The 115343-nt window shown below is 35.6% G+C and carries 103 protein-coding genes, 1 riboswitch and 1 other annotated feature (1 of these 105 cut by a window edge); of the genes, 22 read left to right on the forward strand and 81 right to left on the reverse strand.

Going from position 1 to position 115343, the window contains the following annotated elements:
• The 8 genes from MHH98_RS18225 to MHH98_RS18260 all read right to left on the reverse strand — a co-directional run.
• Positions 1 to 396: the beginning of a competence protein CoiA gene (locus MHH98_RS18225; protein WP_340713341.1), read on the reverse strand. 738 nt of this gene lie to the left of the window's left edge; the window shows 396 of its 1134 coding nt (coding positions 1-396); it begins with the start codon at positions 394 to 396; the stop codon falls past the left edge of the window.
• 101 nt (positions 397 to 497) lie between these two features.
• Positions 498 to 1169 (reverse strand): adaptor protein MecA, encoded by a 672-nt coding sequence (mecA, locus tag MHH98_RS18230; RefSeq protein ID WP_038179621.1) that lies wholly within the window; start codon positions 1167 to 1169, stop codon positions 498 to 500.
• Between the two features lie 417 nt (positions 1170 to 1586).
• Positions 1587 to 1982: a transcriptional regulator SpxA gene (gene spxA / locus MHH98_RS18235; RefSeq protein WP_179078282.1), complete on the reverse strand. Its 396-nt coding sequence runs from the start codon at positions 1980 to 1982 to the stop codon at positions 1587 to 1589.
• Positions 1983 to 2431: 449 nt separating this feature from the next.
• Entirely contained in the window at positions 2432 to 3376 is a 945-nt protein-coding gene (locus tag MHH98_RS18240; protein ID WP_218642295.1) for an ABC transporter ATP-binding protein, read from the reverse strand.
• The gene (locus MHH98_RS18245; RefSeq protein WP_076034085.1) at positions 3373 to 4440 is read right to left on the reverse strand and encodes an ABC transporter ATP-binding protein; all 1068 of its coding nucleotides are present in this window, start codon (positions 4438 to 4440) and stop codon (positions 3373 to 3375) included. Before MHH98_RS18245 ends, MHH98_RS18240 begins: the two co-directional genes overlap by 4 nt.
• A 16-nt stretch (positions 4441 to 4456) precedes the next feature.
• Entirely contained in the window at positions 4457 to 5476 is a 1020-nt protein-coding gene (gene opp3C / locus MHH98_RS18250; protein ID WP_038179627.1) for an oligopeptide ABC transporter permease, read from the reverse strand.
• Entirely contained in the window at positions 5476 to 6408 is a 933-nt protein-coding gene (gene opp3b / locus MHH98_RS18255; protein WP_038179629.1) for an oligopeptide ABC transporter permease, read from the reverse strand. The genes opp3C and opp3b overlap by 1 nt, the downstream gene beginning before the upstream one ends.
• 218 nt (positions 6409 to 6626) lie before the next feature.
• A complete protein-coding gene (locus tag MHH98_RS18260; RefSeq protein ID WP_038179631.1) occupies positions 6627 to 8324 on the reverse strand; it encodes a peptide ABC transporter substrate-binding protein in 1698 nt (565 codons plus the stop codon).
• A gap of 247 nt (positions 8325 to 8571) precedes the next feature.
• Between MHH98_RS18260 and MHH98_RS18265 the strand changes: the two genes are divergently transcribed.
• Together MHH98_RS18265 and trpS are read left to right on the forward strand one after the other, a co-directional pair.
• Complete coding sequence (locus MHH98_RS18265) at positions 8572 to 8916, forward strand: DUF3899 domain-containing protein (RefSeq protein WP_038179633.1); 345 nt, start codon at positions 8572 to 8574, stop codon at positions 8914 to 8916.
• Between the two features lie 60 nt (positions 8917 to 8976).
• Positions 8977 to 9194: a binding site (T-box leader), on the forward strand.
• Positions 9195 to 9239: 45 nt separating this feature from the next.
• Positions 9240 to 10229: a tryptophan--tRNA ligase gene (gene trpS / locus MHH98_RS18270; RefSeq protein ID WP_038179635.1), complete on the forward strand. Its 990-nt coding sequence runs from the start codon at positions 9240 to 9242 to the stop codon at positions 10227 to 10229.
• Between the two features lie 390 nt (positions 10230 to 10619).
• Here trpS and fabF read toward each other — a convergent pair whose 3' ends face one another.
• Positions 10620 to 11855 (reverse strand): beta-ketoacyl-ACP synthase II, encoded by a 1236-nt coding sequence (gene fabF, locus MHH98_RS18275; protein ID WP_038179637.1) that lies wholly within the window; start codon positions 11853 to 11855, stop codon positions 10620 to 10622.
• 31 nt (positions 11856 to 11886) lie between these two features.
• Positions 11887 to 12825: a beta-ketoacyl-ACP synthase III gene (locus tag MHH98_RS18280; RefSeq protein ID WP_038179639.1), complete on the reverse strand. Its 939-nt coding sequence runs from the start codon at positions 12823 to 12825 to the stop codon at positions 11887 to 11889.
• A gap of 193 nt (positions 12826 to 13018) precedes the next feature.
• Here MHH98_RS18280 and MHH98_RS18285 point away from each other — a divergent pair, with 193 nt between their 5' ends.
• Positions 13019 to 13213, forward strand: coding sequence for a YjzD family protein (locus MHH98_RS18285; RefSeq protein ID WP_038179641.1), 195 nt, complete (start codon positions 13019 to 13021; stop codon positions 13211 to 13213).
• An 89-nt stretch (positions 13214 to 13302) separates the two neighbouring features.
• Here the strand turns inward: MHH98_RS18285 and MHH98_RS18290 are convergent, their stop codons facing one another.
• Complete coding sequence (locus MHH98_RS18290; RefSeq protein ID WP_340713343.1) at positions 13303 to 15444, reverse strand: ATP-dependent Clp protease ATP-binding subunit; 2142 nt, start codon at positions 15442 to 15444, stop codon at positions 13303 to 13305.
• Positions 15445 to 15678: 234 nt separating this feature from the next.
• On the opposite strand from MHH98_RS18290, the gene MHH98_RS18295 reads away from it, so the two are divergent.
• Positions 15679 to 16383 (forward strand): Crp/Fnr family transcriptional regulator, encoded by a 705-nt coding sequence (locus tag MHH98_RS18295; RefSeq protein ID WP_235175672.1) that lies wholly within the window; start codon positions 15679 to 15681, stop codon positions 16381 to 16383.
• A gap of 77 nt (positions 16384 to 16460) precedes the next feature.
• Here the strand turns inward: MHH98_RS18295 and MHH98_RS18300 are convergent, their stop codons facing one another.
• Positions 16461 to 16769 carry a metal-sulfur cluster assembly factor gene (locus MHH98_RS18300; protein ID WP_038179643.1) on the reverse strand — a complete coding sequence of 103 codons (309 nt, stop codon included), beginning with the start codon at positions 16767 to 16769 and terminating at the stop codon, positions 16461 to 16463.
• A 52-nt stretch (positions 16770 to 16821) separates the two neighbouring features.
• Entirely contained in the window at positions 16822 to 17589 is a 768-nt protein-coding gene (locus MHH98_RS18305) for an alpha/beta fold hydrolase (protein ID WP_076065649.1), read from the reverse strand.
• 122 nt (positions 17590 to 17711) lie between these two features.
• Between MHH98_RS18305 and MHH98_RS18310 the strand changes: the two genes are divergently transcribed.
• Positions 17712 to 18524, forward strand: a complete 813-nt coding sequence (locus MHH98_RS18310) for a Cof-type HAD-IIB family hydrolase (RefSeq protein WP_038179646.1) — start codon at positions 17712 to 17714, stop codon at positions 18522 to 18524.
• Between the two features lie 21 nt (positions 18525 to 18545).
• Positions 18546 to 19403: a DegV family protein gene (locus MHH98_RS18315; RefSeq protein ID WP_340709286.1), complete on the forward strand. Its 858-nt coding sequence runs from the start codon at positions 18546 to 18548 to the stop codon at positions 19401 to 19403.
• A gap of 48 nt (positions 19404 to 19451) precedes the next feature.
• Here MHH98_RS18315 and MHH98_RS18320 read toward each other — a convergent pair whose 3' ends face one another.
• The 8 genes from MHH98_RS18320 to MHH98_RS18355 all read right to left on the reverse strand — a co-directional run bounded on the left by MHH98_RS18320 (position 19452) and on the right by MHH98_RS18355 (position 32586).
• The gene (locus MHH98_RS18320) at positions 19452 to 20930 is read right to left on the reverse strand and encodes an alpha-amylase family glycosyl hydrolase (protein ID WP_038179650.1); all 1479 of its coding nucleotides are present in this window, start codon (positions 20928 to 20930) and stop codon (positions 19452 to 19454) included.
• A 413-nt stretch (positions 20931 to 21343) separates the two neighbouring features.
• On the reverse strand, positions 21344 to 21718 hold the full coding sequence (locus tag MHH98_RS18325) for a YisL family protein (RefSeq protein ID WP_038179651.1): 375 nt from the start codon (positions 21716 to 21718) through the stop codon (positions 21344 to 21346).
• A gap of 131 nt (positions 21719 to 21849) precedes the next feature.
• Positions 21850 to 22752 carry a fumarylacetoacetate hydrolase family protein gene (locus tag MHH98_RS18330; protein ID WP_038179653.1) on the reverse strand — a complete coding sequence of 301 codons (903 nt, stop codon included), beginning with the start codon at positions 22750 to 22752 and terminating at the stop codon, positions 21850 to 21852.
• 40 nt (positions 22753 to 22792) lie between these two features.
• Positions 22793 to 23983 (reverse strand): DUF418 domain-containing protein, encoded by a 1191-nt coding sequence (locus tag MHH98_RS18335; RefSeq protein WP_235175673.1) that lies wholly within the window; start codon positions 23981 to 23983, stop codon positions 22793 to 22795.
• Between the two features lie 12 nt (positions 23984 to 23995).
• Positions 23996 to 27718 (reverse strand): helicase-exonuclease AddAB subunit AddA, encoded by a 3723-nt coding sequence (gene addA / locus MHH98_RS18340; RefSeq protein ID WP_340713345.1) that lies wholly within the window; start codon positions 27716 to 27718, stop codon positions 23996 to 23998.
• Positions 27675 to 31211: a helicase-exonuclease AddAB subunit AddB gene (addB, locus tag MHH98_RS18345; RefSeq protein WP_340713347.1), complete on the reverse strand. Its 3537-nt coding sequence runs from the start codon at positions 31209 to 31211 to the stop codon at positions 27675 to 27677. Before addB ends, addA begins: the two co-directional genes overlap by 44 nt.
• Positions 31212 to 31341: 130 nt before the next feature.
• Positions 31342 to 31962 (reverse strand): TVP38/TMEM64 family protein, encoded by a 621-nt coding sequence (locus MHH98_RS18350; protein WP_038179659.1) that lies wholly within the window; start codon positions 31960 to 31962, stop codon positions 31342 to 31344.
• Between the two features lie 69 nt (positions 31963 to 32031).
• Positions 32032 to 32586 carry a helix-turn-helix domain-containing protein gene (locus MHH98_RS18355; protein WP_038179661.1) on the reverse strand — a complete coding sequence of 185 codons (555 nt, stop codon included), beginning with the start codon at positions 32584 to 32586 and terminating at the stop codon, positions 32032 to 32034.
• A gap of 70 nt (positions 32587 to 32656) precedes the next feature.
• Between MHH98_RS18355 and MHH98_RS18360 the strand changes: the two genes are divergently transcribed.
• Positions 32657 to 33364 (forward strand): AzlC family ABC transporter permease, encoded by a 708-nt coding sequence (locus MHH98_RS18360; protein ID WP_038179662.1) that lies wholly within the window; start codon positions 32657 to 32659, stop codon positions 33362 to 33364.
• Positions 33364 to 33672, forward strand: a complete 309-nt coding sequence (locus MHH98_RS18365) for an AzlD domain-containing protein (protein WP_038179663.1) — start codon at positions 33364 to 33366, stop codon at positions 33670 to 33672. The genes MHH98_RS18360 and MHH98_RS18365 overlap by 1 nt, the downstream gene beginning before the upstream one ends.
• Before the next feature lie 83 nt (positions 33673 to 33755).
• Positions 33756 to 33863, forward strand: a riboswitch (SAM riboswitch).
• A 342-nt stretch (positions 33864 to 34205) separates the two neighbouring features.
• Here the strand turns inward: MHH98_RS18365 and MHH98_RS18370 are convergent.
• From MHH98_RS18370 to MHH98_RS18425, 12 genes are all read right to left on the reverse strand, one after another.
• Positions 34206 to 34436, reverse strand: coding sequence for a CsbA family protein (locus MHH98_RS18370; RefSeq protein ID WP_210402623.1), 231 nt, complete (start codon positions 34434 to 34436; stop codon positions 34206 to 34208).
• Between the two features lie 19 nt (positions 34437 to 34455).
• A complete protein-coding gene (locus MHH98_RS18375; RefSeq protein WP_340713349.1) occupies positions 34456 to 35625 on the reverse strand; it encodes a PDZ domain-containing protein in 1170 nt (389 codons plus the stop codon).
• 223 nt (positions 35626 to 35848) lie between these two features.
• Positions 35849 to 37279 (reverse strand): S41 family peptidase, encoded by a 1431-nt coding sequence (locus tag MHH98_RS18380; RefSeq protein ID WP_038179666.1) that lies wholly within the window; start codon positions 37277 to 37279, stop codon positions 35849 to 35851.
• A gap of 79 nt (positions 37280 to 37358) precedes the next feature.
• Entirely contained in the window at positions 37359 to 37934 is a 576-nt protein-coding gene (locus MHH98_RS18385) for a peroxiredoxin family protein (RefSeq protein WP_038179667.1), read from the reverse strand.
• A complete protein-coding gene (locus MHH98_RS18390) occupies positions 37931 to 38587 on the reverse strand; it encodes a hypothetical protein (protein ID WP_340713352.1) in 657 nt (218 codons plus the stop codon). The genes MHH98_RS18385 and MHH98_RS18390 overlap by 4 nt, the downstream gene beginning before the upstream one ends.
• A gap of 202 nt (positions 38588 to 38789) precedes the next feature.
• Positions 38790 to 40085 (reverse strand): murein hydrolase activator EnvC family protein, encoded by a 1296-nt coding sequence (locus MHH98_RS18395; protein WP_076065639.1) that lies wholly within the window; start codon positions 40083 to 40085, stop codon positions 38790 to 38792.
• A gap of 40 nt (positions 40086 to 40125) precedes the next feature.
• Entirely contained in the window at positions 40126 to 41010 is an 885-nt protein-coding gene (gene ftsX, locus MHH98_RS18400; RefSeq protein ID WP_038179673.1) for a permease-like cell division protein FtsX, read from the reverse strand.
• Positions 41000 to 41686, reverse strand: a complete 687-nt coding sequence (gene ftsE / locus MHH98_RS18405; RefSeq protein WP_038179675.1) for a cell division ATP-binding protein FtsE — start codon at positions 41684 to 41686, stop codon at positions 41000 to 41002. The genes ftsX and ftsE overlap by 11 nt, the downstream gene beginning before the upstream one ends.
• 213 nt (positions 41687 to 41899) lie before the next feature.
• Entirely contained in the window at positions 41900 to 43111 is a 1212-nt protein-coding gene (locus MHH98_RS18410) for a DUF4097 family beta strand repeat-containing protein (protein ID WP_340713354.1), read from the reverse strand.
• A gap of 78 nt (positions 43112 to 43189) precedes the next feature.
• Positions 43190 to 46057, reverse strand: a complete 2868-nt coding sequence (gene uvrA, locus MHH98_RS18415; RefSeq protein ID WP_038179866.1) for an excinuclease ABC subunit UvrA — start codon at positions 46055 to 46057, stop codon at positions 43190 to 43192.
• Between the two features lie 5 nt (positions 46058 to 46062).
• Positions 46063 to 48045, reverse strand: a complete 1983-nt coding sequence (uvrB, locus tag MHH98_RS18420; RefSeq protein ID WP_038179679.1) for an excinuclease ABC subunit UvrB — start codon at positions 48043 to 48045, stop codon at positions 46063 to 46065.
• 355 nt (positions 48046 to 48400) lie between these two features.
• Positions 48401 to 48649 (reverse strand): IDEAL domain-containing protein, encoded by a 249-nt coding sequence (locus MHH98_RS18425; RefSeq protein ID WP_412104673.1) that lies wholly within the window; start codon positions 48647 to 48649, stop codon positions 48401 to 48403.
• 185 nt (positions 48650 to 48834) lie between these two features.
• Here MHH98_RS18425 and MHH98_RS18430 point away from each other — a divergent pair, with 185 nt between their 5' ends.
• Positions 48835 to 49326 (forward strand): competence protein ComK, encoded by a 492-nt coding sequence (locus MHH98_RS18430; protein WP_051448560.1) that lies wholly within the window; start codon positions 48835 to 48837, stop codon positions 49324 to 49326.
• Here the strand turns inward: MHH98_RS18430 and MHH98_RS18435 are convergent.
• The 10 genes from MHH98_RS18435 to MHH98_RS18480 all read right to left on the reverse strand — a co-directional run bounded on the left by MHH98_RS18435 (position 49304) and on the right by MHH98_RS18480 (position 60495).
• Positions 49304 to 49681 carry a hypothetical protein gene (locus MHH98_RS18435; protein WP_038179688.1) on the reverse strand — a complete coding sequence of 126 codons (378 nt, stop codon included), beginning with the start codon at positions 49679 to 49681 and terminating at the stop codon, positions 49304 to 49306. The two genes, MHH98_RS18430 and MHH98_RS18435, sit on opposite strands and share 23 nt — an antisense overlap.
• A gap of 144 nt (positions 49682 to 49825) precedes the next feature.
• Positions 49826 to 50927 (reverse strand): peptide chain release factor 2 gene (gene prfB, locus MHH98_RS18440; RefSeq protein ID WP_143691067.1). Its coding sequence is split into 2 segments (ribosomal slippage): positions 49826 to 50851 and positions 50853 to 50927, totalling 1101 coding nucleotides; the frame shifts between segments, so codons are not numbered across the junction.
• A 151-nt stretch (positions 50928 to 51078) separates the two neighbouring features.
• Entirely contained in the window at positions 51079 to 53589 is a 2511-nt protein-coding gene (secA, locus tag MHH98_RS18445) for a preprotein translocase subunit SecA (protein WP_076034102.1), read from the reverse strand.
• Between the two features lie 78 nt (positions 53590 to 53667).
• Positions 53668 to 56058, reverse strand: coding sequence for a bifunctional diguanylate cyclase/phosphodiesterase (locus MHH98_RS18450; RefSeq protein WP_340711598.1), 2391 nt, complete (start codon positions 56056 to 56058; stop codon positions 53668 to 53670).
• Positions 56059 to 56246: 188 nt separating this feature from the next.
• Positions 56247 to 56807: a ribosome hibernation-promoting factor, HPF/YfiA family gene (hpf, locus tag MHH98_RS18455; RefSeq protein ID WP_038179694.1), complete on the reverse strand. Its 561-nt coding sequence runs from the start codon at positions 56805 to 56807 to the stop codon at positions 56247 to 56249.
• A 127-nt stretch (positions 56808 to 56934) separates the two neighbouring features.
• Positions 56935 to 57327 (reverse strand): PilZ domain-containing protein, encoded by a 393-nt coding sequence (locus MHH98_RS18460; RefSeq protein ID WP_340713357.1) that lies wholly within the window; start codon positions 57325 to 57327, stop codon positions 56935 to 56937.
• A gap of 114 nt (positions 57328 to 57441) precedes the next feature.
• Entirely contained in the window at positions 57442 to 57801 is a 360-nt protein-coding gene (locus MHH98_RS18465; RefSeq protein ID WP_340709294.1) for a flagellar protein FliT, read from the reverse strand.
• Entirely contained in the window at positions 57801 to 58205 is a 405-nt protein-coding gene (gene fliS, locus MHH98_RS18470; protein ID WP_038179700.1) for a flagellar export chaperone FliS, read from the reverse strand. The genes MHH98_RS18465 and fliS overlap by 1 nt, the downstream gene beginning before the upstream one ends.
• A gap of 36 nt (positions 58206 to 58241) precedes the next feature.
• Positions 58242 to 60104, reverse strand: a complete 1863-nt coding sequence (fliD, locus tag MHH98_RS18475) for a flagellar filament capping protein FliD (protein ID WP_340713359.1) — start codon at positions 60102 to 60104, stop codon at positions 58242 to 58244.
• Positions 60105 to 60132: 28 nt separating this feature from the next.
• Positions 60133 to 60495 carry a flagellar protein FlaG gene (locus MHH98_RS18480; RefSeq protein WP_340709297.1) on the reverse strand — a complete coding sequence of 121 codons (363 nt, stop codon included), beginning with the start codon at positions 60493 to 60495 and terminating at the stop codon, positions 60133 to 60135.
• A gap of 133 nt (positions 60496 to 60628) precedes the next feature.
• On the opposite strand from MHH98_RS18480, the gene MHH98_RS18485 reads away from it, so the two are divergent.
• Positions 60629 to 61447 carry a flagellin gene (locus MHH98_RS18485; RefSeq protein ID WP_327192105.1) on the forward strand — a complete coding sequence of 273 codons (819 nt, stop codon included), beginning with the start codon at positions 60629 to 60631 and terminating at the stop codon, positions 61445 to 61447.
• Between the two features lie 262 nt (positions 61448 to 61709).
• Here the strand turns inward: MHH98_RS18485 and MHH98_RS18490 are convergent, their stop codons facing one another.
• The 25 genes from MHH98_RS18490 to MHH98_RS18610 form a co-directional block, all read right to left on the reverse strand.
• Positions 61710 to 62387, reverse strand: a complete 678-nt coding sequence (locus MHH98_RS18490) for an acylneuraminate cytidylyltransferase family protein (protein WP_038179708.1) — start codon at positions 62385 to 62387, stop codon at positions 61710 to 61712.
• A complete protein-coding gene (locus tag MHH98_RS18495) occupies positions 62384 to 63433 on the reverse strand; it encodes a nucleotidyltransferase family protein (RefSeq protein ID WP_038179710.1) in 1050 nt (349 codons plus the stop codon). Before MHH98_RS18495 ends, MHH98_RS18490 begins: the two co-directional genes overlap by 4 nt.
• Positions 63434 to 64060: an acetyltransferase gene (locus tag MHH98_RS18500; RefSeq protein ID WP_340713362.1), complete on the reverse strand. Its 627-nt coding sequence runs from the start codon at positions 64058 to 64060 to the stop codon at positions 63434 to 63436.
• Positions 64053 to 65132, reverse strand: coding sequence for an N-acetylneuraminate synthase (gene neuB, locus MHH98_RS18505; RefSeq protein ID WP_340713363.1), 1080 nt, complete (start codon positions 65130 to 65132; stop codon positions 64053 to 64055). Before neuB ends, MHH98_RS18500 begins: the two co-directional genes overlap by 8 nt.
• The gene (gene neuC / locus MHH98_RS18510) at positions 65129 to 66259 is read right to left on the reverse strand and encodes a UDP-N-acetylglucosamine 2-epimerase (protein ID WP_179078281.1); all 1131 of its coding nucleotides are present in this window, start codon (positions 66257 to 66259) and stop codon (positions 65129 to 65131) included. Before neuC ends, neuB begins: the two co-directional genes overlap by 4 nt.
• A complete protein-coding gene (locus MHH98_RS18515) occupies positions 66260 to 67414 on the reverse strand; it encodes a LegC family aminotransferase (RefSeq protein WP_340713367.1) in 1155 nt (384 codons plus the stop codon).
• On the reverse strand, positions 67411 to 68412 hold the full coding sequence (locus MHH98_RS18520) for an NAD-dependent 4,6-dehydratase LegB (RefSeq protein WP_340709302.1): 1002 nt from the start codon (positions 68410 to 68412) through the stop codon (positions 67411 to 67413). The genes MHH98_RS18515 and MHH98_RS18520 overlap by 4 nt, the downstream gene beginning before the upstream one ends.
• Positions 68413 to 68432: 20 nt before the next feature.
• The gene (locus MHH98_RS18525; protein WP_340713368.1) at positions 68433 to 69695 is read right to left on the reverse strand and encodes a motility associated factor glycosyltransferase family protein; all 1263 of its coding nucleotides are present in this window, start codon (positions 69693 to 69695) and stop codon (positions 68433 to 68435) included.
• A complete protein-coding gene (locus tag MHH98_RS18530; RefSeq protein ID WP_038179720.1) occupies positions 69695 to 70042 on the reverse strand; it encodes a hypothetical protein in 348 nt (115 codons plus the stop codon). The genes MHH98_RS18525 and MHH98_RS18530 overlap by 1 nt, the downstream gene beginning before the upstream one ends.
• Before the next feature lies 1 nt (position 70043).
• Positions 70044 to 71762 carry a motility associated factor glycosyltransferase family protein gene (locus MHH98_RS18535; RefSeq protein WP_340713370.1) on the reverse strand — a complete coding sequence of 573 codons (1719 nt, stop codon included), beginning with the start codon at positions 71760 to 71762 and terminating at the stop codon, positions 70044 to 70046.
• A 97-nt stretch (positions 71763 to 71859) separates the two neighbouring features.
• Positions 71860 to 72678 (reverse strand): flagellin Hag, encoded by an 819-nt coding sequence (gene hag, locus MHH98_RS18540; RefSeq protein ID WP_038179724.1) that lies wholly within the window; start codon positions 72676 to 72678, stop codon positions 71860 to 71862.
• Between the two features lie 141 nt (positions 72679 to 72819).
• Entirely contained in the window at positions 72820 to 73044 is a 225-nt protein-coding gene (gene csrA, locus MHH98_RS18545) for a carbon storage regulator CsrA (protein ID WP_038179726.1), read from the reverse strand.
• Complete coding sequence (fliW, locus tag MHH98_RS18550; protein ID WP_340713371.1) at positions 73044 to 73487, reverse strand: flagellar assembly protein FliW; 444 nt, start codon at positions 73485 to 73487, stop codon at positions 73044 to 73046. The genes csrA and fliW overlap by 1 nt, the downstream gene beginning before the upstream one ends.
• Positions 73488 to 73489: 2 nt before the next feature.
• Positions 73490 to 74053: a DUF6470 family protein gene (locus MHH98_RS18555; RefSeq protein ID WP_038179730.1), complete on the reverse strand. Its 564-nt coding sequence runs from the start codon at positions 74051 to 74053 to the stop codon at positions 73490 to 73492.
• A gap of 65 nt (positions 74054 to 74118) precedes the next feature.
• Positions 74119 to 75033 (reverse strand): flagellar hook-associated protein FlgL, encoded by a 915-nt coding sequence (flgL, locus tag MHH98_RS18560; RefSeq protein WP_038179732.1) that lies wholly within the window; start codon positions 75031 to 75033, stop codon positions 74119 to 74121.
• 12 nt (positions 75034 to 75045) lie between these two features.
• Complete coding sequence (gene flgK / locus MHH98_RS18565; RefSeq protein WP_340713374.1) at positions 75046 to 76695, reverse strand: flagellar hook-associated protein FlgK; 1650 nt, start codon at positions 76693 to 76695, stop codon at positions 75046 to 75048.
• Between the two features lie 22 nt (positions 76696 to 76717).
• Positions 76718 to 77209, reverse strand: coding sequence for a flagellar protein FlgN (locus tag MHH98_RS18570; RefSeq protein ID WP_038179736.1), 492 nt, complete (start codon positions 77207 to 77209; stop codon positions 76718 to 76720).
• Between the two features lie 18 nt (positions 77210 to 77227).
• Positions 77228 to 77491 (reverse strand): flagellar biosynthesis anti-sigma factor FlgM, encoded by a 264-nt coding sequence (flgM, locus tag MHH98_RS18575; RefSeq protein WP_038179738.1) that lies wholly within the window; start codon positions 77489 to 77491, stop codon positions 77228 to 77230.
• A gap of 557 nt (positions 77492 to 78048) precedes the next feature.
• Complete coding sequence (locus MHH98_RS18580) at positions 78049 to 78471, reverse strand: TIGR03826 family flagellar region protein (protein WP_038179743.1); 423 nt, start codon at positions 78469 to 78471, stop codon at positions 78049 to 78051.
• Between the two features lie 127 nt (positions 78472 to 78598).
• The gene (locus MHH98_RS18585) at positions 78599 to 79135 is read right to left on the reverse strand and encodes a ComF family protein (RefSeq protein WP_235175674.1); all 537 of its coding nucleotides are present in this window, start codon (positions 79133 to 79135) and stop codon (positions 78599 to 78601) included.
• Positions 79136 to 79197: 62 nt separating this feature from the next.
• Positions 79198 to 80637, reverse strand: a complete 1440-nt coding sequence (locus MHH98_RS18590) for a DEAD/DEAH box helicase (protein ID WP_081730007.1) — start codon at positions 80635 to 80637, stop codon at positions 79198 to 79200.
• Between the two features lie 134 nt (positions 80638 to 80771).
• Positions 80772 to 81614 (reverse strand): DegV family protein, encoded by an 843-nt coding sequence (locus MHH98_RS18595; RefSeq protein WP_038179746.1) that lies wholly within the window; start codon positions 81612 to 81614, stop codon positions 80772 to 80774.
• A 161-nt stretch (positions 81615 to 81775) separates the two neighbouring features.
• Entirely contained in the window at positions 81776 to 82423 is a 648-nt protein-coding gene (locus tag MHH98_RS18600) for a YybH family protein (RefSeq protein ID WP_051448564.1), read from the reverse strand.
• A 460-nt stretch (positions 82424 to 82883) separates the two neighbouring features.
• Positions 82884 to 83558 carry a response regulator gene (locus MHH98_RS18605; RefSeq protein WP_038179748.1) on the reverse strand — a complete coding sequence of 225 codons (675 nt, stop codon included), beginning with the start codon at positions 83556 to 83558 and terminating at the stop codon, positions 82884 to 82886.
• A gap of 26 nt (positions 83559 to 83584) precedes the next feature.
• Positions 83585 to 84739, reverse strand: a complete 1155-nt coding sequence (locus MHH98_RS18610; RefSeq protein WP_038179749.1) for a sensor histidine kinase — start codon at positions 84737 to 84739, stop codon at positions 83585 to 83587.
• A 181-nt stretch (positions 84740 to 84920) separates the two neighbouring features.
• Between MHH98_RS18610 and MHH98_RS18615 the strand changes: the two genes are divergently transcribed.
• Positions 84921 to 85556 carry a YigZ family protein gene (locus MHH98_RS18615; RefSeq protein WP_038179751.1) on the forward strand — a complete coding sequence of 212 codons (636 nt, stop codon included), beginning with the start codon at positions 84921 to 84923 and terminating at the stop codon, positions 85554 to 85556.
• 137 nt (positions 85557 to 85693) lie between these two features.
• A complete protein-coding gene (locus MHH98_RS18620; RefSeq protein WP_038179753.1) occupies positions 85694 to 86791 on the forward strand; it encodes an LCP family protein in 1098 nt (365 codons plus the stop codon).
• A gap of 272 nt (positions 86792 to 87063) precedes the next feature.
• On the opposite strand, the gene MHH98_RS18625 is transcribed toward MHH98_RS18620, so the two are convergent.
• Positions 87064 to 88104 (reverse strand): glycosyltransferase family 4 protein, encoded by a 1041-nt coding sequence (locus tag MHH98_RS18625; RefSeq protein ID WP_038179754.1) that lies wholly within the window; start codon positions 88102 to 88104, stop codon positions 87064 to 87066.
• Between the two features lie 305 nt (positions 88105 to 88409).
• Complete coding sequence (locus MHH98_RS18630) at positions 88410 to 90104, reverse strand: methyl-accepting chemotaxis protein (protein WP_038179756.1); 1695 nt, start codon at positions 90102 to 90104, stop codon at positions 88410 to 88412.
• 343 nt (positions 90105 to 90447) lie between these two features.
• On the opposite strand from MHH98_RS18630, the gene brnQ reads away from it, so the two are divergent.
• Together brnQ and MHH98_RS18640 are read left to right on the forward strand one after the other, a co-directional pair.
• Positions 90448 to 91767: a branched-chain amino acid transport system II carrier protein gene (brnQ, locus tag MHH98_RS18635; protein WP_038179758.1), complete on the forward strand. Its 1320-nt coding sequence runs from the start codon at positions 90448 to 90450 to the stop codon at positions 91765 to 91767.
• Positions 91768 to 91973: 206 nt separating this feature from the next.
• A complete protein-coding gene (locus MHH98_RS18640) occupies positions 91974 to 93548 on the forward strand; it encodes an FMN-binding glutamate synthase family protein (protein WP_038179760.1) in 1575 nt (524 codons plus the stop codon).
• Positions 93549 to 93632: 84 nt separating this feature from the next.
• On the opposite strand, the gene MHH98_RS18645 is transcribed toward MHH98_RS18640, so the two are convergent.
• Together MHH98_RS18645 and MHH98_RS18650 are read right to left on the reverse strand one after the other, a co-directional pair.
• Positions 93633 to 94961 carry an NAD-dependent malic enzyme gene (locus tag MHH98_RS18645; protein ID WP_038179762.1) on the reverse strand — a complete coding sequence of 443 codons (1329 nt, stop codon included), beginning with the start codon at positions 94959 to 94961 and terminating at the stop codon, positions 93633 to 93635.
• A gap of 502 nt (positions 94962 to 95463) precedes the next feature.
• Positions 95464 to 95964 carry a sigma-70 family RNA polymerase sigma factor gene (locus tag MHH98_RS18650; RefSeq protein WP_038179764.1) on the reverse strand — a complete coding sequence of 167 codons (501 nt, stop codon included), beginning with the start codon at positions 95962 to 95964 and terminating at the stop codon, positions 95464 to 95466.
• Positions 95965 to 96191: 227 nt separating this feature from the next.
• On the opposite strand from MHH98_RS18650, the gene MHH98_RS18655 reads away from it, so the two are divergent.
• The 4 genes from MHH98_RS18655 to MHH98_RS18670 all read left to right on the forward strand — a co-directional run bounded on the left by MHH98_RS18655 (position 96192) and on the right by MHH98_RS18670 (position 100603).
• Positions 96192 to 96668 (forward strand): competence protein ComK, encoded by a 477-nt coding sequence (locus tag MHH98_RS18655; protein ID WP_162148704.1) that lies wholly within the window; start codon positions 96192 to 96194, stop codon positions 96666 to 96668.
• A gap of 350 nt (positions 96669 to 97018) precedes the next feature.
• Entirely contained in the window at positions 97019 to 97945 is a 927-nt protein-coding gene (locus MHH98_RS18660) for an LCP family glycopolymer transferase (RefSeq protein ID WP_038179765.1), read from the forward strand.
• Positions 97946 to 98201: 256 nt separating this feature from the next.
• On the forward strand, positions 98202 to 99317 hold the full coding sequence (locus MHH98_RS18665) for a C40 family peptidase (RefSeq protein WP_038179767.1): 1116 nt from the start codon (positions 98202 to 98204) through the stop codon (positions 99315 to 99317).
• Positions 99318 to 99853: 536 nt separating this feature from the next.
• Positions 99854 to 100603, forward strand: a complete 750-nt coding sequence (locus tag MHH98_RS18670) for a C40 family peptidase (RefSeq protein ID WP_076034132.1) — start codon at positions 99854 to 99856, stop codon at positions 100601 to 100603.
• Between the two features lie 170 nt (positions 100604 to 100773).
• On the opposite strand, the gene MHH98_RS18675 is transcribed toward MHH98_RS18670, so the two are convergent.
• Positions 100774 to 102246 carry a S1C family serine protease gene (locus MHH98_RS18675; RefSeq protein ID WP_038179887.1) on the reverse strand — a complete coding sequence of 491 codons (1473 nt, stop codon included), beginning with the start codon at positions 102244 to 102246 and terminating at the stop codon, positions 100774 to 100776.
• 149 nt (positions 102247 to 102395) lie between these two features.
• Between MHH98_RS18675 and MHH98_RS18680 the strand changes: the two genes are divergently transcribed.
• Complete coding sequence (locus MHH98_RS18680; RefSeq protein ID WP_340713377.1) at positions 102396 to 103487, forward strand: CapA family protein; 1092 nt, start codon at positions 102396 to 102398, stop codon at positions 103485 to 103487.
• 89 nt (positions 103488 to 103576) lie between these two features.
• Entirely contained in the window at positions 103577 to 104299 is a 723-nt protein-coding gene (locus MHH98_RS18685) for a WecB/TagA/CpsF family glycosyltransferase (protein WP_038179772.1), read from the forward strand.
• A 344-nt stretch (positions 104300 to 104643) separates the two neighbouring features.
• Here the strand turns inward: MHH98_RS18685 and MHH98_RS18690 are convergent, their stop codons facing one another.
• A complete protein-coding gene (locus MHH98_RS18690; RefSeq protein WP_340711703.1) occupies positions 104644 to 104964 on the reverse strand; it encodes a DUF5658 family protein in 321 nt (106 codons plus the stop codon).
• A 490-nt stretch (positions 104965 to 105454) separates the two neighbouring features.
• Here MHH98_RS18690 and MHH98_RS18695 point away from each other — a divergent pair, with 490 nt between their 5' ends.
• Positions 105455 to 105883 (forward strand): hypothetical protein, encoded by a 429-nt coding sequence (locus tag MHH98_RS18695; protein ID WP_038179775.1) that lies wholly within the window; start codon positions 105455 to 105457, stop codon positions 105881 to 105883.
• Between the two features lie 363 nt (positions 105884 to 106246).
• Here the strand turns inward: MHH98_RS18695 and MHH98_RS18700 are convergent, their stop codons facing one another.
• The 5 genes from MHH98_RS18700 to MHH98_RS18720 all read right to left on the reverse strand — a co-directional run bounded on the left by MHH98_RS18700 (position 106247) and on the right by MHH98_RS18720 (position 112339).
• Positions 106247 to 106420 carry a hypothetical protein gene (locus MHH98_RS18700; RefSeq protein ID WP_340713379.1) on the reverse strand — a complete coding sequence of 58 codons (174 nt, stop codon included), beginning with the start codon at positions 106418 to 106420 and terminating at the stop codon, positions 106247 to 106249.
• A gap of 196 nt (positions 106421 to 106616) precedes the next feature.
• Positions 106617 to 109550, reverse strand: a complete 2934-nt coding sequence (locus tag MHH98_RS18705) for a hypothetical protein (RefSeq protein WP_340713380.1) — start codon at positions 109548 to 109550, stop codon at positions 106617 to 106619.
• A 635-nt stretch (positions 109551 to 110185) separates the two neighbouring features.
• Complete coding sequence (locus MHH98_RS18710; RefSeq protein WP_038179779.1) at positions 110186 to 111412, reverse strand: hypothetical protein; 1227 nt, start codon at positions 111410 to 111412, stop codon at positions 110186 to 110188.
• Between the two features lie 187 nt (positions 111413 to 111599).
• Positions 111600 to 111890, reverse strand: a complete 291-nt coding sequence (locus MHH98_RS18715; RefSeq protein ID WP_038179781.1) for a DUF2653 family protein — start codon at positions 111888 to 111890, stop codon at positions 111600 to 111602.
• Positions 111878 to 112339 carry a hypothetical protein gene (locus tag MHH98_RS18720; RefSeq protein ID WP_076034137.1) on the reverse strand — a complete coding sequence of 154 codons (462 nt, stop codon included), beginning with the start codon at positions 112337 to 112339 and terminating at the stop codon, positions 111878 to 111880. Before MHH98_RS18720 ends, MHH98_RS18715 begins: the two co-directional genes overlap by 13 nt.
• 349 nt (positions 112340 to 112688) lie before the next feature.
• Here MHH98_RS18720 and MHH98_RS18725 point away from each other — a divergent pair, with 349 nt between their 5' ends.
• Positions 112689 to 113006 carry a general stress protein gene (locus MHH98_RS18725; protein WP_340713382.1) on the forward strand — a complete coding sequence of 106 codons (318 nt, stop codon included), beginning with the start codon at positions 112689 to 112691 and terminating at the stop codon, positions 113004 to 113006.
• A gap of 68 nt (positions 113007 to 113074) precedes the next feature.
• On the opposite strand, the gene MHH98_RS18730 is transcribed toward MHH98_RS18725, so the two are convergent.
• Together MHH98_RS18730 and MHH98_RS18735 are read right to left on the reverse strand one after the other, a co-directional pair.
• A complete protein-coding gene (locus tag MHH98_RS18730) occupies positions 113075 to 114058 on the reverse strand; it encodes a methyl-accepting chemotaxis protein (RefSeq protein WP_038179787.1) in 984 nt (327 codons plus the stop codon).
• A gap of 11 nt (positions 114059 to 114069) precedes the next feature.
• A complete protein-coding gene (locus MHH98_RS18735; RefSeq protein WP_038179789.1) occupies positions 114070 to 115206 on the reverse strand; it encodes an FIST signal transduction protein in 1137 nt (378 codons plus the stop codon).
• Between the last annotated feature and the right edge of the window lie 137 nt (positions 115207 to 115343).

Below are 115343 nucleotides of genomic sequence, written 5' to 3' on the forward strand. Positions count from 1 at the left end.
ATATCCTTTAGTACGTGCTTGTACAACTTCAATAGGTATATTGCTACACTGAAATTCAATCGCATATTGCTCATTTTTAGTTGTTACTAGTAAATCCGGCCGCTGCGACAAGTTCTTTATAAAAGGCTCCAGTTGAACAGTTAATCCTTTGTTTTCAAAAAAACAATAAAGTTGTTGTTTACCTATTAAATGTTCTTTTGACTCACCATCCGAAAATAACTGTGGACAATTTGAATCCTTTTTGTGTGCAAAATGAGGAACAACAATTTCACCTATTCGAAGCTGTAACTCTTCTTTACATTGCGGACAAAAAAACTGATGGGTTCTCCTTAACTGTTTTAGATTTTCTCTAGTATGTGATGCAGACAATATAAATAGTTCATTATTTGCTGTCATTGCAGATAAAATACAAACACCTCCTATTTTTATCCATTCTATTAATATATGGTATAAATTGCAAGAAAAAAAATCCCCCGGGATTCGGAGGATTTTCACTGTCATTTAACAAAATACTTTATAACTGTATCAAAGCAGTCTTTTTCCATTAATGCTTTACCGTATTCTTGAAGAATGTGGATTGTTACCTCAGCGTCCGTGGAAAATTCAGTAATAACACTGAAAATGTCCTCAGCTTCATCATGTAAAACCTCTTCATTAAAACGGATGTGTAAATAGTAGTTACCTTCCCATTGATACAACGCATTATGGAATAGTGACGTCTCTTGTATTTTTTGCGCAAGAGGAATAATATCATCAAATTCCTGTAATTTAAAGATAAAATCGGAGTCCTCATCGATTGTACTGTTTACAAGATCTTCAAAATCGTCAAATTCATGCGCTTTTGGCTCATCGCCACCAAATGCGGATGACATCATTCTTTGTTTATCTTCTATATCGAAGGGCGGTTCGATATGCTGACCGTCCTTATAAATTTTAGCATGTGTGATAGTCAGTTCAAGGCCATTCTCTTGAACTATCACTTGGATCCATAATGGTCCTTCAACTTCAAAATATTCTTCGTCATTTATTTCATCCATCATAGACCAGAAGAGTTCTTCGCTTTTTTCCCGGTTATACCATACTTCATCTTTCGTGAATCCACGTTCTTCAATGTCATGATAAGAAATGAAGAGTTTAAGTGTATTCTCATTTATGCGTTCGATGTCCATATTACACAACTCCCTTCGGTCAATACTAACAGATGCATCGAGTCCACTTATGAACAAGTCTTTAAAATTTCTTGATAATACAGTGTCTAATACTATTGTATGATGAGTTTGTTGAAAATGGAAAGGAAATAACTCGGAAAATTACAACAGTATATGAATTGTAGTAGACAAGGTATAGTAAATCAAGTCATAACGCTTCTATGTATAGATGTACTATCCTCTTTTATATAGTAAATAATGAAAAAAATTTTTATGCATAAAAAAAAGCCAGTTGTGTAACACTTAACAACAACTGGCTCTGAAGACATAATAGATAGATCGTTACGCATGAATCCTAACTAATCAATATACTTATTATACACATGTATACTGCTGACCAATTTGAGCGAGCATGCTACATGAAAATTGCTCTTATTATTAGTTAACCATCTTCTGTGCTTCTTGTAATTGATAAGCACGAACTTTACGAGGTAAGAAACGACGAATTTCATCTTCGTTATACCCAACTTGTAAACGTTTTTCGTCTAAAATAATCGGACGTCGTAAAAGCCCTGGATGTTCTTGGATTAACTCATAAAGACGCTGTAACGGTAAAGTTTCTACATCTACTTTTAATTTTTGGAAAATTTTAGAACGAGTTGAGATGATTTCGTCTGTACCATCCTCAGTCATGCGTAAAATTTCTTTTATTTCACTTATGCTTAAAGGCTCCGCGAAAATATTTCTTTCTGTATATGGAATATCATGTTCTTCTAACCATGCTTTTGCTTTTCTACAAGATGTACAACTGGGTGAAGTAAATAATGTCACCATCATATAAAACACATCCTTTCAAAATGTGTAGCGAATATAATAACATTCCTAAATTAGAATGACTTTAAAAAAAGAACTGTAAGCATATTATACAACATTTTGTCCAATTTGAATATATGCTATTAAGAAAAATTTCCATTGTAAGTTATGACCATTTTTTCTATCAATTCATGTTTTTCCATAAAGGTTAGACCACTTTATTACGCGTATATATGTAGTATCCCCAAAAATGCCGTGCGATAAACTTATTAATTCAAATAAATATTCTCATTTAGAATCTCTATATTGAAAAAATATATATTATATTTATACTAATTATACGTTCAATCTGTAAAAAAAGTTTCAATTTTAGATAAATTTCATTATGTAAATTTGACAAAATACAAAACTGCCCCTTTAATCAACTAATTTCATTGACTAAAGAGGCAGCCTTTAATTAAACATAATGATTAGTTATTTGCATGTTGTGATTGTAATACTTCAAATTCTGCTTTAGAGCAATAGACGAAATGTCCGGGACGTACTTCTCGCATTGTTACATCCTCGCCCTCTTTATAATTATGCGATTTTGGATCGTATGTTATACGCACACGATTACGCTCGTAATCAGGGTCTGGAAGTGGAATAGCTGATAGTAGTGATTGTGTATAGGGATGCATAGGATATTTGTAAAGATCCTCTGCGGGTGCAAGTTCTACTAATTTACCAAAATACATTACACCGATTCGATCAGAAATATATTTAACCATTGATAGATCATGAGCGATAAATAAGTAGGTTAAGCCTTTTTCTTCTTGTAACTCCTTTAATAGGTTAACCACTTGCGCTTGAATTGACACATCTAATGCAGAAATTGGTTCATCTGCAATGATGAATTCTGGTTCTACTGCTAGAGCACGAGCAATTCCTAATCGCTGACGTTGACCACCCGAGAATTCATGTGGATAGCGGTTAGCATGTTCTTTGTTTAAGCCTACTGTTTCTAACAATTGATAAACTCGTTCTTGACGTTCTTTTGCGTTTTTTACAAGACCGTGAATATCTAAACCTTCTGCGATGATGTCCATTACTTTCATACGTGGATTTAATGATGCATACGGATCTTGGAAAATCATTTGCATTTTGCGGTTAAATGACTTTAGTTCCGTTTTAGATTTACGACCATGGACATTTACACCATCATAAAGAACTTCTCCGTCAGTGGCATCATATAGGCGGATAATCGTACGACCTGTCGTAGATTTCCCACAACCTGACTCCCCTACTAATCCTAAAGTTTCTCCTTTATAAATATCAAATGTAATATCATCGATGGCTTTAACTTCATTTGATTTTCCAGGATTGAAGTATTGTTTTAAATTTTTGATTTCTAAAAGTTTCTTTTGTATTTTCATTTTAAAATACCTCCATTAGCACTTTCGTAATAGCGGCTATTAGGGAATCGTTTCATTCTTTCAATAATTGTAGCAGGTGGTGTCACTTCTGGAGCATCTGGGTGTAATAACCAAGTAGCCGCATAATGAGTATCACTTACTTTAAAGAATGGTGGCGTTTCTTCCAAATCGATTTGCATAGCATATTCACTACGAAGCGCAAAGGCATCCCCTTTTGGTGGATTCAATAAATCTGGTGGCGTGCCTGGAATTGCATACAGTTTCTCTTCCTGCACATCTAATGAAGGCATAGAACTTAGAAGACCCCAAGTATATGGATGCTGTGGATTGTAGAATATTTCATCTACTGTACCAATTTCAACAATTTTACCACTGTACATAACAGCTACACGATCAGCCACATTTGCTACAACACCAAGGTCATGCGTGATGAAAATAATAGATGTATCGATTTTCTTTTGTAGATCTTTCATCAGTTCAAGAATTTGAGCTTGAATTGTAACGTCTAGTGCAGTTGTCGGTTCATCAGCAATTAAAACTTTTGGGTTACATGCTAATGCAATTGCAATTACGATTCGTTGACGTTGACCACCTGAAAATTGATGTGGATATTGTTTCATACGTTGCTCTGGTTGCGGCATACCTACTAGTTTTAATAGATCAATGGCAATTTTTCGAGCTTCTGATTTTGCTACATTTTGATGTTTTAAAATCGGCTCCATTATTTGTTTACCAATTGTCATCGTTGGATTCAAAGATGTCATCGGATCTTGGAAAATCATCGAGATATCTTTCCCGCGAATTTTCTGCATTTCTTTATCAGTTAACTTCGTTAAATCTTTTCCATTAAATAAAATCTGACCATTTTTGAATTCCGAACTAGATTCAGGGAGTAGACGCATAATAGCTTTAGTCGTAACCGATTTACCTGAACCTGATTCCCCAACGATTGCTAGTGTTTCTCCTTTTTTCAAATCGAAGTTCACACCACGAATCGCTTTCACTTCACCAGCAAATGTGTGGAAAGAAAGCTCAAGATTTTTTACTTCAAGTATTTTCTCCATAACTGCTTTCCCCCTATTAATCTTTCATTTTTGGATCAAGTGCATCACGTAGACCATCACCAATTAAGTTAAAAGCAATCATTAATAGACTTATAATTGCTGCTGGAATAGCTAAAATATGAGGTTGGAACTGTATTAGCTTGTAACCATCATTAATTAAAGTACCCAAAGATGCGTCTGGTGATTGTAACCCTAATCCGATAAAACTTAAAAATGCTTCAAAGAATATCGCACTAGGAATTGTAAACATTGTGTTAATAATGATAACCGCCATAACATTTGGCAATAAATGTTTTTTAATTATACGCCCATTACTTGCTCCTAAAGTTCTAGCCGCAAGTACGAACTCTTGGTTTTTAAATTTCAATACTTGTCCTCGAACAATACGAGACATACCAATCCATCCAGTAATTGAAATGGCAATAATAATGGCCACAATACCCGGATCCATTACAAGAATCATTAAAATAACAACAATCAGTGTCGGTATTCCATATAAAATTTCAACAATACGTTGCATCGCATCGTCAACACGACCACCATAAAATGCCGAAATACCACCGTAAGCTACACCAATAACCATATCAATTACAGCTGCAACAAGTGCAATTAGTAATGAAATTTGAGTACCTTTCCAGACACGTGAGAACATATCACGCCCAAGTCCGTCTGTACCAAACCAATAGTAAGTATCAACGTTTTTCATTTCATACAAATTGACTTCTTGACCACCCATATTACCCGTACCATCAAAGATTCCCAACTTTTCTAAACCAGGTACTTTTGGAGGTAAATTTGCATGAGTTATTTCTTGCGTTTCAAAGTCATGCGGGCTAATCATCGGTCCGATAAATGACATCAGAATGATGAATAATAGTACAAATATACTCACTACAGCTGCTTTATTTTTTCGTATACGTAACCAAGCATCCTGCCAGAAACTTAAAGATGGTTTAGAAATTTTCTCAGAGTGACTGCCATCCATGTGCACGTGTTTAAAAGCTTCAGGTGGTAATTTACGATATTCATTTGTCATTATTTATTACCTCCTGTTAAACGGATACGTGGATCTACAATGCCATATAAAATATCAACAATGAAAATAACTAAAATCAATAGTACAGAAAAGAACATTGTTGTTCCCATTATTAAGGAATAATCACTAGAATTAATCGCTTTAACGAATTGTTCACCAATACCAGGAATAGCAAAGATTTGTTCAACTACAAGAGAACCTGTTACTAAACCTGCTGCTAAAGGACCCATTACTGTTATTAATGGAATTAATGCATTACGAAATGCATGCTTAAATGCAATTTCAAGGCCGCTAGCACCTTTAGCTTTTGCTAGAGTAATATAGTCAGTTCCCAATACTTCTATCATTTCTGTTCGAATGAAACGAGCTGATGTCGCTAGAGGACCCATGGCTAATGCAATTGTCGGCAAAATACTAGATTGCCAGCCATTCTCCCATAATCCAACGGGAAGGAATCCTCCCTTAACACCAATCCAATATTGTAGTAATGAAGCAAATACGAATGAAGGGATGGAGATACCAAATATCGCGATTAACGTACTGCCGTAATCCCATACAGTATTTTGCCTTAAAGCTGCAATCATCCCTAAAATAATACCGCCTATAGTACCGAGTATAAGCGCTTGAATACCTAAAAGGAATGAAGGACCAGCACGGTTAATAATTAATTCTGTAACGTTTGCACCTTTAAATTGATAAGAAACGCCAAAATCAAGTTGTACCATCTTTTTCATATATATTCCATACTGAACTGGAAGCGGTTTATCTAATCCATATTTTGCTTCCACCGCAGCTAACTGTTCGTGGGTTAGTTTAGGTGAGCTAGCTATAGGGGAACCCGGCAACATCTTCATCAAGAAGAACGTAAATGTTGCAATCAGGAATAATGTTAGTATCATATACAATACTCGTTTTAAAATGTACTTTGCCATTCTTGCACCTCCTAAAATAGTGGTCGTAACTATGGAACTCATAGAAATATCTCAATTAGAAAATTCTTTCCTTTGTAAATGTTGTTATTAACAAAACCCTTAGTAGCATGATTTTCCAATTAGTTAATATCTGATTAAAAAGAGAGTATATGGCTTAAAATCAACCACATACTCTCCCTATTCAGGGTTTTAGCATAATCTCATAAAATTGAATACTATTATTTACCTGAGATATATGTCCATTTATAACTATATTGAGCACCAAAGTTATGTTTCACTAAACCTTTAACATAAGGTTTTTGAAGTGCCATAGTACCACGTTGATAAATAGGTGCAAGCGCTGCATCTTCTTCAATCAATGTTTTTTCTGCATCTGCCATTGCTTTCCAACGTTTTGCTGGCTCAGTTGCATAAATTGTTTGAGCATCTGTTACTAATTTATCGTACTTTTCAGATGCATAGCTCATATTGTTTTGTTGACTATCTGATAACCATAAATTTAAGAATGTGTATGGATCTTGGAAGTCTGGAGCCCAACCTGCAACTTGGATATCGTAATCTTGTTTAGAATTCAAATCAACACGTACTAAGAAAGGAACTTCTTTTAGTTTAATACTTAAACCAGGTAGATTTTTTTCTAATTGGTTTTTCAAGTACTCGTCCATTTTTTTAGCTAAGTCACTATCATCGCCTAAGAAGTCTAATTCAAGTTTGTCGGTTCCAAGTTCTTTAAGACCTTTTTCCCAATATGATTTAGCTTCTTCAAGGTTGTATTTGTTCATATCTCCGTTTACTTCACGGAAGTCTTTACCCTCTTCATCAAATGTGAATTCAGCTGGAATTAGGTAGTTAGCTTCGAATGAACCATTAGCTAATACTGCTTTAGTTAAATCTTCTTTGTTGAAAGCCATAGAAATTGCTTTACGAATGTTTACATTTGCAAGAGCTGTATCTGTTTTACCATCACGTTTTTGGTTTAATTTCAAGTAGAAAGGTGAAGATTCAACGTCTTTCACTACATCTGGATTGTCAGCATATTGCATTGCAAATTCACCTGATAGTCCTGCACGGTCTTTTTTACCAGAAGTGTAAAGATTTAATTGAGTCTGAACTTCCTTCACTACGTCAACATTGATTGTGTCTAGTTTTACATTATCTTTGTCCCAGTAGTTATCATTTTTAGTATATTTCCAAGTTAATCCTGTTCCATCCCAGCCTTCAAGAACGAATGGACCATTGTATAAAGTTGTATCTGAGTTTGAAGCGTATTTTTTACCTTGCGCTACTACGAATTCTTCTTTTTGTGGTAAGAATGTACTTAGTGAAATTAAAGACAAGAAATAAGGAACTGGTTTTTCAAGTGTAACTTCTAGTGTTTTTTCATCTAGAGCTTTTACACCAAGGTCAGCAGCTTTTGCTTTACCTTTACCAATTGCATTTGCGTTTTTAACTACTCCATCCATCATATATGGACCATACTCAGATCCAGTTTTAGGATCAATTGCACGTTTCCATGCATATTCGAAGTCATTAGCAGTTACTGCAGAGCCATCTGACCATTTAGCATCACGAATCTTAAATGTGTAAACTGTACCTTCTTTGTTTACTTTTGGTTCTTCAGCAGCCATCGCTGGAATTGGTAAGTTTTCTTGATTTAAACGATATAATCCTTCATTAACGTTGTTTAAAACGTTAGATCCTACTACATCTGTTACTAATACTGAGTCCATTGTTGGAATTTCAGCAGTTTCCATAACATTTAGTTCTTGAGTTGCATCAACACTACCTGAATTTTCTTTGCTACCACTACCAGATTCTTTGCTTGTATCTTTGTCATTTCCTGTGCCACAAGCAGCTAAGAAAACACTAAGAACAAGGATAAGACTTGATAGCCATACTAGTTTACTTTTCTTCATGTATAACTAATCCCCCTTGAATTTTCTGAAAAATCATTACATTGCTAATTATACATATTCAAAAAAAGTTGTACAGTAACCTTTTGATAAAAATGTCTTTTTTTGACGTATACTTGATATTCAAATGTGATAACATCAGTATTTATCAGCACAAAGTTCTAATATTCTGAATATATAATGATGTGAAATTTCTTTGATTTTTCAACTTATTTCAACTAAAATGAATACAGAATTGGAGGTTATTAGCTTGAAAAAGAAAGGTATTCTCTTCTTAGCACTGCAATTTTTAATCGTGATCATCATGTTCTTCCAATATAAAATGCTAAGATTAATCGATTACATTAATATTTCATTTATCATAGGAGCTATTGTACTTTTTGTAGGACTCACCTCATATATTCTATCATCTGGATTTTTTGACATTTTCACGGTTAGTATGCGTAAGGTTTTTGTGAAGTCATCTAGATTAGAGGATGTTAAAAGTATGAGAGCCCCATCTGAAATTGTTTCAATGCCCTATTTGGGTATTTTACAAATCGGTGGAGCTACCATTATGATGATGTTCATTGCCCTTATTTTTTATTATTTGTAATCTGTAAACGATTGCTTGATTTTTGGCTTGGTACTATATTATAATCACACAAAGTAATATAGAAAAACGAAGACGAAGAGTAGTACATTTATGTCGTATGTAAAGAGAGTCTGTGGTTGGTGCAAACAGATGATACGCTAAGTGGAATGGACTTCCGAGTTAACTTTGCGAACCTTTATGTAGTAGCTCTGTTCGTTTACCTCACGTTACGAGGATGAGTGGTCGATTTATCGACAAGCTTGGGTGGTACCGCGGATTCAACATCATTCGTCCCTATTTAGGAGACGCATGATGTTTTTTTATATCCAAGGAGGAATTTAATTATGAAACGTATTTTTTCAGGTGTACAACCAACAGGTGTCATTACATTAGGTAACTACATTGGTGCATTCAGACAGTTTACAACTATGCAAGACGAGTACGATTGTATTTTTTGTATTGTTGATCAACACGCAATTACAATGCCACAAGACAGTAAAGAACTTCGTAACAGCATCCGCACGCTTGCTGCAACATATCTAGCAACAGGTATTGATCCAGAAAAATCAACACTATTTATTCAATCAGAAGTACCTGCACATGCACAAGCTGGATGGATGTTACAATGTATTTCTTACATCGGTGAACTTGAGCGTATGACACAATTCAAAGATAAATCTACTGGTAAAGAGGCGGTTTCTGCAGGCTTACTTACTTACCCACCACTTATGGCTGGAGATATTCTTCTATATAACACAGATATCGTGCCAGTTGGTGACGACCAAAAACAACATTTAGAACTTACACGTGACTTAGCTGAACGTTTCAATAAACGGTACGGTAAAGTATTCACGATTCCTACTATTCAATTACCAAAAAGCGGAGCTCGCATTAAATCACTTCAAGAACCAACGAAGAAAATGAGTAAGTCCGATGAAAACAAAAAAGCAACAATCCGCCTTCTAGATACTCCAAAAGAGATCGAGAAGAAAATCAAATCTGCCGTGACAGATTCTGAAGGCGTTGTTACTTTCAATACTGAATCTAAACCTGGTGTCTCTAATTTACTAACAATTGAAGCATCTTTAACAAATGAATCAATTGATAATCTTGTAGCAAAATACGCTGGGCTGGGTTATGGTGCTTTCAAAGCAGGAGTTGCTGAAAGTGTTATTAATCATCTAGCACCTATCCAGGAACGTTTTAACGAGTTAATCGATTCACCAAAATTAGATGATATTTTAGATACCGGTGCTGAAAAAGCGAACGCTATTGCAAGCGCAACAATCAAGAAAATGGAAGACGCGATGGGCCTTGGGAGAAATAGACGATAACTAGTCCAATACTTGAGCCGATGAAAATTTTGAAATCGACTGTATGCAAAATGAACATAAAAACGGCTGTCCAAGTATATCCTAGTGCTCGGTAGTTCAAATACAGAATCATGTGTGTTGAACTTATTACAATCAGACCGTAAAAAGTTAAGAAAAATAGTAAGCGCATTTGCATATTTCCTTTTCTAGTTTTTATTACTATATGAAAAAATGACTTCGTTATAACTAACGAGGTCATTTTTATATAAAAATATGATGTTCTTACTAATTAATAATCTTTCACTTACTATAATGAAATACATCACTATTCCAGTAATCATTTAATTTAAACAACAAAATTGTATAGATAAAAAACCACAGGGTATTCACCCTGTGGTCATTTATAACTTATTAAAACTTTTTAAATAGTAGTGAGGCATTATGACCACCAAAACCTAGTGAATTACTTAAAGCATAAGTAATTTCTTTTTCTCTAGCACCGTTAGCAACATAGTCTAAGTCACATTCAGGATCTGCTGTTTCCAGATTCATCGTTGGAGGGAGAATACCTTCTTTTAATGCAAGTACTGAAAAAATTGCTTCAATCCCACCTGCTGCTCCAAGTAGATGACCTGTCATCGATTTCGTTGAACTCATCGCTAATTTATACGCATGCTCACCGAATACAGTTTTCACAGCTTTTGTTTCAAATAAATCATTATACGGTGTACTTGTACCATGAGCATTAATATAACCAATTTCTGTTGCATCAATTCCAGCATCATCAATCGCTTGCTTCATTGCACGTGCTGCACCTTCACCCTCTGGAGCAGGAGCTGTAATATGGTGCGCATCTCCAGTTGAACCGTACCCTACAACTTCACCATAGATTTTTGCGCCACGTTTTACTGCATGTTCGTATTCTTCTAAAATAACAATACCCGATCCTTCGCCGATAACAAAACCATCGCGATTAGCATCGAATGGACGAGATGCAGTTTGCGGATCTTGGTTTAATGTAAGTGCTGTATTTGAGCAAAATCCTGCAACCGCCATATTCGTAATTGGTGCTTCTGCTCCTCCAGTAATCATAACATCAGCATCGCCACGTTCAATAACTTTGAACGCATCACCAATTGAGTTTGTACCAGATGCACAAGCTGTTACTGAACATGAGTTAATAGCTTTTGCACCAAAGTGGATAGATACTTGCCCTGCAGCCATATCTGGAATCATCATTGGTACGAAAAATGGACTAACACGTCGTTGTCCCTTTTCAAGGAAATTGCGGAATTGTTGCTCATACGTCTCCATTCCACCAATACCAGAACCGATCCAAACACCTGTACGAAGACCAACTTCAGGAGTTATTTCTAACCCTGCATCTTTTACAGCCATAATAGACGCCGCTAATGCGTAATGTGTAAAACGATCCATCTTACGTGCTTCTTTACGAGGAATGTATGCTTCAATATCAAAATCCTTTACTTCTGCAGCAACTTTTGCAGGAAATTGCTCAGCATCTATACGTGTTAATGGACCGACACCACTTTTTCCTTCTTTAACCGCTTTCCATGTTGTTTCTACATCATTTCCTAAAGGTGTTACAGCACCCATTCCTGTAACAACTACTCGACGTTTTGTCATGTTATTTTAACTCCCTCTTTTCTTTGTATTGTTATTTTCCCCAGCGCATTGCAACGGCGCCCCATGTAAGGCCGCCACCAAATCCAACGAGTACGAGTAAATCGCCATCATGAATTTTGCCGGCTTCTAGTTCTTCTATTAATGCATTGCCAATTGAAGCAGACGATGTATTGCCATATTTTTTAATAGCAGTAGACATCTTCTCCTCTGGCAAATCTAGTCTTTGTCTTGCAGATTCCATAATTCGAATATTCGCTTGATGCGGAATAAGGAAATCAACGTCTTCCTTAGTGTATCCAGCTTTCTCTATGACATTTAATGCTGATTCACCCATTTGACGTACTGCAAATTTGAAAACTTCACGGCCATTCATCTCAATATGGCCTGCGTCATTTTGGAACAAATGCTTTCCGCCTGAGCCGTCTGAACCTAGCTCAAATGATAAAATTCCTCGATTTTCAGATACTTTACCCATCACAGCTGCACATGCACCATCGCCGAATAGGACAGCAGTATTTCGATCTTCCCAGTTTGTAATTTTCGAGAGTTTTTCAACACCAACTATTAATACATAATCATACGTATTAGATTCAATGAATTGCTTAGCCGTTACCAATCCATACATAAATCCTGCACATGCAGCGGACAAGTCCATTGCAGCTGCTTTGTGTGCACCGAGTTGGTCTTGTATCATACACGCTACACTCGGAAATGGTCGGTCAGGTGTTACGGTTGCAACTAAAATAAGTCCGATTTGATCAGCCGAAATTCCAGCATTAGCTATTGCATTTTTTGCAGCTTCAAAAGCTAAATGAGAAGAGTTATGTTCATCTGATGCGATTCTTCGTTCTTCAATTCCTGTTCTAGTGCGAATCCATTCATCTGATGTATCCATTATTTTTTCTAAGTCAGCATTTGTGACTACGCGATTAGGGATACATCTTCCTAAGCCTATTATTCCAGCGTTCATGAAGTAGCGCCTCTTTTCTTTTGTTATCAATTATTAGTACCTGGTAATAATTATAACGAAAGATTTATATTTTTTCAACACTTCGTCAATTTTTGTCCAAATAACGGGGCATAATAATGAAAAGATTCTTTTATTTAAATGTGGCTATATGATATGATAGAACAGGTAAAAAAGTTAGTTAGAGGTGAAATTAATGAGATATATTATGCTATTTTTCTGGTCAGCATTATTAGTTTCTGTACTGAACTACGTAGTAAGTTCAATTCAGAATGTTGGATTTAACTTAAATCTTGGATTAGGGCTTTCAGTAGTTTTCTCTGTATTCTTAATTATTATTAGCAATGTTATTCCAAACGAATCACCTAAACAAGTAGGTCACCAACAATAATGAAAATCCTGTCCAAAGATTGGGCGGGGTTTTTTTCTTTTAAAAAAGTCTGAGCAACCTTTTTTCATGGTTGCTCAGACTTTTTATCTTTACGCTGGTTCTTTTTGAATTGTTACTTTACCATCTTCCATTGAAATATCTAGTCTATCCCCTGGTACTGTCTCCCCTTTTAATAATTCTTTTGCAACGAGCGTTTCAATGTGTCGCTGTACAAATCTTCTTAAAGGTCTTGCACCAAAAGTTGGATCTATTCCTTCTGCTACTACCCACTGGATGACATCTTCATTTACTTCTAGTTCAATTTCTTGTTCAGCCACTCGTTTTTGTAATAACTGAATATACTTCCAAGTAATTTGATAAAAATGTTCGTTTGTTAATGAATGGAACATTATGATATCATCGAGTCTATTTAATAACTCTGGTTTGAAATGCTCTCTTAAAGACGCCATTACTAAATCCTCAACAGCATGTTCACTATTTTCAGGCATATTGAGTAAATAACTTGAACCAATATTAGATGTCAATATGATCACTGTGTTTGTGAAATTAACCATACGCCCTTGGCTATCGGTAATACGACCATCTTCTAGAATTTGTAGCAAAATATTCGCCACATCGGGATGTGCCTTTTCAATTTCATCTAATAATACTACTGCATATGGGTTTCTTCGGACAGCTTCTGTTAATTGACCGCCTTCTTCATAACCTACATAGCCTGGAGGTGCCCCTACTAAGCGAGATACACTATGTTTTTCCATATATTCAGACATATCAATTCTAATGAAATGATCCTCAGAGTCGAATAATTGAGCAGCTAATGCTTTTGCTAATTCTGTTTTCCCGACACCAGTTGGACCTAAGAATAAGAAAGACCCAATTGGTTTTTGTGGATCTTGAATTCCTGCACGCGCTCTCCAAACCGCTTCTGTCACTAACTGAACAGCTTCGTCTTGACCGACAACTCGCTCTTGTAATGTAGCTTTTAAGTTGAGTAATTTCTCTCGTTCGCCTTCAACTAATTTTGTTACAGGAATACCTGTCCATCTTGAAACGATTGAAGCTATTTCTTCAGCTGTCACATCTTCTCGTAGTAGACGATCATTGCCTTGTTGCAAAGTCTGCTCTAGTTCTACTAATTCTTTTTCTAATTCAGGAATTTTACCGTGACGTAGCACCGCTGCTTTATTTAGATCATAATTATTTTCAGCTTCTTCTAAATCCCTACGATAACGATCAAGTGTTTCACGTTTTTCTTGGATAACATGAAGAGAAGATTTTTCTGCTTCCCATTGCTCACGCATATTAGAAGTAGAATCTTTTAGCTCCGATAATTCCTCACGAAGTGCTACAAGTCGTTTCTTACTTGCGTCATCTTTTTCTTTCATCAAAGCTTGCTCTTCGATTTCAAGTTGCATTGTACGACGTGTTACTTCATCTAATTCTTGTGGCATCGAATCTATTTCTGTACGAATCATCGCACAAGCTTCATCGATTAAATCAATCGCTTTATCTGGCATAAAACGCTCAGTTAAATAACGATTTGATAATTCTGCAGCAGCGACAATTGCTCGGTCATGAATTTTGACAGCATGATGTAGTTCGAAACGTTCTTTTAAACCGCGTAAAATAGAAATCGTATCCTCTACAGATGGTTCACGAACTAAAACTTGTTGGAAACGACGTTCAAGTGCTGGGTCCTTTTCGATATACATACGGTACTCATCTAATGTAGTTGCACCGATACAATGTAGCTCACCTCTAGCTAACATTGGTTTGAGCATATTCCCTGCATCCATCGCACCATCCGTTTTACCTGCACCAACAATTGTATGAATCTCATCAATAAATAGGATGATTTGCCCTTCACTTTCTTTGACTTCTTTCAAGACACCTTTTAAACGCTCTTCAAATTCCCCACGATATTTGGCACCAGCGATTAATGCACTCATATCCAACTCATAAATTTTACGGTCTTTTAATCCTTCTGGTACATCTTTTTTGACGATACGTTGCGCTAATCCTTCAACAATCGCAGTTTTACCAACACCGGGTTCACCGATTAATACAGGATTGTTTTTTGTTTTACGTGATAATATTCGAATGACATTACGGATTTCTTGGTCTCGACCAATAACAGGGTCCATTTTGCCATTTTTCACTTCTTCTACTAAATTACGTCCAAATTGTTCAAGTGGACTTTTTTGCTCTTCATTATTCATATTCATTTGCATTATAGTTCACTCCTTATTTGACCTTTTTTGACCTTTTGATTAACTACATTATATTATCGTCTTCCCATGAAAGTAAAGTGATTTGTTTGACCTTTTTTGACTAAAATAATTTCCCATTTCTAATATGTTTTTAATCAAACATCCATGTCATCAAATAGGTGAAAAAAGAGAATTTCAAATATTGCCCAATTGCAAGAAAACAGTATGTTATAATTGTGAAAAACAGCAGAGGTTGTGAAAATTTTGGAGGAAATTGAAACTATCCCACCTAAGATCCATTCACTTTTCAAAGAGCATGGTACAGTTGTCAAATTCGCCAAAGACACCCCTATATTCTTAGAAGGTGACCGTACCCAAGATGTTTTTTTTGTTGTATCTGGACAAGTGAGAATTTCAAAAGAAACTGCAAGTGGGAAGGAATTAACGATTCGTATCTGTGGTAGTAATAATTTAATTGGTGAAAGTACTATTTTTAGTTCTCTAGATTATAATTCAACAACAGCTACAGCTATGGAAACGACTACTATTTTAACTATCGATAACAACATGCTTGAACTCTATCTAAGTCAAGAACCGTCATTGATGATTGCATGTTTGCGTTGGATACAGTTGCAAAATATGAAAAGTCAATCTAGACTCCGTGATTTATTACTACATGGAAAAAAGGGTGCACTCTTTTCTACTCTAATACGATTAGCAAACACTTATGGTGAAAATTTAGATGATGGCTCAATCCATATTAACTATAAATTAACCAATAATGAGCTGGCTAATCTTTGTGCCACTAGCCGAGAAGTCATTAACCGTATGTTAAATGACCTGAAAAAGAATAATATTATTACATTTGACAAGAGTACAATCACAGTACTTAATTTACAATTTCTAAAAGATGAATGTGAATGCGAAAACTGCCCTCTTACTATTTGTAGAATTGACTAACCTCAGATATTATACCCATTTACAAATTTAAAAAACCCGCTCGACTTTTCAAGTCAGAACGGGTTTTCTTTACAATATTAGCGAATACCTAAAGCTATTTTCGCATAACGTGACATATTGTCTTTATTCCATGGTGGATTCCATACAATATCAACAGTTACCTCGCTAATTTCTGGTAATTCAAATAGTGCTGTACGGATTTGGTCAACAATAACTGGACCAAGCGGGCAACCCATTGATGTTAATGTCATTGTTACTACACATAATCCTTCTTCAGATAAATCCACTTCATATACTAAACCTAAGTTGACAATATCAATACCTAACTCAGGATCAATTACGTTTTCTAAAGCGCCGTAAATACTTTCTTTCATATCTGCATCCATAGTGTTTCCCCTTTCTGCATAGTGTTTATCCCATCATAACAAATGAAATGACTTATGCCAAATGGTCTGCAAGCCATTTTGTTGCCGCAATCATTCCTGGACGAGATACTTTATGCCCTGCTTGTTTATCGACGATAAAGACAAGATCTTCAGGATGTTCTGCATAATCTGCTTGTATACTCTCATAAAATTGATATGTAGGCGCAAATGGAACCATATGGTCTTTCTTACCGTGCCAGAATAACACTGGACGGTTAGCCATTAATTCAGGTTGTTTTGACATATCAAAGTAACTAAGTGTTTGTTCCATTTTCTGAAGCTCTTCATCAGATATTGGAATTTTAAAACCTCTTTCTTCAAACTGGGCCATCTGTGCTTTTGATAGCTCCACATAACAAGGTGAACCCATCATAACTGATGCCGTTTGAATCCAAGGGTATACACGTAAGCAACCTAATGTAACAATTCCACCCATAGAAGTTCCTGCCAAACCTATTTTACCTTCTGGCAGCAAACCTTTTTCTATTAACTGCTTATGTAAAAAGTCGACTTCTTCAATTGAAGTTAAGATTACTTCCCAAAAACGCAAACTAAGTTGCACTTCATCTAGCCCTTCATCACGTTCACCATGAAGGTAAGCATCTGGTAAAAGTACTCGAACGCCTCTTTCAACTAGTTTATATGCATAGTGCAAATTATGTTCACTCGCACTCATAAAGCCATGGAGAAAAATGACAACTGGTGATGCTGATGTTACTGTCTCTTCATCATAAATGTGAAGTAACGGAATTTTACCCCACTGTTCTTGTTGAACCTTCACTGCATTCACTCCTTGATAGTTTATTCTAATATCGTAACAAAAATATTTGACGGTGACAAAGTTTTGACGAACAAGTAAGATTAACGATACACTCTATTATAGTAGGAAAGGAGTTTTTTCATATGGTACAACCACATTTGATTGTTTTAGATTTAGACGGTACACTTTTAACCGACGAGAAAGTTATTTCTGAAAAAACAAAACGCACTTTACTACAGGCGAAAGAAGCAGGTCATCAAGTTATGATTGCTACGGGTAGACCGTATCGTGCGAGCAAAATATACTATCAAGAACTAGGTTTACATACACCAATCGTCAACTTTAATGGAGCCTTCGTACATCATCCAACTAACACTTCATGGCAAACACTTCATAGCCCAATAGAGTTATCTGTAGTAAAAGATGTTGTCGAATCAATTCACCATTATGAAATTGAAAATTTAATAGCTGAGGTTATGGATGATGTGTACGTTCAATACCATGACCAAAAAATCTTAGATATTTTAACAATGGGCGAACCAAAAGTAACTACTGGTATATTACGTGATTATTTAAAAGATAATCCTACAAGCCTTTTAATTCAAGCTAGCTCTTCGAATGTACCCTTAATTCGTCAACATTTAGCAGACACAAAAGCAGAGCTTATCGATCATCGCCGTTGGGGCGACCCTTGGGAAGTAATTGAAATCGTTCGTCGTGGCATGCATAAAGCAGTCGGGTTATCGCATGTTGCAAAGGATTTACAAATCCCTCGCGAACGTATTATTGCATTTGGCGATGAAGATAATGACTTAGAAATGATAGAATACGCAGGTCTTGGAGTTGCTATGGGTAACGGTATTGGACAGCTCAAAAACATTGCAGATGAAATAACACAAACTAACAATGAGGATGGTATAGCTAACCTCCTAATTGATCGACTAAACCTAAAATAAATTACACTAGGAGGTAAATAAATGAGAATCTATGCAGATAGCGCTTCTGATTTACCTAAATCTTTTTATGAAGAAAATAATGTAACACTAATCCCTTTACGAGTTCATATGAACAACGAAGAATATGCAGATGTCGTTGGTGTCGATGTCTTGAAAGTATACGAATTTATCCGTCAAGGCGGACAGCCAAAAACTTCTCAAGCATCGCCTGAATTGTTTTTAGAACTTTTCGAAGAGCTAGCAAAATCAGGTGAGGAGGGTCTTTATATAGCCTTTTCATCTGAATTATCTGGTACATACAGCACTGCTGTAATGATCTACAAACAAGTAAAAGAACAATACCCTGATTTAAAATTAACAATCGTAGATTCTAAATGTGCTTCACTTGGCTATGGTCTAGTTGTTAAGGAAGCTGTTCGCCTCCGTGAAGCAGGTTTAAGCCTAGACGAAATCTCAGAAAAAGTTCGTTTAAATGCGCAACATATGGAACATTTCTTTACAGTAGAAGATTTAGATTATTTAGCACGCGGTGGACGCGTTTCAAAAGCAAGCGCATTTATCGGTGGCTTACTTAGTATTAAACCGTTACTTCATGTGGAGGATGGTAAACTCATACCTATAGAAAAACATCGCGGACGTAAGAAAGTGATGAAACGTATCTTAGACAAGATGGAGGAAACAGGTGATGGTTTAAGTGATCAAGTTATTGCCATTAGTCACGGAGATGATTTAGCCGCTGCTGAAGAGATGAAAGCTATGATTATGGACAAATTCCAGCCTAAAGCTGTCGAAATCCATTTGATTGGTTCTGCAGTTGCATCACATGCGGGCCCTGGTACTTTAGCTATTTTCTTCTTAAATCAGTACCCTTCCGCTTAAAATACAAAATCCCTTAGAGATAACTTACATTCTCTAAGGGATTTTAATTTAGTTATTTTTTGCTTTTCGATTTTTTTTACTTCTACGTAACACTAATACGATAAATGTTATGAAAAGTACATAGACAAAACCTAATGAAATCATATATGAAATATTCAAGCCAGTATGTTCTTTTACTTGATATAGTTCGACGATTTCTCGATCAACCACTAGTCGGTATATGCCCTTATCTTTCGGACGCACGATATCACTTTCTAATAAGCCATGTAGCTCTTTGTTTTCTCCAATAATATCTTTACCTAAATCAATATGCTGTGTATTTTTTGTGTTGTTCACAACGACAATCCACTGTTCGTCATTAGAAGAGCGTTCAAATACAATGAAACCATCTTTATTCTTTAATAGTTTAAAGTCCCCAGTACGAAGCGTCTCTGATTTATTACGAACAGATTGCACGTCGCCTATGTATGAAACGATGTCATCCTTCGTTTTGAAATCAAATACTGCATGTGATTCAGGGGCTTGTTCACCATTTTGTGCAATTTCAGTACCATATGTCATTACCGGTACACCAGGTAACGTAAACATTGCAGCCATCGCAACTTTAATACGTGTCGGTGGATACATATTTTCATTTGCAGAAGCAAATGTAAAACGAGAGCTATTTAAACTATCTAACATATTAGCTGAAGGTTTTTCTGCATCGTCTTTTTTAATTGTGCCAAGTGGTTGTTCCACTTTTGACGAATCCATATCGACATTTTTGAAAATCGATTGATAAATATCGATTGTCTCTTTATTAACAGACATATCAAAATTTGCATCGCTGTCTTCGGAAGATATAACATAGATATTTTTATTTGTATTTTTTAATGACTCAATCATCTCATTTAAAAATGCTGTATCACTATTACCTAAATTAGTTAAGCGAATACCATCAATATCGTATTTCTGAGCAAAATCAGTTGCTGCATTAATTAATGCCTCTTGTACTTCAGGATTCTCTGTATTCCAATTAATACGACCGTTATCAGCGGTTTCGTACCATTCTGAATTAGCTTTATCTTTAGCCCAGACGTGATTTTTGCTAACATTATTTAGCGGAAAATCAATCATTAGCTTCATTTTGCCTTTATGAACATCAGCAAGCAAAGATTTAAATTCTTTTGCTGTACCAAAATGACGCTCAATATTTTCGTAATCCACTACCGCACTTCCATCATATGATTCAGTTGAAAAAATCGACCCAATCGATAGAACGGTGAAACCCATATCTTGAATATGTGTTAACTTAGTAGCAATCCCTGTAAGGTCACCACCAGCAAAAGCATTTTGATCTCGAGCATCTACATTATAGTCATTTTCGACCGATGAATTAAAATAACGATCCACTAAGAGATCATAGATACTTTCATCTTTAATATTATGCGTCACTTCAGTCTCGGCCTTCGCAATAGGTGCAAACCCCATTGTCGTAGCCAAAAGCGCTGACGCAACTACCGTACTAATCCACTTTGCAACGTTCACTTATAGTCCTCCTCTGCAGAACTGTCCAACGTAATTTTACCAAACCCCCACCATCCCCGCTACGCTTTAACACCAAAAACAACCGAAACAAAAACAAATTCGACAAAAATGTGAATTTACTTAAATGCTGAAAGCGCTCGTTTAGCTACTAAACCTATCAAATGGAAACTCCCTATAAACTTGTTTGTTGCGCTAACTGCATTGTTTGTTGCGCTAAGTGGCTCCTTTGTTGCACTAACTTCATCATTTGTTGCGCTAAAGCCAATGTTTGTTGCGCTAACTGCACCCTTTGTTATTTAGCAGAATATTCACGTCCTAAAAATGCGTATATTACTGTATAAAAATCATCTTTTCCAATAAAAAAAACAACCACACAACGAGATTCGTCATGTGGCTGTTTATCATGCCAGTTATTAAGCTAAGAAGTGCTCACCCATTGGTAATTTAAATCCTAGGAACATAGTGATTAATAAGAATACTGCAAATAGGATCCAGAACATAGTTGTTGGTTTGCCTTTTGCTTTTCTTACTAATACCATTTCCATCATACCGATAACTAAAATACCACCAATGAATTTGAAACCATAAAGCATACCCATATTAAAATCCATACCTTTAGCAAATAATGCGCCACCAGTAATGATGATTAGAATATAGAATACACGTAAAATCATATGCGTTACTTTTTGTCCTTTTGTACCACTTTGCATAGCAGCAGAAACTAGGAACAAGATAATTGCGATTACCCAAGTTGTAATGTGTAAATGGGTGCTAGCTAAAAAATCCATTAATTACCCCACCTTAAATAGTTTTAATAATCATTAATATCCTATCACGAGGTGAAAAACTATACAAATATAACAGACCGATGGAAATTCATCCACCGGTCTATAGTAATATCTATAATATGCTAAAAAGCTTATTTAAAACGGTTTACTAGAGTTCCAATACCCTCGATTGATACTTTTACTACATCACCAGATGATAAGTATGTTGGTGGGTTCATACCTTTACCAACGCCAGCTGGAGTACCTGTTAAAATTACGTCACCCGGCTCTAAAGTTACTAATCTAGAAATCTCAGAAATGATTTCTTCGATTGTGAAGATCATGTCTTTTGTTGAACCATTTTGGCGAATTTCATCATTCACCTTTGTAACGATTGATAAAGAATGCGGATTAGGAATTTCATCTTTTGTTACTAAATAAGGACCCATTGGACAAGCGCCATCTAGGCTTTTCCCTAAGAAGAATTGCTTGTGCTTTGCTTGTAAATCACGTGCAGTGATGTCATTTGCAATTGTATAACCAAATATATAATCATATGCTAGTTTAGTAGGGATGTTTTTACCCTTTTTACCAATAACAACTGCTAATTCACCTTCATAGTCAAGTGCTGAAGTGACGTCTGCATGTGCAGAGATTGTTTGCTCATCTGCAGCAATTGAAGTTGGTGCTTTTGTGAAGATCATTAAATTTTCTGGAGCAGATTCAGCGCCCATTTCTTTGGCGTGATCTTGATAGTTTTTACCAACACAAATAATATTTTTCGTTGTACGTGGAATTGGTGCTAACCACTCAATTTCCGTAAATGCATATTTAAATTGCTCTGGGTTCTCTGAATTCTGTGCAGCTTCTACAAGTTTACGAGATTGTTCTACAAACTCGAAACCAGCTGTCATCCCCTCTACAATTGTTGTAGCGAAAGAAGGTAGTACTTGAAGAGCTTCTTGGATTGCTAAAACGTCCCATACAGCTTCTTCTTTTTTTACTTTCGGACCAAAACTTACTACATCGTTATAACGAAATGATAAAATTTTCATGAATATTGGCACTCCTTCTTTTTTTTCAATGATACATTAATTATCGACTAATTTCCTCTTTTTTCTGTAACATTTTTCCGTAAGTTAATCTTTTCCACACTGCTTCAACCGGTCCTTGTTTAAATTTCAGGAACCAAAGCTCCGCAAATACTATCTGCAGAACAAAAATCCCAACAGCTAACCACGTAACGGTATCGACACCGATTTTACCATATAATCCTAATCCATAGTGATAGAAAATGAATGTTCCAATAATAGACTGCATTAAATATATTGTCATTGACATGCGTCCTGCCTTTGCAACAGGCGACAATATTTTTGTGAATTTAGGAATTTGGCATAATAGGACGATTAGCCCCGCATACCCTATCGCAAGAATTGGACCACCGAAAGAAACTTGCACATAATCAAGGAAAAGATTGCGCTCTAAATTATATGGCAACATTTTAAGTGCCACTCCAACCGGTAGAGTAATAACAGTTAAAGCAATCCAAAACACTCGTTTTTCCTTTGCACGTTCAACTAGTTTCCATTTGGATGCAGCAGCCCCTAATAACATATAAGGTAAAATTGTAAACAACGCCACAATCCACATACTTGGGGATGCCTGTACTTGTAAATCTGCTAGGCGTTGCATGAAAGCCTCTGTCCAAGAACCGGAGCCGTAAGCCGCTATTGCACTTTCGATAGCTGTTATGTCAACAAAATCTGAAAAATCAGTAGACTCTTCCACCAATGATGCTAATCCCATTAATACCACTAAAAAGCCATGTACAATTCCATATAATACGCCACCAATTGTTAATAACCAAACTGGTTTCAGACGTAACAGGATTAATAAAAAGAAACCACAAAATGCATACGTCATTAGAATGTCTCCCCACCAAATAAGGAAGGCATGTAACACACCAATGCCAAATAACACACCTAAACGTTTCGATCCAATCTTATAGAAGTTGTCACCTAACTGTGTTGCTTTCGTAAATTGCATTGCTAAACCATATCCAAATAACATTGAAAATAGTGGATAAAAGCTTCCTTGCACAAAAATATCTAGCCACTGATGATATTGTTTATCTATTGGCGATTCGAACCAAGTTTTTAAATCAATATGTGGCGAAGGTGTACTAAACGCAAACATATTTACTAAAAAAATACCTAGCAAACTAAAACCTCGTATTATATCGAGCGTATCAATCCTTTTTTGCATAGGTGTTGGTGTTAAATTCAAATGCTTTTCCTCCTATAATTCAATTGAGCGCTGTGCGTCAAATGCATATATTAATTTTTCTGCAACTTTGATTTTCAATGTCTCTTCTAACGCCTTTTTATAAAGTGTCAACTGTACGTCGTATCGTTCTTTCATTTCCTTTTGTAAGCCTTCAGTTGTTTTCATCGTTTCTTTAATTCGGTCTGTTTTATAGTCAAGTAGAATCCAGTCGCCATCTAATTCTTTAAATAGGCAATCGACAATCCCTTGTACGATTTGTGAATCTCCGTCCTCATCAGTAATACTAAAGGTAAATGGCGTTTCTCGATAAAGTTCCACTGCATTCATAAAGCGCTGACCCGCAGGTGTTGCAAAGAAACCTACAATTTCAGGTGCATGTACAGCTGCCCCCTCTTCCTTCGTCAAAAGTTGACGGTCAACAAGCCTTTGCACAAAAACCTCAACCTCTTCAATTGAATGCAAGCCTTGCTGCGGTATATGTTGCATTACCGTATGCATAGCTGTTCCAATTTCTGCTGCTGTTAACGAACGTTGTTGTAAAAAGCTAGGTCTTTTTGCCACTTGCTGTTGTTTTTTAGGTGCATTCCAAAAAAGTTCAGGTTGCTCGGATTGTTCTAAATTTTGCAGACGTTTTAGTTCACTAACAGATGTTTTAGATCGTTTTGCTATCGCTCTATCGTACGCATATGCTGTATCAAAACGCTTTTTGATAGTCGTTAATAACCCCTCATCAACAATAGTAGTTTTTTGGGTATCCTCGACAACCTCTTCTTTTATTTCCGTCACTTCTAAAGGTGCTTTAAAATGCTCCGCTCCTATTACTTGAACTTTCCATCTTGATAACTCATTAGTGACTAACTGAGTTTCATCATTTAGACATCGGTCATAGTCTGGGTGTCTAGCTAAAGCTGGACCAATCCAATCTAAATAACTTTTTGCTAAAGCACGAATATGATCAGGTAGCATTTCACCTACAGGTAATAGTTTAGCATCTTCCCAAACAGCCTTTGTCTTATCCCAGTTTTTCACAGTACCTACTAGATAAAGGTGCTCTTTTGCACGTGTCATCGCAACATAAAGAACGCGCATCTCTTCTGCCTTCAACTCAAGTTTCTTTTTCTCCTGCATCGCAAGGAATGGTAGAGAGGTATATTGAATACGTTTCTCAGGATCAATCATTTTCACCGCCAAACCAAATTGTTGGTCAAATAAATACGGTAAATTGAAATCCATTTTATTGAACTCTCGACCTAATCCTGCTACAAAAACATAAGGGAACTCTAAGCCTTTAGATGAGTGTATTGTCATTAAACGTACAACATTTTCCGTTTCACTAATAGCGCGTGCAGTTCCTAAATCATCTCCACGTAATCGCATACGATCTACGAATCTCAAAAATCGGAAAAGCCCTCGGAACGACGTTTTTTCATACGATAACGCACGATCATGAAGTGCACGTAAATTCGCTTGGCGCTGTTTGCCGTTAGGCATTGCACCAACCATTTCATAATAATTTGTATCAATATATACTCTCCAAATTAAGTCTGCTAGCGAACCCCTACGAGCTAAATCACGCCAATCTTCATAATGCAGTAAGAAACGTTGTAGCTTTTCAGCAGTACTCGATTTTAGACCAGTACCTTCGATGCGTACAAATTGTTTCAACGCATCATAAAAAGGTGCTTTCGGGTCAGCTAAACGGATTTTGGCTAGCTCATTTTCCGTTAATCCAACAAATGGCGCTCTTAGGACAGATGCTAAAGGAATATCTTGATACGGGTTATCAATAATTCTCAATGTATTTATCATTATCATTACTTCAAGAGCTTCAAAATATCCTTTAGACAACTCTGCATATAACGGAATACCTGCTAGCTTAAACTCTTCTGCTAAATCACCTGACCAAGTCATCGAGCGCATTAATATAACAATATCACGATATTCCAAAGGTCGTTCAGTGCCTTTTTTTGTATCATAAACCATTTGTCCAGAATCCATTAATTGCTTTATTTTCTCAATTATATAGCGTGCCTCTTGCTGAGATTTTTTTAATTCCTCCTCAGCTTGTAGCTCAGAGCTAACACCCGCTTCACCATCATCAGATTCCTTAGACTCTTCCTCTTCAGTTTGATCTGTATATAAAACTGTCAATTCAATAGGGGCATCTTTTTCATTATAAGGAGCTTGTGGCTTTAATTCTGCAGCTTCGTCGTAATTGATTTCACCGACTTCTTCGCCCATGATCTGTGAGAAAATATAGTTAGTACCGTGTAATACTTCCTGACGACTTCTGAAGTTTGCATTTAAGTCAATTTTCATACCTGTATTTGTTGGTTCTTCCTCAAACGCCAAATATTTGTTTAAAAAAAGTGTCGGCTCTGCCAATCTGAAACGGTAAATAGATTGTTTCACATCACCAACCATAAACATATTGCCATTCGCTTCCCCACCATTTTTCACTAGCTGCAAAATGGTTTCTTGAAGCCTATTAGTATCTTGATATTCATCAACAAGTACTTCATTGAACTTTTCTCGATAGCTAAGTGCTACAGCTGATGGAACAAGCTCACCGTCTATTTCATCCGTTAGAATTTGCAAAGCAAAGTGTTCTAAGTCGGAGAAATCTACAAGACCTTTTTCATTTTTTGCAGCGGCATATTTTTCACTGAAACTTGCAGCAATTTTCACTAGTGTTAAGAGTATTGGTTTCATTAAACGAATCTCTTCTAGCAATCGTTCTGGTCTTCTTGTGAAATATTGTTTTTTAGCGGCATCAAATAGTTCCTTTGCTTGCTTACGTTTGTTTTGAGCTAAAGCTTTTAATTCTAAATCACAATCCATCTTCTTCGTAGAAATTCTCGCCCAGCTAACAGTATGAAAATATTCATATGCCTCTTCCCAAGAACGTTCATGTAAAAATGCACGAGCTTCAGTTAATAAAATAAAATCCTTCTCAGCTGTTTCACCATAAGCTGATGGTCCGTTTGGTTCTAGGCTTAGCTCTCGCATATCTTTAATAAGCGCATAGGCAGCTTCAATAGCATGACTAACCGAACGCTTAATTATTTTACTAATTGGCAACTCATCAATTGATGTGATAGCTTCAAGGTCATATTGATCCGGTAGTGATTCTAGCCATTTCATCGGCTCTGGATTAACACGTGACATATCGTATAATTTTTCAATTAATGTCTCAATTGCTTGGTCATCACGGTCAGATGTAAAACTGTCAACTAATCGATAAACATCATCAACTTGATCGCTGTTATAAGCCTCTTCTAGCACTTCAGCTAACGTATCATCTTTTAAAAGTGCAGCTTCTGTATCGTTTGCAATTCGGAAGCCTGGATCAATGTCTAATAGATACGCATATTGTCGAACAATATTTAAACAAAATGAATGTAATGTAGAAATTTGTGCTTTATTTAACAAACTTAATTGTCTTCTGAGGTGCTTTGATTCTGGCTGATTGGTAATAGCTTTTTCTAGCGCTTCTGCCATACGATGACGCATTTCAGCTGCAGATGCATTCGTAAACGTTACGACTAACAGCTCATCAACATCGATTGGATTATCCGATGAGATAACCTTTTCAATCATACGATTGATCAATACGGCCGTTTTCCCTGAGCCCGCTGCTGCTGAAACTAAAGTATCTTGTCCAGTAGTCCAAATTGCTTTCCACTGCTCATCAGTCCAAGTCGCTGTCGCCGGCTTCACAGGAATTTCCTTCATCTGCTTTAGTCTCCTTTCGAATTTGCTCAATAACATCTTCTTTCTTACCGATTGGTTGTAAATATCGATAATGTTGATTTGCATCTGTTGTATCAAACTGACATACGCTTTTAAATGAGCAATACTCGCAAGCTGTACGTGTTTTCATACGGTATGGACTTATATCAGTATGACCTGCTAAAATGCCCTCACCAGCCTGTTGATGCTTGTGACGCACAAAATTCCGCAGATGCCCCATATCTTGAGTCGAGATAACAGAAGACATTTTCGGAGAAACAGTACCATCCTTCTTACCCACATAAACTGGTACTATTTGTGAATGGCCGCCTTCTTCTAGCGCCTCATCCATATCAATCAAAGTCTCTCGATCATCTAATAAAAGGCCCTTCATCTTGAATTCTTTTAATCGTTCCAGCTCCGCCTGTTGGCCATCCAAATTATCATGTGGCTTTAACATCGGATTGTGGACATGTATATATAACACACCACCAGCTTCTGAATGTAACGGCAACCATGCCTCTGAATTCTCAACAGCCACATCTAAATAGGTTAACATTTGTAAAGATAGACCATAATACACATCATTTAAATCTAGTTTTTTCGAAGAAGATTTATAATCTACAACGCGAATATACGGCTTATCATTGATTGTAGTTGCATCTACTCGGTCAATTCGACCACGCATTTGCATTTTCTTACCGCCATCTAATTTGATCATTAATGGTGGTAAGGGTTCCCCCGGTCCAAATGCAGCTTCTAGAGCAATCGGTTTGAAATTTGATACACGTGCATGTTGACTTAAAGAAAGCATCGTTCTTTGTACGATCAATGTCAGTTTTCGTTGAATATAACGATAACGGGATGTACTCATTAAAATTTGGTGATACAACAGTGGAGAAATCTTATCCACTGCTCGTTTTGCTAAATCAGCACATTGCTCTGGCGTCAACTGACCCCATTTAATATTCTTCTCATGTGTTTCCTCAGAAATCCATTTTAACGCTGCATGGAATAAGTCTCCGATCGTCGGTGTTTCAAGTCGATATTCAGCACGCTCCTCAAGACGTAAACCATAAGTAGAAAAATGGGAAAACGGACAACCATAAAACTTCTCAATACGTGAAACACTTGAGGTAAGAGTTGAGCCATACAAGGCATCGGTGATATCAGGTGTAAGTTGCTCTGCTTTATTCAGCACTGTTAATGGACGCATTAAACGCTCTAGAATATCCGACCAATAAGGATCCTCTTCATAATACGCCTGTAACGCACGCCATTCAGGTGTTAGCCCCTTTCCATGCTCAGCTTGTCTCAGTTGCATCATTAAATAGGCTAAAGATGTATTAGGGTGATTAATATAAGGGAGATCCGAGAGCTCTGATAAAGCTTCAGTTGGATCTATTAACGCTTTTGTAAATGGTGCATTAGGAATAAGTTGCTGTAACTTCTTCACATATAGGGATGGTAATAATGCTTTACTTTCTTCATCTGCAATGGCATAACTAACAACGAGTTTTTCAGAAGCCATGGTTAAGGCACGATAGGTGATGAATGATTCTTCTAACAATCGCGTTTTAGATGTTGGTGCCAGTTCCATTCCAAGTTGCATAAACCATTCACGTTCTGCATCAGAAAGTAATCCTTCATGGTCCATCCTTTGTGGATATACCCCTTCATTCATACCGATTACAAAAACAGCTTTCATATTCGTTAAACGAGACAAATCTGCTGTTGCAATGGTTACTTGGTCTAATGACGGTGGGATACGTGAAAATTCTAATGTATCAAACCCTTCCTCTAAAGTGTGAAGTGCTTCTTCTAGTGTCATTTCTTGTTCTCCAAACATCATAACGAACTGATCAAGTACATCTACCCATTGATTCCAAGCTTGTTCATGTTCACTTGCGGCTAACAGTTGGCCTTTGTCTATTTCTTTATCTTTTAAATCTTGTAGTTTTTCATAAACTTCGAGATTTTCAATAAAATTAAACAGAGCTGTTGCGAAATCACGTCCCGTTTTACAGCTAGTTAATTGATTTTCTAATTCTTTTAAAGGTTCTCTTACTTTACTACGCGCTGCTTCAATTTCTTGTTGGAAGGCGCGCTCTTCATCTGTTTGATTTTTTGTTAAAAATTCCAGTCCACGATATTTTTTATATAGCCAACGATTCTCATCAAACCAGCGTTCACTATAGATTCCTTGCGCGATAACAAAGTTTTCCAAACGGTCTGCGCGCTCCCGCCAAACTTGTAAATCCGCATCTACTGGGAAAAACAAATCCGTTTTTACTGCACGGAAAATAGGCTCGTACTTCCAATCAGATTGAATAACCTCCAGAGCCGAACGACTTAGTTCAATTAATGGATGGTGAAGCATGGGCTTTTTCTGACTCACGAAAACAGGAATATCGTATTGAGGGAAAATTGTCGCAAACAGTGGATCATATACATCAGCCTGACGATATAAAATAGCAATCTCACGATAACGAATTGCGTCATTTTGCATAAATTCTCTAATTTTTCTCGCAATAGCATGTACTTCTGCACGGCGATTAACTGCTTCAATAATCTCAAAATCCTCGGAAGAGTTACACATTGCTTCATCTTGTAAATGAAATTTTTCTTCGATACATTTCAAATCATTGTTTTGAAAACGAAATGTTGTTTGACAATGTACAGTTGGTTCTACTTCAATACCTTCTTCAAATGCTAATTCTTTTAAGCGTACACTTGTACGAGCAGATTGATAAAATAGTGCTTGTTCATCGTCTGCATCAGCATCTGACTCCATAGGTAAAACAACCGTTACTCGACGTGCTACTTTTAATAATTCTTGCACTAGTTCAAATTCTCGTGTTGTGAACGCTGTAAATCCATCAATATAAATATCTGCAGATTGAATAATTTCCGAATCCTTTAGCTGTGCTGTTAGCAAGGGGAAATAACCTTCACTATCAATATATGTAGTACCTAATCGCTCTTCTAAAGCTGACAATAATAACTGAAGATCATGTGCCTTATCGCGCAATGTTTGTGGTGCATTCATACCTTCAAAATCTGATAGAAGCAGTTCTAATGTTTTGCTATCTAAACTATAGCGATTAAATTCCTTTAATAAAGTTTCCATCTCATCCGTAAAACCACGTTTTCCAGCAGCTTGACGGAACAATGAAAACTGTTCTTTATTATCCTCTAATAAACGTTTGATAAGCATTCGATAGCCGAAACCGTTAATCTCTTGTCGGCTAATACCACCAGTTTCTTGCAGGACGCGCCACGCTAAACGCTTAAATGTTGTAACTTGCGCTCGAATAAGTCCTGATACACCGTATCGATGTGTTAAATCATATTCAGAAGAAAATGACATTTGGTCAGGGACAAGTAAGAAAATTGGTGCCCCTATCGACTGTTCCTTTACAATATCAACTATTTCATGATGAATAAGCGTCGATTTTCCAGAGCCTGACCTTCCGGAAACGATACGCAGTGACATTCTAACTCCCCCTCTTTTAATCAAGATAAAATTCCAATCGCTTTACTATTTATGCTCAAAAATATGTAGACCTGAACAAAAGAACGTTTGTTCCTATTTTATATTATAAATAGAACAGTGGCAAATTACTTCACTTTTTATTCGTTCGGGAAGCTCTTCTCATATCTTCTTCTACTTTTGCATTTAAATGTCCTTCAGCCATTTTTCCACCCCACCACATAACCCCTATCAATATAACGATTATACCAGTACGGATAGGATCTGTTATTAGCGCTTTTAAATCTGAGCCAATCCAGCTAATAACGAAAATCATAACAAGTTTTGAAGCCATTATTGTAAATAAATAATGATGGCGCTTTAAATTGGATAAGCCCGCGACAATATTAACGAGCGCTGAAGGTGTAAAAGGAAAACATAGCAAAATAAATAACGGAGTAAACCCTTTCAGTTCAACCCAATGAATTAATTTTTTCACCGTAGCACGATTTGTTACGTAGTTCAATAATCGACTTTGCCCATATTTTCTTACGATCAAAAATACACAATATGATCCTAACACCGCTCCGCTCCAAGAAAGTAGAAAACCAATCCATAACCCATATGCACTGGCATTTGCAACGACAAATGCTGCTAGTGGAAGGAATGGTAAGAAAGATTCAATAAGTGGCAGTAATATACCTAGAAGTGTGCCAAATAATCTATATTCTTTTGCTAATTCATGAAAATTTTCTAACGTTAACCAGTCAGGCATATGTTTCTCCCTCTCTAACAAATAGCGTCTTGTAGGTATCCCAATTGAGGGATGAGCACTACTTAAAAGTTACTGTTTATATTGTAATATAAAGTGCAGGACAGTCATTTCATCTGCTGTATTCGTATATTGATGGATTTGATGTCCTTTAAATACGAGCGTATCACCGACATTTAAGGTTTCACTCATATCACCAGCTTCGACAACTACTTGTCCTTTTATAGCCGTTATGGTTTCTTCTACCCCATCAGTATGTGCATCACTCTTATGACTACATCCCGGATCCATTTCTACTTTAAAGAGTTCCCATCCCCGTTCAGGGTCATAAGGAATAATAGAATACACGCGATATTTTCCTTCGTTCTCCGTGACAAATGGCATTTCTGCACTATTTATTTTTAAAAATTGCTCCTTCGGCTGTTGTAATAATGTTGAAAATGAAATGCGTAAACCGGCGGCAATTTTCCAAATCGTCGACACAGTAGGATTGGATTCTCCTTTTTCCATTTGTGCTAACTGACCTTTACTTACATCAGTTAATTTAGCCATATCATCTAAGCTCAGCAAACGTTGATGACGGATTTTCTTCAATTGTTTTCCTAAATTACGGCTTATTTCTTCCATAAATTTCACCTCTTGTATATTTTATCATACAGTTGTATACTTTATTAAACATTTCAATGGAGGACCAAACATGAAAAAACTTAGCTTCTCAGCTGGTATGAAGGCAGGTTCTAGTATTGCGATCGGCTACTTCCCAATTGCACTGACATTTGGTTTGCTCGCAAAAACAACTGGTCTGTCAATGATTGAAGCAACGGCTATGAGTATACTCGTTTACGCTGGGGCTTCACAGTATATAGCATTAAATTTATTGACAACAGGGACAGATCCTTTACTGATTGTTCTTAATACTTTTGTCGTAAATATCCGTCACTTTTTAATGACGGCATCACTAAATGAAAAGATGCAATCCGAAACAAAATGGAAAAAATCCATCTATGCTTTTTGGGTAACTGATGAATCATTTTCTGTACTTGCAACACGAAAAGAAGAAAAGCTACCTACTTCATTTGGTGTCGGTGTAATGCTCGTTGCATATGGGAGCTGGGTTGTTTTCACAGCAGTTGGTCACTTAATAGGTGCAAATTTACCAGCCTTTTTGCAAGTCGCCATGGGGATTGCTCTATATGCTATGTTTGTCGGCCTTTTAGTTCCTTCTATGAAGGGTAATCGTAAAGTAGTTATGCTCGCTTTACTAGCTGCAGTTATTAACTGCTTTTTCTACTGGACACAAATTTTATCAACTGGCTGGGCATTATTAGTTGCTGCTCTTGTTTCTTCAATAACAGTTGAAATCGTTTATGCAAATCGTGCAAAACGTAAAGGAGGTTTTGTGTAATGGGTTCTTGGTACTGGTGGATGCTTATTGGTATGGCACTTGTGACGTATATTCCACGCGCAATTCCGTTAACATTTTTAGAGGGAAAAGAATTACCCCCTATTATTTCAGGTGTTTTACAAAATATCCCTTATGCAATTTTAGGTGCAATGATTTTCCCAGCAATACTACTGATTAAAGAGGGCGATATTTTATTCGGCTTAGTTGGAACTGTAACTGCTTTTGTCATCGCATTTGCAGGTGCTAATGTGATCATCGTTGTAATTGGTGCTATTGCCATTTTATCAATTTACAGTTTTTTCTTTTAGTTTTTTCTAAATTATTTGACTTTTCGTTCAATGCAGTATATAGTAATATATAATTCTTACAACAATTACATAGTAATATCACTTTCTTATCCAGAGAGACTGAGGGACAGGCCCTATGAAGTCTCGGCAACAGATTCGCGTATGAACACTGTGCCAATTCCTACAAGCATCATTTGCTTGAAAGATGAGAACGAGATGGTTCGTATATATTTGAGAGCCTATTGTTTTCTTTCTGGTAAAGGAGCAATAGGCTCTTTTCGTTCAATAAAGAAGGTTGATGATCTCAATTGTTTGCTAAGAAACTCTCATTTGAGTATCGCCCATTTGCGAGAAAATCTATTCATTCACTCCCATTCGAGTATAGTCATTTAATTTAGTTGTTACCCATTTGTATTAACTATTCTTTCCGCTCTCATTCGAGCAATATATTTATTAATACTACTCATTCGTAGCTCACATTCCATTCAGGTCATTTCCTGGCAAAGCAAAAGCCCGATTGTCTCATTCGACAAATCGGGCTTTCTTTTTTATTCTTATTGTTCTTTTTTGCGATTCATCATGCGCGTGGCATACCAAAAGCCAACTGTCAATGAAAATGCATCAATGACATATAAAAAAGTTGTATGTGTAAAACCAGCATAAACTGAAGCTGCAATAAGCGCTACAGATAACGCTAAAGCTACATAATGACTGAATGTGATACGTGTAAATAATACGACGAGTAATCCTGGAATGAACAGCGCTAAAATTACTTTAGTAACCATAGAATCTATTTTTTCTCCTTTATCTTACGACGAGTAGACCGATTTTGTAATGATCATGTCGATGAATAACATGTTGTCGCAAGCGAACTTCGCCTTCATGATTTAATACTTCAATACGACAGTGCGCAGCATTTATTTGCAACGCTTCGTATAACTCTTCTTCTTTCTGCACTTCAAGACCATTCACCTTACGTATACATTCGCCCACCTGTAATCCCATCGCTTGTGCAGGAGATCCTGGTAAGACAGCGGCAATAACTACACCAGAATCTCGCGGAGTTACCGCATAGCCTGCATTTCGCTCGGTCCAAGCATATATAACCGAAATTAATACACGCCCACCTACAGCGATACAAACAGCGATAAAGCCAAGAACAGTTACCTTGTATGCAATGCCTGCTCCTATTAGCACAATTATAGCTAATGAGATAATAGTTCTCCCCATTCGAGGATAAAAGTGAACGGGCAATGTTTTACGTGTGCGCTGCTGAAATCCAATTACAACTGGTACTAATATAATTGAAAACGTAGAATCGAACATCGTAAATTGTGGCCAATATGGTATATATTCTTGTATTAAACCACCAGGAATAACGAAGAAGATTGGTAACAACCATAACCTTTTCACTAAATATGTAGTGGCTGGCATTCCACGCTCAGACTTTTCTAATCTTGGTGAAGCAAAATTCTTTGCGTGCTTGTAGATGAGTATACCTTCAGCTAATAAGAGTAAACCGATAAACGCTGGTATAACTACATATAAACCTAAGTCCATCGATTCTCCAGAAAACGTCCATCCTAAAAAATCAAAAGACTTGTCATTCGCAGATAAATACCAAATAACACCGAAAGCTATAGCGAAGGGATAAACCGCTGAAGCTGTATAATAATAAAAAGTTAAAATACAAATGATACTAGCGCAACTGAATAACACTAAATATTCAAATGGTACAACTAATCCAATTGCAATGCTTACTATCGATATGCCAAGTGCTAATAGCCATCCATCTTTTAACAAGAAAAGCGTTTCTGTCCAGCCCCAGCGTATCCTTGTGTTAAATGATTTACGCTCTGTAATTACTCGTCGATAGCCTAGTAATATGGCAAAAATAATGGCAATGTATAGAATTGGATTTAAAAAGAAACGGCCAATGCCTTTTACAAGCTCTACTATTATATCTAAGTACATTTTCCGTATCACCTTCCGTAGTGTATCTAGTAGTTTGTCTATTTTTTAATTGTATCAAACGAATGTTTGAAAACGTAGTGGTATTTGGATTATATTTCATAATTAGAGCCTATTCTGGGTGAAATATAAGAAAAAAGCTTGTAAAGGTGGGCCATTTCTAAAAATTATAAGGCTCAAGCTTTTTTATTAACTTCTTTTTACAAATAAATTGCTTTTAAATTCATCATTTTAAATTTTTCAGCATATACCCGATAGCCATTTGTAATTGATGGTCATTTTCATTGCTACCTTTATATTCTACCATTTCTTTATGTAATGCTGAAAAGAATGATTCATTAATAATAGGTTCTTGTGCTAATTTCTTTGTCTTTCTATATAACAGAACTGCTTCGGCTGTTTGGCGATCAAAATAACCATCTGTTCGTTCTAATTTATAGTCCATTTTCGATAATACTTCTTGTACATATCTTACTTGCTCATTAAAATCTCCTTCTTGGAAGCTACCTGTTAGTGGTGGCAATTCCATATGATATAAATCATCTTGCTCTACATGCAATGTTGCTTCTATTCCTTTACCATGAATCCATTCTTTATCTGGTGTTAGCCATTTATGCGTTGATAACTTTAATTCACCACCATTTAATAATGGCCACGTTTCTTGTACTGTACCTTTTCCAAAACTCTTTACACCTGCGATAGTAGCTCGCTCTAATTCTTTTAATGCCCCACTTAAAACTTCACTTGCAGAAGCACTTCCTTCATCTTGAAGTAATACAATCGGCACCTTTTTTAATTGTGCATCAAAATTTAATTTCGCTCTCTTTTCATCAGTTAAAAGCGGTTCAAGCTCACCCTTTGCATTTTGCATAAAAGCATATGTAGAGCTTGGTTTTACAACACTTGCTATCACTTGCTCAACGCTGCGTAAATAACCACCTGGATTACTACGCACATCAATAATAAGACCTGAGATTTTTTGTTTCATTAAAGAAGACGTATGCTTTTGCCATTCTTCTGCAGTTTTTTCACCAAATAATGAAATGGACACATATCCGATTAGATTATCATCGGCTTGTAAAATTTCACTATGCACCGTTTCCATGGAAATAGCTGCTCTTTTCATTGAAACTTCAATGTGTCTGTCTTCTGAAGGTCTGAAAATAGTCATTTTTACTGTTGTGCCCTCTTCTCCTTGAATAAGAGCCAAGAGCTGAGCCATAGATTTACCTTCTAGTCGTTCTTTATTTACTTGTACAATTTCATCATAAGGTTTCAGCCCTGCTTTTTCAGCTGGAGATGCCTTAACAGGTGAAACAATAATAAACCGGCCATCACTTGCTGTTATTTCTGCCCCGATACCAACACGAGAATCAGATAACGACTCTTTATGCATTCTAGCTTCTTCCTTTGTGTAATAAGTGCTATATGGGTCTCCCAGTGAACTCGCCATTCCTTTAATTGCCCCTTCAACTAGCTGTTCCTCTGAAGTCTCATGCACTGACTCTTTTCTAATTAAATTAAAAGCCTCATCAATTTTTTCTAACTTACTCACTTTTGCACTTGAAGGTTCGGCCCCCTGCATTTTTGATACTGCATACATTCCTGTAGCACCTAGCAATACTATAAAAAAAAGAAAAATCCAACTCTTCCGCATCATGTCTACCCCTTTCTATCCATTCAGTTTATGAATGATTTCATAGGATTAACACTATCAAAAAGTGGATTTTTCTTTATTAATTTAACGCTTTAACACTTTCCCGCATACTATCCTGATCGACAGGGCCAATTACCTTCTTCTGGATAATTCCTTTCGTATCAAGGAAATAAGTCGTTGGAATCGTGTAAATTTCATATGCTCTCATTTGTTCGCCTTCAGTATCTAATAATACTGGGAAAGTCATTTCATATGTTTTAACAAATTTTTCCACATACTTAATTGTTTCTTTTTGACTTGTTAAGTTGACTGCCACGATTTCAAAATTATCTTCTTTTGCAAATTTCTCGTAATACTTTTGCATATGAGGAATTTCTGCCTTACAAGGTGGACACCAAGATGCCCAGAAATTTAATATAACCTTTTTCCCTTGAAAATCCGATAGCTTTACTTTTTTTCCTTCCAATGTTTCTAATTCAAAATCTGGTGCCAACTCACCAATTGCTAAGCCACTTTTAACACCTAATTTGTCCTCTACAATGGTTGCTCTCGTATCTACTTTTTGCTCTTCAGCAACTTTCGTTTTCACAAAATTAGTGACCGCAATTCCAATCATCGCTGCAATTATTAGCAACGCAAATATTTTTTTCTTCATGAGGAAGCCTCCATCTGTTTACGACTTTTATCTTTTAAGAAATGGACAAGTAACACAAACAAACTAAATATGAAAGTTGCCATTAATGTTTTTTGCCAAAAACCATCTGGCTGTAATAATGCGATCATTATATGTGATAAGCTAAATAAAATGATGAGTTGCTTACGCCAAATATCCTGATTGAGACCATTTTTTATCGCTATGAGTAACCAAATGATAAAGGCTACAACCGTCAGCCACCTTTGCCATGCGAGACCATCATTTTGCATGGCCATTGCAATTTGATACACGCTTTGCGTTAAAATAAATGCCATTGTTAATGTACGTAATTGAGAAGCTGCAAATACATTCTTTTTCAATTGACGGAATATAGAAATACAAGTTGCAACTATCGCTATGTAAAAGCCCATCGTGCCACCGTTAAAGAATAGTATAATTAAAGGCTGTTTTATCACCAACGACAAATCTGTGAAAATGACACTAAATTTCCAAATTAAAATAAAAAATATAGCATGATCCGCATATACACTTGCTTCTTTTTTGCCATAACGCCACCATAGAATAATTCCTACCAAAGTAAACGCGATAAGAACTGAAACCCACGATGTCGGTAATGTCACTCCGCGTATAGTATACCATTCTGTTACTGACAAAGTTCACACCTACTCCCATTATATACCCTACACCGTATGTTAATGGCTGTCATACTAGAATACAAGATTTTTGTTTTGCTAATTGATGACTGGACTGGTTTTTACAGTATTAAGCTCTATTTAAAATCGTTTTATCCCTAAAAGAAAAGTCGCCTGTAGTCGGTGAATTTACCGATTTCCAGACGACTTTTATTTAACCTGATTAGAATGAAATATAACGACGTGGGTCAACTGCCCCTACTTTTTGTCCTTGCCAAGCTGTTGTATGAAGTTCGAAGTGTAAGTGACTTCCGAATGCACGACCCGTTTGTCCCATATAACCGATTACTTCACCTTTAGAAACAGATTGTCCAGCTTTTGCTTTATAACCACTTAAGTGAGCATACACAGTTGTAAAAGTTTTCCCCTCAATCGAGTGAGTGATCATGATTACATTACCGTATGTAGATAAAGGACTTGCGCGGAAGACTACTCCATCAGCTGCTGCTACGATTGGCGTACCCACACTATTTGCAATATCGATACCATAATCAATTTCTGGACCTGAACCTATATCACGCCAGCCGAAATTAGATGTAACTGTACCAGTTGTCGGTCTTGTCCATGTACCACTTGAAACTGTTGGAATATTATCTGATTCGCCAACATTGCCAACATTTGATACATGTGCTGATTTAGCACTCGCTTTCGCCGCAGCTTCTTTACGTGCTCGTTCAGCTAGACGCGCTTGCTCATTTTGAATTTCTTTCTGAACTTTTTTACTTACTTTAATCGCTTCAGAATACTCTTTCTGAAGTGATTTCTTTTGAGATTTCAGTTTTGATTGCTCACGCTCTAAAGCATCTATTAACTTATTTTTACTTGATTTTTGTGAATCCAAAGATTTCTTAAGGTCTTCTAATCGATCACGATTGTCAATTTGTTTTTGACGTTTTTCTTCAAGTTTCTTCTGTTGCTCTTCTAAGCTTTTTTTATCATCTGCTTGTTCTTGCAAAATTTTACGATCTGCATCTAATAAAGTGTTAACTGCAGAAAAACGGTCAATTAAATCTACAAAACTACTAGCACCAAATAGAACGTCAACATAATTAATTGAACCGCCACCTTCTTGAATGGCACGCGCGCGTTCTTGCAATAATGCATCACGTTCAGCAATTTTCGTTTCTAATTCTTTGATAGAAGTTTGTAAATCTTCAATTTCACTAGTTGTTTGAGCAATTGTTGATTTTACAATACTAATCTTCTCATCCGTTTTGATAATCTTGTTATCAAGCTTTTGGATTTGTTTATTGATTTTCTCTTGCTTTGATTTGTTGTACTTAATCTTACTTGATTTTTCATTTATGTTGGAATTAAGTTTCGATTTCTTTTGATCTAATTCTTGCTGTTTAGACTTTAAATCATTTAGTGATTCAGCATTCGCTATTGGTTGAACAACCAATGATAAAGATACTGTTGCTGTAACGACATATAAAATATTTTTAAACTGCTTTTTCAACTAATAACCCCCTCTGTTTCTATTAATATATCTGGATGACTTATACTTTTAAGAATTTACGTACGGACATGAAACTTCCCCAAACACCGATAAATACACCCATTATCAAAATTAATAAATCTACTTGGATAATAAATGGCGTTACATCTAATAGCTGGAACATTTCACCTTGTAATTTTGGTTGCAATACACTATGTAATTTCACATATGAAATTGTTACAACCGTCATTGGAATGATAGAACCTAGTAGGCCTAACCACATACCTTCAAGAATAAACGGAATACGTACGAACCAGTTTGTTGCCCCTACTAATTTCATAATCTCTATTTCTTTTCTTCTTGCTACAATTGTAATTTTAATTGTATTTGAGATTAGGAACATTGCTGTAAATAGCAACGCTACGATTAAACCAATACCTACGTTTCGACTAATATTTAAAAAGTTAAATAACTTTTCAATCTTACCTTTACCGTATAATACCTCATATGTATTATCGAGCTTGTCTATCTCATTGGCTACTGTAGCCGTTTTCTGCGGGTCACTAGCCTTTACATAGATGACGTTGCGTAACGGATTACTTTGTTTAAATAAGCTTAAATCTTCTCCAAAGTCTTTCACAAGATGATTAAGTTCTTCTTCTTTTGTTGAATACTTAAGAGAATCTACACCTGAAAACTCTTTAATTTGTTTCTGTAAAGCATCCTCAGCTTTTTGATCCGCTTCTAAATCAATAAGTACTTTAATTTCGACATCATTTTCTAGATCTGTAGCAATTTTATTCAAGTTCATCATTATCATGATAAATACGCCAACTATTAATAGTGTGACCGTTACTGCTGAGACAGAAGCTACTGTCATCCAGCTATTACGACCTATCGATTTTATACTTTCACGGAAATGGCGACTTATAGTTCTAGATTTCATAGCCGTAACTACCTCCATTTTCATCACGAACAATCAATCCGCCCTCAATAGCGATAACACGACGTCTTATTGTATTAACAATTTCTTTGTTATGTGTTGCCATAATAATTGTTGTTCCACGTGCATTTATTTCCTCAAAAAGATTCATAATATCCCAAGATGTCTCAGGATCCAAGTTTCCAGTAGGCTCATCAGCAATGACAACTTTCGGCACGTTCACAATCGATCGCGCAATTGACACACGTTGTTGCTCTCCACCAGATAATTCATTCGGAAACATTCGAGCTTTATGTTTTAATCCAACTAAATCTAAAACTTCCATGACACGTTTACGTATCGTAGCCGGTTGTTCTTCAATTACTTCCAAAGCAAATGCAACATTTTCATAGACATTTAGCATCGGTAACAATTTAAAATCTTGGAACACCACGCCAATTTGTCGACGGAGATAAGGTATTTCTTTGTTTTTTAATGTCGTCAAATTCATACCGTTTACGATAACATCCCCAGATGTAGCTCGTTCTTCTCGATACATCATTTTGATAAATGTCGACTTTCCAGCACCACTAGGTCCTACAATATAAGCAAATTCGCCTTGATTAAACTTAATACTTAATCCATTCGCTGCTACTATTCCATTCGGATATTTCTTGTAAACATTCTTCATTTCGATCATTTTTTTACCACCTATTTTCTATAAACCCTACTCTATTATAATAGCTATTATATCATTGAATAGCCTGTCTACTATTACAATTTCATTTCATTTAAATTGAATTTCCAATTCTAGCTTGTTACAAAAAAAATTTGCTGTAATAGCGAATTAATCATAAATATGTATTAAAAAAGCGAAGGAGATAAAATCTCCTTCGCTAAAAATTATTTTATATTACAGATTATATCGAACAACGACAGATCCTGTTTTAGTTTCACCATCAATCGTTAATGTTGAAACATCCGGTAACTTTTTAGAGAAGCGCACCGATTTTTGTAAAAATTGCTCATGCTCATTGCGATATTGAACATCTGACAATTGAACATCCATTTTACCTAGATTAGAAGAAACTTCTCCCTCTAGTGACAATGTACTTGGAATATAAAGTTCCACAGCACCTGCAACGGTTTGTGCTTTCATTCTTGTCGCATCAATTGCACGAGTAGTCACAACAACATGGCCACTGATAGATTTCGCTTCAATATCTCGAATTGCACCGTCAATATACACTTGGCCATTTAACGTCTCGGCTTCAAGGTCTTCTCCTGCAACACCCTTCACTTTAATAGCACCGTTAGCAGTTTCTAGCTCTGCACTCTTAAATGCGAATCTTTCACAATCGATCAGACCATTTTTTGTTTTAACCTTCAGTTTACTGACATCCAAATCAGTTAATACAAAACTACCATTAAATAAGTTCGCTGAAATTGCTTCGTATTGTCTAATCGGTACATATAGGACGATATCAACACGCATCGATTTCAAATCACTAATAATGCGTAGTTTCCCTTGATCGTTCGTGAAGATAAATTTATTGAGAAATTCCTTCTGTATATCTTCACCCGACCGAACAATTGAAGGACGCACTCGACATTCTGCATATACAGTTGCATCAACAGAAGGTTTAATTTGCAATTGACCATTCGGAATATCTACACTAATATGTGAAAAGTCCGCATTATCTAGATCAAAACGCTGTTCGAATGCGTTTTTTTCACCAAATGAAAAGTCAAAATCAATGTCTTTGACTTTTGAGACAGCCGTATTCATGAAGTCCATAAACTTTGCACTAAATTGCGAGAAATCTTGTTTAATTTCTTCAAAGAATTCTTGCTCTGAAGTAGATTTTTGTTTAGATGACTGTTGTTTTGGTTCTTCTTTTTTCTCAAAGAAGTCATCATAATTTGTTTGTTTCTGTTCTCTTTCAGGTTGTGATTGCTCTACTTGTTGATTCATTTCAGTTTGGCTGGAATTTGTAAAATTCGCTCCAGTTGATGTATTAGTAGCTGTTTTATTTTCCAATGCTTCTAGTAGTAATATTGCCTCTTGTGCTGTAATGGTGCCATTTTCAAGCAATGTTAAAATGCGTTTACGCTCACTTTGCATTTTTCGGCCTCCTTCTACTTATTACTATTATTTACGAAATTTCATGGAAAAAGTTTCATATACCTAGAATATTTGTCTCTACTTATTTGTAGCTGTTGTCAATACTTTATCCATACGTGCTCGATCGCGTTCTATAATTGGCTTCAAATAATGTCCTGTGTAAGATTCTTTCACTTTAATTACCTCTTCAGGTGTTCCAGTTGCAATAATCATACCGCCTTTATCGCCACCTTCTGGACCTAAATCAATTATATGATCAGCTGTTTTAATAACATCCAGATTATGTTCAATTACCAACACAGTATCACCACTTTCAACTAGACGTTGTAATACTATCAATAATCGTGCAATATCTTCTGCATGCAAACCTGTAGTCGGTTCGTCTAATATATAAATGGACTTACCATTTGAGCGTTTATGCAACTCAGACGCTAATTTTACACGCTGTGCTTCCCCACCTGATAATGTTGTAGCAGGCTGGCCAAGTTCCATATAGCCTAAACCGACATCTACAATTGTTTGTAACTTACGTGAAATTTTAGGTATGTTTGTGAAAAATGCCACTGCGTCTTCAACGGTCATTTTCAAAACATCGGCGATACTCTTGTCTTTATATTTTACTTCTAATGTTTCACGATTATAACGCTTACCATGGCATACTTCGCACGGTACATAAACATCAGGTAAGAAATGCATTTCAATTTTAATAATTCCGTCACCACGACAAGCTTCACAGCGTCCGCCTTTGACATTAAAGCTAAAGCGACCCTTTTTATAGCCACGCACTTTCGCCTCATTCGTTGTTGCAAATACATCACGAATGTCATCAAAGACACCTGTATATGTCGCAGGATTTGAACGCGGTGTACGACCTATTGGTGATTGGTCGATATCAATTACCTTCTCAAGCTGTTCGATACCTGTAATTTCTTTCACTTCACCTGGCTTCACCTTAGAGCGGTTCAGTTTTTGTGCTAGCGATTTATAGAGAATTTCATTAATTAGCGTACTTTTCCCTGATCCTGAAACTCCAGTTACAGCAATAAATAAACCAAGTGGAATATCCGCCTTAACATTTTTTAAATTATTTTCTTTAGCGCCTTTTATCGTAATGAAACGTCCGTCTGGCTTACGACGTTCAATTGGAAGTGGAATGAACTTTTTGCCACTTAAATATTGCCCAGTTAATGAATGTTTATCTTTCATAACTTGAGCAGGTGTTCCAGCAGCTACGATTTCTCCACCATGTACACCAGCTCCTGGACCAACATCAATTAAATAATCAGCCGCAAGCATCGTGTCTTCATCATGCTCTACGACAATCAATGTGTTACCAATATCACGCATGTTTTTTAGTGTATCAATCAAACGGTCATTGTCTCTTTGATGCAATCCAATAGATGGCTCATCAAGAATATACAAAACACCTGTTAAGCGCGATCCAATTTGAGTTGCTAAGCGAATACGCTGCGCTTCCCCACCAGATAATGTTCCTGCAGCTCGGCTTAATGTTAAATAATCGAGCCCAACGTTAACGAGGAAACCTAAACGTTCTAGTATTTCACGTAAAATCAGGCGGGCAATTTGCATATCCTTCTCAGAAAGTGAAAGTGTCGAGAAGAAAACGTATGCATCCTTAATAGAATACTCCGTCACTTCTCCAATATGTTTGCTATCAACTTTAACCGCCAATGTCTCAGGTTTTAAGCGGTATCCTTTACATGATGGGCAATGTTGCTGTGCCATGTACTTTTCCATTTGCTCACGGATATAATCAGAAGTTGTTTCACGAAAGCGTCTTTCAATATTACGTAGGACACCTTCAAAAATAATATCTTGATCCCGAACATTACCAAAGTCATTCTCATAATGGAAGTGGATTTTTTCCGTGCCAGAACCGTTTAAAATTTTATCCATCTTATCTTTCGGTATTTCTTCAACTGGTATATCCATATCGATGTCAAAATGGTCACAAACTGCTTTTAACAGTTGAGGATAATATTGTGAACTTGTTGGTTCCCAAGGTGCTAGCGCATTATCATTTAATGAACGACTCCAATCAGGTATTACAAGCGTAGGATCTACTTCTAATTTTGTTCCTAACCCATCACATTTTGTACATGCACCAAAAGGACTGTTGAACGAGAACATTCTTGGTTCCAATTCGCCAATTGAAAAGCCACAGATTGGACAAGCGTGATGCTCACTGAATAGAAGCTCCTCATGCTCCATAACATCAACCATTACACGACCTTCTGCCAATCTAAGTGCTGTTTCAAGAGAATCACTTAAACGAGCTTCCACGCCTTCTTTTAAAACAACACGGTCAATGACTACTTCAATACTATGCTTTTTATTTTTGTCTAATTCAATATTATCATCTAAATCACGTAATTCTCCGTCGACACGAACTCGAACATACCCTTGTTTTTTCAAGTCTTCAAGAAGTTTCACATGTGTCCCTTTACGCCCTGAAACCATTGGAGCCAACAATTGCATTTTCGTACGTTCAGGAAATTGCACAAGACGATCCACCATTTGCTCTACAGTTTGTGACGTAATTTCTATGCCATGATTTGGGCAAATCGGTTTGCCGACACGTGCATACAATAAGCGCAAATAGTCATATATTTCTGTGACTGTTCCAACCGTTGAACGTGGATTGCGACTTGTTGTTTTTTGGTCAATAGAAATAGCTGGTGAGAGACCTTCGATTGCATCAACATCTGGTTTGTCCATTTGCCCTAGAAATTGGCGAGCATATGCAGATAAGGACTCCACATAACGTCTTTGACCTTCTGCATAGATTGTATCGAATGCGAGAGAGGATTTTCCAGAACCCGATAAGCCAGTTATAACAACGAGCTTATCTCGCGGGATTTTAACATCTACGTTTTTCAAATTATTTGCACGTGCACCTTGAACGATAATTTCTTGATTTTTCAATTTTTTCATCCTTCCGCTTTCAGTTCCAGGATTGTATCACGAAGCTCTGCAGCACGTTCGAAGTCGAGCGCTTTTGCGGCATCCTTCATTTCTTTTTCTAATGAAAGTAAAAGTGTTTCTCTTTCTTGCTTTGTTAGCTTTTTACCCTTCATTACTTTTGTTACGTATGTTTCTTGTTCTTCGGCTGCCTGTGTTGCCCGAATTACATCGCGAATTTCTTTCTGAATGGTTCTTGGCGTAATGCCATGCTCCTCATTGTAGTCAGCTTGAATTGTACGACGGCGATTTGTTTCGTCGATTGCTTTTGTCATCGAATCCGTCATACGATCGGCATACATAATAACGTGACCGTTCGAATTACGTGCTGCACGTCCAATTGTTTGGATGAGCGAACGCTCTGAACGTAGGAAGCCTTCCTTATCTGCATCCAGTATGGCAACTAAAGATACTTCTGGGATATCAATACCTTCACGAAGTAAGTTAATTCCGATTAATACGTCGTATATTCCCATACGCAATTCACGAATGATTTCAATTCGCTCTAACGTTTTAACTTCTGAGTGTAAGTACTGTACTTTAATCCCTATTTCTTTTAAATAATCCGTTAAATCTTCTGACATTTTTTTCGTTAATGTTGTAATTAATACACGCTCATTTTTTTCAGTCCGTAAATTAATTTCATGGATTAAATCATCGATCTGACCTTCAATTGGTCGTACTTCGATCTCAGGATCAAGAAGACCAGTTGGACGAATAATTTGCTCTACCATATCAGGTGTATGTTCCAATTCATAAGGTCCTGGTGTAGCAGAAACAAAAATTGCGTTATGAACATGTTTCTCAAATTCTTCAAATTTTAACGGTCTATTATCAAGTGCTGATGGTAAGCGGAATCCATGATCAACTAAAACACCTTTGCGCGCTTGGTCACCGTTATACATTCCTCGGATTTGTGGTAATGTAACATGACTTTCATCCACTACTAGCAAAAAATCCTCTGGGAAGTAATCTAATAATGTGTATGGTGTTGCACCTGCTGGTCTTAGTGTTAAATGGCGAGAATAGTTTTCTACTCCTGAACAGAAGCCCATTTCGCTCATCATTTCTAAATCATAATTTGTTCTTTGTTCTAAGCGTTGAGCTTCGAGTAACTTATCTTCCTCTCGAAGTTTCTCAAGTTGTTCCTTCAATTCATCTTTAATATTCTCAATGGCTTTGACCATTTTTTCTTCTCGCGTAACAAAGTGGGATGCAGGGAAGATAGCGACATGCTCTCGTTCGCCAAGAATTTCTCCTGTTAACGCATCAACTTCACGAATACGCTCTACTTCATCACCGAAAAATTCTACACGCAAGCATCTCTCGTCCCTAGATATTGGAAAAATTTCAACAACATCACCGCGTACTCGAAATGTTCCGCGTGTGAAATTAATATCATTACGTTCATACTGAATATCTACAAGTTTACGTAACAATTGATTCCTTTCGATTTCCATCCCTGTTCGGATAGACAACACCATTTCTCGGTATTCTTCTGGTGAACCGAGACCGTAAATACAAGAAACAGATGCGATGACGATAACATCTTCTCTTTCAAATAATGAAGATGTTGCTGAATGTCGCAACTTATCAATTTCATCATTAATACTAGAGTCCTTCTCGATATATGTATCGGTTTGTGGTACATAAGCTTCTGGCTGATAGTAGTCATAATAGCTGACGAAATATTCTACTGCATTATTTGGAAAAAATTCTTTGAATTCACTATATAATTGACCCGCGAGTGTCTTATTATGAGCAATCACAAGGGTCGGCTTTTTGACTTCCTTTATAACATTGGAAATTGTAAATGTTTTACCTGTACCCGTTGCTCCTAGTAAGGTTTGGTGTTGTTTACCTTGACGGATACCTTCTACAAGCTCTGCTATTGCTGCTGGCTGATCGCCATTTGGCTTGTATGGTGAATGTAAATCAAATGCCTGAACCATAGCCACGTCCTCCTTGTTACTAATTACATATATTTTACCATAGCAAATTGGAAATATCGAGCAATAAGCGAACATATGTTTTTCGAAACTAGTTTCATTGTTTTGCCAATTATTGTACTACCGAGGCATTTATCATTATAGATTTACTCATTTCTTTTACTATCGATAATTCAATTTAAAAACAAGTTTATATGTGTCCACTCAATGCTGTTTACACTTACTTATTTCCAATGATATTAAATCAACAAAAAAATCGTTCCAATATAGGAACGATCTTCTTCTATGTTGAAATTCTCTATGTATAAGCTCGAAACTTATACTAGTATTTCTATTATCATTAATTATCTAACAATGCTTATCCGGCGCTTGTCTGCAATTTCTCTAATTCTTTTGCGTATTGATAAAAGGCGACTTCATTTCTTTCATCTAGGGCTGAGTCAATGCAAGCTAATAGATACTCTTCCGTTTGTGCACGATGTACATGGTTTAAAAACAAATCTAAATAGATCGTATCTAACAATTTTTCAGCATTATTCGTGTTGTCAGTTCGTCCAAGAGCTTTTAGAAAATCGGTATAGGAATAATATTTATCCAACGATCTCACCTCGAATGCCTTTTTTCTATTATAAGAAATTTCAGATAAATAAGCAATCTTAATTTATATTAAAGGTAATATATAGGATATTATAATTATATATTCCATTTTACCGTTGCACTTTATACCAATTATAGTTAAAATGATAGTGAAATTATACTAATTTCACTATCATTCGGAGGGAGGAACAAATATTGGATGAAAAACTGACGAAATTATCGAATTTCACATTGTCTTTTAGTACATTTGCCCTTATGCCAGTTTTCGAGGGTAATCACATTTACACAAGAGTAGTTGAAAAGGAGAGGGAATTTCTTGTAGATGCAAGGCCATCTAGAGTAATACATAAATCTTGCTCTGACTATGGTACTTCTTTTAAGCTTGCTACGAACAAGTCAAAAGAATATCTTGGCGCACGCCATAAACTCCCTATTGTCGTTGCTTATGATTATGGTACACCTTGTATTTTCATGCCAACTTTATCGCCTAATTCGCATTATAATGTTTGGTTTGCTATGCATGCAATTGAGTTTTTTGAAGATGCTGGTCCATCAAAAAGTCTTGTGTCTTTTAAAAACGGACAAGATGTTGAAGTAGACGTATCAGTCATCACAATGAGAACTCAACTAGCAATGGCATACTTTTTACAACAACGTTTCGAGATTAAACGTCCTTCTCTTTTTTAAATTGGACTTGTGTTAAATAAAATGTTAACAGTTCTTCTACTCGGTTACGTAATCGAATATTAGAATACCGACGATATTCTTCAGTATTATTGTATATAAAGATGTATTCAGAAAATAACTCATCACGATTTCCTCGCATAATTTTAAGCCGGTTTTTTTGCAAATATTGATGAGCTGCATGTAATTCACTTTGCACCTGTTTCATCGCTTCATGCACTAAATCGATATATGGCCGCTTCAATTTGAATGTTCCTTGTTCAAATGCTTTACAGTCTCTTTCGAAAATGGATAGTACCATTGGTAAGTAAATAACTGTTTCAAGCACCGCAAGAGCTTCATTTGGGATACGCGACATGCTTCCACCTCCAAAATAGGAACATTTGTTCTTACTTTGTATTTTACTACGTTTATAAGAAATTGCAAGTAGGAAACATACCCTTTTTACATGCAAAAAAGCCATTCAACGAATTACTCCGTCGAATGGCTTTTCATAGTTAAATTAAAGTTTAGATCGTAAGTAAGCATTGATAAATTGATCAATGTCACCATCCATAACATTTTGCACGTTTCCTGTTTCAGCACTTGTACGGTGGTCTTTTACCATTGAATATGGGTGGAATACGTATGAACGAATTTGACTACCCCAGCCAATTTCTTTTTGCTCTCCACGAATTTCATCTAATTCCGCTTGTTGTTCCTCAATTTTCAATTGATACAACTTCGCTTTTAACATACCCATTGCTTTTTCACGGTTTTTAATTTGCGAACGTTCAGCCTGACATTGAACAACTGTACCTGTTGGTGTGTGGGTAATACGAACAGCGGAGTCAGTTGTATTAATATGCTGACCACCTGCACCAGTCGCACGGTACGTATCAATTTTCAAATCTTCTGTACGGATATCAATTTCAATTTCATCGTTAAATTCTGGCATCACGTCACATGATACGAATGAAGTATGACGGCGACCTGATGAATCGAAAGGTGAAATACGTACAAGACGGTGAACACCTTTTTCAGCTTTTAAATAGCCATATGCATTATGTCCTTTAATAGCTAATGTAACTGACTTAATGCCGGCCTCATCGCCAGGTAAATAATCCATTGTTTCTACTTTAAAGCCACGTTTTTCAGCCCAGCGCGTATACATACGCAATAACATTGAACCCCAATCTTGCGACTCGGTACCACCAGCGCCCGGGTGAAGTTCCAAGATTGCGTTGTTTTTATCATAAGGTTCACTTAACAATAACTGTAGTTCGAATTCTTTTAAACGTGCTACGAATTCTTTTAACTCAACCGTTAAATCATCTTGTAATTCTTCATCAGGTTCTTCACGTAATAATTCTAGTGTCATTTCTAAGTTTTCTTGTGTATCTTCTAATTCTTTATATTCATTCACAACTTCTTTTAAGCCTTTTGACTCATTAATAATATTTTGTGCTTGTTGTTGATTGTTCCAGAATTCTGGTTCAAGCATTAATTCGTCAAATTCTTGTATTCGTGCCTCTTTGTTTTCTAAGTCAAAGAGACCCCCTGAAGTCCGCTAATTTCTTAGCTGAATTGTCTAACTCGTTACGCACGTCTGCTAATTCAAACATTTTTTGTATTCCTCCAAATTTGGTTTGATTATTTCACAATAATCTTTGCCTAAATGATTACCCCTTAGGACGGCATAAAACATGAGAGGATAAAATCCCCCCATGTTTTGTTAGTTGCCACCTATTCATTTAATCATATAATAAGGCTTTATTATACTGCACCGTGGCAGTTTTTATATTTTTTACCGCTTCCACATGGACATAAATCATTACGACCAATGTTGGCATCTTTGCTGCGGACTGGTTTTTTCTTCACTTTTTCGCCGTCTTCTTTTGGGTTAACAGCTTGGCCCTTCGCCACTTCTTCACGTTCTAAATTGCTGCGAATTTCAGCTTTCATCGCATATTTTGCAACATCTACGCGGATTGCTTCAACCATAGCATCGAACATTTCGAAACCTTCTTGTTGGTATTCGCGAAGTGGATCAGTTTGACCGTATGCACGTAAGTGGATACCTTGTCGTAATTGATCCATAGCATCGATGTGATCGATCCATTTAGAGTCAATTGCTCGAAGTAAAATTACTTTCTCAAACTCACGCATACGCTCTGGTGAAAGCTCTGCCTCTTTTTCATCATAGTGTGCTTTAATTTCTTTACGAATTTCATCTAGGATATCATCAACTGATTTACCATGTAAATCTTCAACAGTAATAACCCCTTCAGGTAATAAATTCGCAGAAATGAAGTCTTCGATTGCTTTTAAGTTCCAATCAGATTCCGAGTCTGAAGAAGTATATGCATTTACTGTGTTCACTAACACTTCATCAATCATCGTTTCAACTAAATCACGCATATTGTCCGTTTCAAGTACTTCGTAACGTTCTTTGTAGATAATTTCACGTTGTTGACGCATAACATCATCATATTGTAATAGACGCTTACGAGAGTCGAAGTTGTTACCTTCAACACGTTTTTGCGCTGATTCTACTGCACGAGATACCATACTAGATTGAATTGGTTGAGAATCATCCATGCCTAGTTTAGTCATCATATTCTTCATATTTTCAGAACCGAAACGACGCATTAATTCATCTTCAAGAGAAAGATAGAACTGAGTCACACCAGGGTCACCTTGACGACCAGCACGACCACGTAACTGATTATCGATACGACGAGATTCATGACGTTCAGTACCAATTACAGCTAAACCACCAATATCTAATACGCCATCAGCTAATTTAATATCTGTACCACGACCAGCCATGTTTGTTGCAATTGTAACTGAACCTTTTGAACCTGCTTCTGCAATAATTTCAGCTTCACGTTCATGGTTTTTCGCATTTAATACTTCATGTGGAATGCCACGTTTTGTTAACAAGTTCGATATCAATTCAGATGTTTCAATAGCAACAGTACCTACTAGAACTGGTTGCTGATTTTTATGGCGTTCAGCAATATCATCTGCAACAGCTTCAAACTTGCCTTTCATAGAAGCGTATATTAAATCAGGACGGTCATCACGAGCAATCGGTTTATTTGTTGGAATTGTCACAACTTGCATATTGTAAATGTTGCGGAATTCCTCTTCCTCTGTTTTCGCTGTACCTGTCATACCAGATAATTTTTCATACATACGGAAGTAGTTTTGGAACGTAATCGTTGCCATTGTCATGGATTCATTTTGAATCTCAAGACCTTCCTTCGCCTCGATCGCTTGGTGAAGACCATCGCTATAACGACGACCATCCATTAAACGACCAGTGAAAGAGTCAACGATAACAATTTCCCCATCTTGAACGACATAGTCAACATCAAGATGCATTGAAGCATGTGCTTTTAGCGATTGGTTAATAGCATGGTTTAAACCGACATGTGTTAAATCAAAAAGGTTGTCGATATTGAATGCACTTTCAGCTTTTTCAATACCTTTCTCGGTTAATGTAACACCTTTTGTTTGTTCTTCATACGTATAATCTTCTTCTATTTTTAAAGTACGTACAAATGCATTTGATTGTTTATACAGTTGAGCTGATTTTCCAGCTTGTCCAGAAATGATCAAAGGCGTACGCGCTTCATCAATTAAGATAGAGTCAATTTCATCAATTACAGCATAGTAAAGTGGACGTTGCACTCGCTCTTCTTTATAAAGAACCATGTTGTCACGTAAGTAATCGAATCCTAACTCATTGTTTGTACTGTAAGTAATATCACAATTATATGCTTCGCGCTTTTCATCTTTAGATAAACTATTTAAGTTCAGACCTACAGTTAAGCCAAGGAATTCATATAGTCTACCCATTTCAGCAGCATCACGACTTGCAAGGTATTCGTTGACCGTAATTACATGAACACCTTTACCAGTGATCGCATTTAAATACACAGGTAAAGTAGAAGTTAACGTTTTACCTTCACCCGTTTTCATCTCGGCGATATTACCTTCATGAAGGGTTGCGCCCCCCATAAGCTGTACGCGGAATGGGAACATACCTAAAACACGGCGAGCTCCTTCACGAACAACGGCAAATGCCTCAGGACGAAGCGAATCTAAATCTTCACCATTTGCATAGCGTTCTTTAAATTCTTCTGTTTTCGCCTTCAATTCTTCATCAGATAATTTCTCTATTTGTCCAGCAAACGCTTCAACAGCATCTGCAACTTTTGATAAGTGTTTAATTTCACGTTTATTAAAATCGAAAACTTTATTTAATATGCCAAGCATTTATCTTCACATCCCATATAGTCTCAAAGCTCATTTTAACACTGATTTGATACTTAGTGCAAATGAACCCTAGTTATTTTACAATTGAATTTCTCCATATTTTTCATCTACAAATGTGAAAAGTCCTTCTTGCGTTATAGGTCTACTATAAAAATACCCTTGTACCTTGTCTACTTGCAGCATATTTAACATCTGCATTTGCTTCTCTGTTTCGACACCTTCCGCAACAACTTTCAGTCCTAAACTATGTGCCATTTCAATAATATAATGCACCATTGTTGCCTTTTTAGGATCCTCATCCATTTCTTGAATAAACGATCGATCTAGCTTTACTCGATCAATTGGCAAACGACGCAAATAATTTAGTGAAGAGTAGCCTGTCCCAAAATCATCTAAAGCAAGAGCAATTCCTAATTTTTTTAACGCTGAAAGTTTTTCAATTGTTTCCTCTAAACGATCGATGACAACAGATTCTGTAATTTCTAGTTCAATTAAAGAAGGATCAATATTGTATTTTTCAATCGCCATTTTTACTTGCTCTACAAAATTCCGTTCCCTTAGTTGTACCGAACTAACATTTAAACCGATTCGATGTAATCTAGGATAATGTTGTTTTAACGTTTTTGCCATCTTAATACCTTCATCAATGACCCAAGCACCAATCGAACGTATATGGCCAGAACTCTCTGCTAAAGGGATAAATTCATCAGGTGACACCATTCCCCATTCTGGATGATTCCAGCGAATTAAGGCCTCTGCACTCGCCATATACCCTAAGGAAACATTTAATTGCGGTTGATAAAATAACTCAAATTCATTATTTTCAAGCGCTGTCCGTAATCCAGCCTCTAGACGCATTTTCTTTTCAAAACTTTCTTGCATCTCACCTTTGAAAAATTCAACCTGGTTCCGCCCTTGTTTCTTCGCTTCATAAAGAGCAGTATCAGCCTTCACTAATAATCCTGCCCTTGTTATACTATCTGTCGGATATATTGCAACTCCTATAGAAGCAGTTGCATATACATCATGACCGTTCAAATTGAATGGTTCATTGAATAGCAATAGTATTTCGTTTAGATTTTGTCGACTAACTTCGCAATTCGCTTTAAGTAATAAAATAAATTCATCTCCACCAAAGCGACCTAGATAACTACTGTTACTTAGCCTCGTTTGCACTCGTTGCCCAACTTGAATTAATAACTCATCACCATAAGCATGGCCATGTGTATCATTTACATCTTTGAAATTATCAACATCTATAAAAGCGACAGTCATTTCTTCATTTTGCAAGCGACAATGACGAATTCCGACATCTATTCGACGCTCGATGGAAGAGCGATTTGGTAGTTTAGTTAGCATATCAAAGCTTGCTTGAAAATTCAAAATTTCCATCTGCTTATGTATTTGTTTCCCCATATGTTCAGCTGCATCTGCTATTCTTCCTACTTCATCACGACGTTGAATTTTGAGTTTTTTTGTATAATCTCCCTTTTCAATTTGCTTTAATTGGTCAACTACGGAATTAAAATCTTTCATTGAATAAGTCATCACGGCCTTAATGACAAAAAGTAAAATAAGAATAGCGACCAACCAAAAAAAAATAATTCTCTTTTGGAAATCTTTTAAAGGTGCTAAAACTTTCTCTTCGGGAACATAAACCCCCATCTTCCAATCACTATTACTCACTTTACGTAATTCGACATAATAATCACCTTTATCAATAGAAACTGGTGAGCTTATGTTCAATGGAATATGCTCTTTTTTAAATAATGGCCACATTTGATTTTCATCGAATAATACATGTCCATCTGAAGAGAAGAGAACAATATTTTGACCCGTAATCCCACCTGATTTAGCGGTAGGTAAAAGATTATTTAAAGCCATATCAATGCCTATATAGCCTAACCTCTTATCATTTGTGGAAAATGGATAAATGACGCTGATTGTACTCGTTTTCGTATGTTCATCTTGATAGGGTTTTGTATAAAAAACTCCTTCTTTTTTTGTATCTAGTGTAAACCAAGGACGTTTTTTTATACCAATCATATCCTCTGCCAACAATCCTGAATTCCCTATCATAAATTCTCCATAAGCATCAGTAATCCATATATGATCAATATAACTACTCTTACTTTTAGCATCATCTAATAATTTCTGTACAGAATTATTTAAGTTATGAAATTGCACATTGTCATGTGTATGTGCTTTTTGTATGTACGTTTCTACTTCTTTTTTTTCACCAATACGCTCGGCAATCAATCTTTTCTGAAATAACTCATTTGAAAATTGCTTCTCGATACTTTGAATTTCAAGTGAAAGTTCTTTTTCCAATTGTTGTAATTGTATTTTCTTTGTATTCGAATATGTGTAAGTTGCAGTAAGTATAAAAAAAGAAAGTACGACGATTAACATAGGAACCAAAACTTTCCAAGTAAAACTTATTTCATTTAACCAAAACTTTTTAACCACTAACACACCTCACCTAATAATACATTAGAACTAATCTATACCTATTTTATTACATGGAAAAAATATTGCAATACAAATATTAAATTGGAATATTAAGTAATTTTTAATGAATACAGTTTTACGAAATTCGCTTTTTTTGCATAAAAAAACACCCCTCATTTAAAATGAGGGATGTAAATATTTACTGGTTAGTTAGTTTCAATTAAGCCGTATTTGCCATCGCTACGTTTATAGACTATGTTCGTACCATCTGTTTCTGCATCTGTAAAGATGAAGAAATCATGACCAAGTAGGTTCATTTGAAGAACAGCTTCCTCATGATCCATTGGTTTTAATGAGAATTGTTTAGTACGTACAATTGTTAATTCGTCCTCTTCTTCAGCTACAGCCGCTGCAGTCGGTGATTGTTGAACAGTAGCAAAGTAATAGCCTACACCTTCACGCTCACGGAATTTTCGGTTCACTTTTGTTTTGTGCTTACGAATTTGTCGCTCAAGTTTGTTTATAATTAAATCAATCCCTGCATACAAATCTGCATTGCGCTCTTCAGCACGTAATGTTAGGTTTTTCATAGGAATAGTTACTTCAACTTTAGTTTGCTTATCATTGTAAAGCTTCAAGTTAACGTTAGCTGTTGCTTCGAAATCTTCGTTGAAATAACGCTCCATTTTCTGAATCTTGTTTTCAACGTATTCTCGAATTGCTGGAGTCACCTCAATGTTTTCACCACGAATGTTAAATGTTAGCATGTAAACTCCTCCTTTATTTCAACCATGTCTTACTAATTCTACATTTCCCTAAAAACTCCTTCTTAAACCGTAAAAAAATTTTAAAAAATTTAGGAATTCTGAAGAATTTTGTCGAAATATTGAACACTCAATTATCAGAAGACGTTTTATTATTAATTACTTCAGTGCGTCGTCTCGCTTTGAGTTCTGAAATAATCATCTCTTCAACCGCTTCATCTTCTTCTAAATCAATGCCATATACATACGAGCCATTACCTGATTTTTTCCATTTCACTTCACCTATTGTACGTATAGGCTTCGAAAAAAGAACAAACATTAACTCCATTCGAATTAAATAATTCTCCGCAGGCAAATTTAAAGGTGTCGACAACCTCAAGCCACTCGGGCTAATATCTAAAATCAAACAGTCAACTTTACTCGATAATTTACCCTGTTCTTTGCCATCCATACACAAACGAAATTCCGCTTTCACAGGTTCTTGAAGAATATGGCGAAACGACTCCAAGCGATTATATTTCATCAGAACTCACCTTCTCTTTTTATGTAATTTCATTATAATCAAACTGTTTATATTGGTAAATTGATAGGTATAAGTGATTAGAAAACCCTCCTCAATGGGTGAGGAGGGTTGAAGTTAATTTTTCCGGTCATAATACATGCCATCCATCGTACGGACAGATGCATATGGATTTGTGTACTTTTGCTCCGATGCTTTAGTTGTTTGGAGTTGTTGCATATCAGCTTTAATTAAATTTTTCACTTTTAATAGACCTTCTTTAATACCTTTATCTAATTCAATAAGGTTCTTTAATAGAGGATGATTATTTAATGCATTAGGATCATTTGCCTGTATATCATCAATGATGGCTCCACGAGCATCCAATAGGGTATCTATCTTCTCGATAAAAGCATCACGGTCTTTATCAGCTGGAAAATTAGTTAAGTGTGAATAAAGCTGTTCGGAGGCAATTAGCAATTGTTGGACTTTCCCCATCAAATCTGATTCCCTGTAAATTGTTGTTGACGATTTAAGCGTATAACTTCTTTCCATGTATCACGGAATTCTACAACATAGCCCTCAACTTCATCAATGATTGCTACATCATTTTGAATATTCGCCTCAACTAAACGACGATTCATATATTCATATAAATTTAGCATTTGTTTAGAAATTTCAATATCCATGTTCAACGTTGACATTAATTCAGAGATAATTGCTTGCGCTTTTAATAGATTCGTATTCTTCGCTTCTACATCTTTCGACCCAATAGCAAGTTTACCTTTATGTAAAAACTTAATACATCCATTATAAAGCATTAACGTAAGCTCACCAGGGGATGCCGTCGTCACACTATTTTGTTTATAGGCTTGATGCGCTGATTGTGCTGCCAAAATCATACAACTCCTTCAAAATGTTTACTACTATTATACCAGTTATTGTCCGCCAAATTGCGCGAAAATTGACGATTGTGAGTTGGCTTTGTTAATTGCTGTCTCCATTGCAGTGAATTGCTTCCAATATCTTGCTTCAACGTCCTTTAAACGATCTGTTAAAGTAGTGATTCGCTTATTCGTATCGATTAAATTTTTACCGATAGCAAATTGGTTATCAGTCATTGTTGCACGGCCAGCTTTTTTCTCGATATTTTTTGTGAAGTCAGACATTGAGTCACGTAATCGTTGTACAATACCACGCGTGTCGCCTTCAGAATCTGTTTTACTACCATTTTGAGTTAACGTTTTAACTACACGATCTGGATCTTCTTCTAGAGCTTTACGTAACTTAGTTTCATCAATAACAAGTTTACCACCATCATTAAAATTACTTGATGTCGTAATCCCCATTTTAAACATAGTATCGATGACGTTATTTCCTAGTCCTAGACCTTTCACTTGGCTATACAGTGCATTACGCATATCACCTAAACCATTACGTAAAATTGAATCACCACGTAAAAGTCCGCTCATTGCTTTTTCATCCCAAAGCTTTTGCTCGCTTTCAGTCATATCTTTACGTTGTTCAGCAGTTAACGGGGTGTAGTCACGGTATTTTGTTTCTTTTAGATGATCATTTAAATCGGTGATTAATTCGTTATATTTAGTGACGAATTCTTTTACTTTGTCTACCATAGAATCTAAGTCTTTATCAGCTGATATGGAAACTGTTGAACCAGAAAAATTTTGGTTCAATGTAACTGTATATCCAGATTGTGTAAATGTATTTGAAGTACTTTCCATTTCCATTCCATTTACTGTATAAAATGCGTTAACGACAGGTTTATCGCTATTAATATTTCCTGTATTACCACTTAAAAAACCTAATTTATTAAAGACACCGGAATTATCTTCATCAACTCTGATAGACACACCCGCTTTATGACCTGTCGAATTTGCTGTTATCGACATTTTCCCATCATTAGATACTATAGCCGTTAATCCTGCTCCATTGAGACGTTTCATAAAAGATTCCAAAGTGTCTGTTTCTTTATAATTTATAGTAGCTGGGGCAAGTTCACCTGTTGAATTAATAACTGATAATTTTATAGTTCCGTCTGTTAGCCCCAATTCACCAAGAGTGGTTTTATTAGTAGTAGTATTATTATTATTTACACTAGAATAAAGCGTTTTAGATGTACCTAACTTTGATCCGGCTGATGTATCATCAAAGCCTAATTTACCTAGTTCTACTGAATTATCAGGATTACCTTGTACTTCAATAGATTCACCTGATTCTTTAGCAGTTATAGATAATTTACCGTTTGTTATAGATGCATTAAAACCTTTAGAATTTAAGTCATCTATAAAACTCTTTAGTGTAGTATTTTTATCAAAACTGATGGATTGAATATTATCTGCTTCCCCATCTTTTTTGATAGCTAAATTTAAAGTAGAATTTGAATTGATTCCTAATTCTCCAAAAGTTGTTTCATTTGTTGCTATACTTTTTTCTGTTGGAGGAGCAGTAATGACAACTTTGTTCGCTGCTGTTGCTAATGTAGCCTTATCAATATTTAATGTACCACTAGCACCAGAACCTGCTGTTACAGATACTGCTGTACTATTCGACACATTCACTTTATTTTTCACAAAATTACTAGATAACGAGAAATTATCAAATAAATAATCACTAAATGTTTTTAGTTTTGTATTTACTGAACGATATGCGTCACGTTGCCATTCATATGTTGTTTTCTTTTGATTTAATTTATTTAGGGGCATACGTTCTGCCGTCATTAACTTTTCTACTAATGCATCGATGTCCATTCCTGAAGCTAATCCACCTACACGGTTTACCATTTATATTACCTCCCAGTAATCTTGCTTTTTAGATTGTTTCATCTACTACCATGCCTAAATACTTTTGCATTGTGTAATAAGCATCTAACAGCTTTTTTGGTGGAATTTCACGTACCACTTCATCTGTTTCGGTGTCTACTACTTGCACAAAATAACGATTTAGTCCATCATGCAGGACAAACTTGGAGTTTTTGCTATGAAACTCCATAAATTCATTTAGAGCATTTACCGCTCTTTCTAACGTTTCTTTAGCTGGTTGTTCTTCATGTTGTGAATTTTGCTGTACTTTAATCATTTTATCCATGTCATTTACTTCAACAATGGATGACTTGACTTGTGTTCCAGCAGTAGTTGTAACACTCTCAATAGGTGCTTGTGACGATATTCGCATTTAACTCAATCCTCCTACGTTCACAATATTTATTACTGTTATTATCGGAGTCAACTAAGAATCTTTCAGCAAATCTAAAAAATTCGTAAGATTTTGCCGATATTACATTTGGTAACAAATATTTCACATGGAGGTGAATAGATTGAGAATACAAAATAAGGCATGGACGACCTTTGCAAATAACCGTGTTCAAAAGAATCAATCTGCAATCACGAAAACACTTGAGAAGTTATCAGGTGGAGATAAAATTGTTCGAGCCTCATTAAATGCTTCTGGTCTCAGTATCTCAGAAACGATGCGCTCACAGATTAAGGGCCTTTCACGAGCTCAACAAAATATGCAAGATGGACTATCTGTTTTAGAAGTTACAGATTCTGGATTACAGAGTGTAAATGTGGCATTGCATCGTGGACGGGAGTTAGCAGTACAAGCTGCAAATGACACCCTAACAGATGATGATCGTAATGCGGCTCAAAAAGAATTAGACCAATTAATGGAATCTATCAATGATACAGCAGATAATTTAGAATTCAACACAAAACGAATTCTAGGTGAAATCCGTCCATTATTTATCCAAGTCGGTTCAAATGCTGACCAAAAGTTGGCTATTGATACTGTTGATGTAAGTACTAAAGCGTTAGGTCTCGAAAATGCTAACTTACAGACTCGAGAAAATGCAGATGATTTAATTAGTAAAATCGATAAAGCCATTGAACATATTTCAAAAGACTTGGCTAATGTAGGTTCTGATTATAATGCATTGACATCCCATCATGAAAATATAGGGCGTGCTGAAGAAAGTTTACAAAAATCCGAATCATTAATCCGGGATCCAGATATGGCTCTTGAAATGATGGATTTAGTTAAACAAAACATCGTTCAAAAAGGCGATGAATTACTTATTCAAAATACAAATCGTAATGTACAATCAATCCTCGGGCTATTTAAATAAATGGTGAAAAAAAGAGCTACCAAAAAAGTCGTTTCCATCGACTTTTTAAGTAGCTCTTTTCAATGAAGTTGAAGTCACAAGTAGTGTGATTTGATAATTATCAACTAAAAAACAAGTGGCTGACACAACATATTGCTTGAAAATACAATTACAGAAATAAACAGGAAAAATCCATTTAAAACAATCACTTAGCTATTTACTCTTAACCAATTATGTATATCAATAAATTCCCCTATTATTTAATATTATCCATAAAGAAATTCTACATTTTTTTTAGATTTTCACAAATTATAAAGTCCATCATATTATCAATATCATATGAATGTTCCTTACTCATCAAATAGCCTACTGTATCATCAGCTAAAAAAGATTTTGACTCTTGAATTACTTTTGTTTTACCTATATAAATAGCACCATTTAATGAGTATGTTAAAGGTAAATCTTGACGCCTTACAGCGATTGGTTCATCCGCAAATAAAGGTTGTAAAACTTTTTCTTCGCTCATTTTATACATCCAATAAGGAGATTCAGATGTTTCTACTACACTAACACAATAGTTACTATCGTTTTTAAGCAATTTTTCAATGGCATTATCAATATCTTCTACAGTTCTCATCGGAGAAGTTGGTTGTAGCAAGATAATATAATCATAGCCTGGGCATTGAGCAATGGCATGTAATACAGGCTCCATACCCGATGTCGTATCATTTGCTAATTCAGATGGCCTTACAAAGGGAACTTCACAGCCATATTCTTCTGCTACTTGAATAATCTCTTGATCTTCTGAAGACAAAATGAGTCTCGTTATATACTTCGATTTTTTTGCTTCTTCAATTGTCCATGCAATGAGTGGTTTCCCTGCTAATTCTTTGATATTTTTACGAGGGATACCTTTAGATCCCCCTCTCGCAGGAATCACCGCTAAAAAGGTTGGCTTCATTTTACTTCCTCCTTATAATCAGAGTTAGCTTGCTCAAAATCTGCCATTCGTCCAATATCTAACCAATATTCTCTCACAGGAAATGCTGATACATTATTTTGTTCATCCATTAATTTTTTAAACAAATCTGGCATATCATAAAATTCATCTTGTGGAATATAATCAAACACTTCTGGACTTAATACATAAATTCCTGCATTCACAAAGCTTCTATGCATTGGCTTCTCTTTAATTGAAACTAACTGCTGCCCTTCCGTTTCAATAACACCATAAGGTATTTGATATTCATATTCACGTACGCACATCGTCGCAGCCGCTTCTGTTTCTTCGTGGAATTGCAAAAGCTGTTCAAAATTTACTTGAGTTAACAAATCACCATTCATAACAAAAATAGGGCTTGAAGGTTTTTCCTTCAATAAAGATAAAGCCCCTGCCGTTCCCATTCTTTTATCTTCTTCTATGTAAGAAATGGACACCCCAAAAGCTGAACCATCCTGAAAATAATCTTGAATGACTTCTTTTTTATAATTTACAGATAGTATAAAATTAGTGAAGCCATATTGCTTAAAACCTTCTATAATCGTTTCTAAAATTGGCTTATTTCCTACATTTAGCATTGGCTTCGGAATATTCTCTGTTAATGGACGTAAACGTGTACCAAGGCCACCTGCCATTAAAATAACCGTATTTCCATTATCTTTGGTAGCTGGGTCCTCATCGGCAAAAATGATATCAATAATTCTATTATCCATATCTATAATTGGTAACTGCTTTAATTTATGTTTTTTTAGTAGGTTTAAACAATCACTATATGTATTATTAATGCATGCACTTACAGGAGAAGAATTCATTACCTGTTTAATTGGAACATCTAATCCTTCTCCTCTTAAAATCCCCCTACGAATGTCTCCATCAGTTACAGTACCTAGTAAATTCAATGTTTCATCTACCACTGCTGCAAATTGCATAGAAGAGTCATCGATGATTTTCATTGTTTCTAAAAGTGTTGTATTTTCATTAACTAAGATACTTCGCCAATTTTTCAACTATTCCACTTCCTTTGCAGGTACCCCAAAAGCTTTTTTGTTTGTACCTATATTTGAAATAACTACAGCACCTGCACCAATAAGAGTATTCTTACCAATTTCAACAGCTTGAATAATAGAACTACCTGTACCAATATGAGACCCATCACCTATAATGACATTGCCTGATAGAGTCGTACCTGGTGCGATATGAACATGGGATCCTACTACACAATCATGTTCAATAATTGCTCCAGTATTAATAATCGTATTCTTACCAATTTGAGCATGTGGCTGTATAATCGCTCCAGCCATCAATTGTGTGCCCTCAGCTAATATAGCTGTTTTTGAAATAATAGCCTTATCGTGGATGCATGTTGCAAATGTATATCCTATTTTATTCATTTTTTCAAAAAGAACTTCACGGAAATTTGAAATACGCACAGTTCCTATTCCTAAGACAAGTTCTACTTCCTCGGGATTATAGTTTGTAATTACTACATCATTCCCAAGATACTTTAAGCCATAACTATTTACTTCTTCTTTCGGTGCAGTAAAACCGAGTATATTTCTTTGCTGTAATAATAAGATTTCTGTTAAAACAGAAGCATGTCCACCATTTCCTATTATTATTATCGACTTATTCATCGATTTGTTCATCCTCTTTATAAAATTTAGTAGACTTTTTCCCTAAAATAGACCAATACTTTGATGGAGATATGCCATTTCCAGGTCTTTTAACAGCGATATTAGATATTTTTAATATTTCTCCTTGTCTGATATCAGTACTTGCCACAAGACTTTTTCTAGCAGCTACTCTGTTTTTCATCTCCATTGCTGTTGGTTCTTTTAAGCCTGTTCCTAAAGCACTCTCAATCTGACGGATACCTTCAATCATAGCGCTTAATTCCAATGGCTCTAATGAAGCTACATGATCTGGTCCTGGTAAATTTCGGTCCATTGTAAAGTGCTTCTCTATGATAGTTGCCCCCATGCTAGTTGCAGCAATTGGAACTAAGACCCCTTGAGAGTGATCGGAAAATCCAATTGGCAAATTTAGCTCTACTGCTAACTGATTCATAGCTTTTAGATTGATTGTTTCAAATGGTGCTGGATATTCTGTTGTACAATGTAGAACTGTTACAAATTTTTGTAAAATCTCTTTAGCCTCATTTGTTTTATAATAAGAATGAACGTTCTCAATAGAAACTTCCTCATATGGCTTTGCTAAGCCATATGCGACAAAGGATAAGGCTTCATGTATTTCTGCAATTGTAGCCATACCCGTTGAAATAATCATTTTCTTTTTCTTTGTTGCAATATAATGAATAAAAGGTGAATTAGTCAGCTCACCAGATGGTATTTTAATAGTCTGCATTTGTAAATCGTCAACTAAAAAATCCACGCTATCATGGTCAAATGGCGTAGATAAAAATTCGATTTCTATTTCATCACAATAGTTTTTCAGCGCTGTGAATTCTTCATATGATAATTCCAGTGATTTTAACATTTCATATTGAGACGTAGCCTCACCAAGATTTTCAACTTGATAATCTGCTTGCATAGCCTCTTTTGTCACTAAGTTCTCTGCATGAAATGTTTGAAACTTTACTGCATCAGCTCCGGCTTTCTTCGCCGTATAGACTAGCTTTTTTGCCAGGGAAAAGGAGCCATTATGATTAACTCCTGCTTCGGCAATGATATACGTTGATTGGCTCATAAATCATAAAACTCCTTTTGTATAGCAAATGTTGCAATTTGCTTTAATTTACTCATAATCTTTTCTACAACATGTCCATCACCAAAAATTTGATCATAAGGACCATCATAATCTAAAGCATTCTCTATAGTTTTTTTAATTGAGAGTATTTCTAACCTACAATCAAAAACTGAACTCGGCTTTTCACGTCCTGCTTGTCGTTCCCCGCAATTAACAGTTGGTGTTCTTAAATAAGGTACCTCAATTAATCCACTTGAAGAATTGCCTATAACTACAGCTGCATGCTTCACTGCGCTTAAATATCTCAATTGCCCTAAAGAATTAAATAAATAGGCATTGTTATGTTTTGATGTATAATCTTCAAGCACTTCGTTAATTTGTCTTCCACCATTATCCGCATTTGCCTTCGTAAATAACAAATTCATATGTGGATAATTCTCTAAAGCTTCTAATAAAGCATGAACACCATCTGTTTGAAGATTTGTCTCAGGATGATAGGTGACTAAGAATATTGGCTTATCAATGTCTAGATTTAGATTTCTGTATAACTCTTCCTTCGACATTAAAGACATAGTTAAAATATTTTGAATACCAATAGCACCAACATTCCAAACACGTTCAGGATTTTCTCCTAATTGAATGACCCTTTTACGATGTGATTCCGTACTAGTAAAATGCCATGTTGCCATTTTCGTTATAGCATGACGAATTGCATCATCATATGCACCAAAAGTACATTCTCCACCATGAATATGCCCAATTGGTATTTGCATAACAAGTGCAGACTGTGCTGCCGCTAACATTTCAAAGCGGTCCCCTAAAATCAAAAGTAAATCTGGCTTTAATCTCTCGAATGCATCAGAAAAGCTAATTGTTGCTAATCCCATTGATTTTGCAACTCCTGTTGCTGTATCAGATGACAACAACATCTCTACCTTTTCATTTATAACAAAGCCATCAGATTCAATTTGCTTGTATGTTAAACCGAATTCGGAGGATAAGTGCATACCAGTCACTACAAGCTGTAGCTCGAACTCAGTAGATTGTTGTATAGAGTGCATTAAATTAGAGAGCAATCCATATTCAGCACGCGTCCCCGTAATAACACATATTTTTCGTTTCAACATTTATCCCTCTTTTATCGGTGTGCTTGGAATATTTATAATTTTCTTATTCAATCGTTCAACTGTTGATAAATCAGCTCTAGGACATTCTATAAATGGTTTTAAATAGTGCATTGGTGTCCAAATAGGTCTGCTCATTACACCATTATCATTTAAGAAAGCTAACACTTCATCTCGCTCTAAAGTATCATCTAAAATCAATGTTTGAAGCCAATAGTTACTTGATGTATTTTCTCTCTCTTTGAAGAGTTTTACACCCTCTAACGGATCAACTAGTTTTTCATAAAAAGCTGTTAATTCACGTTTTTGTTCGATAAAATGTGACACCTGTTCTAGTTGTGCACATCCTAACGCAGCATTAATATTTGGCAAGCGATAATTATAGCCAATTTCATCATGATCATATTCCCAGATATGCGAAACTTTTGCAGTTGTCGTAATATGTTTTGCATAGTTTGCAAGGTCTTCATCATCGGTCAAAATGGCACCACCACCGCCTGTTGTGATGATTTTATTACCATTAAAGCTAATCGCACTTACTTTGCCAAAGCCACCTGTATGTTTACCTTTATAGTAAGATCCTAATGATTCTGCTGCATCTTCTACTAATACTAAATGATACTTTTCGCAAACCAATTGTAACTTTTCTAAATCAACAGGATGTCCAAATGTGTGCATCGGTACGACTGCACGAATAATTCGACCTGTTTCTTTATTGATTAATTGATTATTTTTTAATTCACCAATATCTAAGATATGTGCTTCTAACTTTTGAGGATCAAGACCAAGTGTATTTTCTGACACATCTACAAAATGCGGTACAGCTCCAAGATACGAAATAGCGTTAGCTGTAGCAACAAATGTTAAAGCTGGCATAAATACTTCTTCATTTGGATGAACACCCGCAACCTTTAGCGCAATATGTAATGCAGCTGTACCATTCATGACGGCAACTGCACGTCCTACACCTGTAAAGCGTGCTAATTCCTCTTCAAATCGAGTCACATATGAACCAACGGACGATACCCAACCAGTTTGAACACAGTCTGTAACATACTCTAACTCTTTGCCATTGAATGTGGGTTCATGCAGTGGCACAAAATCCTTCTTATAATGCTCTTTAATCTGTTTTGTGAACTCTAACCATAGAGTGTTCATATATTATATACATCTGCCTTATATTGAGATAAATTCTTCGGATTTGTGAACCATTCAATTGTTTCTTCTAAACCACGTCGGAAACCATCTTTACCACCATATTGAGGTTGCCATCCGATTAGTTCTTTAGCCTTTTTATTTTCAGCCCATAAACGATTGACTTCACTTTTCTCTGGTCTTAAGCGTTGTTCATCTGTTTCGATAGTTAAATTCACACCCATAATATCTGCAATCATTTCAGCTGTTTCACCTATAGAAACTTCATAATTAGATCCAACATTGATGACTTCGCCTAATGATTTTTCAGAATTCATAACTGAAATAAACCCACTAACAGTATCCTGCACATAATTGAAATCACGTGTTGGACTAATCGCACCTAACTTAATTGTTGTTTGTCCATTTGCTAGTTGGCTAATGATTGTCGGTATTACTGCACGTGCTGATTGACGAGGACCATATGTATTAAACGGACGGATCACTGAAACTGGTGTATCAAATGAACGATAGAATGATAACGCCATTTGGTCTGCACCAATTTTAGAAGCAGAGTATGGAGACTGACCTTGTAATGGGTGGTTCTCGTCTATTGGTACATATTGAGCTGTGCCGTACACTTCACTTGTAGAAGTATGTACAACCTTATCCACACCTAGCTCACGAGCAGCTTGTACAATATTAAGCGTCCCATTTACATTTGTATCAATATATGTAGCTGGTGAATGGTAAGAGTAAGGAATGGCAATAAGTGAGGCTAAATGTAGTACATGCGTACAACCCTTCATCGCTTCTTTTACTCCAAATGGATCTCTAATATCTCCAGAGAAAATATCCAATGATTCTTTTATTTTCTTAGTAGATTGATCCAACCATCCCCATGAATTAAATGAATTATAATAAACAAATGCTCTTACATCGTGTCCTTGTCTTACAAGTTCTTCTGTTAAGTGGGAGCCGATGAAACCATCTGCGCCGGTTACTAGGATTTTTTTAGTCATCTCAATTACACCTTTTCAAATTATTTACTTAATACTTTATCATCTAAAATCTTTTTATAATCAACAATTGGAGTAGCTTCCAATTGTTTTTCCATTTCATCAGCACTTATATAAGGAATACCTTCTATTTTTGCGCCATCCCATGCCGTATTGAATATCCGAATAGATTTGTTTGTCGCCTTTTGTTCGAACCAACGGCGGAAAATGTTAAAATTACTGTATGTATTAATATATTTCCCGCTATTTGAAAGAACTTTTTGAAATTTCATACTTGTTTCAAATGTATTAGAAGATGTAGATAGATTCGCATGAGTCTTATTATTCTTAAAACCTAAATCTTGACCGAATAAATATACTTTTTTAAAACCCATGAATTCTAATAATGATAATCCTGTAGTTGCAACTGACCCACCTGTTTCTATTAAAGGAATGGAATTGGATTTTGCAAACTCCTCTGACAAAGGGTACCCACCTTGGAATAATATAGTTTTTGTTCCTCTATGGATTGTTGTCATTCCATGATTTGCCGTAGCCATATAAAACAATAAACCATTATACTCAACATGCTTAATTTGCTCTTGTACTAAGTCTGTTGGGTCTGTAATGATGACTGCATCTGGAACAATATCTTCTTCCAGTAGTGTCTTAAGCGCCGATCCAACAGCTAAAACATAGCACAATCTCCTAATTTTCTTCAATGACTTAATAGTTTGATTAAGAGATGGCCCTGCTGATACTAATACAGCTTCTTCACTTTGAGCAAAACCTTCAAATTCTGACAATGAAAGATGTGAGTTTGTTAGATTAGCTAAGAAATTTTCATGCATAATGGCACTAACATTTTGATAAGACATTTGTCTTACCTTAATATCCTCTAAAGATGCAAACAAGGGGTGATCTGAGCCTATTGCCTTTAACCATTGTAATGGAATAACTAGTTGCGTTTCTTCCAACCTAATATTTGTTAAATGAACTTTATCACTAATAATATGAATACGTTTATCATTTAATATATGAGTGGCACCATGCTCTTTACATAACTCAATTTCGTTCTTATCTGCAATAAGTATGTAAATAGTAGATGTTGGACTATACTTTATAAGAGCTTCTGCATGATAGCCCAGACCTAGCCCGAATAAAACATATTGCTTTGACTGTGCTGTAGTTTCCTTCACAATGAATTTCTCTACGTCTTTTCTAGGACAATATTTACTATAGAGATAAATACCATTCAATTTAAGAGTATACGAGCCATCCCTTGCCTGTTCTACATGCCATTTCATTAATTTTGTTGTCCCTCTATCAGTACTAATTCTTCAAAAAAAGGCGCGATTTCATATTCAAACATATCTGCTACTAATATATAATCTTGTATTTCTAATCCATGATTAACCTCTTTTAAGAAACCATGGATTTTTTCTGTTTTTAAATTCACTGAAATGTCATTATTTTTTAATGATTCACTAATTTCAGCTAACCAATTTGCCCCTTCTGTAAAATAAATGATTAGTTCAAGTGCTTTACTTATCTTATTTTCCCGGAAATTGTCAGCTATCGTTTGACATCCAGTCGGTAAGTTTTTTAAATATTCATAGTATGATTCAACAGCTTCTTGTACTATTTCTGTCAATTTATACTCCTCCTAGTTTTTCCTTTTTTACTTTCTCTAGTAAATCTTTTGTATAGATTTTAGAAAGTTTTATTGCATTTAGTAATCCTTTATATAAACTACTATTTTGATTGTATACTCGCATATAATTTTCTTGTTCAGTTTCGCCTTTTATGGATGGATAATTATTAATTATATCAATAATAATCGGGTCTAAGATACTATTCATAGAAACTGTTTTAAATAATTTTTTTATTTTTTTATCAACCTGTTCTAATCCTTTAAGAACATTACTTGTGAATTTTTCTTTCACTAGACTTCCTTCCAAATATACTAATCCCTTATTTAAAAGTTTTTCAATTTCATTATATATTTGAATCTCTGATTGTATTCTGAAGCACAAATTTTCCCAATCATTTATTGTTTTAGTATTTGCTTTTTGAACTAGATTAAGATTCTTTTCTTCAGATAAATCTATGAATTCGCCAAAATCGCTAAAAGAGATTTGAGTAAATCCTTTAATCTTTACTCCCCCTTCAGTACAGTTAAAGAATCTTCCTTTTTTATTAATCGATTCAACGATATTTTCGAAATCTTTTTTCATAGAGGTAAAAGGTAAATCCGTCAATACTTTATCACCATTATAGCCCTCTGTATAAAATGTACCTCTAATTTTTTTATCATCATCGTCTATATTTGCAAAATACTTGTTATATTTTGCATGAGTCTGATTATTTGTATAAGCCAAATCTTGTCCAATTAATGCAATAGGACCACTAGAAATATACTGAGCTATTACAAATGCATAATTCGCTACTGATGCCCCACCAAGTAATGTAGGTAGTTGTTTTTGAGTCATTTGCTCTATATGCTCGTAAACACCCGGTTCAAATACTGGGATGAAGCTAAAAGATGATTTTTTAAATTGGTTTCTAATATCATAATGATTTTTCACACTATATATTAAATGAGAGTTCTCAAAGATATTATTTTCAAAGTGTTTAAAATTAGCTAACGATCCATCAACTGAAACAATGAAATCAGCTTCAATATTATAATGAAGTAATGTGTTTACAGTTGATCCAGCAGCAATTATAATAACATGATTTTGCATTTTTTTAAGTAACGGAATTTGTTTAATAAGAGAGGGGCCACCAGATGCTATTACCACTGGCATATTATAATAATTCTCTAAAACAGAAAGACTTTCGTCCTCAAAAATATGATATATGTTTCGAATATAATTCTCCTGCCACATTTCAGCAAAATAGTTAATCGTATTTAAATAAATTTTCTTTACACTTAGTATTTCTTTTACTATTTTTAAGACCATTTTATATTCTTTTGATAAGAATTTATCATAATTTGGAGAACAAATTACTTTCACTTTAAGATTTAAATCTTTCAATAAATTGCCTAATGCCATTTCAATATTTTTTTCATTGACATCGCTAATAATTTCAAAATCTTCTTGCGTTATTACACTCTCTATTTCTTTATAAATCGGATCTATAATAAGCAAATGCTCGTTTTCTTTACATTTATCTTTAAAAGCTTTTGCAAAATAACCATAACCATACCCAAATAATATGTGTACTTTATTTTCAGCAAAATGATTATTAACAAATTGTTCTGCTTCTTTTTTAGGATCATACTTACTATGTAAATAATAGTCATTTACTTTTAATGTCGGTAACGATGATTTTGAAGTAACTACTTCTATGTTGAAATCTTGACTCATATTTTTTTCACCTCTAATTTTTATATCGGCTTATTATTAAAATTATAAAGAAAATCCCACTCTATAAATAGAGTGGGATTATTAAACACTATAAAGATTATTGTAAAAGTTGTAATACGCCTTGAGGCTGTTGGTTAGCTTGAGCTAGCATAGATTGTGCAGCTTGAGTTAAGATGTTGTTCTTAGTGAAAGCCATCATTTCTTTCGCCATATCTGTGTCACGGATACGAGACTCAGCAGCTGATAAATTTTCTGATGAAGCACCTAAGTTGTTAATAGTATGCTCTAAACGGTTTTGAACAGCACCTAATTTAGAACGTTGAGTCGAAACTGTTTCGATTGCTTTGTTAATAGCAGTAATTGAAGCACTTGCTGCAGAAGTACTTGATACTTTTACAGCGCCAGCAGTAACTTTTAATGCTGATGCGCCCATTGTAGCGATAGACAATTTAATAGATTGTCCTGAATTCGCACCGATGTGGAAAGTTTTACCACTGAATTTACCATTAAGTAGATTTTGAGTATTGAACTCAGTATTATTAGCAATACGATCGATTTCTGAAGTTAAAGCTGTTAATTCATCTTGGATTGATTTACGGTCAGCAGTAACGTTTGTATCGTTAGCAGCTTGAACAGATAATTCACGCATACGTTGTAAAATAGAGTGTGTTTCGTTAAGTGCACCCTCTGCAGTTTGAATTAAAGAGATAGAATCTTGAGCGTTTTTAGATGCCATATCTAAACCGCGGATTTGTCCACGCATTTTTTCAGAGATAGCAAGACCAGCTGCGTCATCTCCAGCACGGTTAATTTGGTAACCTGAAGATAATTTTTCTAAGTTCTTAGAAGACTGCGTGTTGTTAAATGATAAATTACGGTGTGTATTTAATGCTGCGATGTTGTGTTGAATTCTCATTGTGAGATTCCTCCTTGAAATTGTTTTTAGTTCCACTTCCATGTGGACTGTGTTAGACAGTTAGTTTGTTTACACTTACCCTCTGCCTTACAATAGTTATATCGTACGCCAATGTAAATGTTTAATAGTTTTTTAGAGTTTTTAAAAAGTTTTTTTTGAAAGTTGTTCTAATAGTGATTGAGATACATTCAACGCCTCTTTATTTTGTTGTTGAATAGATTGATAAACTTCCGATCGGTGTACTTTTACGGATTTTGGTGCCACAATGCCCAACTTGACTTGATCACCATCTACTGATAGCACTTTCAGTTCAATTTGATCTCCAACCATAATCGATTCCCCTGTTTTACGTGTGAGGACTAGCATTATTTTGCACTTCCTTCCAATGTACCTATTGGATGGCGCAGCGCATATTCCCCATTTTCTTGAAGGACGATTTGCTTACCAATTTTTTCTTTGATGTTAATAAGGACTGGTGCTAATAGATTTAAAGTTGATGAATCGAATGGGTCCTTTAATGTAACGATAGAATATGTAACAATATCAGATTCCACTTCTGCTTTTAATGAGACCTTATCAGATTTGGGTAAATCAAATGCATAATTTTTTTTAAACAAGAAAGGAAATGCGACAACGAATCCGACTTCAACTTGTTCAATCGATTGTAATATTGCAAATGGCGATTCCTTTTTTAAAGGGAGAATAATGAATTTTTTCGCACCTTCAAAACCAGGAATTCCTTCTTCAAATTTAATTATGTCTTCTTCTTTAATTTCTACAGAACCTAAGAATTTAGTTTTAATATTCATATTTACTCCCCTTTAACAACTGTTGTTTCTATTGATGGGTATTGTAGCATTGTTCCCGTTACATCACCAGGTGTATAGTCATGTACTACTTTTCCAATTTGAACATCAATCTTTGGATTTTGAAGTGTGGTATTAATGTTTAATTGATCAGGTACGTATCGTATTTTAACCGCGCCTACTGATGGCTTCCACGTAATACCTAAATTTTTAGGGGACGGATTTGCATTACTTTGGGCAATTAAAGGTACAACACTTGCTTTTCCTTTACCTATATTCATCATTTGACGACCTTCGCTTGCTCGTCTTCCTACCCCTTCTGAAACTTTTTGCATGCCATCACTTGCAAATTTCTGAATAGATTCACGGTTTGTATATAACCCTAAATCTCGATTAGCCTGTGAAGAATCAATTAGTAATTTAGCTGGGTCAGAATTAATTTGTACCGTAGCCGCAGGTTGTTCAATATGCTGTTGAGCCCTTGGCTGTTTGATTTTTTGTATCGGCTCAGTAATATTAATGCCTATCTTTGCATCTGTGGTACGAATTTGGATATGATCAAGTTTCAAGAACCTTCACTCCTTTAAAAAAGACTCCCGCTCTAGACAGCGAGAGCCTTTTGGCTAAGTATTGATTATAAAAAATCTACTAATGTAGGTTGGATGATTCGTCCACCTACGGATAATGATGCACGGTGGATTGATTCTTCCGTGATAAGTTGTGTTATAACTTTTTCATAGTCTACATCTTCATTGTTAGACAGTTGTTTTGTGACATTTACTTCTTGTGCCGAAAGACGATTTGTCATCATTTCTACACGATTTTGCTTAGCCCCAACCTGAGCAAGTGATTCTAATACCGAGTTCTGTTGAGTTGTAATATCGCCTAATAAGTTACCAATTTCAGTACCTGATGTAGTTCCTGCATTTAATGCATCTGGATCATTTAATTTCGATTGAACATCGCTCATTAATTTATCAATATTTGCAAAAAGGTCTTTGCCGTTTGTATTAACACCTAATGTCACGCCATTGTATACTTCCACTTCAACTTGTTGCGTATTGCCTTGAAGTGTTGTTAGTTGGCCAGCACCTGCATTTGCTGTTGTATCTGCAAATAAAGGTTCTAATGTTTTTGTACCGCTAAAAATGTATTTCTCACCGCTTTGCGTGTTTGCCACATCGCGAATTTGCTGACGAATTTGGTCAATTTCAGTTTTTATTTTTTGACGATCCTCATCTGTATTTGTATCCGTTGCTGCTTGTGTAACAAGCTCTTGTACACGTTTTAAAGCATCCCCAACTTGACCTAGAGCCTCATCGGTTGTATCCAACCAATTATTTACTTCATCCATGTTACGTGTAAATTGGGAATTTTTTGTTAAGTCTGTACGATATCCCATACCTTTAATAGCGGCAACTGGATCATCTGATGGGCGAGTAAGCTTGGAACCCGATGAAATTTGTTGTTGTAGCTTTCCCATTTTGTTATAGCTATTACTTAAGTTACGTAGCATATTACTTGATAACATTGATTGTGTTATACGCATTTAACTAACCTCCTATATACCCACACGGCCCATACCGTTAATAATTTTATCTAAAGTTTCGTCCACTACCGTTACCATTCTTGCTGAAGCATTGTAAGCTTGCTGGAACATGATCATATTCGTCATTTCTTCGTCTAATGATACTGAGCTTACTGAAGCACGATTATTACTAACTGTTAATTGGATAGTAGTTGCATTATATGTCATCTTCTCTGCCTCAGAGCCATTTACTGCTATTTTACCTACAAGCCCTTGGTAGAATGATTGTGTTGTAGCACCTTCTAAATCATCTTCTCCTGCTGTGAATGCTAATGTAATTGAATTACCATTCCCTAAATCAATTACCTTACCATTTGATAAGGAGGTTGTTTTTAAATTGGATAATAAAATCGCTAATTTACCATTACCTTCTTCATTTGGCTCTGTAGATGCCGCAATTTGAGACGGGTCTGTAATCTCTACCGTTACTTTACCATCAGCATCGATTTTAAAGAAATCCGTACCTTTTGTATTGCTGTTCAATTGGTATCCTGCATTGTGGATTTGATTAAATGCACTAACAAATGCTTTTGCTAGTTTGCTGAGTTCTTGCATAGAATTTGGGTAGTCACCTTGTGGCAAAGCTACTCCGGTTTTTTCATATCCATATGAGTGAGCTAGTGAGATCATTTTACCACCACCAATTTGCATATCTTCTACCTTAATAGAAGAGGCACCAAATTGATTTGGTTGTAAGTTCTTCGCATCCTCTACACTCACTAAATTCGAAACACCAAAACCCGTAAATGCTTGAAATTCTGTTAAATCATCAGTTAATGCACCAGCAGCTCCAGTTATATTACCATCTTTATCTATACTTTTACCTTGAGCTTGTAATTGTGCTACTTTATTTCCTTCAACTAGTGTCGTACCAGAACCTTTTAATTTAATTACTACTGAACCTTCAGCAATTCCTAAAGCGTTTCCACCTGATTTTGTATAGCTAGTTTCGATTGGTACATATTCCGACAATTGATCGATTAAATTATCTCGAGCATCATATAAATCATTTGGTAAGTAACCATTTGGTTCAACTTTTTGAATTTGATCATTAATATTAGCAATCTGACGTAAGATTGAATTAATTGCATCTGTTTCTACACGGAGTTCGTTTTTTAAGTTTCCTTGAACTTCTTTAAGCTGAGAATTTATGTAATTGAATGAATCTGCTAAATGAGCAGCACGCTCAAGCGCTACTTTACGAGCAGAAGCATTTTGTGAGTTGGTACTAATATCCTGCAATGATTGATAAAAATCATTAAATGCCTGGTTTAAACCATATTCAGATGGCTCAGCCATAATGTCTTCCATCTGACTAATAGCATCCGTTTTAGCCCCCCAATATCCAAGCTTTGTCGTTTCTTGTCTAAACTGTCTATCTAAAAACTGGTCGCGAATACGTTGTACTGAACCTGCTTCCACCCCTGTTCCGATATGCCCAGCAGTCATCGGTGCATTCAGGCCAGCACCAGGATAACCAAGTGTTGCTTGCATATTAACTCGTTGGCGTGAGTAGCCAATTGTATTAGCGTTCGAGATATTGTGGCCGGTTGTGTATAGAGCACTTTGTTGCGTATATAGGCCTCGTTTACTTGTTTCTAATCCCATAAATGTGGAGCGCATTTATATTTCCTCCTTTATATCATTATGCTTGTGAGTCAAAACTTGTTTTTAAGCTGCTGCCACGAACTTCGGTTTGTGAGTAGTTGATTTGGTCTGGTTGCGGGCGCAACATATCGAGTGTCATATTGACGAATTGCAGTGATTGGAAAATCATTTTTTGATTTAAGTCGTTTTGATACTTGAGAGTTTCAATGACGAGTAGCAGTTTTTTGCGGGCTTCGTCTAATTTGAGTTGTTCAATTGGCGTATCAGCTACTTCCATTACTTGAGCGACAGTTGCATGTTCAGCAGAGGCAATTCCTTTTGCCTTAAGGTAATCCGTTACCGCTTGCTGACGCTGTTGCTCGAGCTGTGTGATGGCAGCTACATGCGATTGCTCGTCCTTGAGCAATTGATCGAGTCTGTCCATGTCTCCTGTTTTGATGAACTCCGTTTTGTGATATGCAAGTTCTAACAGGCTTTTATGCATTTTTTCTAATTTATCCATAACGGATAAAATCATTTCAATGGACATATCTCATACTCCTTTTGTTTATGGGCGATAGTATTTCAATAAATCTGAAGCGACTTGTTTTGCGTCTACTTTATAATTGCCCTCTTGAATTTGCGCTTTTAATGCTTGTACGCGCTCAGCTCTTTCATCTGCATAACTGACAATTCCTTGAAGATCTTTTGCAGCTGATGAAATCTCTAGCTGATCTGCCTTATTCGCTACCGATTTATTAGCAAAGTCAGATTTTACAGGCTGGTTTTTATATGGGTTTACAGCGTTCACGCCATAGTTGGTAATTTTCATATAGAATGGCCTCCTCTCAATCGTTCCTTTTATATATTCATTATTTCGGTTGGTTTATATCGATGTTAAGTATTTTGTAATAAAAGCGAAAGACATCCTAATCTGTTTTTTAATTGCTAGTGCTATATGCCTTATTTGTGGGAGGGTAGTTGACGGGAGCTTTCGGTGGTGTTTGTTTGGAGTTTGGGGTTGGTCGCTCTGGATTTGGCGCTACTCGCTTCTGCTTTGGCGCTTCTCACTCTCCCTTTGGCGCTACTCGCTCGTGCTTTGGCGCTTCTCACCCCTGCTTTGGCGCTTCTCACTCGCTTTGGCGCTACTCACTCTCGCTTTGGCGCTACTCGCTCTCACTTTGGCGCTACTCACTCTCACTTTAGCGCTTCTCGCTCTCACTTTAGCGCTACTCACTCTCACTTTGGCGCTTCTCACCCCCGCTTTAACGCTACTCGCTCCTGGTTTGGCGCTTCTCGCTCGGATTTTAGCACTTTTCCCACTACTCATAAGCTCCTTAACTCAAAAACAAAAAATCCCCACATACTAAGTATGCGAAGATTTATATTTTATTGCTTTTTCTTATTCACGTCGGCATAGTATGTTGCTCGGTCTGAGTCTTCTACGCTTGTTCTAAATTCGCGTGCTGCTTCGAATTTATTGAGTTCGGATTTTAGTTCGGTTTGGCATTTAATGCAGAGCTTGCCTTTCGTCGTTAGAGCTCCGCAGCTGTCACAAGGATAACCTAGGTTTGGGAACATAGCTGGTTGCAAGCGACCTTTCCTTACCCATTTATGTAGTAATTCCTCTTCTACACCTGTAGCTTCGACAATTTGCTCGATTGTCGCTGATCGATTATCGCGTTTGCGTAAGAAACGGTATACAGCCTCGTATATTTTCTCTTCATCTTGCGCACATTTTCCGCAAACTTCTCTAATGCCAGTATAGTTATAAAAGTCCCCACATTTTGGACAACTTCGCAATTCACCCATGTTCTTACCCCCTGGAATTTAAATTCTTCTACTTAATATACTAGTTATATTGTCGGTAAAATCAACCTAAAATTTATAAAACACAGGGAGATTGTACAGAATCGTACGATTTTTTGTATCTTTTTAACTAACCCTGAATTAGGGTGAACGCTTTTACGGAAGATGCTCCAGCCTCAGTGAGTATAGCTTTGGCATGTTTTAAAGTGGTTCCAGTTGTTACTATATCATCTATTAAAATATGTGATCGTTTTTCAATTATAATATTCGGCTTTAATTGAAATAGCTGAGCGCTTTGTTCACGTTCCACTTTTGATTTAGATGATTGGGATTCAATTGAAATTTTCTCGAGTAAATGTGTATAGGGTATGCCTGCCGCTTTCAGCAATTCATCAATATGGGCAAATGTGCGTAATATTATTTTTTCTGGATGCATCGGAATTGGCACAATAACAGCGTCAGTGTTTTTTAGTGCTTTGGTAATTTCAGATCTAAATACATCTTTTAACACAATATCTTTTAAAAATTTGTATTGATGTAGGAAGTCTTTCATTGCTTCATTATAATGAAATAATGCTTGGATATCTGGAGACTTTTGTTCCCCTGGCTTAACAAACTCAAATTTGCTATGGCAAGTAGGACAAATGACTGCTTGCTGTTCATACATAATCAGTTGCTTCCAAGTTAATTGTCTTTTTAAAGGCCTTGAACATAGATAACAATTCATATTCATATTGTTGTTAGCTCCGTTTTATTGAGACGTTTTATTTCTTTTGTTGCTCGGTCCATTTCAACAGAGATACCGTGGTGAAAGAAGACAAGGTCGCCTGTAGGACAGTCGTAAGAGCGTCCAACTCTTCCTCCTATTTGAATGAGTGCACTTGAAGTGAAGATACCACTTTCTGCTCCTACTACCGCCACTTGTACGTTAGGTATTGTGATACCTCGCTCTAAAATGGTTGTTGTTAATAGTCCCCTCACTTTTTTTGCACGGAGTTCTAACACTTTTTCTTTTCGATTTGGATCTTCTGCATGAACAGCTTGAATGCTTGGTTCCAATTGCTGAAATAACGGGATTGCCTTTTCCATTAGAGCGATAGTTGGAAAGAAAATGAGAAAAGGTTTATTCTCTTGGAGCTGTTTCTTTGTCCATTGAGTAAGTTTTTTTGGTAACCTAGTTGATTCAATCTGTTTTGTGTATCGCCACAATGATTCATAACGTGGTACTGGAAGTGGATGCCCGTGATATCTTCGAGGAATAAATGAATAGCCGCCTTGCAGTTTTTGTATTTGATTGATTAGTTTTTCAGATGGCGTTGCTGTAACGTACAAAATGGGTGCGTCACTTTTTTTAGCTTTAATAACCGCATGTTGTAAAGTTTCATCATGCGTGTATGGGAATGCATCGGCTTCATCGACAAAGATCGTATCAAAAGCATCCTCAAAACGGTAAAGCTGGTGTGTCGTCGCAATAATAATCGGGGCGTAATTCTTGTCGACATCTGCGCCACCGTAGAGTGCTTGTGTTTTTGTCTTTGGAAAAACATGTTGAATACGAGGTGCGAGCTCTAATACGACATCCGTTCGAGGAGTTGCGACTGCAATTCGTTTTCCATTCTTTAAGCATTCGTAAATAGCCGGGAATAAAATCTCAGTCTTTCCAGCACCACAAACTGCATGGATTAGATGAACTCGGTTTGCATTTATACTTTCAATAAGTTCTTTCGAAGCCTTTTGCTGATAGGGAGTGAAGGTGCCTGTCCATGAGAATAAGTGATTAGGTGATTTTCTAGTTGTTGGTCCAATCCATTTTATGAGATCCGAGCAACTACTGACACGCCCCATGCTGATGCAATGTCTACAATAGATACAAGTTTGCTCACAAGCCGCACAATAATAGGTTACAAATAGATTTGGATTATTGTTAGCACATCGATTACATGTATAGTTCATACGCTTAAATCGAGAATTCATTTTGGAGTTTTTCTGCACACCAGGGAGAGTGGCGATGTAGCCAAATTGGATGTGTTGGGTGATTAGTTCATCTGAGAAGGGAGAATGTTCACGTAGCCAAATGCGTCCTGTTAGGAAATCACGCAGTGACGGGTTTTCTAAGGTGCCTATATAGCGGTTAGTTTTGCTTGGTTGCTTGTATAGTCGTTTACGCAAATATTGCCTCCTTACTAGGGGTTAGAGTTGGATTTATTTTACAATCTTTTATATGTGTTTGCAAATAACAATTTTAGAGTTCCAAATCCACAAAAAAACCACCCTACATTTTGTAAGGAGGTTCGTCGTTTACTTTATTTTTTTACCCAACCTAGCCCCATTGAGCCTTCACCAAGGTGAGTTCCAATAACGGGTCCAAAATAGCTTAGTTTGACGTTAACATTTGGGAATCTATCTTGCAAAGTTGCCATCCATTCTTTCGCTTCATCTTCACAGTTGCCGTGTATTACTACTGCATCAAGTTGATCGTATTTCGCTGCGTCTTCACCGAGCATGTCCTCTACTCGTTTAAGGGCACGCTTACGTGTACGAATTTTTTCGAAAGGTACGATGACTTTGTTTTCAAAATGTAGTATTGGCTTAACTTGTAAAAGTCCACCGATTAAAGCTTGTGCTGCTGATAATCGACCGCCTCTTTGTAAATGCGCGAGATCGTCTACCATGAAATAAGCGCGCATTGTTTTACGCATTTCTTCAAGAGCTTCTAAAATTTCTTTTGCAGATGCGCCGTCTTTGGCCATTTCGCCTGCTTTCAATACATAGAAGCCTTGGACAGCACAAGAGATTTCACTGTCGAATCCATAGACATCAATGCCTTGGACCATTTCTCCGGCTTGTAAAGCGCCTAGATATGTACCGCTAATACCACTTGATAAGTGTATAGCCACAATTTCATCATATTCTTTTGAAAGCTCGTCAAATAATGTCACAAAAGTACCAATTGGTGGTTGTGACGTTTTTGGAAGTTCGTTATCATTTCGTACTTTATCATAAAAATTAGAAGTTGTTATGTTTACTTCTTCTTCAAATGTTTCATGTTTGATTACAACACTTAATGGAACCATGCGAATATTATATTGTTCACGCTCGGCTTGCGTTAAGTAAGCTGTACTGTCTGTTACGATGGCAGTTGTCATTAATCGTTCACACTCCTACATCAATAGTATATTAATATCGTAAGAATGTGAAATAATAAATAATGCATTTACAAAAAATGTTACTCTTCGCTATATTTCGTTTTTATTTACGAAAAAAATAGTAAAGCAGCTACCTGTCTATTAAGTAGCTGCTCCTTTTCTTATTCCATTTTTTCACCAATAGCAGCTACGCGTGTTACTAGCCATTTGCCATCTTCTTTAACAAAGACAGTGTTTGTTCTAGCTGCCTGTTTAAACGGTTCGCCATTATCTAATTCTACTTCAACAGTAATTTGAGCTAAAAGTTGCGCTTCTTTTTCATTATATTGAACTACATTTACGTCTTTTGCAGTATGTTTTATATCGAAATTTTCGAAGTTTAGTTTTTGATATTCCACATCTTCTTCCATATCGAAGCCTGTAGGATTTTTAGAAAGCGTTTTGCTATAGCGCTCTATGTCTTCTGCATTTAAAGCAGCAATGTATTCATCAAATGCTTGACGGAGTGCTTTTTCCTCTTCAGCAGGAACATTTGTCGCTGCTTTTGTTTTGCCATCTACCATTTCAAATCCTATTGCTTGATCGTCTTCGCTTGTTTCTTCTGATACTGCAGATTTTTCTGATTTAGTTACGTCATTTTTTTCATCTTCAGTTTTATCTTTAATACTATGGTCAACCGCATTAGATGTTGTTGCGTTCTCACCATCATTGACTGAACCAGTATTCTCTTTTGTTGTGCTGTCATCATTGCCACATGCCACTAACAATAAGGCACATACTGGGACAAGCAACCATTTTTTTATATTCAATTCCAAAACCTCCCGCGGATATTGTAGCATATTTGTAGATTACCTAAAAATTAATAGCTTTATGCAAAGTTCCAACTTATAGCTTAATCTTTTTTATCGATTAATACACCATTTCTTTTTATTAATTATTTACAAATAGATGACGTTTGTAGCACGTTGAAAGTTGCAGAAAAACACACAACCCCGCTTCTCGACAAAGAGAAGCAGGGTTGTGCTTGGTACCATCAAATACAAAATGATAGAATGCGTGCAAATAAATTTGCAGTGCTAATCGCAGACTATAAGAATGCAGAAAGTGACCAATACTATTCAAGTTTTAAATGCAGGCTCTGACATTGTGCCATGTTCAAAGTTGAACTGCACTTTTAATAATAGGCTAATTCATAATTGAGCACAAGTAATGCGGCGGAATCTTTACTTACGTCAATTAGCTTGTCATTATCTTGATTTTGTTAAACAATTAGCGTACTTCAACCCAGCCGTTTTTAATTGCTGTAACTACAGCTTGTGTACGGTCATTTACGTTCATTTTTTGTAAAATACTTGATACGTGGTTTTTAACTGTTTTTTCTGAGATGTATAAAGTTTCACCAATTGCACGGTTACTTTGACCATCAGTTAACAATTGTAATACTTCACATTCACGTTTAGTTAGTAAATGGAATGGACGACGAATTTCAGTTTGATGGAATGAACCTTTGTTTTCGCGTTCGCTTAAGCGACGGTACTCAGCTACTAGGTTTTTAGTTACTTTCGGATGTAAGTAAGAACCACCAGAAGCTACGATCTTGATAGCTTCAACAATTTCGTCAGCATCCATTTCTTTTAACATATAACCAAGAGCGCCTGATTTTAATGCATGTGATACATAAGATTCATCATCATGGATAGAAAGCATGATAACTTTTGCATCTGCGTATTTCTCTAAAAGTTCAGCTGTTGCTTCAACACCATTTTTTTGAGGCATATTAATATCCATTAATACAACATCTGGATTATACTCTTCATAAAGTTGGATAACATCTTTACCGTCATCGCCTTCTGCTACTACGTCGAATGTATCTTCAAAATCTAAAATGCGTTTTACACCTTCACGGAATAATTGGTGATCATCTACTATTATTATTTTTGTCATATAAAATCCTCCTATTTAATACTACTTTAATTCTTTTGTTCATGATTTAGTGGAATTTTGAATATTATTCGAGTTCCATTATTAATTTCAGAAATCATTTCCATTTCTCCACTAAGTAATTCTACGCGCTCGCGCATACCAATTAAACCGAATGAATTCTTTTTCACAATATTAGTATCGAATCCTACACCATTATCCTTTATAGTTACATTGGCATATTCTTCCAACCATTCGAATTTAACCCATACTTCAAGTGCTTTGCCATGTTTTATAGCGTTATTTACGCATTCTTGTACAAGTCTAAAAATGGCTACCTCATAATTTGTACCCATTCTTCTTTGCTCACCCATTGACTGAAAATGGATTGCAGTACCTTTATTATACTCTTCAACTGAAGAAAGATATTTCTTTAGTGTTGGAATTATACCTAGATCATCTAAAGCCATTGGACGTAAATCGTAAATAATGCGTCTTACTTCATGTAATGCATCGCGCACCATATCTTTTAATTGTAGTATTTCTTGTAATGCTTTTTCTACCCCTCGTTCTTGGTATGTGCGATTGATTAAATCTGTGCGAAGTAATACATTGGCTAACATCTGTGCAGGTCCATCGTGAATCTCTCGAGAAATACGTTTTCGTTCATCTTCTGTTGCTTCGATGATCTTAATCGTAAAGTCTTCTTTCATCTTTGCATTTTCGAGTGCTGGACCGACATGCTTCAAATCAAAGGTCAAATAATTCAATACGACATTTACTTGGTTTACGAGGTGATTTGCTTTTTCAATCGTATCAAGTAAATTGCGCATCCTTCTTTCAAGGTCATCTCTTTTCTCACGTAGCTGTTTTTCTTCAGCTTGGACAACAGAATGACGTATTTGAAGTTGATTTGCTTGATTGTATGCTTTGTGGATTTCTGCTTCAGAATAAGTTTGGAAATTTTTTGATACTTCCGCTAATCTTCCTCTAGCAAATTTCGTTTTGGTCTCTAAAATGTCATTTTCAGTAATTACATCGGCGATTTTTTCACGAACTTCTTCCAGTTCGATTTTCATTTCTTCAAATGTCCGTCTACTCTGTTCACTGATCGTAAAAATATCACTTTTAGATTCGTCTATTGTTTTTACCATTCGATTAAAAATTAAATCTAATGATTTTATATCAATTTTATCTCCCAACATACCAAACCCCTTACAATTTGTGCTACATTTAGAAGAAATAATGAGCATATATTATAATTCTATATATACACCTATTTTCCTGTATCACAAAGTTAATTATAGCATTTTTATGATTTTTTTTTATTAAAATTTCGTGTCAACTAGATGTCAAAAATAAATTGATTTATTTAAGGAGTTTACCATGAGAGATAACTATTATACACTAAAAAGCTTTGGAACAGATGAAATAATCATCTCAAAATCGAGATTTATAGCGCATTGCGGGAGAGCAGAGACTGAAGAAGAGGCCATTACTTTTATAAATAAGATAAAAAAAGAGCATCATTCCGCAACACATAATTGTTCGGCTTATCTAATTGGCGAACATGATCAAATTCAAAAAGCAAATGATGATGGTGAACCTAGTGGTACGGCCGGAGTACCTATGCTTGAAGTTTTGAAAAAACAACAGTTGAAAGATACTGTCGTTGTAGTAACTCGTTACTTTGGAGGCATTAAATTGGGAGCTGGTGGTTTGGTCCGTGCTTACGGTAAATCTACTACCGTTGGAATTGAAGCTGCAACTGTGGTTGAACGTCGCCTTCATAGTTTGATGAAAGTTTCCGTTAGCTATACATGGTTAGGAAAAGTAGAAAATGCTATTCGCAATTCTTCTTATATATTAGATAATATTGAGTATACTGATGATGTGGATTTTTATACCTTTGTACCAAAGGAAGAAGTAGATGACTTTACGAATTGGATGATTGAAATGACTAATGGACAATGTAAAACAAATTGCGAAAAGCAAGAATTTTTAGAATTCGACATGCGGTAATATAAATTTAATTTTACTGTTACAAATCTGCATAGTATAATATAATTCGCTATACATTTACATTTGAAACTTTTTGGATAAGCCATACGTCCAATATTTATATATAGCATTTATTCCTAATTTAGAGGAGATCATGTATGACTAATTTAAGAATGGGCCAAAGAAAAAAGAAGCCCTCAAAGAAAAAACTGATATTACGCACTTCTTTAATTCTGATTGCCCTTATGGTTGTCTCAACTGGCACCTACGCATATTGGTTAACCAAAAAAGCAGAAGAAGCGGCAAATAATGCATATGACAAAGACAATACACGTGTAAAGTCGGATTTACGTGAATCGGCCGTAAAGCCAATGACAGATAATGTCTCTATTCTATTTGTTGGCATCGACGATAGTGAAAAACGCGGTCAAGGTTCAGAACATTCCCGTTCCGATGCATTACTACTAGCAACGTTAAATAATAAATCGAAATCGGTAAAGTTATTAAGCATTCCTCGTGACTCATATGTTTATATTCCTAATGTAGACAAGAAAGATAAAATTACGCACGCACATCTTGGAGGCACAAACGCAACAATTGACACTGTAGAGAATTTATTAAACGTACCGGTTGACTATTATTACCGCTTAAATTTCGATGCATTTATCGAAATCGTTGATGCTCTTGGTGGTGTTGAAGTAGATGTTCCATATGAACTTCATGAACTTGATGAAAATGATAAGCGTACAGTAAACCTAAAACCTGGTTTACAAACGGTAAATGGTCGTGAAGCCTTAGCGCTTGCAAGAACACGTAAACAAGATAGCGATATTCAACGTGGTGAACGCCAACAAATGATTTTAGCTGCCATACTGAAAAAAGCATCTTCCGTTACATCATTTACTAAATACGATAACATTCTTGAAGCTGTTGGTAACAACATGAAAACAAATATGACTTTTAATGAAATGAAATCATTCTTTGAATACATTAAAGGTGGTATGCCAAACGTAGAATCATTGTCCCTTAAAGGTAGTGATGATACTTCTACTGGTATTTACTACTACCAATTAGACGAGCCTGCATTAGTAGAAACGCAAAATATCTTACGTGCTCAACTTGGGCTAATAGATAACAACCTAGCTGATAATTCAGGTGAAGCAGATAATGCAGCAGACACAAATAATACTGAAGGCTCTGGATATAATTCAGATTACAAATCGAACTACCAATCAGACAACAACAATAATCAATAATCACAAAAATCCCTTAGTCGTCTTCGGCTAAGGGATTTTATTATGTTCATCAAGGAGTTTAGAATATAGTTTATTAAGTCAATAATTTAGTGTTACCTCCCCCTAACATCTCTGACCTATATGTACTTTAATGTGAGCATTAATACAGTTGATAACAATGACATTAAAGCTACTAGCTCCCGTTCATATCTTTAATTACTCTAGAAGAATTTATCTCTTTTCAAATAAAAAGACGATATCGCAGTCGTTTCTGCAATATCGTCTTTTACTATTTATTTTTTACTACGTACTAAGTTTAATAGCGGTCTATAATTCGATCCTGCTAGTCCGATTATTTCTACAATTAACTCAATCGCAACAAGCAATACCGTAATGAGTAGTATAGCTCCCCATAGCTTAGCCATAGAGAAAACAATCGCTGCTAGGCCGAACATCGCAGCCATCCCGTAAATGATTAATACAGTTTGACGATGTGTGAAACCAATATTTAATAAGCAGTGATGTAAATGTGACTTATCTGGTGAAAATGGTGGTTGTTTATTTAACAAGCGGCGAACAATTGCAAAGAATGTATCTGAGATTGGTACGCCAAGCATGATAATCGGAATAACTAGTGAAACAAATGTAACGTTTTTGAATCCCATTAAAGCTAATACTGAAATCATGAAGCCGAGGAATAACGAACCTGTATCACCCATGAATATTTTAGCAGGATGGAAATTGTAAAATAAAAAACCAATAGAACTTACAGCTAGCATCGTAGCCATGATGATAACAAATGTATTTCCCATTATAAAAGCCATTCCAGCAAGTGTAATCAACGCAATGGTTGAAACACCAGCAGCAAGGCCATCTAGTCCATCAATTAGATTAATCGCATTCGTAATACCTACAATCCAAATGATTGTTAACGGAATACTTAGGAAACCGAAATCAAGTTCTCCACCGAATGGTAGGTTTATTTGTTCAATTTGAATTCCGCCAAAAAATATTACGATTACTGCAGCAATTAACTGACCAAGCAGTTTAGCCTTCGCTGAAATCTCAAACATATCATCAAGGGCGCCTGTCACAATAATGACAAAGCTCCCAATTAATAGAGGAAGCATTGCTTCATGCATAGGTCGTAAAATCAAAATCCCTATGAGGAATGCAAGATAGATGGCTAAGCCACCAAGTCTTGGCATAATTTTAGCATGCACTTTTCGATAATTTGGACGATCGACCGCACCGACACGAAATGCGAGTCGTTTCACAAGCGGAGTCAGTAAAATTGAAGCTATAAATGCTACAATCCATGCAAGGTATGTCATACCCTTCCTCCTTAATAACTCTTTTCATTTATATTTTATAGACGCCAACAATATGCATCCAATATATTTACAATTTATTTACAATGTATTATAGCATGAATTACTAGAAAACACACTTCGTTTAACCGAAATTATTACTTTCTTACACTCTAGTCAATTCGTTTATAGGACGACGTTTCCCTTTAAATAGTTCCCACTTCTACAGAAAAAATCTCCCAACAATGCAGTTAGGAGAAGCATTACGGCATTTTCTTATTATTGTACCCCCCTCCTAGGAAGGCTAAACATTTTTCCATAAATTACACTTAACTAGACATCTCAAACTTCGTTGTTGATTGACGCATTGTCATCACTTGATCAGAAACATCATGAATACGTGCCGACAATAGTTCTATAGTTGATAGATTATCGCTTAAAAACAATGTCGTCTCTTCAATATGCTCAGTATTTTGAAAAATAGCGTCATTTAACTGGTGAATCAAGGTTTTCGTACTTTCCTTTTCTTTTTCTACAGTTTGTATTTGTCTGGATATCGCTTTAAATTGTTCACGTGTATCGCCTATATATTGTATGATAATCGTCATTTGCTGTGCTGCCTTTTGAATTGCTGTTGCACTTTCTTCTGATGTTATGAGTCCCGCGTTAAAAGTATTCGCCATTGTTGTACCTTGTACAGTTATATCATCGGACAAATTATGAATATTGTGAGCAGCATTCGAAACTTCTTCCGCTAACTTACGGACCTCCTCTGCAACAACTGCGAACCCCTTCCCTGCTTCACCAGAGCGTGCCGCTTCAATTTCCGCATTCAGTGCTAACAAATGCGTTTGTTTCGCAATTTGTTTTACCGATAGAGAGACACGGACAATTTCATCAGTACGCTTTTGCAAAAGTATTCTTTCTTGTTCTGCTTCTATTAAAAGTTGCTGTAACCCCATCATTTTGCTGACAGCTTCAGTCATCGAAACACTACTATCTTCTACATATTGTTCAGCTTGAAGCCCCTGTGTTGACAGTTGCTCTACTTGCCCAACCATTTGCTGCAAATTATTTGAAAAGCGTTCCATAAAAGCGACAATACCATCTGATGAATATTGCTGTGCTTTTGCATTTTGCAAAGACTCCTTAAGTGAGACTGATACTATTTTTGATCCTTCTAAAGATTGTACTGAATAATTTTGTAGTACATGACTGTCATTCGATATTTCATGTGCTGACGATTTAATTATTTGCAACATTTCTACAAGTTGATGCTTCATATGATTCATCGCTGTCGATACTTGTCCTATCTCGTCATTCGTATGAATAGGTAATTCTGCAACGTTCAAATTACCTTTAGAAATACTATCCGCTGTTTGTGCAACTAATTCAAGTTGTTGGCGAATTTGGCGATTTGTGATCATCATTAATACGGTCGAAATGGCTACCGCCAGTAGGAATGACACACATAATACGATTAAAGTTCTTCGTTGACTTTCATTCATATTTTGTAGTATTTGCTCCCGTTCAGTTGATGCTCCAGCACGGATTGTGTCTAAATTTTTCTCTATATTGTCATACGATTGATAAACTGAATTTAGTTGACGTCTTTTTGCAATATTGTCTTTTTTCTCAACTGATACTTTCAAACGCTTTATGTATAATTCATTAATCCTTTTTAGTTCCACTCCGATTGCTTCCAAGTTTCCAGGTTGCACAACATCTCCTGATTTTTTTAGTAAACTTTCAAGAGTAGACATCGATGTGCCATACGAGGCATCATGCTTAGCTATCGGATCTCCTGCATAATGGATGATTGCAATATATAATGTACTAAATTCCTTTGATAACATATCTATGTCATTGATGCTCTTTGATAAACTATCTAATTCTTGAGACCATTTTCTATTCTCATTTACTTGAAAAGTGAGTGTGACTGTCATAATGGCAAACAATAGTAAAGTAATACTAAGTGAAAGAAAATACTTCCTTCTCAAGTCCATTTTATTCCATTTAAACATATATATACCCCTCCTTAATGACAATCTAGCACAAAAAATAGACTAAAAGTTTCATTTTACAAATAATTAACAGTCCCTTTACACTATATTCATAAATATTTTCCGTGAAATGAAAGCGCTTTAATACTATAAAGCGCTGGATTAAGAAAAATCCTACTAGCTTGTCTTTTTTTAAGGTTCCATTCTTAACTTATTCATGTTAAAGTTGTTTAGGAACTTTTATAACATTTGTAATTAGAATTTTCAGATTACAAAGAATATTTATTTACCTAAAGAAAAAATTAGTGTTTTGCTTTCATAGATGAAACCATTACGCAAGTAAATTTTTAAAGGAGTCTTTTTTATGAAGAACAAATCTTTATCTCTCGGGGAACAAGTTGCAGTAGGGTTAATGCTTTTCGCATTATTCTTAGGTGCAGGTAATATTATCTTCCCTCCACAATTAGGTCAACAAGCCGGTGAATCATTCAACCTAGCAATGTTTGGTTTTTTAATAACTGGAGTTGGTTTACCGTTAATCGGGGTCATCACTGTTGCTAAAGCTGGTGGTCAATTACAAGATATGGCCGGTAAAGTTCACCCAATATTTGGGGTCGTTTTTACTTCCATCGTCTACTTGGCAATTGGACCATTCTTCGCAATACCACGTACTGGTACAGTATCTTATGAAATTGGTGTCTTACCATTTTTATCAGACGCGATGCGTGAATCTTCTATTCCGTTATTGATTTCTACAATCGTTTTCTTCGGAATAACAACATTCTTTGCACTGAACCCAACGAAATTAGTTGACCGTGTTGGTAAAATCCTTACACCAATTCTTCTATTAGTAATTGCTCTTTTAGCAGCAAAAAGTATTATTACACCAATGGACGGTCCTGGTGAAGCAGTTGGTAAATATACTACGCAGCCATTTACTGAAGGTTTCCTACAAGGATACTTAACTATGGACTTCTTAGCTGCTTTAATATTCGGAATTGTCATTATTCAAGCATTACATGCTAAAGGTGTAACAGATAATAAAAAGATTGTTAAAACAACTATTTTCGCTGCATTTATTGCCGCAGCTGGTTTAGCTTTAGTTTATATTTCTTTAGGTTATATTGGAGCATCAAGCTTCCAAACAATTGGTGCACAAGGTAGTGGTGCTGAAATTATTGCAAAATCTGCAAACATTCTTTACGGTGATTTTGGTAATATTCTATTGTCAGCAGTTATCCTACTTGCTTGTTTAACTACTTCAATCGGTTTATTAACAGCATCATCTCAATTCTTTACAAAACTTTTCCCTAAAGTTCCGTATCCAGCTTTTGTTTTTATTTTCGCGGTTTTCAGTACTGCTATTTCGAACTTTGGTTTAGAGCAACTAATTTCGATCTCTTTACCAGTACTTTTAGCTATCTATCCAATTGCCATCGTGTTAATGAGCTTAGCTTTAATCGATAAATTCTTTAACGGTGCACCAGTTGTTTACACTGTTGCATTAATCGCTACTGCACTAGTTAGTGTATATGACGGTTTACATGCAGCAAAAATGGATATCCCAGCTTACGCAGATCTATTAAGCCACTTACCTCTTTACGCAGAAGGTATTGGTTGGTTAGTACCTGCAATAGTTGGCACAATCATTGGTTGGATTATTTCATTATTTACAAGAAAATAAGATACTTTTCACAAAAATACCCAGAGCACAAAGCTCTGGGTATTTTCGTGTTAATAAAACTTAAATTAATTAATTATTTTGATTAATCATTATTTTCTGCATTATTTATCTATTTTCCACCCCTTGAATCTATCTCAAATTGTGATATGTTATATAAGTTATTGATATAGATTAAGATTTTTTTATAAAAAAGGGGTGTGACGCATATGGGGTGGTTTGAAGGTATTTCTTCTATATTACTCATATTGCTAGTCGTTTTAGTTGTTATTCCATTAATTTCAGTAGTCTTTTTATATTTCCTTGACCGTCATCAAAAGCAACATGCTATTCTAAGAAACTTTCCTATTCTAGGAAGAATGAGATATATTCTTGAAAAGGTAGGACCTGAATTCCGTCAATACTTATTTGACGATGATCATGCAGCGAAACCGTTTAATCGTGAAGATTTTTTACATATTGTATTACCTGGGAAATACTTAGGAAACGTTATTGGCTTCGGCTCAAAACGTGATTTTAATGAGGCAGGATTTTATATTCGTAATGCAATGTTTACGAAACAAGTGGATGAATTACATGTAGATGCAGAAGAACGTATTCCTACAAAAAAATATGTAATGGATGCTGATAATCTATTTTCACGTAAAGAGCACACTGAAGAAGTTGATATCAATCCATGGTTATTGTCAGAAGATGATGCTGTTGTAATCGGCGCTAATTGCCGTGAGCCTTTCCACGTTCGCAGCTTAGTTGGTCAATCTGCTATGAGTTACGGTGCACTTGGTAAAAATGCTATCACTGCGTTATCAAAAGGAATTGGTATGGCCAAAGGTTCTTGGATGAACACCGGTGAAGGTGGTATTTCAGAGCACCATTTAGCAGGTAAAACGGATTTAATTGCTCAAATTGGCTCAGGTCTCTTTGGTTATCGTACAAAAGATGGTGAATTCAGTTGGGATAAGCTCGCTGAAAAAGCAGCCATGCCTCATGTAAAAGCATTTGAACTGAAATTGGCTCAAGGTGCTAAAACACGTGGTGGTCACGTTGAGGCGGAAAAAGTAACAGAAGAGATTGCTAGTATCCGTAATATTGAACCATTTGTCACGATTAATAGCCCAAACCGCTTCCGTCAATTTGATGACTTCCCTACTCTATTTGACTTCATTGAAAAGATTAGAGAGCACGGTGGTCTGCCAGTTGGTATTAAAATTGTTGTAGGTAGCCCGCAAGATGCGGATGAATTAGCTGCTTATATGAAGGAATCTAGTAAAGGTCCGGATTTCATTTCAATTGATGGTGCTGAAGGTGGTACTGGTGCTACATTCCAAGATTTAGCTGATGGTGTTGGCCTACCTATCCACTCTGGCCTAGTGTTATTACAAGATGCATTGGTTCGTCATGGTGTACGTGATCGTGTGAAGATTATCGCATCAGGAAAAATCATAACACCTGACCGTGCAGCTGTTATGCTAGCTTTAGGTGCAGATTTAATCAATATCGCGCGAGGCTTTATGATATCAGTTGGCTGTATTATGGCACAACGCTGTCATTCAAATGATTGTCCAGCAGGTGTAGCAACAACGAATCCAAAGTTGCAAAATGGTCTGATTGTCGATGAAAAAAAATACCGTGTGACGAACTATATTGTTTCAATGCGTGAAGGACTTTTCCGTGTAGCAGCTGCCGCAGGACTTGATTCCCCTACAAAATTAAGTAGTGAACATATTGTTTATAAAGATGCATATGGCCGTGTATTCTCTGTTGAGGATTTAGAGAAAAAATAAAATTCCCTTAAAAGAAGCATTTCGCAGTTGCGAAATGCTTTTTTTTTTATACAAAAAAACCGCTTTATAAGCGGTCTATTGTTATTAATCTATATGTGCCATCTCTATTAAAGCTACTCTTTCAACAGCTTCTGCCACCGATTTATGGACGTTTGGATCTAGTGGGTGTGGTACAAGGTCACCGTTTCGCGTTGCATCTACAATGGCATTAGCGGCAGCTAATAACATTGAGTACGTAATACTTTTAACATTGGCATTTAATGCCCCTCTGAAAATCCCCGGGAAACCTAGAACATTATTTACAAGGCGACCATCTGCAGCATATGAAGCTCCAGCAGCAATTGCATCTTCAGGAGTAATTTCTGGGTATGGATTTGAAAGAGCCAAAATGATTTGTCCTTCACGCACCATTGATGGTTGAATCAGACCTGATACTCCTGTCGTTGCAATGACAATATCACATTTTGCCATCGTTTCTTCAACTGACCCTACTACCGTTCCACCAAAACTACGCAAACGGACTAAGGCACTTTCTTGCGGATCTGTGCCACATACTTCTTTAACGCCATAAGCCATTAGCATACGACAAATTGCCAGTCCTGCTGCTCCGAGACCAATTTGACCAACAACAGCATCTTTCAATTCAACTCCTGCATAACGACAAGCTGATATTACTGCAGCTAAAGTAACAACAGCTGTTCCATGCTGATCATCATGCATAACAGGGATTGGTAGCTCAGCTTTTAGACGTTCCTCAATTTCGAAGCAATGCGGAGAACCAATATCCTCCAACAAAATACCACCAAAGCCTTTTGCTATATGTTTTACGGTTTCAACTACTTCATCAGGATTGCTTGTATCGAGTAAGATTGGAATACCACTAATACCAGCAAATTGATCAAACAATACAGCTTTCCCTTCCATCACTGGCATACCTGCAACTGGTCCTATATTCCCCAAACCTAAAATGGCTGTACCATCTGTAATGATGGCAACAGTATTACCAATACTTGTGTAATAATGTGCTTTTTCAGGTGCTCGTTGAATTTCTTGGCAAACATTCGCCACACCTGGTGTATAAATACGACGTAAATCACTTAATGAGCGCACGTCAATACGACTCGTCATATGTATTTTTCCGCCCTCGTGAGCTTTCATGACGTCATCCGATACTGAACGAACGTGAATATTGTCATCAATATTATTAATCGCATCGACAATCTGATTGAGCTGAGCTATATCTGCACAAGTACATGAAATATCACGAACTGTAGATAATGTACCGATTTTCATTGTTTTAATATCACCAATATCTCCGCCAATTGTGCCAATTGCTGTAGCAACCTTTGCCAAATTACCAGGTATAGATGGTGTTTCTACTATTAGATTACGAATAATGCTTTGAACGTTCAATTTCTTTCCTCCCAATTATGAAAACGCTTTATGTCTATGGAGTTTATAATACTACTCTATATGCTTCACGTAAATACGTTTACCTATAAAAAAACATAAAAAAACTAACTTATTCGCAAATTGAGGTTATTTTTACTACTTTTTACTACTTTCAATTCTTTTACAAATGTATTACATCATTAAATTACATTACAGTTACTTTCTTTTTTTTCCTTCTCAATACTGAAAACGCATGAATTCAAATTCATGCGTTTTCGTGAAGAAACAAATATCCTTAAAAAAATTTGTATGCTTTTCTTAACAAATCAATGCATATCACTAAAATCTATTCAGTTCGACACCAGACTCCCACTTCAAATTAAGATTTCTTCTACAACTGTACTCTTGAGTTCAATTATCCATGACATTTTCTGCAGAGTCTCTTTAAATTCCGCCAAGAAATTTGCTAATTTCGACATTTACCACGGTAAACTGATAGACTTCTATAAAATTTCGCTTCCCCTTACTTAACTTTTTTACGACTTTTCATTTTTTCTTCTCGTATCTGCTTCATAATACGATCTCTCCTTTTTTTAATACCGCCTATTGTAAGTCCTTCCATAACAGCTAATTCGCCATAACTATATCCTTTTATATACAACAGGATGAGTAACTGTAAATCCTTCGTCGGTAACGATTCTAATATAGTATCAAGTATATGGATATCTGAGTCTTCTACACGGTAGTTTTTTATTAGCACTTCTAACGTCTCTGATTCGGCAGGTATATTACGCTCTTCATTGCGCGATTCTTTCTTCAATTCATCTAAAACAGCACCTTGAATACATCGGTAGGCATATGGAGCAAAATCACCGCGACTGTCTTCATATTTTGTCCACGCCTTCCAAAGTCCGATACGTGCTGCTTGTCTATATAGCTCTTGATCTCGATAAATACGACAGCGGTTCATAACACTTGTAATCATTGGTTCAAATTGTGCTAAAACAATTTCAAATTGGTCCATTAGATGGCCTTTCTAGTTGTGCACAACACTTTGTTTTCCCGGGTATTGCTTATCGTATATTGAATTATCGTTCAGGACGAATGTCTAAAGTTAACGTTTGATACAACAAACTTAATGTTTACCCTATCTTAAATCCATTAATAATTTATAATATTTGGAAATTATACAATATTATGTTGATTTACATTGGTTATTTTCGTATGATGGATGAAAATGCGAGGTGTTTGATGATGTTTGATAAGGATTTAGATTTAATCACTACCAATTCATTCGTTTTATCCCCCTTATTTGAAGGAGAAGTGAAGTCGAAGGTAATGACTAGAGATGGATATTTACACTCGACTTTAACGCCTATTCAGCTACTCGAAAAAATTTGTATTCGCTATGGTTCCACTTTTCAAGGTCGGATAGATGCAGTGAAGGAACTTCTCGGCTATTCAAAAAAACTACCACTTTATATCGGCGAAGGTATTTACGCGTACCCGACACGATCACCTTATCACCCTGAGTGTGTATGGGTGTTTTATCATAATTATCGTTATGAGGAATATGGTAAAGGACAGACAATTCTTTATTTCGATCACGGCGAAATAGTCATACTGGATGTTTCCCTACATACAGTTAAAGAGCAACAGCAACGATTAGCCTCGATTATTTTATCTTTACGTTTTAATAAACAGCAAACACTAATTCGTCGAAAGTGATATCAAAAAAAGCTCCTTTTCATAAGAAATGCGAGCTTTTTATTATTTAGATATATTGTTAAAAGCTCTTTCCATGTTGTTTTGAAACTAATCTAATGACGGCATTTAACAAATAAAAATTGAAAACTTAATTGATATTTCTTATAGTCGCCATGTAACCACACTACTATTTACGACATAATCTTCGGCAAGTCGATAATTAAAATTGCTTTTGTCGATAACTTTTATGTTTTGTGATATTTTGTATAATTTCATCGTTTCAAGTAAGTTTGATAATCGACGGAATTGTCGAAATAACTCGCGAGTATACATAGAATAATCGAATCCCACTTTTTGGAGGTGATATACCAATGGATGTACCGGTAGGAAAGAAGAAGAAAAAAAGAAAATGGCCGTGGATTATTGGCCTAATTATTTTAGGAATTGGGCTGTATGGATGGAACGTATATGCTAATTTGTCTTCGAATTTAAAGAGTGTGCACGTAGAAATTAATCGAGATAAATCCGATTTGAGGGTGGAAAAAGTCAATTTAGAGAAAAAAGAGCCGTTTTCCATTTTACTATTAGGAGTAGATCAACGAGAAAATGATAAAGGACGATCTGATACCATTATTGTACTAACGATTAATGCTAATGAAGGAAGTACGAAAATGCTAAGTATTCCGCGAGATACTTATACTAAAATTATTGGGTACGGGACGAGCGATAAGTTGAATCATGCATATGCTTTTGGAGGTACCAAAATGGCAATGGCCTCAGTTGAAAATTTACTTGATATTCCAATTGATTATGTAACGGAAGTGAACATGGAAGGCTTCCAAGATATTGTAGATGCTGTTGGAGGTATTACGGTGCATAATATGCTCGCATTCAAGGAAGAAAGTTATAGTTTTCCAAAAGGGGAAATAAAATTAGACGGTGAACATGCACTCGCATATGTACGTATGAGGAAGGAAGATCCTGATGGGGACTTTGGTCGCCAAGAACGACAAAAACAACTCATACAAGGAATTTTAAAAGAAGGAGCTTCTGTTAGTAGTCTATGGAAGTATAAAGATATTTTTAATGCACTTGGTGACAATATTTCAACTAATTTAACATTTGGACAAATGATGGAGCTACAAAAAAATCATAAAGAAGCGATTAATTCGATTGAACAACTCTATTTTAATAAGGGGCAAGGTCAGACGATGCATGGTATTTGGTATTATATGATGAATAAGAAGGAACTTAAGGATGTATCAGCAGAATTAAAAACTCATTTAGGCTTGAAATAGTTAAATAGTTTATTTTTATTACTATTGATATAATTTTATTATTTTTAATTAGTCATAAAAACCCTTGTTATTTTAACAACAATGGTTTTTATAGTTTTAAATGACCATTACTTTAGAATCTTGCGCATTTTAATAAATTAATCACTATCTTATTACCCCTTTTTACTAATTTCATTGTTTTCTCTGTTTTTTTTCAATAGAATGAGGGTACAAAGAACAGGGATGACAATTTGAAATATAAAGAGGAGTGATTTTTGTGAAAAAAGCTACCTATTCCATTTTGGCTACAGGTGCACTCGCACTTTGTATAAATAGTCAATCGACAGAAGCAAGCTCAAACACTTATACGGTGAAGAGTGGTGATTCTTTATACACAATCGCACTTAAACATGGCACAACAGTCACTAAATTAAAAAAGTCGAATAATTTGAAATCAGATATAATTTATCCAAAACAAAAACTGCTACTTTCCGGCAAAGTATCTACCCAAACATCTAAAGCACCATCTAATACAGCGAATACAAATGCAGTTTCTCCATCTAGTAATACAGCTACTTATAAAGTGAAACAAGGCGACACACTTTCAAAGATTTCAACAAAATATAAAGTCTCTGTCAGTGCCCTTCAAAAAACAAATAATATAAAGGATCATCTTATATTTGTAGGACAAAAGATTAAAATCCCTACTACAACGACAAACGCAGGTAAACCAACTGGTAATACTACAAAACCCAAGCCGGATACAACAACTAAACCATCAAATCCAACAAATGTTAATGCTACTTCCTATAAAGTTGCAGCTGGTGATACGTTATCTGGCATTGCTTATAAATTCGGAATAACGATAACACAATTGAAATCTTGGAACGGTTTAACTTCTGATCTAATTCGTGTTGGACAAACATTAAAAGTCAAAAACAGCTCGAACTCTACTATCCAACAAGATAAGGAAAATACAACAAATGTTTCTAAACCAACAGCACCAACAGTTTCAACAAATGAAATTAAACAAAAAGCTGTTAGCTTAGGTCTATCTTTACAAAATACACCTTATGTTTGGGGTGGACAAACACCAGCAGGTTTTGATTGTAGCGGTTTCATTCACTATGTATTTAATAATGCTGGCCTTTCCATGACTCGTACAAACGCTGCCGGTTATGAAGCTAGATCTTACTATATCAATACTCCTCAAGTAGGTGACCTAGTATTTTTCCGTGATACATATCAAACTGGTATTTCGCATTTAGGCATTTATATTGGTAATGGTCAATTCGTACATGCTGGAGGTACACATGTTCAAGTCTCTTCAGTAAACGAACCTTATTGGGCCAAGCACTTTGATAGTTATAAACGTTTCTATTCACTTGATTGATACTTATACGCAAAAAAATGTATTCTACACTGTTGTTATAAACCAACAGTCAAAAAAAGCATTGCCATGGCAATCCAAATTGCCTTGGGAATGCTTTTTTGTATAGTTAAGTAAGCCAGGAAAAGTATAGAACATAATACTGAAATATTCTTCTTGAACAACTTCAAAGCTATTTACACTGAAATATTTCAATAACAACTAGATTTTGTAACATTATGTTACAAAACACTTCGCTAAAAACTTAAATTATCCAACATATTCCACCAATTTAACCTTTACATAATTTGTTTAACTTTTAAGTAAAAGAAATTAGTGATTTCCCACTAATATTCAAACAACAAAGACTTAAATACCATTCATCATTAGAACTTTATCCTCATTTTTGTTACACAACTGTAATATAACTGTAAACGAAATAGCATTGTGTTTCTTTTCTGAATTCTTTAAAGTATTACTTAGTCAAACAAACTAAAATTCAAAATAATCGTTGAACATTATATACAAAAAAATTGTTGAAAAAGTTGGAGGACGAATTGATGAATATGAAAGCATTATTAACAGCAATCGCATCAAGCACACTTGCTTTAACATTTGCCTTTGGAAGTGCTAAAGCTGCTGAAAACGACAACAACACTAAAGAAAATACAAAAGTTGAAACAGTTGAAGTAACTCAAGTTTCAAACCCGACTGCTACTAAAGTTAATAGTCGTTTTAAAACAACTGCAAGCTTGAACCTACGTTCTAATGCTTCAACTAGCTCAACAGTAAAAACAACTGTTGCTTCAGGCACTGTTGTAAAGGCATCTGCTAAAAAAACAATTGATAACAAAACATGGTATAAAGTTACAGCAAACGGCAAGGTAGGCTGGATGTCTGGTGCTTACCTATCAAAAACATCAAAGAGCGTAACAAAAGCATCTGCAAGTAATGATTCTGGTAGCGACATCGTCGATCAAGCCCTTAAATATATTGGTATTCCATACCGTTATGGTGGTACGACTACTTCTGGATTCGATTGCAGCGGCTTTACACAATATGTTTTCAAACAACAAGGTAAATCTATTACACGTACAAGTCGTTCACAACGTAGTGAAACTAGATATACAAGCAACCCACAAGCAGGTGATTTAGTATTCTTCACACAAGGCGGAGGCTCAATCGATCACGTAGCGATTTATATGGGTGATGGTAAAATCGTACATGCTGCTGGAAGCCAAGTTCAAGTACAATCTATCAATAATGGATACTGGAATCGCTATTTACACAGCTATGGTACTTTTAACTAATTTAAAATAATCAATCATTTTAGAACCTCTAAGTATTGGTCTTTTAGAAAAAAAGCCCTTTACTTAGAGGTTTTTATGTTTGAAATTAGTAATCCTTACTTCTCTTTTAAAACTTAAAGCTTATGTCACATAAAAAAACCTCGAGCTTTGCCGGCTCGAGGTTTAGGTACTTATTCTTCTGATTTTTCATCCGCAGGTTTTTCAGTTGGAGTTTCTGTACCTTGTGTTTCTACAGATTCTTTTTCCTCTTCATCTGATTTTCCATTGTCATCAACTGGTGGCGTAGTTACATTTTCTTTATCTTCTTCTTTTTTGTCACCAGAACCTGATGTCGGCAGATCTGTATTTGTCGATAAGATATTAATTTTTGTAAACTGATAGTCTCCATATTCATCAATAATTATTGTGTACTCAATGGATTGTTTTATCGTTCCTTTTGTACCTGTTTTAACGTCTTTGTAAGTGTATGTCGAGTTAATAATTGCTGTCGCGTAGTGATCAGAGATGTTCGGAGAATCATCATAAATATGCACTGCGCCAAAAGTAAATTTCAAATCTTGATACTCTTTATCTTTTGATGAATAGTTTGCAATCATCTCTTTAGCTGTTGTTGCTGCACTACTGTTTGGTAACAAATAAGTTTCGTAGTAGTTTTTATTTTTATCTTTGATAGCGTATGGGAATAATTCATAGTAGCCATCAATATAGTCTTTAATTAATTTTTTGTCTAAATAAGCATCCTGCTTATGATCGTAATCTTCTTCGTCATCTAGTTTAATGTCGACGTCTTGGTCTGCCCATTTGGTGATAAGTGACATTATTGAATAGATCGGGATTGCGTAACCAATTTCAGGTTTATCCGTTAAAATGATGGAGTTAATACCGATAACATTACCAGTTGTCGCATTAACTAAAGGTCCACCACTAGAACCTGGCTCTAATCTTGCTGTGATTTCATATAGATTTGAATAATTATATTCATCTGTAAAATTGGCGTCTAAACTTTTAATATCGCCTTCTGTTGAAGTACCACCCTTGTTATTAGGACTTCCAACGGCAATGACTGGCGTATTTATTTTTGCTTTTGTAGTATCCAGTACAAGTGGGTCTTTACCTTCTAAACTAGGAACACGAATTAGTGCAATATCTGTTTTTTTGGAAATACCTATTACTTGTCCTTGAAATTCTTGACCATGCTCATTTGTCACAAATACATAAGATGCATCTTTTACAACATGTGCATTTGTAATAATGTCCCCTTTTTTATTGAAAAGAAAGCCCGATCCTTGTTGTAAATCTGTGTAGACAGTGTACACTTGCGTTTTTGCATTCGCAATAATAGCAGATGTATCATTTTTAGGCATTATCACATCTGTGACATCTTCATTCGTGATACCAGCTTTTACATCCGTCGTGACAGATCCTTCTTGTTTCTCAGGAGTGTCCTCATCTAAATCTTCTTTTGGTTCTTCCTGAGTTGGTTTTTGGACATCAGCCACTTTAACATTTGGTTCAGTTGTCGCTTCATCATTTTTTGTAAGGAGTGTGTATAATCCAGCAATAACTGCTATGATTAAAATAATGGAAGCCGCTACACGTTTGAAGGATGTTTTTTGGGGTCGATATCTTCTATTATTATTCACTTTTACATCCACTTCCTGTCTGCATAAAATTCATTACTATAATAGACGGATGAACTACATCTAAAGTTTCAAAAAATGTAGTAATCATTTTTCACAAAGTTTATCATAGCACAATCTATAGAAAATGGACTTAGAAAGGATGATTTTCTTTGAAAAAAATTCTATTAATATGTTGTACCCTTTTTTTACTTAGCGCATGCACCATTTCTGAAAAATACCAAAAAATAGTATCCAATGAAACTATTACTGATAAACAACCAGAAAAAGTTGAGCAAGAAGCGCCCGTTATAAAGGATAAGAAAATTTCCATCGCTATGATTGGCGATATCCTATTGCATGAACAATTATTATATTACCAAGATTACTCCCCTTCTTTTGCTGCGGTAGAAGATACCTTAAAGAGCTACGACTTTCTGCTAGCGAATCAGGAATCCTTACCCGTAGGTAAAGAATTTGGCTTATCTGGCTACCCTAAATTTGCGAGCCCCGATTATATTGTTCGTGATTTAAAAGAAACTGGTGTTGATCTCTTATCAGTAGCCAATAATCACACATTAGACCGTGGTGAAGAAGGCGTACTAGCTGCTCTTAAAAATATCAAATCTTATGGCCTTCCTTATGTTGGTGCTTATAAATCGGCTAAAGACCGCGACAAGATGCGTATTATCGATGTCAAAGGCATCAAAGTTGGAACATTATCTTACACCTATGGTACAAATGATAATGAAACACCTGCCGGCAAAGAATATCTAGTCAATCGCATCGATCTTGACACTATTCAAAAGGATATCAAAAAAATGCGGCCTAATAGTGACGTCATCATCGTTAATATGCACTGGGGTGTTGAATACCAATCTACACCAAATAAGAAGCAAAAACAAATGGCAAAAGTCATTTCTGAAGCTGGTGCAGATATAATTTTTGGTCATCATCCACATGTCTTACAGCCCTATGAGAAATTAACTGCAAAAGATGGACATGAGACCCATGTATTTTACTCTTTAGGTAACTTTTTCGCTTCAATGCAAGATCCATCTACTTATGTGGGTGGCATCGCTTCGTTAAATGTTGTCAAAAATGCCGAAGGAGATATTCGAATTATTTCACCCGGCTTCACCCCAACTGCTATTATGAATAAAGACGGTTTCTATTCAGTAGAGTTTTTGAAGGATGTCGAAAAACAGGCTGTAAGATCCGTTGATTGGGTAAAAGAGACTGTAGGCGTTGATAGTAAGAAGTAAACATATTGGACGTTTACACCCTAACCACGCCCCTTTCAGATGCTTTACTATATAATAGAAAGAAATGCTTTTATAAAGAAGGTTTTTAAATGAAGAAAATAGATATTTTATCGATTCCGATTACGGATACAACAAAAAAAGAATTTGTAAATACAGTTACAAAACAAGCAGAACAAGTTTGGATCGTTACCGCGAATCCTGAAATCATTATGCTTGCCAAAGAGCTACCCAGTTATGAGAAGCTATTACACGCCGCTGATTATGTAGTGGCAGATGGTATAGGTGTTGTCATTGGCTCTAAAATGCTAGGACAACCATTAAAAGAACGCATTCCGGGATTTGAATTAGTACATGAGTTTATGGCATCTGCGAATGCTACGGATAAGCGCAATAAGATTTTCATGTATGGCGGTAAGCCTGGTATCGCAGCTAAGGCTGCTGAGATGGCAAAAGCCCAGTACCCTACTATTGAAATTGTTGGCGTCGCTGATGGCTATGGCGGAGACGGTACTGGTGATGAAGTTGCATCAAAAGCGGCTTCTCTATCACCTGACTATGTATTCGTAGCCTTAGGCGCTCCAAAGCAAGAGGAATGGATTGCTGCTCATCTCGAAAAGTTTCCTAACGCCATTTTAATGGGTGTTGGCGGGAGCTTGGATATACTATCTGGGAACATTGATCGCGCACCAGATATCTTCCTTAAGTTGAATTTAGAATGGTTCCACCGCTTGATAACTCAACCTACTCGTTGGAAGAGAATGCTGAAGATTCCGCAGTTTTTGCTTGCTGTGAAGAGAGATGGACGGAAATGATTGTTTGTTGAGTAGTGGGACAAAATTGGAAAGCCGCCTGGATAGGCGGCTTTTTTGTGTGGTTTTGGGTGTGGTTTTGGGATTGTTGTGGTAACTGGGTTGTTTGTTGTGTTAACTCCGATGTTTGTTGCGCTAACTCGTCTGTTTGTTGCGCTATCTCCGGTGTTTGTTATTTAGCAGAATATTCATGTCCTTAAAATCTAGATTTTTGTTTGAATAAAGGGTAGTTTTCTAATTTTATTGAAATATCGTTATTCCCCTTTTAAGCAAAAGAAAGCCCCTAACCTCCAAAGAGTTGAAGGACTAATTGTAGTAAAATACTCTAAGAATCTGGAACCCACTGATTAGATGACTAATGAAATCCACCAAATATGCTGAATGAACACAACGCTGTAAAGAAGAATAGCCGCTCCCATTAAGAGTAGTAATGATCTTTTAATCTGAACCTTACTGAGTATATACAATAACAATAATGGAAACATAATTTTCAACGAATAAAACCCAAAAACACTACTTTCATATACTAGTCGCATGAGTGGGTTTGCTTCAGTAATGTGGTTATGTCTAATGCCAAAATCGGTGAAAATGGAATCTAAAACGGATAAGAATAATAGAAATAACCCCGCAAAAAATAGTTTGCTACGAGGAAAAAATGCAAGTTTCATTTTCAAACAATGTAACCCCTTTTTTATTCAATAGTATGCTTGTACTATTCTGGGATAACTGATGGTGAAATATACTTTTGAGTTGGTGAAATTTCCAAGAAGGGATTTTGAGAAAAAAATAATTTCGATGACTGATACTGTATTCATATATATGCTTAAAAACCAATAACATTCAGACGAAAATCACTTGTTCTGAAATTAAGAGCAATAATGTATCTATCCACGATTATTCAGTTAAATGATCGATTTAGATTATTGCTCATGCTTTTATTTTTAACGTTTTTAACTATAGAATTAACTTACATAACAAATTCTTCATCGAGGTTGTTTAATAGTTATTAATCAAGGTAGTTCTCCTAAAAGAGTCGAATGCGTTCATTAAATAGAAGATTTTATTTCCAATAAACATTTTCTAATTATTAACTTATAGTTATAATTTCATCCTTTTTTGGAAAGCATGTATTTATCACTGAAAGAAGGATGATAAATTATGATTAAGAAGTTTTTCGCCATTTTAATAATATGTTCAATTTCTTTTTTCGCAGGGTCGTATTATACAATGAACAATTCACCCTCTAAGTTCCTTGATTGGAATAAGGAATCGATTTTCCAAGATGGCGTTGAATTAATTTCAATTCTGCCTCAAAACCTAGAGGTCGTATTTGATGATATAAAAATCTTCATATCCGATTCAATCGACTTCGTTGATGAAAAGATCGGAAACTTACTGAATAAAGAAAAAGATGATATAAAAAGTGATATAGTAGAAAATCAAAATGACTATAAAAATCCTTTATTTGAACCAACTGAAGATTTACAACAAGCAAATCTTGATTATGATTTTAATGAAAATACAATCATAAATACGATAGCAGAGAATTACTTAAGTAAATCTCAAGAAATTTTAAGTGAAGACTAATAATTAGGTTAAGAGAACGTACCGATTGATTAAATGATTTTTTTAGGGTTTGTTTCTCAAAGCGCTTTGTTTGTTGACGAAACAACATTCTTCATAATCTTATTAATAAATCGATCAAAAGCCCCTAATCTCTTAAGAAAGTAGGGGCTACATTGTTCCAATTATTAAATTGACTCGTTAATTTAGTTAACAAGCCGATTCGTCTATACCCCATTCTGACGCATCGACTTCTCCTGATGGGTGTTTATAACATACCAAACGGACGCCCCATTTAATAATATGACTGATTTATTACTTCTACTATAATCGCATATAGGTTACCTATATGATAGAAATTTAAATGAGTTAGCTCATTTTTTGTATTCAGAACTTAACTAGAAAATGTTCTCTACCTTCTTCTCCCAGAAACTCTCTAAATAACTTTGACCCATCTTGGAGCGATTTTACTTTGAAGTTACTATACAACAATAATTCTCCCTTTATTAACTGCATCGATACAATATCTACTTGTCTTGCTTTTACTACTCTTTCTTCCATAATGTATTTCTTCTAAATGTAAATAACCCTAATTCCAAATGGCATAAAGGCTGTTAATACTAACTTAATCATATTATATATTTGAAATGACATTCATTTCACTAGGCAACAAAAAAACTCCTACCTTCCGAAGAAGATAGGAGTCTTTGAATCCGTTCGCCCAATAAGGTAAGGGGTGGATTATCAAGAGTTACAATTAGCGAGTAGTTGTAATTTTGATTTCTTTAGCTTGAGTATTTAAAGCTGTATCTTTAACTAATGCTGCAAGAGTTTCAACTGTTACAGCTTTAGTAGTATCAAAGACTACAGTTGAAGTTGCAGGTTTAGCTGGTACGATTTCAGCATCTTTAGCATAGTACTTATAAGTAGTTGAACCACTTGTAATTGTATCTGTATTTTGTAGAGTATAAGCTTTAGCAGTTGCATCGTAGAATCCATCTGCTGGTGCTTTTACTTCAGGTGTTACTCCAGCATCTGGACTTGGAATGATTACTTCATCTTTAGCATAGTAAGTGTTAGCTCCAACTTTATCGCCAGCTTTTGCAGTGTAAGCTTTAGCAGTTGCATCGTAGAATCCATCTGCTGGTGCTTTTACTGCTGGAGTTGTAGTAGCTACAGATTTATCTGCTGTGATTAAAACTGTTTTACCAGTTACACTAACAACAGTAGCTGAGTTAAGTGTTACATCTTTACCATCTTCAGTAAATTTAAATGCTGTTTTAACATCATCAGTTGAAACGATACCAGCAACATTTTCATTGTAAGTTAATACAAATGTTTTACCATCTGCTAATAGTTGAGCAGTCTGTAATTTAGGAGCAATGTTATCATTAACAGCTACTGTACTTGTATGAGATTTAACTGTTTTTGTACCCGCAATATTTTTAATGTTAGCTGCTGTGAATACAGCTGCTTTATCGTCTTTTGCAATTGATTCTGCTGGTAATGTAATTGTTGCCACTTTTTGGTCTTTATCAAGAGTAATAGTAGTACCAGTTTGAAGTGGTTTACCACCTAAAGTATAGTTTGCAAGGTCAGTTGCTGAACCAGCTACTGCTCCGCCTTTAACTGCTTCTGGGAATGTTACAGTAATAACATTAGAAGTTGCTTCAGCTTTTGTAACTATAAATTCAGTAGCTTGTTGACCTTGGCCAAAATCGATTGTGTAGTTGAATGCTGCTGATTTGTTACTAGCTTCAGCTAAGTCAGTTACTAATTCATTGTTGAATGAGATTGCATATTGACCTGAAATAGATTCAGCAGTTGTTGCTTTGAATACTACTTTTTTATCTCCAGCTTTTACTTCTAGAGCTTTGTAGTTAGCAAATGTAGTAGTATCAAGAACGCCATTTGCGTTAACGATTGAAGTTGCTACAGCATGTAATGTTGTACCAGCTGCTACTGATGCTGCTTTTAAACCTTCGCTAAAGTTAATTTCGATTGATTCAACTTTACCATCTTTATCTTTAACTACGTTGTAGCCAGTTGCTACTGGTTTAACAGCGTCTTTTGTTAAAGTTACTTTTAGTACTGAATCAGTTGTTTTATTGCCTAATTTATCTTCCATATCTTTAGGTAAAACTACACTGAATGTACGGCTATCTTTATTTTTGAAAATATCTTCTGTAACAGCAATTTTGAATTGTGTATCCTTTGAACCTTCTACTACTGCTACAGCGCTAACTGCAACATTTGCTAGAGCTTCATCTTTAACTGTGATACCAGCTACTTTAGCTACATTCATTGCTTTACTGAATGTTACTAAGATTTCTTTATCGTTTGCACCAGCTGACACTGTTGCAGATGGAATTGCTGCATCTACTGATACTGTGAAGTTAGCTGAAATTGATACTACTTTGTTACCAGCTGTATCTTCTGCATTGATTACTTCTAAAGTATGTGCTTTACCTGCTTCAAGGTTTAAGCCTGTTAATTCTAATTTATCAGAAGTACCTGTGAATGAAGTTACTGCAACATAATCACCATCAACTTTAACTAGTACGCCAGCTTTTACTGGTTCTGATAATTGGATAGTTGCAGTTTTTGCTACTGTACCGTTTGTTTGAGCTTCAACGCTTAAAATTGAAGGAGCTACTTTATCTTCAAAAGTAATTTTGCTTACGAATTTTTCAGTAGATACTTTAGCATCTGCTTTTGTTTGGATTGCGTTGACTACTACAGTAGCATCTGTAACTTTAATTGCAGTAGTTGAAGTTAATGTTAATGTTTTACCATCTTCTGATAATTTACCAGTAGAAAGTGGAGCACCCTCAATTGTTACTACGTTTAATTTTTCAGCATCTGTTTTATCTACTGCTTTGTTAAATGTAACTTTAACAGTTGTACCGTTAATCGCTTCTACAGCTTTAACTTTAGCTCCAACTTCAATACCTTTTTCGAATGCGCGTTCTACGCCTTCTACTGTGTAAGTGTCGTTAGCAAGTGCTGCATCGAAGTAGAATTTGCCTTCAAATTCAATTAAACCTTTGTTAAGTGCTGCATCTTTATAAAGTTGATCTTTGAACACTACTAAACCTTTGTTTAATACTGCATCTTTGTAAAGTTGATCTTTGTAAACTGTCAAACCTTTGTTTAGGTTACCAGATACATAAAGTTGATCTTTGTAGATTCCTGTTGCTGCTTTACCAGTTTTGTAGTAAACGCCTTTGTAAAGACCTGTCGCTTTTTTACCAGCTTTGTAGTAAGTTTTGTTAACTACGCCAGTGTAAGCTTTACCTGATTTGTAGTATACGTTTTTGTAAGTACCTGTCGCTTTTTTACCAGCTTTGTAATAAGTTTTGTTAGTTACGCCAGTGAATGCTTTACCTGCTTTGTAGTATACAGATTTGTAAGTACCTGTCGCTTTTTTACCAGCTTTGTAATAAGTTTTTTTGTAAAGACCAGTTAATTTTTTACCGTCTTTATATAGAGCTTTGTTGTAAGTCTTGTAACCTTTTACAACTTTACCAGTGCTCTTATAAACAAGTTTACCATTGCTCACCTTTACTGAAGTTGAACTTTTTGCGAATGCTGTATCTGATCCAGCAGCTGCGAATGATCCTGTTAATACTGCAGCACCAATGACAAAGGCAGTAGCCGATTTTACTAGTTTAAGTTTGTTGTTTACCATTTTATTCATTCTCCTTTACTTGCGGACTATCTAAAAGTTTTAAAGTCGTGTAGTTAATACCGTTAAATATCCTTTAAATTTACTTTACGTAATCCTTATTGACTATATTAACACACAACGAAAGGTATACTTAATATTTTTTTGGGTTTTTTACCATTTTGTTCGTTTTTGATAGTATATTCCTATTAAATTTATATAAATTTCCACTTAATAATATAATAGATTTATGTTATTTCAAGATAATTACTTATTAAAATTTTATTAAAACATACTAATTTTCATAAAATGTTATTCAAAAATTACTATAAGTGGATTTTTTATAATAAAATATCACTATAAATTAATTTTATTGGAATGTTTAAATAATTTGAATATTCAGTTTTATTAGACTTTAATTATTACCTTTATTTGTATTTTTAGGTTATTTTTTATAACATTTTTGCGTATTATGTTAATAAAAAGGATTAGATATAAATATTTCCTTACGTTTATTTTTATCATAATTATTCCAAATAAAACTTTAATTGGTTTTTTTAGCATACTAACATATAGATTGATATTATATTATTTCAATATATTTACCCATAAAAAAGTAAAAACGCAGCCAGCAGTTTACTGACTACGTTTCATATACTTTAATCTTCTACCATTTCATAACCATAATTGGCATCTGCAATATGGAGAGCTGATTCACCCTCTACTCCAATTGAACCGAACAGTTTAATATTATCAATGCCTAAAATAGTAATGTTATATTTTCCTGCAGTGATGGGTCCTGAGAGATCAAAGGTTGATACCGTTTTGGCTTTGTTCCATTTAAATGCAGAGATAGTATATAGAACACCATTTTTTTCTACGTTAATTAAAGGCTTCTTATTATTAACTGCTTGGCTATATGTTACTTCTAGCGTTTTAGTATCAACAATACGAATAGATTTAATAGTTGTCGCGTTTCTAACTAATTCTCCATCTTCGTATAGATTTCCACCATATTTGCCATTTGCGATATCTGTATGATAATAATATTGACCATCAAATTTTGCAATTCCATAGTTTTCTTCTTTTCCATTGTAAAGTCGATCTTCAAATAATGTATATCCCATATTATATTCTGCATCGTTATATAAGATATCGTTATATAGGAAGTATCCTTCGTTTAAATACGATCCATCGTACAGTTTTTTATTATAGGTTGCATAACCGACATTCGGCTTTGCGTTCGTATATAATCTATCTTTATATACCGTTTTACTTTTTCTTAAATACGCTCCGTAGTAAAGTTCGCCATCAAAGATTCTATAGCCACTATTTATTTTTGCACCATAATATAATTTACTTTGATAAATAAGCGCACCTGTATTTAAATCTTCCCCATCGTAAAGTAAGCCATTATAAATTCTAAAACCTTCATTCGGCCAGCCATCTGGGGTATAAAGTTTGTTTTTATATACAACATATCTTCCAGGCTCTTTACCAGATTCGTAATAATAACCTTCTAAAAGACCCGTAAAAAGTTTACCGGATTTATAATATCGTTCATTGCCATCAACCGTGTATTGACCAGTTGCTTTTTTTGCATCTACATAGAGGACTCCCTGATAAAGCTTTTGCTTTTTATAGAGCTTGCTTCCTTTATACAGCTTGCCGTTTTTCACCTTATAGCTTTGAGAAACCTTTTTCTTAGTTTTTGTCGGCTTTTTTGTTGTTGTTTGAAAACCGACCTTTGCTTTTTGTAATTTAGTAGAATTAGCAGCTTGTGCGATGTCTGTTTTCGTTAATGTTATTATCGAAGGGATTAATAGTACGGAACAAAGTATAAGCCGTCTGAGAAGTTTGGTACGAGTTTTGTTAGTCTTCTGCATCGATTTTAAAGCTCCTTCACTTATATGTATTTAGTGTATTTAGTTCTTACACTCCATGTAACATACTTATTTTACCACATTTAAACCTATTTTTTTGTGAAATGCTGGTATTTATGTTTTATTATTAAAATAACACAAAAAAGCATCACTGATTTAATAGATCAGTGATGCTTTGTTTTATGTTTTATTAGTTTACTACCGCAATAATGCCTTCTTCATCATCTAGTACAAGTTCAATTCCTGAAGCGAATGGATCGCGGTTTAGGAATTCGGAAATCCATAGACGAACTGCCGCTATTAGACCTGCTTCGCTAATTGCTTCAACTTGACCTCTAATGAATGATTCTGCTGAAAAGCCTTCATCATCATCGTAAGCCAATTCAACTTCAACATCTTCTGGCATAACGTTTTTGTTGCGAGCTTGGAAAAGACATATTGCATTGATAATATCTTGTTCTGGAATAATTATCTGTTCCATGGGTTTGCTTCCTCTTTACGTTTCTTTGCTTTTAGCATTGTAAATACTTTACGAACTAATGCAATTAACACGATAATTGCAAGGATATTTACTGCGAATCCTAAAATAGAACCAAGTGCTCCCATGTTACCAAATAGACCGCCGAATAATAGTCCTGCTAGTCCACCAAGCATAAGACCTTTCATAAGGCCGCCCTTCATGAAGCCCCCGCCAGATTTTGTAGCCGATGTTCCGTTAGTTGTTTTTGTATCTTGTTTATCTTTTTGAATATTTGAGTTAGTCGGTTGGTTGTTGTTATTTGTGTTGTAATTCTTGTTCGTATTGAAGCCTTTTTTACCTGATTTATACCCTTTTGCTTCAACTGTTGTTGCTTGGTCGTTGAACACAAAGCTTCCGACACTTGAGAATACAAGAGTGGCTGCAAATAAAGCTGCTACTAATTTTTTCAATGTATGACCCTCCGTCAATTTTGGTAGTTTTCTTTGGTGCTAACCCCACTGAACAGTGTATCACTCACTACTGAATATTTACACTGATATACGAGCGTTAGCCTATCTCATCACGGATAATTATCATGATTTACTTTATATACGTTCATAAGGGCAAAAAGTTTCAATAAAAATAAAGTAATTAATTTCTTTCTCACAAAGTACGTTACTTCCTATATATAGGAAGTCATTTAAAGTATAAGATTTTACTAATTGTATTATTTGAACGCTTGGTCTTTTTTAACTTATTGTTTAGATACTAATCCTTCAGGGTAAAGATTATATGTAAAACAAAATCGGAGGGATTTAAATGACATTAAAATTAACAGTAGAAAACGCCGTACAAGCATTGGAAGAAATCAAAAAGTTAGAACTGCAAGGTCACTCACGAGATGATATCTATGTATTCGCACACTTTAAAGAAAGATCTGATGATATCAATAAGGCTCTAGATACTGCTGAAGTTGGAATCAAAGAACAAGGTATCTTAAATAGTATGAAGAATATGTTCACTTCACGTGGTGATGAACTACGCAATAAGATGGAAGCTGCTGGCTTAACAAAAGAAGAAGCTTCTAACGCGGAAGAGGAACTAGATCAAGGTAAATTGATTATTATAGCTAACTAATGAATATGTACTGAACCCCCAATCACGCTAGTAGTGATTGGGGGTTTTTTGAATTTATATTAGTTATATTAAAGTTGGTCGTTTTTCAGTGCTTCAACTAAGTATTTTACTTGAGAAATATAGGATGTCATATCTGTTGAAATGAAAAATTTATCTTGTGAGAATATGTACAGTTCATCTATTCTTTTAGTTGATTGTTCGGATAAATGGACAATCGCTTCAAGTTCTTGACGGAATGTGATTATTTCAGCCATTGTTTGATCTGTTGCGAGCTTAATACCTGACATACTTGTAAATAGCTTTTTTTCTGAAATTGCTATTTTCCCGAAGAATTCACTTGTCAAACGAGTCATTTCTTGCGTATGATCGAATTCTTTTGATTTTTCAACGATATCTGCTGATAGTACCGAGACTTGTCTGACAATTTCATTCACTTTTTTATTCACATTCACTAATGCATTTTTACTTTGTTCTGCTAATTTACGCACTTCTGCAGCTACCACTGCAAAACCTTTCCCATGTTCCCCTGCTCTTGCCGCTTCAATTGAGGCGTTTAATGCCAGTAAATTCGTTTGATCTGCTATCCCCGCTATTATATTGGTAATAGCTATAATGTCATTTGTTTCTTGCTGTACTTCCGCGATTGATTTTTCGAAATTAGTAAATACGTTTTTGACATAATCCATTTGAGAGTCGAGCTTGTCCATATTTTCATTGCCTTCATTTACTAATCCAATATTTTGCTCACCTTGTGCTTCCACTGCAGCTGTAATACTATGTATGTTTTGCGCTTCATCAAGGATTCTTTGGATATTATCACTCGAGGTGATTAAAGATGTTCTGCCCTCTTCCACAGTATTTTTCACCTCTGTAATACGCTCTATAAATACGCTGTCGCCTTTTGCGTTTTTTTCATTGGATGATTTTAATAGTGCGACTAAATCAAGTAAACCATCAATCATTGATTCTTTTTCATCGGGAGTTAATAAGTTGATTTCTTCTATTAAACTGTCAGAATGATTTTCTTTTTGTTTGAAAAAGGTTTTAAGCATGCTCAACGCTCCTATCTTTTCTTCCCTAAACCTAAAAGTACTAGTGTTTGATTAACAAGCGATTTGTTAAATTGTTCTCCATAACTGCAGAATCCACCTAAGTTTGGCAATTTCTCAAGTTCTCGATTTAATTCTTGGAATAGACCATGACTTTGAAATTGTAGTTTTCTTAGAATGCAGTTAAAGGCTAATACGCCCTCTAATTCAGTAAACTCGGACTTGAAAGTATGTAATGTTTGTTGTAAAGTTTCAACTGGGTTTTTTGGTTCTAAAATCTCAACAATCGAATCTTGGAAAACTTGGCAATAAAATTGGATTGCTCCATTCGGTAGTATTTGGAATGGTGATGCGATGAAAATTTCATTGTTAAATCTTCTGCCGAGTGGGTTTGTCATAAAATATTGATCTAGTTCATTTTCTTTTACGCCTAATCGATTTGCATAGATTGTTGTTGCCTTTTTTCCATCGAATTCATAGACAATGCGTTGCTCAGTATCAGCTTTAGTAATTTTCATCGATTTTCCTGTACTAGTGAAAATATTCTCCTTTAGCATGACAAAATCTACAGTCGGTTTCATAAAGATGACTACGCCACCTTTACTTGATACCTCTCCGTTTAAACTAATGAAGGTTTCAATGAATTTTGCATCATCTCCAGCAGTTGCGCCAAATACAGGGAACCCCTCATGTGGGAAGATTGAATTGACGATTGATAGCATCTTTTCTTCTGCAGCAATTAATCCATTCGGAAATACTAATGCTACCCCTTCTTTTTCAAGTGTTTGGCTGTTAAGATTAATACCTATATGTTTTGCTGAGGAAATTAGATCATTACGAGAAAATATAGGGTATTTCGAAATATCGTTCATCAAAACCGTACTTATTTGTCCAATACTTTTTGCAAAGCTCATTGCTACGAGGCCATTTTCTAAGAAGCCAGATGGCCCAATTTCACCTGTCGTCGTTAAGCCGACGACTTCACAATTTGGATATTGTGCATTAAATAGTGCTGTTACTTCTTGAAATGAATGTGTAGTACTTGTGAAAAATAATAGTAATGAAGGTTCGGTATGTAGTTTACTTGTAACTTCTTTAACTGCCTCTACGGTATTTTTTTGCTTCGTAGAATTGGAGCGTATTAATTCCATAGTAACACCTCTAGTTTATCTTGATAGTTAGTTTGAATTACTTTCAATTATTTAAAATGGTTCTTTTTTACAATCTATTATAGCATGTACAAGGATAATTTAATTACTTATTTTCCCTTTTATTTTTTCTCTAAATT

This window comes from Viridibacillus sp. FSL H8-0110 (assembly GCF_038003565.1).
GTDB lineage: Bacteria > Bacillota > Bacilli > Bacillales_A > Planococcaceae > Viridibacillus > Viridibacillus arenosi.

What these genes read in the sequence shown, in the direction of transcription:
- mecA (WP_038179621.1), bottom strand. Translation starts at nt 1,169, where the DNA reads ATGGACATCGAACGCATAAATGAGAATACACTTAAACTCTTCATTTCT.
- spxA (WP_179078282.1), bottom strand. Translation starts at nt 1,982, where the DNA reads ATGGTGACATTATTTACTTCACCCAGTTGTACATCTTGTAGAAAAGCA.
- MHH98_RS18240 (WP_218642295.1), bottom strand. Translation starts at nt 3,376, where the DNA reads ATGAAAATACAAAAGAAACTTTTAGAAATCAAAAATTTAAAACAATAC.
- MHH98_RS18245 (WP_076034085.1), bottom strand. Translation starts at nt 4,440, where the DNA reads ATGGAGAAAATACTTGAAGTAAAAAATCTTGAGCTTTCTTTCCACACA.
- opp3C (WP_038179627.1), bottom strand. Translation starts at nt 5,476, where the DNA reads ATGACAAATGAATATCGTAAATTACCACCTGAAGCTTTTAAACACGTG.
- opp3b (WP_038179629.1), bottom strand. Translation starts at nt 6,408, where the DNA reads ATGGCAAAGTACATTTTAAAACGAGTATTGTATATGATACTAACATTA.
- MHH98_RS18260 (WP_038179631.1), bottom strand. Translation starts at nt 8,324, where the DNA reads ATGAAGAAAAGTAAACTAGTATGGCTATCAAGTCTTATCCTTGTTCTT.
- trpS (WP_038179635.1), top strand. Translation starts at nt 9,240, where the DNA reads ATGAAACGTATTTTTTCAGGTGTACAACCAACAGGTGTCATTACATTA.
- fabF (WP_038179637.1), bottom strand. Translation starts at nt 11,855, where the DNA reads ATGACAAAACGTCGAGTAGTTGTTACAGGAATGGGTGCTGTAACACCT.
- MHH98_RS18280 (WP_038179639.1), bottom strand. Translation starts at nt 12,825, where the DNA reads ATGAACGCTGGAATAATAGGCTTAGGAAGATGTATCCCTAATCGCGTA.
- MHH98_RS18285 (WP_038179641.1), top strand. Translation starts at nt 13,019, where the DNA reads ATGAGATATATTATGCTATTTTTCTGGTCAGCATTATTAGTTTCTGTA.
- MHH98_RS18290 (WP_340713343.1), bottom strand. Translation starts at nt 15,444, where the DNA reads ATGCAAATGAATATGAATAATGAAGAGCAAAAAAGTCCACTTGAACAA.
- MHH98_RS18300 (WP_038179643.1), bottom strand. Translation starts at nt 16,769, where the DNA reads ATGGATGCAGATATGAAAGAAAGTATTTACGGCGCTTTAGAAAACGTA.
- MHH98_RS18310 (WP_038179646.1), top strand. Translation starts at nt 17,712, where the DNA reads ATGGTACAACCACATTTGATTGTTTTAGATTTAGACGGTACACTTTTA.
- MHH98_RS18315 (WP_340709286.1), top strand. Translation starts at nt 18,546, where the DNA reads ATGAGAATCTATGCAGATAGCGCTTCTGATTTACCTAAATCTTTTTAT.
- MHH98_RS18325 (WP_038179651.1), bottom strand. Translation starts at nt 21,718, where the DNA reads ATGGATTTTTTAGCTAGCACCCATTTACACATTACAACTTGGGTAATC.
- MHH98_RS18330 (WP_038179653.1), bottom strand. Translation starts at nt 22,752, where the DNA reads ATGAAAATTTTATCATTTCGTTATAACGATGTAGTAAGTTTTGGTCCG.
- addA (WP_340713345.1), bottom strand. Translation starts at nt 27,718, where the DNA reads ATGAAGGAAATTCCTGTGAAGCCGGCGACAGCGACTTGGACTGATGAG.
- addB (WP_340713347.1), bottom strand. Translation starts at nt 31,211, where the DNA reads ATGTCACTGCGTATCGTTTCCGGAAGGTCAGGCTCTGGAAAATCGACG.
- MHH98_RS18350 (WP_038179659.1), bottom strand. Translation starts at nt 31,962, where the DNA reads ATGCCTGACTGGTTAACGTTAGAAAATTTTCATGAATTAGCAAAAGAA.
- MHH98_RS18355 (WP_038179661.1), bottom strand. Translation starts at nt 32,586, where the DNA reads ATGGAAGAAATAAGCCGTAATTTAGGAAAACAATTGAAGAAAATCCGT.
- MHH98_RS18360 (WP_038179662.1), top strand. Translation starts at nt 32,657, where the DNA reads ATGAAAAAACTTAGCTTCTCAGCTGGTATGAAGGCAGGTTCTAGTATT.
- MHH98_RS18365 (WP_038179663.1), top strand. Translation starts at nt 33,364, where the DNA reads ATGGGTTCTTGGTACTGGTGGATGCTTATTGGTATGGCACTTGTGACG.
- MHH98_RS18370 (WP_210402623.1), bottom strand. Translation starts at nt 34,436, where the DNA reads ATGGTTACTAAAGTAATTTTAGCGCTGTTCATTCCAGGATTACTCGTC.
- MHH98_RS18375 (WP_340713349.1), bottom strand. Translation starts at nt 35,625, where the DNA reads ATGTACTTAGATATAATAGTAGAGCTTGTAAAAGGCATTGGCCGTTTC.
- MHH98_RS18380 (WP_038179666.1), bottom strand. Translation starts at nt 37,279, where the DNA reads ATGCGGAAGAGTTGGATTTTTCTTTTTTTTATAGTATTGCTAGGTGCT.
- MHH98_RS18385 (WP_038179667.1), bottom strand. Translation starts at nt 37,934, where the DNA reads ATGAAGAAAAAAATATTTGCGTTGCTAATAATTGCAGCGATGATTGGA.
- ftsX (WP_038179673.1), bottom strand. Translation starts at nt 41,010, where the DNA reads ATGAAATCTAGAACTATAAGTCGCCATTTCCGTGAAAGTATAAAATCG.
- ftsE (WP_038179675.1), bottom strand. Translation starts at nt 41,686, where the DNA reads ATGATCGAAATGAAGAATGTTTACAAGAAATATCCGAATGGAATAGTA.
- MHH98_RS18410 (WP_340713354.1), bottom strand. Translation starts at nt 43,111, where the DNA reads ATGCAAAGTGAGCGTAAACGCATTTTAACATTGCTTGAAAATGGCACC.
- uvrB (WP_038179679.1), bottom strand. Translation starts at nt 48,045, where the DNA reads ATGGTTCAGGCATTTGATTTACATTCACCATACAAGCCAAATGGCGAT.
- MHH98_RS18435 (WP_038179688.1), bottom strand. Translation starts at nt 49,681, where the DNA reads ATGTCGCGTATCCCAAATGAAGCTCTTGCGGTGCTTGAAACAGTTATT.
- secA (WP_076034102.1), bottom strand. Translation starts at nt 53,589, where the DNA reads ATGCTTGGCATATTAAATAAAGTTTTCGATTTTAATAAACGTGAAATT.
- hpf (WP_038179694.1), bottom strand. Translation starts at nt 56,807, where the DNA reads ATGCTAACATTTAACATTCGTGGTGAAAACATTGAGGTGACTCCAGCA.
- MHH98_RS18460 (WP_340713357.1), bottom strand. Translation starts at nt 57,327, where the DNA reads ATGAAATATAATCGCTTGGAGTCGTTTCGCCATATTCTTCAAGAACCT.
- MHH98_RS18465 (WP_340709294.1), bottom strand. Translation starts at nt 57,801, where the DNA reads ATGGGGAAAGTCCAACAATTGCTAATTGCCTCCGAACAGCTTTATTCA.
- fliS (WP_038179700.1), bottom strand. Translation starts at nt 58,205, where the DNA reads ATGATTTTGGCAGCACAATCAGCGCATCAAGCCTATAAACAAAATAGT.
- fliD (WP_340713359.1), bottom strand. Translation starts at nt 60,104, where the DNA reads ATGGTAAACCGTGTAGGTGGATTAGCTTCAGGAATGGACATCGATGCA.
- MHH98_RS18480 (WP_340709297.1), bottom strand. Translation starts at nt 60,495, where the DNA reads ATGCGAATATCGTCACAAGCACCTATTGAGAGTGTTACAACTACTGCT.
- MHH98_RS18490 (WP_038179708.1), bottom strand. Translation starts at nt 62,387, where the DNA reads ATGAAGCCAACCTTTTTAGCGGTGATTCCTGCGAGAGGGGGATCTAAA.
- MHH98_RS18500 (WP_340713362.1), bottom strand. Translation starts at nt 64,060, where the DNA reads ATGAATAAGTCGATAATAATAATAGGAAATGGTGGACATGCTTCTGTT.
- neuB (WP_340713363.1), bottom strand. Translation starts at nt 65,132, where the DNA reads ATGAGCCAATCAACGTATATCATTGCCGAAGCAGGAGTTAATCATAAT.
- neuC (WP_179078281.1), bottom strand. Translation starts at nt 66,259, where the DNA reads ATGTTGAAACGAAAAATATGTGTTATTACGGGGACGCGTGCTGAATAT.
- MHH98_RS18515 (WP_340713367.1), bottom strand. Translation starts at nt 67,414, where the DNA reads ATGAACACTCTATGGTTAGAGTTCACAAAACAGATTAAAGAGCATTAT.
- MHH98_RS18520 (WP_340709302.1), bottom strand. Translation starts at nt 68,412, where the DNA reads ATGACTAAAAAAATCCTAGTAACCGGCGCAGATGGTTTCATCGGCTCC.
- MHH98_RS18525 (WP_340713368.1), bottom strand. Translation starts at nt 69,695, where the DNA reads ATGAAATGGCATGTAGAACAGGCAAGGGATGGCTCGTATACTCTTAAA.
- MHH98_RS18535 (WP_340713370.1), bottom strand. Translation starts at nt 71,762, where the DNA reads ATGAGTCAAGATTTCAACATAGAAGTAGTTACTTCAAAATCATCGTTA.
- hag (WP_038179724.1), bottom strand. Translation starts at nt 72,678, where the DNA reads ATGAGAATTCAACACAACATCGCAGCATTAAATACACACCGTAATTTA.
- csrA (WP_038179726.1), bottom strand. Translation starts at nt 73,044, where the DNA reads ATGCTAGTCCTCACACGTAAAACAGGGGAATCGATTATGGTTGGAGAT.
- fliW (WP_340713371.1), bottom strand. Translation starts at nt 73,487, where the DNA reads ATGAATATTAAAACTAAATTCTTAGGTTCTGTAGAAATTAAAGAAGAA.
- flgL (WP_038179732.1), bottom strand. Translation starts at nt 75,033, where the DNA reads ATGCGTATAACACAATCAATGTTATCAAGTAATATGCTACGTAACTTA.
- flgK (WP_340713374.1), bottom strand. Translation starts at nt 76,695, where the DNA reads ATGCGCTCCACATTTATGGGATTAGAAACAAGTAAACGAGGCCTATAT.
- MHH98_RS18570 (WP_038179736.1), bottom strand. Translation starts at nt 77,209, where the DNA reads ATGTCCATTGAAATGATTTTATCCGTTATGGATAAATTAGAAAAAATG.
- flgM (WP_038179738.1), bottom strand. Translation starts at nt 77,491, where the DNA reads ATGAAAATTACCAACTATGGCGTGAACGCTGTAAACCCATATAAAAAC.
- MHH98_RS18580 (WP_038179743.1), bottom strand. Translation starts at nt 78,471, where the DNA reads ATGGGTGAATTGCGAAGTTGTCCAAAATGTGGGGACTTTTATAACTAT.
- MHH98_RS18585 (WP_235175674.1), bottom strand. Translation starts at nt 79,135, where the DNA reads ATGTATGAACAGCAAGCAGTCATTTGTCCTACTTGCCATAGCAAATTT.
- MHH98_RS18595 (WP_038179746.1), bottom strand. Translation starts at nt 81,614, where the DNA reads ATGACAACTGCCATCGTAACAGACAGTACAGCTTACTTAACGCAAGCC.
- MHH98_RS18605 (WP_038179748.1), bottom strand. Translation starts at nt 83,558, where the DNA reads ATGACAAAAATAATAATAGTAGATGATCACCAATTATTCCGTGAAGGT.
- MHH98_RS18610 (WP_038179749.1), bottom strand. Translation starts at nt 84,739, where the DNA reads ATGTTGGGAGATAAAATTGATATAAAATCATTAGATTTAATTTTTAAT.
- MHH98_RS18615 (WP_038179751.1), top strand. Translation starts at nt 84,921, where the DNA reads ATGAGAGATAACTATTATACACTAAAAAGCTTTGGAACAGATGAAATA.
- MHH98_RS18620 (WP_038179753.1), top strand. Translation starts at nt 85,694, where the DNA reads ATGACTAATTTAAGAATGGGCCAAAGAAAAAAGAAGCCCTCAAAGAAA.
- MHH98_RS18625 (WP_038179754.1), bottom strand. Translation starts at nt 88,104, where the DNA reads ATGACATACCTTGCATGGATTGTAGCATTTATAGCTTCAATTTTACTG.
- MHH98_RS18630 (WP_038179756.1), bottom strand. Translation starts at nt 90,104, where the DNA reads ATGTTTAAATGGAATAAAATGGACTTGAGAAGGAAGTATTTTCTTTCA.
- brnQ (WP_038179758.1), top strand. Translation starts at nt 90,448, where the DNA reads ATGAAGAACAAATCTTTATCTCTCGGGGAACAAGTTGCAGTAGGGTTA.
- MHH98_RS18640 (WP_038179760.1), top strand. Translation starts at nt 91,974, where the DNA reads ATGGGGTGGTTTGAAGGTATTTCTTCTATATTACTCATATTGCTAGTC.
- MHH98_RS18650 (WP_038179764.1), bottom strand. Translation starts at nt 95,964, where the DNA reads ATGGACCAATTTGAAATTGTTTTAGCACAATTTGAACCAATGATTACA.
- MHH98_RS18655 (WP_162148704.1), top strand. Translation starts at nt 96,192, where the DNA reads ATGATGTTTGATAAGGATTTAGATTTAATCACTACCAATTCATTCGTT.
- MHH98_RS18660 (WP_038179765.1), top strand. Translation starts at nt 97,019, where the DNA reads ATGGATGTACCGGTAGGAAAGAAGAAGAAAAAAAGAAAATGGCCGTGG.
- MHH98_RS18670 (WP_076034132.1), top strand. Translation starts at nt 99,854, where the DNA reads ATGAATATGAAAGCATTATTAACAGCAATCGCATCAAGCACACTTGCT.
- MHH98_RS18685 (WP_038179772.1), top strand. Translation starts at nt 103,577, where the DNA reads ATGAAGAAAATAGATATTTTATCGATTCCGATTACGGATACAACAAAA.
- MHH98_RS18690 (WP_340711703.1), bottom strand. Translation starts at nt 104,964, where the DNA reads ATGAAACTTGCATTTTTTCCTCGTAGCAAACTATTTTTTGCGGGGTTA.
- MHH98_RS18695 (WP_038179775.1), top strand. Translation starts at nt 105,455, where the DNA reads ATGATTAAGAAGTTTTTCGCCATTTTAATAATATGTTCAATTTCTTTT.
- MHH98_RS18700 (WP_340713379.1), bottom strand. Translation starts at nt 106,420, where the DNA reads ATGGAAGAAAGAGTAGTAAAAGCAAGACAAGTAGATATTGTATCGATG.
- MHH98_RS18705 (WP_340713380.1), bottom strand. Translation starts at nt 109,550, where the DNA reads ATGGTAAACAACAAACTTAAACTAGTAAAATCGGCTACTGCCTTTGTC.
- MHH98_RS18710 (WP_038179779.1), bottom strand. Translation starts at nt 111,412, where the DNA reads ATGCAGAAGACTAACAAAACTCGTACCAAACTTCTCAGACGGCTTATA.
- MHH98_RS18715 (WP_038179781.1), bottom strand. Translation starts at nt 111,890, where the DNA reads ATGGAACAGATAATTATTCCAGAACAAGATATTATCAATGCAATATGT.
- MHH98_RS18725 (WP_340713382.1), top strand. Translation starts at nt 112,689, where the DNA reads ATGACATTAAAATTAACAGTAGAAAACGCCGTACAAGCATTGGAAGAA.
- MHH98_RS18730 (WP_038179787.1), bottom strand. Translation starts at nt 114,058, where the DNA reads ATGCTTAAAACCTTTTTCAAACAAAAAGAAAATCATTCTGACAGTTTA.
- MHH98_RS18735 (WP_038179789.1), bottom strand. Translation starts at nt 115,206, where the DNA reads ATGGAATTAATACGCTCCAATTCTACGAAGCAAAAAAATACCGTAGAG.